The sequence below is a fragment of the Endozoicomonas montiporae CL-33 genome, assembly GCF_001583435.1.
Taxonomy (GTDB): Bacteria; Pseudomonadota; Gammaproteobacteria; order Pseudomonadales; family Endozoicomonadaceae; genus Endozoicomonas_A; species Endozoicomonas_A montiporae.
The window spans coordinates 360,515-475,857 of the sequence record NZ_CP013251.1; the positions used below are offsets into that span (position 1 = coordinate 360,515).

At 47.4% G+C, this 115,343-nt stretch carries 83 protein-coding genes; 41 read left to right on the top strand and 42 right to left on the bottom strand.

The genetic code is table 11. The features are described from left to right. The first annotated feature begins 603 nt into the window (after positions 1-603). From gorA to EZMO1_RS01660, 4 genes are all read left to right on the top strand, one after another. Positions 604-1,971 (top strand): glutathione-disulfide reductase, encoded by a 1,368-nt coding sequence (gene gorA, locus EZMO1_RS01645; protein WP_034879477.1) that lies wholly within the window; start codon positions 604-606, stop codon positions 1,969-1,971. Between the two features lie 135 nt (positions 1,972-2,106). Continuing rightward, the gene (locus tag EZMO1_RS01650; protein WP_034879475.1) at positions 2,107-2,973 is read left to right on the top strand and encodes a TnsA endonuclease N-terminal domain-containing protein; all 867 of its coding nucleotides are present in this window, start codon (positions 2,107-2,109) and stop codon (positions 2,971-2,973) included. Next, a complete protein-coding gene (locus EZMO1_RS01655) occupies positions 2,925-5,168 on the top strand; it encodes a hypothetical protein (protein WP_145912434.1) in 2,244 nt (747 codons plus the stop codon). The genes EZMO1_RS01650 and EZMO1_RS01655 overlap by 49 nt, the downstream gene beginning before the upstream one ends. A 1-nt stretch (position 5,169) precedes the next feature. Then, a complete protein-coding gene (locus EZMO1_RS01660; protein WP_034879472.1) occupies positions 5,170-6,735 on the top strand; it encodes an AAA family ATPase in 1,566 nt (521 codons plus the stop codon). Positions 6,736-6,790: 55 nt separating this feature from the next. Here the strand turns inward: EZMO1_RS01660 and EZMO1_RS01665 are convergent, their stop codons facing one another. Next, a complete protein-coding gene (locus EZMO1_RS01665) occupies positions 6,791-8,104 on the bottom strand; it encodes a DNA-processing protein DprA (protein ID WP_222842178.1) in 1,314 nt (437 codons plus the stop codon). A gap of 80 nt (positions 8,105-8,184) precedes the next feature. After that, positions 8,185-9,357 carry an ATP-dependent DNA helicase RecG gene (locus EZMO1_RS27505; RefSeq protein ID WP_034879469.1) on the bottom strand — a complete coding sequence of 391 codons (1,173 nt, stop codon included), beginning with the start codon at positions 9,355-9,357 and terminating at the stop codon, positions 8,185-8,187. A 75-nt stretch (positions 9,358-9,432) separates the two neighbouring features. Here EZMO1_RS27505 and EZMO1_RS01680 point away from each other — a divergent pair. Continuing rightward, positions 9,433-10,540 (top strand): IS3 family transposase gene (locus EZMO1_RS01680; RefSeq protein ID WP_145912435.1). Its coding sequence is split into 2 segments (ribosomal slippage): positions 9,433-9,701 and positions 9,700-10,540, totalling 1,110 coding nucleotides; the frame shifts between segments, so codons are not numbered across the junction. 42 nt (positions 10,541-10,582) lie between these two features. Here the strand turns inward: EZMO1_RS01680 and EZMO1_RS01685 are convergent. The 8 genes from EZMO1_RS01685 to EZMO1_RS01720 all read right to left on the bottom strand — a co-directional run bounded on the left by EZMO1_RS01685 (position 10,583) and on the right by EZMO1_RS01720 (position 30,897). Beyond that, the gene (locus EZMO1_RS01685) at positions 10,583-11,536 is read right to left on the bottom strand and encodes a DEAD/DEAH box helicase (protein WP_082212363.1); all 954 of its coding nucleotides are present in this window, start codon (positions 11,534-11,536) and stop codon (positions 10,583-10,585) included. A 183-nt stretch (positions 11,537-11,719) separates the two neighbouring features. Then, on the bottom strand, positions 11,720-14,401 hold the full coding sequence (locus tag EZMO1_RS01690) for an ATP-binding domain-containing protein (RefSeq protein ID WP_034879468.1): 2,682 nt from the start codon (positions 14,399-14,401) through the stop codon (positions 11,720-11,722). 67 nt (positions 14,402-14,468) lie between these two features. After that, positions 14,469-15,713 carry a hypothetical protein gene (locus EZMO1_RS01695; RefSeq protein WP_034879467.1) on the bottom strand — a complete coding sequence of 415 codons (1,245 nt, stop codon included), beginning with the start codon at positions 15,711-15,713 and terminating at the stop codon, positions 14,469-14,471. 102 nt (positions 15,714-15,815) lie between these two features. Then, positions 15,816-17,786, bottom strand: a complete 1,971-nt coding sequence (locus EZMO1_RS01700) for a coiled-coil domain-containing protein (protein WP_034879466.1) — start codon at positions 17,784-17,786, stop codon at positions 15,816-15,818. A 17-nt stretch (positions 17,787-17,803) separates the two neighbouring features. After that, on the bottom strand, positions 17,804-22,474 hold the full coding sequence (locus EZMO1_RS01705) for an Eco57I restriction-modification methylase domain-containing protein (protein WP_051790701.1): 4,671 nt from the start codon (positions 22,472-22,474) through the stop codon (positions 17,804-17,806). A gap of 16 nt (positions 22,475-22,490) precedes the next feature. Further along, on the bottom strand, positions 22,491-25,379 hold the full coding sequence (locus EZMO1_RS01710) for a helicase-related protein (RefSeq protein ID WP_034879465.1): 2,889 nt from the start codon (positions 25,377-25,379) through the stop codon (positions 22,491-22,493). A 2-nt stretch (positions 25,380-25,381) separates the two neighbouring features. Then, a complete protein-coding gene (locus tag EZMO1_RS01715; protein ID WP_034879464.1) occupies positions 25,382-30,670 on the bottom strand; it encodes a DEAD/DEAH box helicase in 5,289 nt (1,762 codons plus the stop codon). 5 nt (positions 30,671-30,675) lie between these two features. Continuing rightward, the gene (locus tag EZMO1_RS01720) at positions 30,676-30,897 is read right to left on the bottom strand and encodes a helix-turn-helix domain-containing protein (RefSeq protein WP_034879463.1); all 222 of its coding nucleotides are present in this window, start codon (positions 30,895-30,897) and stop codon (positions 30,676-30,678) included. A 288-nt stretch (positions 30,898-31,185) separates the two neighbouring features. On the opposite strand from EZMO1_RS01720, the gene EZMO1_RS01725 reads away from it, so the two are divergent. Continuing rightward, the gene (locus EZMO1_RS01725) at positions 31,186-31,857 is read left to right on the top strand and encodes a hypothetical protein (protein WP_034879462.1); all 672 of its coding nucleotides are present in this window, start codon (positions 31,186-31,188) and stop codon (positions 31,855-31,857) included. Positions 31,858-31,878: 21 nt separating this feature from the next. Here the strand turns inward: EZMO1_RS01725 and EZMO1_RS01730 are convergent, their stop codons facing one another. After that, positions 31,879-32,106, bottom strand: a complete 228-nt coding sequence (locus EZMO1_RS01730; RefSeq protein ID WP_244886722.1) for a helix-turn-helix domain-containing protein — start codon at positions 32,104-32,106, stop codon at positions 31,879-31,881. Between the two features lie 100 nt (positions 32,107-32,206). On the opposite strand from EZMO1_RS01730, the gene EZMO1_RS01735 reads away from it, so the two are divergent. The 8 genes from EZMO1_RS01735 to EZMO1_RS01770 all read left to right on the top strand — a co-directional run bounded on the left by EZMO1_RS01735 (position 32,207) and on the right by EZMO1_RS01770 (position 40,671). Continuing rightward, the gene (locus EZMO1_RS01735; protein ID WP_034879460.1) at positions 32,207-32,545 is read left to right on the top strand and encodes a transposase; all 339 of its coding nucleotides are present in this window, start codon (positions 32,207-32,209) and stop codon (positions 32,543-32,545) included. A gap of 12 nt (positions 32,546-32,557) precedes the next feature. After that, entirely contained in the window at positions 32,558-33,235 is a 678-nt protein-coding gene (gene cas5c, locus EZMO1_RS01740) for a type I-C CRISPR-associated protein Cas5c (protein WP_034879459.1), read from the top strand. Beyond that, on the top strand, positions 33,217-34,908 hold the full coding sequence (locus EZMO1_RS01745; RefSeq protein WP_082212362.1) for a type I-C CRISPR-associated protein Cas8c/Csd1: 1,692 nt from the start codon (positions 33,217-33,219) through the stop codon (positions 34,906-34,908). The genes cas5c and EZMO1_RS01745 overlap by 19 nt, the downstream gene beginning before the upstream one ends. Continuing rightward, the gene (locus tag EZMO1_RS01750) at positions 34,902-35,801 is read left to right on the top strand and encodes a CRISPR-associated protein (protein WP_034879457.1); all 900 of its coding nucleotides are present in this window, start codon (positions 34,902-34,904) and stop codon (positions 35,799-35,801) included. The genes EZMO1_RS01745 and EZMO1_RS01750 overlap by 7 nt, the downstream gene beginning before the upstream one ends. 744 nt (positions 35,802-36,545) lie before the next feature. Then, positions 36,546-37,460, top strand: a complete 915-nt coding sequence (locus EZMO1_RS01755; RefSeq protein WP_034879456.1) for a TniQ family protein — start codon at positions 36,546-36,548, stop codon at positions 37,458-37,460. 290 nt (positions 37,461-37,750) lie between these two features. Further along, a complete protein-coding gene (locus EZMO1_RS01760) occupies positions 37,751-38,974 on the top strand; it encodes a threonine/serine exporter family protein (protein ID WP_034879455.1) in 1,224 nt (407 codons plus the stop codon). A gap of 57 nt (positions 38,975-39,031) precedes the next feature. Further along, positions 39,032-39,691 carry a DUF1007 family protein gene (locus EZMO1_RS01765; RefSeq protein ID WP_201772247.1) on the top strand — a complete coding sequence of 220 codons (660 nt, stop codon included), beginning with the start codon at positions 39,032-39,034 and terminating at the stop codon, positions 39,689-39,691. Beyond that, positions 39,688-40,671, top strand: a complete 984-nt coding sequence (locus EZMO1_RS01770) for a nickel/cobalt transporter (RefSeq protein ID WP_051790697.1) — start codon at positions 39,688-39,690, stop codon at positions 40,669-40,671. Before EZMO1_RS01765 ends, EZMO1_RS01770 begins: the two co-directional genes overlap by 4 nt. Positions 40,672-40,741: 70 nt before the next feature. On the opposite strand, the gene EZMO1_RS01775 is transcribed toward EZMO1_RS01770, so the two are convergent. The 3 genes from EZMO1_RS01775 to EZMO1_RS01785 form a co-directional block, all read right to left on the bottom strand. After that, positions 40,742-41,710, bottom strand: a complete 969-nt coding sequence (locus EZMO1_RS01775; RefSeq protein WP_034879454.1) for a CobW family GTP-binding protein — start codon at positions 41,708-41,710, stop codon at positions 40,742-40,744. Positions 41,711-41,864: 154 nt separating this feature from the next. Then, on the bottom strand, positions 41,865-43,139 hold the full coding sequence (gene preA, locus EZMO1_RS01780; RefSeq protein ID WP_034879453.1) for an NAD-dependent dihydropyrimidine dehydrogenase subunit PreA: 1,275 nt from the start codon (positions 43,137-43,139) through the stop codon (positions 41,865-41,867). 4 nt (positions 43,140-43,143) lie between these two features. Next, positions 43,144-44,508, bottom strand: coding sequence for an NAD(P)-dependent oxidoreductase (locus EZMO1_RS01785; protein ID WP_244886723.1), 1,365 nt, complete (start codon positions 44,506-44,508; stop codon positions 43,144-43,146). A gap of 460 nt (positions 44,509-44,968) precedes the next feature. Here EZMO1_RS01785 and EZMO1_RS01790 point away from each other — a divergent pair, with 460 nt between their 5' ends. The 5 genes from EZMO1_RS01790 to EZMO1_RS27930 all read left to right on the top strand — a co-directional run bounded on the left by EZMO1_RS01790 (position 44,969) and on the right by EZMO1_RS27930 (position 51,639). Continuing rightward, positions 44,969-46,516 (top strand): Re/Si-specific NAD(P)(+) transhydrogenase subunit alpha, encoded by a 1,548-nt coding sequence (locus tag EZMO1_RS01790; RefSeq protein WP_034879452.1) that lies wholly within the window; start codon positions 44,969-44,971, stop codon positions 46,514-46,516. 13 nt (positions 46,517-46,529) lie between these two features. After that, positions 46,530-47,924 carry a Re/Si-specific NAD(P)(+) transhydrogenase subunit beta gene (pntB, locus tag EZMO1_RS01795; RefSeq protein ID WP_034879451.1) on the top strand — a complete coding sequence of 465 codons (1,395 nt, stop codon included), beginning with the start codon at positions 46,530-46,532 and terminating at the stop codon, positions 47,922-47,924. Positions 47,925-48,094: 170 nt separating this feature from the next. Continuing rightward, positions 48,095-49,198, top strand: a complete 1,104-nt coding sequence (locus EZMO1_RS01800) for a molybdate ABC transporter substrate-binding protein (RefSeq protein WP_082212361.1) — start codon at positions 48,095-48,097, stop codon at positions 49,196-49,198. Positions 49,199-49,376: 178 nt separating this feature from the next. Further along, positions 49,377-50,201: a DUF5718 family protein gene (locus EZMO1_RS01805; protein ID WP_034879449.1), complete on the top strand. Its 825-nt coding sequence runs from the start codon at positions 49,377-49,379 to the stop codon at positions 50,199-50,201. A gap of 680 nt (positions 50,202-50,881) precedes the next feature. Beyond that, positions 50,882-51,639, top strand: a protein-coding gene (locus EZMO1_RS27930) for an IS1 family transposase (protein WP_420809906.1) whose coding sequence is annotated in 2 segments (ribosomal slippage) — positions 50,882-51,149 and positions 51,149-51,639 — 759 coding nt in all. Because the reading frame shifts where the segments join, the coding sequence is not laid out codon by codon here. A gap of 271 nt (positions 51,640-51,910) precedes the next feature. On the opposite strand, the gene EZMO1_RS01825 is transcribed toward EZMO1_RS27930, so the two are convergent. Both EZMO1_RS01825 and nfo read right to left on the bottom strand, forming a co-directional pair. Further along, positions 51,911-53,311 (bottom strand): IS1380 family transposase, encoded by a 1,401-nt coding sequence (locus tag EZMO1_RS01825; RefSeq protein ID WP_034873155.1) that lies wholly within the window; start codon positions 53,309-53,311, stop codon positions 51,911-51,913. A gap of 255 nt (positions 53,312-53,566) precedes the next feature. Continuing rightward, positions 53,567-54,409 (bottom strand): deoxyribonuclease IV, encoded by an 843-nt coding sequence (nfo, locus tag EZMO1_RS01830; protein WP_034879447.1) that lies wholly within the window; start codon positions 54,407-54,409, stop codon positions 53,567-53,569. Between the two features lie 102 nt (positions 54,410-54,511). On the opposite strand from nfo, the gene EZMO1_RS01835 reads away from it, so the two are divergent. Beyond that, positions 54,512-55,117 carry a thiol:disulfide interchange protein DsbA/DsbL gene (locus EZMO1_RS01835; protein ID WP_145912436.1) on the top strand — a complete coding sequence of 202 codons (606 nt, stop codon included), beginning with the start codon at positions 54,512-54,514 and terminating at the stop codon, positions 55,115-55,117. A gap of 32 nt (positions 55,118-55,149) precedes the next feature. Continuing rightward, a complete protein-coding gene (gene dsbB, locus EZMO1_RS01840; RefSeq protein WP_051790696.1) occupies positions 55,150-55,749 on the top strand; it encodes a disulfide bond formation protein DsbB in 600 nt (199 codons plus the stop codon). 52 nt (positions 55,750-55,801) lie between these two features. On the opposite strand, the gene EZMO1_RS01845 is transcribed toward dsbB, so the two are convergent. The 14 genes from EZMO1_RS01845 to EZMO1_RS27160 form a co-directional block, all read right to left on the bottom strand. After that, complete coding sequence (locus tag EZMO1_RS01845; protein ID WP_034879445.1) at positions 55,802-56,752, bottom strand: alpha/beta hydrolase; 951 nt, start codon at positions 56,750-56,752, stop codon at positions 55,802-55,804. Beyond that, positions 56,752-57,390 (bottom strand): transcription termination/antitermination NusG family protein, encoded by a 639-nt coding sequence (locus tag EZMO1_RS01850; RefSeq protein ID WP_051790694.1) that lies wholly within the window; start codon positions 57,388-57,390, stop codon positions 56,752-56,754. The genes EZMO1_RS01845 and EZMO1_RS01850 overlap by 1 nt, the downstream gene beginning before the upstream one ends. A 349-nt stretch (positions 57,391-57,739) precedes the next feature. Further along, positions 57,740-58,903 carry a phosphoglycerate kinase gene (locus EZMO1_RS01855; protein ID WP_034879444.1) on the bottom strand — a complete coding sequence of 388 codons (1,164 nt, stop codon included), beginning with the start codon at positions 58,901-58,903 and terminating at the stop codon, positions 57,740-57,742. A gap of 237 nt (positions 58,904-59,140) precedes the next feature. After that, positions 59,141-60,163: a type I glyceraldehyde-3-phosphate dehydrogenase gene (locus EZMO1_RS01860; protein WP_034879443.1), complete on the bottom strand. Its 1,023-nt coding sequence runs from the start codon at positions 60,161-60,163 to the stop codon at positions 59,141-59,143. A 54-nt stretch (positions 60,164-60,217) separates the two neighbouring features. Beyond that, positions 60,218-60,787: a hypothetical protein gene (locus EZMO1_RS01865; protein WP_034879442.1), complete on the bottom strand. Its 570-nt coding sequence runs from the start codon at positions 60,785-60,787 to the stop codon at positions 60,218-60,220. A 106-nt stretch (positions 60,788-60,893) separates the two neighbouring features. Further along, positions 60,894-62,306, bottom strand: coding sequence for an OmpP1/FadL family transporter (locus EZMO1_RS01870; protein ID WP_034879441.1), 1,413 nt, complete (start codon positions 62,304-62,306; stop codon positions 60,894-60,896). Positions 62,307-62,456: 150 nt separating this feature from the next. After that, positions 62,457-63,071 (bottom strand): trimeric intracellular cation channel family protein, encoded by a 615-nt coding sequence (locus EZMO1_RS01875; protein ID WP_034879440.1) that lies wholly within the window; start codon positions 63,069-63,071, stop codon positions 62,457-62,459. A 175-nt stretch (positions 63,072-63,246) separates the two neighbouring features. Next, positions 63,247-64,473 (bottom strand): Bcr/CflA family multidrug efflux MFS transporter, encoded by a 1,227-nt coding sequence (locus EZMO1_RS01880; RefSeq protein WP_222842179.1) that lies wholly within the window; start codon positions 64,471-64,473, stop codon positions 63,247-63,249. A gap of 275 nt (positions 64,474-64,748) precedes the next feature. Beyond that, complete coding sequence (gene yiaY / locus EZMO1_RS01885; protein ID WP_034879439.1) at positions 64,749-65,900, bottom strand: L-threonine dehydrogenase; 1,152 nt, start codon at positions 65,898-65,900, stop codon at positions 64,749-64,751. Positions 65,901-66,198: 298 nt separating this feature from the next. Beyond that, positions 66,199-68,196, bottom strand: a complete 1,998-nt coding sequence (gene tkt / locus EZMO1_RS01890) for a transketolase (protein WP_034879438.1) — start codon at positions 68,194-68,196, stop codon at positions 66,199-66,201. A 164-nt stretch (positions 68,197-68,360) separates the two neighbouring features. Then, on the bottom strand, positions 68,361-69,509 hold the full coding sequence (locus tag EZMO1_RS01895; protein WP_034879437.1) for an alpha-hydroxy acid oxidase: 1,149 nt from the start codon (positions 69,507-69,509) through the stop codon (positions 68,361-68,363). 142 nt (positions 69,510-69,651) lie between these two features. Continuing rightward, entirely contained in the window at positions 69,652-69,861 is a 210-nt protein-coding gene (gene cspE, locus EZMO1_RS01900) for a transcription antiterminator/RNA stability regulator CspE (RefSeq protein WP_034879436.1), read from the bottom strand. A 358-nt stretch (positions 69,862-70,219) separates the two neighbouring features. After that, entirely contained in the window at positions 70,220-71,641 is a 1,422-nt protein-coding gene (locus EZMO1_RS01905) for an Npt1/Npt2 family nucleotide transporter (protein ID WP_160174131.1), read from the bottom strand. A gap of 151 nt (positions 71,642-71,792) precedes the next feature. Next, positions 71,793-71,933, bottom strand: coding sequence for a hypothetical protein (locus EZMO1_RS27160; RefSeq protein WP_222842180.1), 141 nt, complete (start codon positions 71,931-71,933; stop codon positions 71,793-71,795). Between EZMO1_RS27160 and EZMO1_RS01910 the strand changes: the two genes are divergently transcribed. The 7 genes from EZMO1_RS01910 (at position 71,923) to EZMO1_RS01940 (ending at position 79,171) form a co-directional block, all read left to right on the top strand. After that, positions 71,923-72,882: a metalloregulator ArsR/SmtB family transcription factor gene (locus EZMO1_RS01910; RefSeq protein WP_034879434.1), complete on the top strand. Its 960-nt coding sequence runs from the start codon at positions 71,923-71,925 to the stop codon at positions 72,880-72,882. The two genes, EZMO1_RS27160 and EZMO1_RS01910, sit on opposite strands and share 11 nt — an antisense overlap. A gap of 310 nt (positions 72,883-73,192) precedes the next feature. Further along, complete coding sequence (gene metK / locus EZMO1_RS01915) at positions 73,193-74,356, top strand: methionine adenosyltransferase (protein WP_034879433.1); 1,164 nt, start codon at positions 73,193-73,195, stop codon at positions 74,354-74,356. 271 nt (positions 74,357-74,627) lie between these two features. Then, positions 74,628-75,374 (top strand): hypothetical protein, encoded by a 747-nt coding sequence (locus EZMO1_RS01920; protein ID WP_145912437.1) that lies wholly within the window; start codon positions 74,628-74,630, stop codon positions 75,372-75,374. A 148-nt stretch (positions 75,375-75,522) separates the two neighbouring features. Continuing rightward, positions 75,523-75,717: a DUF4250 domain-containing protein gene (locus EZMO1_RS01925; RefSeq protein ID WP_034879431.1), complete on the top strand. Its 195-nt coding sequence runs from the start codon at positions 75,523-75,525 to the stop codon at positions 75,715-75,717. Positions 75,718-75,821: 104 nt separating this feature from the next. Continuing rightward, complete coding sequence (ahcY, locus tag EZMO1_RS01930; RefSeq protein WP_051790688.1) at positions 75,822-77,219, top strand: adenosylhomocysteinase; 1,398 nt, start codon at positions 75,822-75,824, stop codon at positions 77,217-77,219. A gap of 99 nt (positions 77,220-77,318) precedes the next feature. Further along, on the top strand, positions 77,319-78,161 hold the full coding sequence (metF, locus tag EZMO1_RS01935) for a methylenetetrahydrofolate reductase [NAD(P)H] (protein ID WP_034879430.1): 843 nt from the start codon (positions 77,319-77,321) through the stop codon (positions 78,159-78,161). A 281-nt stretch (positions 78,162-78,442) separates the two neighbouring features. Continuing rightward, positions 78,443-79,171, top strand: a complete 729-nt coding sequence (locus tag EZMO1_RS01940) for a 16S rRNA (uracil(1498)-N(3))-methyltransferase (protein WP_034879429.1) — start codon at positions 78,443-78,445, stop codon at positions 79,169-79,171. Here the strand turns inward: EZMO1_RS01940 and EZMO1_RS01945 are convergent. The 6 genes from EZMO1_RS01945 to pilG form a co-directional block, all read right to left on the bottom strand. Beyond that, positions 79,134-79,619, bottom strand: a complete 486-nt coding sequence (locus EZMO1_RS01945) for a chemotaxis protein CheW (RefSeq protein ID WP_051790685.1) — start codon at positions 79,617-79,619, stop codon at positions 79,134-79,136. The two genes, EZMO1_RS01940 and EZMO1_RS01945, sit on opposite strands and share 38 nt — an antisense overlap. Before the next feature lie 3 nt (positions 79,620-79,622). Then, the gene (locus EZMO1_RS01950; protein ID WP_160174130.1) at positions 79,623-85,565 is read right to left on the bottom strand and encodes a hybrid sensor histidine kinase/response regulator; all 5,943 of its coding nucleotides are present in this window, start codon (positions 85,563-85,565) and stop codon (positions 79,623-79,625) included. A gap of 97 nt (positions 85,566-85,662) precedes the next feature. After that, complete coding sequence (locus EZMO1_RS01955; protein WP_082212359.1) at positions 85,663-87,795, bottom strand: methyl-accepting chemotaxis protein; 2,133 nt, start codon at positions 87,793-87,795, stop codon at positions 85,663-85,665. A 51-nt stretch (positions 87,796-87,846) separates the two neighbouring features. Then, on the bottom strand, positions 87,847-88,440 hold the full coding sequence (locus EZMO1_RS01960; protein WP_051790684.1) for a chemotaxis protein CheW: 594 nt from the start codon (positions 88,438-88,440) through the stop codon (positions 87,847-87,849). Between the two features lie 25 nt (positions 88,441-88,465). Continuing rightward, the gene (pilH, locus tag EZMO1_RS01965; protein WP_034879427.1) at positions 88,466-88,840 is read right to left on the bottom strand and encodes a twitching motility response regulator PilH; all 375 of its coding nucleotides are present in this window, start codon (positions 88,838-88,840) and stop codon (positions 88,466-88,468) included. Positions 88,841-88,955: 115 nt separating this feature from the next. Further along, positions 88,956-89,360, bottom strand: a complete 405-nt coding sequence (gene pilG, locus EZMO1_RS01970) for a twitching motility response regulator PilG (RefSeq protein WP_034879531.1) — start codon at positions 89,358-89,360, stop codon at positions 88,956-88,958. 451 nt (positions 89,361-89,811) lie between these two features. Between pilG and EZMO1_RS01975 the strand changes: the two genes are divergently transcribed. The 3 genes from EZMO1_RS01975 to ptsP all read left to right on the top strand — a co-directional run bounded on the left by EZMO1_RS01975 (position 89,812) and on the right by ptsP (position 94,617). Beyond that, on the top strand, positions 89,812-91,116 hold the full coding sequence (locus EZMO1_RS01975; RefSeq protein WP_034879426.1) for a TolC family outer membrane protein: 1,305 nt from the start codon (positions 89,812-89,814) through the stop codon (positions 91,114-91,116). Between the two features lie 475 nt (positions 91,117-91,591). Further along, positions 91,592-91,906 (top strand): PTS fructose transporter subunit IIB, encoded by a 315-nt coding sequence (locus EZMO1_RS01985; protein ID WP_034879424.1) that lies wholly within the window; start codon positions 91,592-91,594, stop codon positions 91,904-91,906. A 197-nt stretch (positions 91,907-92,103) separates the two neighbouring features. Further along, positions 92,104-94,617, top strand: a complete 2,514-nt coding sequence (gene ptsP, locus EZMO1_RS01990; RefSeq protein ID WP_034879423.1) for a phosphoenolpyruvate--protein phosphotransferase — start codon at positions 92,104-92,106, stop codon at positions 94,615-94,617. Positions 94,618-94,624: 7 nt separating this feature from the next. Here the strand turns inward: ptsP and EZMO1_RS26465 are convergent, their stop codons facing one another. After that, a complete protein-coding gene (locus EZMO1_RS26465) occupies positions 94,625-96,364 on the bottom strand; it encodes a hypothetical protein (RefSeq protein ID WP_160174129.1) in 1,740 nt (579 codons plus the stop codon). Between the two features lie 6 nt (positions 96,365-96,370). After that, positions 96,371-98,062 (bottom strand): hypothetical protein, encoded by a 1,692-nt coding sequence (locus tag EZMO1_RS02000; RefSeq protein ID WP_034879421.1) that lies wholly within the window; start codon positions 98,060-98,062, stop codon positions 96,371-96,373. 138 nt (positions 98,063-98,200) lie between these two features. Between EZMO1_RS02000 and hslO the strand changes: the two genes are divergently transcribed. Next, entirely contained in the window at positions 98,201-99,076 is an 876-nt protein-coding gene (hslO, locus tag EZMO1_RS02005) for an Hsp33 family molecular chaperone HslO (RefSeq protein ID WP_034879420.1), read from the top strand. A gap of 375 nt (positions 99,077-99,451) precedes the next feature. After that, positions 99,452-101,083, top strand: a complete 1,632-nt coding sequence (gene pckA, locus EZMO1_RS02010; protein ID WP_034879419.1) for a phosphoenolpyruvate carboxykinase (ATP) — start codon at positions 99,452-99,454, stop codon at positions 101,081-101,083. 83 nt (positions 101,084-101,166) lie between these two features. Here pckA and EZMO1_RS02015 read toward each other — a convergent pair whose 3' ends face one another. Further along, entirely contained in the window at positions 101,167-102,678 is a 1,512-nt protein-coding gene (locus EZMO1_RS02015) for a hypothetical protein (RefSeq protein ID WP_034879418.1), read from the bottom strand. 84 nt (positions 102,679-102,762) lie between these two features. After that, on the bottom strand, positions 102,763-104,013 hold the full coding sequence (locus tag EZMO1_RS02020; protein ID WP_034879417.1) for a neutral/alkaline non-lysosomal ceramidase N-terminal domain-containing protein: 1,251 nt from the start codon (positions 104,011-104,013) through the stop codon (positions 102,763-102,765). 106 nt (positions 104,014-104,119) lie between these two features. Here EZMO1_RS02020 and EZMO1_RS02025 point away from each other — a divergent pair, with 106 nt between their 5' ends. From EZMO1_RS02025 to EZMO1_RS02045, 5 genes are all read left to right on the top strand, one after another. After that, positions 104,120-106,459: a Tex family protein gene (locus EZMO1_RS02025; RefSeq protein WP_034879416.1), complete on the top strand. Its 2,340-nt coding sequence runs from the start codon at positions 104,120-104,122 to the stop codon at positions 106,457-106,459. A 65-nt stretch (positions 106,460-106,524) separates the two neighbouring features. Beyond that, complete coding sequence (locus tag EZMO1_RS02030; protein WP_034879415.1) at positions 106,525-107,031, top strand: hypothetical protein; 507 nt, start codon at positions 106,525-106,527, stop codon at positions 107,029-107,031. A 279-nt stretch (positions 107,032-107,310) separates the two neighbouring features. Beyond that, positions 107,311-108,888, top strand: a complete 1,578-nt coding sequence (gene gshA, locus EZMO1_RS02035) for a glutamate--cysteine ligase (protein ID WP_034879529.1) — start codon at positions 107,311-107,313, stop codon at positions 108,886-108,888. Between the two features lie 107 nt (positions 108,889-108,995). After that, a complete protein-coding gene (locus EZMO1_RS02040; protein ID WP_034879414.1) occupies positions 108,996-109,499 on the top strand; it encodes a disulfide bond formation protein B in 504 nt (167 codons plus the stop codon). A gap of 333 nt (positions 109,500-109,832) precedes the next feature. Then, complete coding sequence (locus EZMO1_RS02045) at positions 109,833-110,297, top strand: Rsd/AlgQ family anti-sigma factor (protein ID WP_034879413.1); 465 nt, start codon at positions 109,833-109,835, stop codon at positions 110,295-110,297. A 107-nt stretch (positions 110,298-110,404) separates the two neighbouring features. Here EZMO1_RS02045 and EZMO1_RS02050 read toward each other — a convergent pair whose 3' ends face one another. Beyond that, entirely contained in the window at positions 110,405-111,106 is a 702-nt protein-coding gene (locus EZMO1_RS02050) for a BamJ family beta-barrel-assembly machinery protein (RefSeq protein WP_034879412.1), read from the bottom strand. A gap of 350 nt (positions 111,107-111,456) precedes the next feature. On the opposite strand from EZMO1_RS02050, the gene EZMO1_RS26470 reads away from it, so the two are divergent. Beyond that, a complete protein-coding gene (locus EZMO1_RS26470; protein ID WP_034879411.1) occupies positions 111,457-112,044 on the top strand; it encodes a hypothetical protein in 588 nt (195 codons plus the stop codon). A gap of 206 nt (positions 112,045-112,250) precedes the next feature. Beyond that, positions 112,251-114,173, top strand: coding sequence for an ATP-binding cassette domain-containing protein (locus EZMO1_RS02060; protein ID WP_338030495.1), 1,923 nt, complete (start codon positions 112,251-112,253; stop codon positions 114,171-114,173). A 71-nt stretch (positions 114,174-114,244) separates the two neighbouring features. Here the strand turns inward: EZMO1_RS02060 and EZMO1_RS02065 are convergent, their stop codons facing one another. Continuing rightward, entirely contained in the window at positions 114,245-114,499 is a 255-nt protein-coding gene (locus tag EZMO1_RS02065; protein WP_244886724.1) for a cell division protein ZapB, read from the bottom strand. Positions 114,500-114,938: 439 nt separating this feature from the next. Here EZMO1_RS02065 and EZMO1_RS02070 point away from each other — a divergent pair, with 439 nt between their 5' ends. Continuing rightward, complete coding sequence (locus EZMO1_RS02070) at positions 114,939-115,163, top strand: hypothetical protein (RefSeq protein WP_034879409.1); 225 nt, start codon at positions 114,939-114,941, stop codon at positions 115,161-115,163. Positions 115,164-115,343: the final 180 nt, after the last annotated feature.

Below are 115,343 nucleotides of genomic sequence, written 5' to 3' on the forward strand. Positions count from 1 at the left end.
GTTCATTCATCAGAAATCAGAGAGAATTAAAAAGAAAGAGTGTCAAAAAGAAAGTAAGTGGATTGGTTTTCAGATGGTTGCGACCAATAGCTTATTGGCTTCCCTGTTTTCGGCTAACTCGCGCTGCTTTAGCAGTCTACTCAGTTTTTCCGACGTTCCACACTGTATGCGCAGTCACTAAATCAGTTTGTTAAAACTGAAGGTAAACCTGCAAACCAATCCACTTAACACCAGCCTTTTATTATTTTTATTATTGGCTGATCCATTACCTTATTATTATTTTTATTGCGGTAATGTTTGCTTTCAGTCGTGTATATACAAGCGGTGTGCCAATTGTTTCTAATTCGACCTAAATAACTGATTTTAATAACTAAATTATTTTCCCTGACCGACGACTGAAGTCTGGTAATAGTCTCTTTTCGTTACGCGCTAAACGGAATCTGTAACCCTTTGGTTTTTACGTAACACTGACATTCGGCACGTAACAGGTTCTTGAACCTATCGTCCACAGCTCTCACAATGAATCGTTTGAAGCTTTAAAACAGCTATTCTCAACCCAATAATAATTAAAACGATGTTTATCAAGGCTTGGGAGTCATACTGATGACAACAGATACACACTTCGACTATCTGGTAATTGGTGGCGGCAGCGGCGGCATCGGCACAGCCAACCGCGCCGCAATGTACGGTGCAAAAGTGGGATTGATTGAGGCTAAACACCTCGGCGGTACCTGTGTGAATGTTGGTTGTGTGCCTAAAAAAGCGATGTGGTTTGCGGGGCAAATCTCTGATGCTGTGAAGTATGGCCCGGACTATGGTTTTGATCTGGACCATGAGGCAGTACTTAAAAGCTTCAGCTGGAATAAGCTGGTTGAAAGCCGCGAAGCTTATATCGGACGTATTCATCAGTCCTATGACCGGGTTTTGGGTAACAACAAAGTTACTGTTATTAACGGCTATGGTCGTTTTGTTGATGCCAGAACCGTTGAAGTGAATGGCGTACAGTACACAGCTGATCACATTACCATTGCAACCGGCGGTGAACCTGCCATCCCGCAGATTCCCGGAGCTGAATACGGTATTGACTCCGATGGCTTCTTCGATTTGACAGAACGACCAGAGCGGGTTGCTGTACTGGGGGCAGGTTATATTGCAGTAGAGCTGGCTGGTGTACTTCATGCACTGGGTAGTGAAACGCATCTGCTAGTTCGCAAGCACAAGCCATTGCGCAGTTTTGATGACATGCTGTCCGACACGCTGGTTGAAATTATGGCTGCAGAAGGCCCTGCACTGCATACTCATTCTGTGCCAAAAGAAATTACCAAAGAAAACGACGGTAGCCTCACAGTACATCTGGAAAATGGTAACAGTCTGAATGTAGACACTGTGATCTGGGCTGTAGGGCGCAAACCTCATACTCACAGCATTAATCTGGAAGCGACGGGTGTTGAAACCGACCAGCGCGGTTACATTCCTGTGGATAAGTTTCAGAATACCAACGTACCGAACATTTATGCCGTAGGTGACAACATTGGCAAGATAGAACTGACACCTGTTGCTGTTGCTGCTGGCCGTCGGTTGTCTGAACGTCTGTTTAATAACAAACCGGAAGAACATCTGAATTATGACAATGTTGCCACGGTTGTCTTCAGTCACCCAACCATAGGAACCGTTGGCTTAACGGAAAAAGAAGCCGTTGAGCGTTATGGTGCTGAGAATATCAAAGTGTATAACAGTGGTTTTACCGCCATGTTCTCTGCTTTGACCAGTCATCGACAGCCAAGCAAAATGAAGCTCGTTACCGTTGGTGAAGAAGAGAAAATTGTGGGTATACACAGCATTGGTCATGGCTCCGATGAAATGCTGCAGGGTTTCGCTGTTGCGTTGAAGATGGGGGCCACCAAGGCCGACTTTGATAACACAGTTGCTATTCACCCCACTTCGGCAGAAGAATTTGTCACTATGAGATAGTGATAAAATTGGAGAATCATAAAAGTTTTGACAACTATTAATAGTTTCGACAACTCATAATAATTTTGGCAACTTTGCCTACCATGATCCATACTCTCAAAGTCGTAGATTTACACGACTTTGAGAGTATGGATCATGGCTATTGACCTTAAGCTGATTTACGAACAGTGGCTTGCAGAAAGCGTGTCAGGGCCTTATAAAGGCTTCATAAATCAGCAAACATTCAGCTCAAATGCTACATCTACAGAGTTCTATAGCGTAAAAATGGAGCGTATGGTTTATGCTGCTTCACCGCTGGAAAGAAGACATTTCCTTATTAACCTTGAGTTTAATGATCGGGTAACTTCATACTTTGAGCAATATGCAATTACCCCCAGCGTTAGCCTGCAGCTTGCCAAAAAATATGGATTAAGGCACCACTTGAATGGTAAGGCTATTGTTACAGTCGATGCTTTAGTATTTTACTCTTGCGAGCAATTTGCCGAATTTCACTCAGTTAAAAGCGATGAAGATATTCATAAGTTCATAAGCGAGGAGTTATGCGATGAAACAATGACAAGGCTTGAAGAAAAACTTCTTATTGAAAAAATGAGTAGTGAAAGATATGGAGTGTCATGGATACCAATTCGAGATGCAGATGCGCCAAAAATTAAATTCAAAAATTTGGAAGCTCTGTATGCTGGAAATAATGCTACTAAAGAAGACAGGAAAAGACTTTCTGATTTCTTTCTGGCTTTTTGTAAAAAGATCACTGCAATAACCAGTGATATTAGATTTGTTGATATCCAAAAAGACCTATCAAAACTCTTGGATTTATCTCTAGATAGTATTAGGAAAATATTTTCATTATTAGCTTGGAACAAGGTAATTGAGTTTTCACTAGATGAGTTCTTAGAGCCCACCTCGATGATAAGAGTCGATACATTCAGAGTTTTTCCCGAAAGGCTTGAAAAATGCATACAGAAAGAAGCATCCAAATCGATGATGCATTACAGGTTGTAGAGTCCAAGTCACTAAACTCTGGAATGTATAGGGTTGTCCTATTAGGTGATGCTCACACTTACCTTGTAGAGATCTGTAAACGTCCAAGAAAGCTGTATAAAGTTGAGCGAGGTGATTTGTTTTCAGACATCCAGAAAGAGCGAATCAAAAAAATTGTTTATGAGACGCCATATCATCTTCTGCTGCCTGAAGAAGATATTCCAGAATCCTCACTAAAAGAGATGAACCGGCGATATGAAATTATAAATCCTGCTATTGGTGCGATTAATGATGTGATATTGAGGAACTCGTCTGGGCAAGAACTGATAAAGGAGTGCATAAATAGATCAAAGGGAATAAGTCCTTCTGGGGAAAAAGTTAACAAAACAACTGTTTATCTTTATATATATAGGTTTTTAATGTACGGAAGGGTTGAGAGAGCATTACTTCCTGATAGATTTTTACAAGGGGCAAGGGGGAAAATAAGAACTGTAACTAAGGATACAAAAATTCGTGGCAGACCACGAAAATACAAGGAGGATATTGTAACAATAAATATCGATACTGATGCACAGGAGATAATTAAAAAAGCATATAAAAATTATTATAAAAAATTACATAGACCATCTGGTGAGTGCTGTAATGATTATGTCTCACTATTGAATGCTATTTGGTATGATAATTACATAGAATCAATTGACTCACACGGTAAAATAAAATACAAAAAGCAAAGAATATCAGAGACTCAACTAAGGGATTGGCTACCTAAACTAATCGATAATTTTGATAAACTCGAAAGAAAAGTTGGCAGCAAAAATCTTGCTAAGGATTACAAAGAGTCTTATGGCACGATGAATGATATTGCCGATGGCCCTGCTCATGTATATGCAATTGATGCGAACACTGTAGATACTTACCTTGGTAGTGATTATGAGTATTTAAAGGAGAATACTACAGGAAAACCATTTCAATACAATGTTGTTGATGTATTTTCCGGTATGCTCACTTGGTCATCAATAGATTTTAGAGACCCATGCCTTGCTCGCTTTATGGAAGCGCTACTTGGTGCCTTTATGAAGAAGTCGATAATGGGTGAAATATGGGGCATTGAAATTAATGATGAAGATTGGCCATGTGAGCTCATAAGCTATGAGAATCTAGGGGATAGAGGTTCTGAATTTATTACTCCAAAAAAAAATATTATTCACGGTAGGCTTAATGTAATTGCTTCGTCTGCATGCCCAGCTTACAGACCAGATCAAAAACCTCTCGTCGAGAGTACAAATAAAATATTTAATGAAACACTTTTTCATAGATTACCTGGAGCTGTCATTAAGGCTATTGCAAGGGGAGATAAACACCCTGCAGAGATGGCTTGTATAGTCATGCCAGAGATATACAAACTTTCAGCAGAAGTGGCTTATGATATAAACCGGAGGTTATTGGATAGAAAGTACCTTACGCCTCAAATGCTTCGGGATGGAGTACGCCCACAACCAGTAGAAATATGGAAGTGGGGGCTTGAAAATTGTAATAGTTATGGAATACCGTCAGGCAATTTTGACACCAAGTTAATGCTGATCACCTTGAGCGAACAAGTAACAATCAGAGCAAATGAAAAAGGTGTTTATACATTGGAAGATAAAGGGCAGGACAAAATATTCTATCAGCCCGCGAATAAAGACATACAAAAATTTGTTCGCCTATATCACAATAACTTTAATAGTTCATTGATAGCAGACTATTACACTGGCCACAGGATTGCAGGCTCAGTAAATTTTTTATACTTGATTTCAAAGAAAGATAATCAAATTACTAAATGTAGAATACATTCACGTAGCAGAAGGCTTGTTAATATGCATATCCATCAAGTTACTTCTCAACTTGAATATGATAGGTGTGAAGATCGAGTTATTAAAAAAGAGGATGCAGAAAATAAAGCAAAAACCACCAAGGTAAGGAGGGGAATTGTAAAAGATGCATTTAAAAAGACCAAGAAAGGAAAGTCTGTCGCCAGAGCTAGAAGGAAAAACATAAAGGAAGATAAGGATTTAGAGCAAGCGATGTTAGATCTTAAGAAAAAAACTGCATATGAAAAGATTCTTGATGAAAAAGTAAATAGTGATAAAACGGAACAAATCAAACCCAAAGAATCGAAGAAAAAGCGTAGTGAAAATAAAGATGAATTATTTGACGATTTCATAAAAGGCATTTGATATGGCTGATGAAGTAGATATCCAGCAATATGTAAATAGACGTATTAAAAGATATATTATCGATAATCCAGAGTATAAGCCGTGCCTGAAAAGGTATTCGAACAACCCTCTCACAGAAGCACTTTATTCTGTGATTTCAAAATCAGAGAATAACCACGACTTTTCCAAGGAAGATCTATTTAAAGCTCTTGCAAAATTACCGTACCACCAAGATCGAGATAATAATAATTTTATTAATTTGGATCAGTATACTCATAAGCAGCAATCTTTGTTATCAATGGGCTTGATGGATTGCTGTTTGCCTGACAGTGATTTATGGTTTGAAATATGGAATGAAGTAACTGACATTCTTATGGATACATACGTGTTCCGAAATCCCTTGTCAGCCGAAAATGTCAGACATCTTACCAAACTATGCCCGAAAAATAAAAAGGATAAAGATGAGTTAAAGGATAGAACTGAGTATTTGTTTACGCCAAGAGATTCTTGCTCAACTTGCACTAAGACCAGTGTTTTAATAGGCTGCACTGGAGTCGGTAAGACTTTTATAGTTGAAAGCATTTTATCTTTAATTCCTAATGTTATCTGTCATAGAAAATATAAGGGTCAGCCCTTGCGACTAACACAAATTCCATGGACAAAAATTGATTCTCTTCCATCCGGATCTGAAAAAGGCTGCTGTTTGCAGTATTTGGCAACACTCGACTATCTTCTTGGGAACAAAGGAAAGGATTGTTACTTCAAGGCAAGCAGTTATAACAAGAGTATTGATGTCTTGCAGCTTGAAATGGCAATAGCAACAACACTACACAATGTAGGAATGCTGGTTATTGATGATTCTGAAAACATATTAAACAACAAAGAACATCAGAGATTAACCGCTTTTTTGAGTGCTTTAGTTAACTGTGTCGGTTTATCAGTTTGGTATCTTGGAACAACAAAAATGTGGTTACTATTCACTAGCGAGAAAACAAAAGACTTTAGTGCTATAAGAAGAATTGCTACAGGATTTTACCATGAGATAACCCGTTGCAAACCAGAAGACCAGTTTTGGAAAAAATTGGTTAAGCTCTTTTGGATTAACCTTATGGCAAACAATAAAATTGACTTGGATGACAGTGATGAAGCTGATGATGAGTCAAAATCGTATTACAAACAGATTTATGATTATACTCAGGGCATTCCGGCAATTCTGGCCAGTTTCATGCATCGCTGTAACCGCTATCTCGTTAACAACCAAATAGATGAGATCAATGATCAGGTTCTGGAGTACGTTTACAAGTTCAAGATGACTATTATTCACGAAGGCATTGAAGCCTTGAGAGGTACAGGCCCAAATGCATTTGAGGACTTAGATTCCATTCGAGAACTTATTGAAGAAGACCAGCGAGAAGCTGCTCAATATCAGGAAACTTTTGACAGTTCTGATACTGAAGATGCCGCATGTTCTCATTCTAAGACTGAAGACGCTTCTAAAGTTGAAACAACAGTATCCCCTGAAGATGTCTCCGATGAATTAAAAAAACTGCGTGAACTTATGACTTCGAATTTACAGAATAACGAGTAACACGTGGAAACCAACATCTAATCTGACACCCTCCTCTCCAAGGTAGTTCGTACAGCTAATTCAGATTCTTTGGAATGGTTTTCTTCAATTCACTCCATTGAAAACGAACTGGTCGTGTTTTCTTGACTAGAATGCCTTCTTCGACTGCACGCATCAGCCACTCTTTGACTTGGCTATTATGCAGCCCAAGAGATTGAGATATTTCATCAGGTGCGATAGGGGTACTGCACAAAGAATGCAGATGCTTCAGAAAGAAGTCATAAAGAGGCTCCAGATCTGGCTCTCTACATGCAGTCAAATCTGCGTCTGCAACGACTTCGTCCTGAATCTTTGGAGCAGCTTTTGCTTTACTGTCATTAGCTGCCTGTATACCTTCCTGTTCGGGAAGATTAGGCTGGCTCTCCCCGACTTCACTACCTACCGTAGAGACAGAAGAATATGACTCTAGTTCCTTATTCTGTGAAACAGACCTTTCTTCCGCTCCCCACAAGTCCAGAGTTGGAGCCTGTGTCGGTTGTAATCGATGTTTGATAAACAGGTCAGTTACAACAACCTCATCAATACTGTTGTTACACCAGTGAGCGCCCTGATTAACGATGTCTGCATTTCCTGCAGCTCTGTCTTCAGTCGGCTTAACCCACAATGGAACCCAGTCTTTTTTCAGGTTCTCCAGAGCACCGCTCCATGTACCGCCTTTAATACCGGAATGCACTACCAGTGCTCCATCAGCTATGCAATAGACATACTTATTGCGGGCCATGGCATTACCCGCATTAAAGCCAGCTTCAGGATAAAACGGAGAGATCAGAACCAAGTTGTTACTGGCAAGGTGGCTACGCCATTTTTTAGCCATTGCTGCTTTCAGCAGGCTGTCTGCCATTACACCGATTGAAGTTCCATGTGCGTTCACAGCTCCCAGCATTGAGGTTTCATCAACACCTCTGGCTCCACCGGAAACAATACAGATACCATTGGAAGCACACTTGGCTCCAACAGCATCAGTGAACGCCAAATCAACTGGTGAAGCGTTTCTGGAACCCACTACAGCCAGGCCACCCTGATTGAGAAGGTCTTGATTACCTACCCCAAAAAACAGAGGAGGAGCTAAAGTACCCAGCCGTGCTTTTAGCCGCTTCGGGTAGCAATCGTCGGAGCGAGTAATCACCCAGACACCCGCTCTCTGCCACTTTTCCAGAGCAAGCGCCATGGCATTACCACGTTCAAGCAATGCCTTAATGCGCTCAAAGGTAATGTTTTTGTCCTGCCAGCTTGCCAGTAGTTTAGAGAGGTTCTTTTGCAATAGTTGGGCAGGTGAGAGCTTCTGGTCTTTCAGCCATAACGCAAAGCGCCCCCACTCCGTGGGGGTCAAAGGTTTTACAGCTCCTCTTTCAGGCTTTGAGAAGTATGTGTTGAGCAGCAAAATTGCCTGTGTATTTTCTGAAAAACTCATTAGTCACCTGTTGAGGTGGAGGCCAGTGCAACTGGATATACCTTCCCACTGCCCGCCTGCTGTAATAAGGCTGCTGCAACAGTGAAAGTCCAGCCTGAGTCCACAATATCATCAACCAGCAAAACAGGTGCTGAATAACATTCAGTGACTGCAAAAGCCCCGTCCAGATTGCGACAACGCTGATATCTGTTTTGCTGCAGCTTCTGAAGGCTATTGTCTCTGTTTTTTGCGATGGCGTCGATAAATGGAAGCCCCAATGCCTCGGCCAGTCGCCGGGCAAAGCTTGGAACCAACTCTGGGTGATTACGTGAAGGAATACAGCAAACCCATTTAGGAAACTCTTCAGGGTTCCAGCGTTCACGAATCATTTCGGCTGTAGCTGTCACCAACTCATCCCGGAAGTGACCGTCATGTTTGTCTTCAGCAACCATATAGCCCCATCCTGCATCTCCCCAGCGGGAAAGGACTCGCCCTTCCTGAGCACGCAACCCTTGAGGCAGGTTACCCCGAAAACCATATTGGGCAAATGCTCCTGCAGCAACCTGTACATTTGGTTTGATAGGCGCTTCTGCCTGCTTCAGGAAAACTGCTGCCTGATGAGCAATATCAGACTGGATTTCTGTAGCAATGATATTCTGTCCCAAACAATTAGCGCAGCAACCACAAGGTTCCCGATTGCCATCATCCAGTGCATTTCTGAGAAAAGTCATCATGCATACGTCAGTAGACATATAGTCCTGAACTTCCTGCCATTCACTTTCTCTTTGCTGAGTAAGATGGTCAATACGATCATGATCCATTGAGAACGGGTTGGTAGTTCGTTTCCAGACTCGACCATCCTTAAAGATAGGTGCAGGGTTTTCGATGCTCAGCATCTTTAGAACCTTTTCTATCTGCCCACTGCTGACATTGGAGTGCTCTTCCAGTTCCCTGGCCGTTAAGCCATCAGAGTCATCCAGAGCATTTAGAATCTGACTAACTTCGTCTTCCGAGGGAAATGCGGAGCCACGGAAGTACTCATGAATATCTCGATCTTCCCGACCACTTAGCAGCACACCAATGGATGAAGCAATTCCACGTCCAGCCCGGCCAACCTGCTGGTAATAGGCAACAATAGAACCCGGAGCCTGGTAATGAATAACATAAGCCAGGTCAGGCTTGTCGTAGCCCATATGATGGACCCCATAAACTGGACAGGTAGCTAAGTTAAGTTTTCTGGCTGTAAGATGACCCTGCAGGAGGGAATCATGACAGCAAAAAGAAAACGACATAAGCCCGAATTTAAGGCACAGGTAGCACTCGAAGCCTACAAGGGCGAAAAGACCATAAACCAGCTGGCAAGCGAACACGAAGTTGCAGCCGTTCAGGTTAGCCAGTGGAAGCGACAGCTACTCCAGGGGGTTCCAGAAGTCTTCGGCAGGGCACGGCCAGAGGTAGATCCAGATGCGCTCACTGCCCCCCTGTATCAGGAGATCGGACGGCTTAAAATGGAGCTGGACTGGTTGAAAAAAAAATCTGGCAATGTCCATTGATGACAAACGGAGATGCATAGACCCGGATCACTCGAAGATCAGCATTCAGCGCCAATGTGAACTGGTTGGGTTAAGCAGGTCAAGCTGGTATTACCAAGCTTCTCCAGCTTTGGAAAGCCCTGAGAATCTGAATCTGATGAGGCTCATTGATGAGCAGTATACACGTACACCGTTTTACGGCAGTCGTAAGATAACTGCATGGCTGAATGAGCAGGGCTTTCCGGTCAACAGGAAGCGTATACAGCGACTTATGAGGCTGATGGGCATACAGGCTGTCGGACCAAAACCGGGCACAAGCCTGAGAAACAAAGAGCATAAGGTTTACCCGTACTTGTTGAACGGCGTTGATATTGTGAGACCCAATCAGGTCTGGAGTACTGATATTACGTACTGCCCGATGCCTCAGGGGTTTATGTATCTGGTTGCCATTATTGACTGGTACAGCCGTTACGTGGTCAGCTGGGAGCTGTCGAACACACTGGATGCAGACTTCTGTATTCATGCGCTGGGTCGAGCTTTGGAACAAGGTGAACCTGATATATTCAACACTGACCAAGGGTGTCAGTTTACCAGTAATGATTTTCTGGCACCTCTTCAGGAACGGGAAATACGTATCAGCATGGACGGGAAAGGGCGAGCACTGGATAACATTTTTGTCGAGAGGCTGTGGCGCTCCGTCAAACATGAATGGCTGTACACGCATGAATTTCAGACTGTTCCAGAGCTTTATACTGGGCTGGATGAATACTTTGAGTTTTACAACACTGAACGATTACACCAGTCGTTGAGTTATAAAACGCCTAAGGCAATTCACTTTGCATGAGGGCTTTGGACCACTGCCAGGACTTAACTTAAATTTGTTGGTTTACTGTCTTGACAGTGGGGTCCACCATACCATGCCTAAAGCAGTGGTAGCTACCAGTACATCCAGCTGGTTGTTCAACAGCCTGTCTTCCAAATGCTGGCGGTAACTATCACTGGTTTCAAAAGCCGGATCAGTGACGCCACTGTAATAGGCTTTGGCATTAATCCCATGTTCAACAAGCCAGCCAGCTACCTGATCAGCATCCCGTTTGGTAAGTACATAAACAATACCTGTGCCGTTCAATTGTGGAATGGTCTGGGCAAGCCAAGCAAGTCTTGATGCTTGGTCAGGCAATTCCAGTGTTTGCAAGCTCAAACCGTCTCGAATCAGGGGGCCACGCTGAACCACAATATCACCGAGCTGACTCTGAATATCATCTACCACACGGTTGTTTGCAGTTGCTGTAGTACCTAATACCGGTGTGTTGGCTGGAAGGCGCTGAAGAATATTAATAATACGACGGTAGTCTGGTCGGAAGTCATGCCCCCAGTCAGAAATACAGTGCGCTTCATCAACCACCATCAAACCGATGTTTTCAGAGATTGGCATCAGGACATTGTTGATAAAATCATCGTTAGCCAGTCGTTCAGGGGAGATCAGCAGGCAGTCAACCTGGTTGGCCAGGATTCGGTTTTTAATGGTTTCCCATTCATCCCGATTGGTTGAATTCAAAGTAACCGCCTCAACACCCAGTCTCGCTGCAGAATCAATCTGGTTGCGCATAAGAGCCAGCAGTGGTGAGATAATAATGGTCACACCTCGCCCACGGTCACGGAAGATTTTGGTGCTGATAAAGTAGACCGAGCTTTTACCCCAGCCGGTGCGCTGAACAACCAGCAGTTTCTGCCGTTGATTGACCAGAGCATTTATTGCTTCCCATTGTCCATCCCTGAACTCAGCCTCCGGGTTGTCTAGTGATGTTCTGAGCAGCTCCTGAGCCTGATTGTATTCCATACTGCCTCCATTAAGGGAGATTGGTTTTTAGAAAAGAGAGGACTTTTAGTCCTACAATTTAAAGTTATGGCAAAACTGAAAATATTTTTGATTTGATGATAAAGTTTTTTTAATTTTTCCGACTGAACCTATGCTGTAGATAAAACCACAGCATAGTTAACGCCTTATCAATCGGAATACAGGTCAATCTGCTGCTTTAAACTCAGATTTCATCTCTGAAACCAGACTCTCCAGCGATTCAGGCATCTCTTTCTTACACGCCAAGCCCAAGAATGTTGCAGCACGGGTAGCTCCTACATAAAGGAACTTTTCAAAAAGATCTGGTTTCTCATCAGCCAGTGCATCCACCCCCAGGAAGAACACCGCTTCAAACTCCAACCCTTTGATGTGCTGGATATCGAAAACACGGACAGAGCTGCCTTCTCCAATGGTGTTACCATTTGAGCAAGCCTCTGCCTGAAGGTTTATGTCTTCCAACAATTTATTGAGAGCATTGGCTGTGGGAACAACTTCTTCTTCAGAGTTCACCAAAACTGCTATTGTTGGCCTGCCACCTTCTGCCAGTTCATCAATTTCCTTAATTCGCTCAAAGAGCCAATCAGCCACTTCAGTTGTGTCTTGATACTGCTCAAGCAGAACAGGAGAAACACCCTGATGATCGACATGCTCCGGAAGTGTTGCTTTCTCCTCAGCTGCCCCTCCCATTAGCTCCAGAAGCTTCCCTGCAAATGAGTTCAGCTTTTGACTCTGTCGATAAACGATATTAATCGTTTCATGGGAGATCTTTCCGGATACCCATTCGAACTCGTCTTTACTCTTTGTTCCCCAATCAGTAATTCGCTGATTGAAATCACCACAGGCAAAGAAAGAGCCGGTGCTCAGGCTGGTCTGACGCTCCATACATGCCAGCTGTATTGGAGAAAAGTCAGTGGCCTCATCGACCAGAATCTGATTCTTAAACTGATCGGAAATAATCTTGAGGGTGGAAAACTCTTCCAGATTCATGCGTACAAAATGTTGCTGCAAAAGATCTCTGGCACAATCAAGCATGAGCAGAATAATCAAATCCAGCTCTTGCTGACCAATATGACTGGCTTGCTGTGGAGATGAGTGATACCACTGCTCTGTTTTCAGGCAGCTCCTACGGTAAGCACGATAACTTTTCGGTACACTTGTTGTGTAACGATTTGCCAATTTCGTGAAGCGACGAAGTGCATTCTGGCTATATACAACTTTACCAATACCGAGAAGCAGCTCTTTGTCTGGTAGACGATTTCCTAGCCATTCAGCAATCTTGGCATTTTTGGTTGTCTTTCCAAATTTGCCTTTCTGGTATGTGACCCTTGCATAAGCTCTGATGAAAGAGACCAGTGCTTGCGCAGCCGCTTTCTTCGGTGTTTTTTCCAAATTCTGAGGTTCAGGCTCATCGGCATCATAAACTTCATCAGAATCTTCATCTTCGGATGAGGCTTTGACAGTAGAGAGAAACTTTGCAAATTCACCAACCAGAGACTTCTCTTTGTTCAGAATAGAGTTAACGGCTTTGCGAATTTCTTTTTCAGACTCTTGCTTGAGCTTATCCAGTACGGTTTTGACTTCAGCCTCAAGCATAAATATCTGGCTATAGGTTGCCATCAGAGAGCCAGAAGCCTCAACAATGCTGCTTATTTTTTCTGCCAGAGGCTTAACATCTGTGATGCTTACCTTCTTCAAAAGCTTGATGCCATCTTTGAGGTGTTTTTCTGCACTCTCCTCGTGATAAGTCCTGAATGACTCATACCAGTCTATCGCTGCTTCATTGACTTCAGGTTTCAAGTGCCCAGCATCAGTTTTGAGAATAAATCCAGATTTTTTACTGGCTGACTGCAAAATGTCCAGAACATTTCGACCAAGATCACGACTCTGGGCATCCCAAGTTTTAATATTCAGGTCAGACGCTGCAACCTGTTCCCTGCTGAAAGCCTCTTTAAGGTAATACTTCAACAAGTCAGTCGGGGTAAACATTATCCAACTGCGCTTATGGTCAGTCTCTTCACCGATTTTTGCCTTCTCTGTTTCGGTTAAGTAAGCGATATCCAGCTTTTGGCCCAAGCGCCGAATCAAAGTAGTGGTTTTACCTGTACCTGGAGGCCCTAATATCAGTAGCTGGCTATCCAGAGGCATTCGAAAGATTTCATCCTGAAACTTATCCAGAATTGGCTGGTCTCTAAGACCAATACTGGTCAGGATTTCGTGCTGAATGGAATCTCTGATGTTGTCGTCAGCATCGTCATCCAGATAATCATCGAAGAAGTCTATTTCTTCGCTTTCAACCGGTGACTTCAACAAACCTCGAAGGCTTGCTATCTGCCTGAAACCGGTATCAATGTTTTCAAAATTGCTATTTCTTGAGTCCCATTCATCACCTATCTGAGATGGATTCAAAGAAGTTCTTTCAATGACTTCAAGATACCTGTCTCCCTTGGGAGTATGGATGATGACTTCCTCACCAACGGGGGTTGCAGCAATCCTTCCAATAGGGGCCCTATAGTTTACCAACCGCCCCCCTGCATTGGCTCCATAAGGGTCGATTCTGCATATAAAATAAGTTTCTTCATTTTCATCATCATCCAGTACAACCACCCTTGAAATGGCAGGCTCTCTTGTAAGCTGGCTTAATGATTCAGTCTTGCTACGATTCATATCGCTGACTGTTTGGGTTGCACCAGTTTCTGTGAATGAGTTTCTGATAATCGACTGAGAATTCAGACCATTATCATTCTGCATTAGCTTTTGCGCAGAACTGGCGACATCATCCATTGTTGAAAGGGCGTCTGAAGCCAGTTCCTCCAAATGACCAGCAATGTCCGTTTTTACTGCTTCCATATAACACCGTATCCTATATTCTAACTAGCTTGGATTCCCCCTCCATCCAAAGAGAGAGGGCTTAAAATTATTGTTTCGACTCAACAGCCTCAAGCTCATCCAGAGGCTTCACCCATTCCTCATAGGGAAATTTTTCTTTGATCTGCTTCTGGAACTCTGGCTCTTTCAGCATTTCATAAGTTACATCTTTATAGGTGCAATGTAGCCTTGTTTTATCAAGGAGCTTGTCTGCAGAAGGTGCGCTTTTCATCAGCATGTCGAGCAGGTATTGCTTGGCAGTTTCTTTTGTGACCTTACTGCATCGCGCTTGTAGCGACTGAGGCGGTTTGTCTAAGACTATTGGAGACAGCTCTTCTGCCAGTCCTTCAAGTGACTTTTCAATACTGGACTTAATAGTGGCTCTAGAGCTGTTACAGTAATCGTTTAACCTGGTTCGCAAGCCTTTAACCTTTTCATCGAACTCAGCTCTCCGGGTTTTAAGTACAACCCTGCCTAATCGCTTGCCCAGGTTGGGGGCATAATCGTTTCTTAGCTGCTGATATTCACTGCGGAGCTTTTTGAATTCTTTAAGTTCTATGTCTTCAATTAGCTTGTAGCTAGCGTTTACTTTTTTCTCGACCTCTTTGCTCCCGGCAAAAATAACTTCCATGAGTTCGTCAGAAAATTTCAAAGTACGCTGCTCTATTCGCCCTCCCTCCAGCTCGATTTCAACGAACTGGAGGTGAGTCTTATAAATCTGAACGATTCGTTGCAGGTCAAAAGCCTGAGGAGGGTTATCTGTAATGGATTTCGTGACTTTCTTGATTTCTTCCGGACCCAGAAAGTCTGAACCAATTTCCACTCCAGGGATATCTGCTTCAGGCCCTGGTTCATAAAGGACATTAGTTTTTTTTGGGTTTGAAGGTGGTGTTATAGAGCGAACTATCGCTTTTACCTGATCTCCATGAAGCTGAATTGCGTTGACTCCATCACCCTGGTTCTGGCTTTCAACTGCCATAGGAGCCAGGCTAAATGCCCAGCCCTTCTCATCGATCAGTAATGTTCCGATTCTGAGCCCCTTCTGCTTGCGAATTTCAACGCCAGCATCAACAAGCATCTGTATGGACTCATTTCGACCATAACCGAGCCGGAAAACATTCTCATCGTAATCCAGAATAACGATGCAGCTGTTCTGATCCAGAGCGGTGTATCGGTCGATCAAAGCAGAAGCTACATCATCAGAAATGGAGGGAGCACTGTAGATTACACGCTCTCTGGCTTGAAGAATAAACTTTCCCATATCTGCAGGTGGCATACCTTGAAAAACGGCCATATACCCTCCCTCTGAATTTATATCTGATTATTCTCCACTCGTAGAAAGATGCTGAAAGCACTGATTTTTTTCATTAATGACGTGGTTTTGTCAGCTTTCCACTCACAGCAGTTCGCCCCCGGAAAAGGACTGCTTAAACAAGAATCCATCTTTATTGCCGGAGTGAAGTATAAGTTTGACCACTCCTTGCTCTATTAGTTCAGAGCTCGGTCCGGTTGTGGTAGTAACAATGTACTGGAAAGGAAAAGCATCCTGACTCACGCCCAGCTGGTGTAGCTGAACCAGTAACTGCTCATACTTCTGATACAAATTATCACCCATATCCGCTTCACGGGGGCTGTCATGAATCAACATGCCGGGGTGAGTGACACCTTTATTGGCTCCGTACAAAAGCGTACAGATATCCCCCAGAAGCACTTCTGAGATATGCAGGGCTTCTCCTCCACGGCCACGTATGCGGAACGGCACTGAAGCACCTAATATGCATTCGCCGGTGTAGTCAGGGAAAACTTCGTGGACGATTTGCTTGTAGAGTTCTGTCAGTTTCTTGCTGGTTGCAGCATGAGAAAGGCTGGCGCTGTCGAGGCTCTGACTTTCCCTGTGCTGCTCCTGCGTTTTCTTTTGCAGCTTTGATTTCAGATCATTGAGTTCTTTGAAATCGCTTCTGCCAGAGAGGATGTCGTCGTATTCGCTTAAGTCATCAATGCTCTGATTGAGTTGTGCATGCAGGGCAGTAACAGATTGAATCTTCAGCTGTAGTTTCTTGTAATCAGATTCAAGCAGACCTTCTTTTCGACTGTGGAATTTTATCGTTTCCTCTACAGATTTGACTCTGCTTTTGTAATTCCGGATAGCTGTCAGTCGTTTCTGATACAGCTCATTACTTTCATTTTCTCTACGCTTTTCGTCCAGGCTTGAGCCGATAAGCACTTGAAATTCTTGAATATGCTTACATTCACTTAGCCGGACATTACCCAGCTCACAAAGTTCATCTGAAGGGTTGAGTATCTGCTTTTTTAGCTTGCTTCTTTCTTCACGTTTCTGACTCTCTTTGTAGAAGCTTTTTCGTTCCAACTTTAAAAGAGACTCAAACTTCCTGAGGTCTTTTTCAGCCAATTTACGCTCTGCAGCCTCTTCTGTCTGTTGCTCTCTTACACCATCCTGCTGCCCAGTCAGTTTTTCAATTTCGTCCTGATAATTTCCCAGCTCACCTCTTGCCTTTCCCAGCAAGTCAGTTGGGAATAATTGAGGCTGATCGGTGGATACCGGAACGTCCTGATCGACACCAATACGATTTCGCAACAATTTTGCCAGACGTTCCCAGGCAAGCTTTGGCGCACGTTCCAGTGAAGCGATTTCTTTCTCAAGATTAGCGATCTCACTTCCCAGCTGTTTTACCTTGCGAGAGAGTTTCTGCTCATTTGAACTCTCACCAGAAAGGCATAGCCGCACCATATTGATCGGGTCTTTACTTGGGTGAGTGAATCCCGGTGCATCTGATTCACTGCGGGTATCACGCCAGGTGTAATAGTCACCCAGATAAGCTTCCTGATCCCTGCTGCACCAGGAGAGCACATGCCCCCATGAAACTTCATTTCCGCTTACGGGAAGAATCAACTGATCTGGCACCACAGCCTGCTCAATAGCCTGTTGATACGTTTTCCAGTCAAGCTGATTCTTGTCGCTGAAGACAGTTACAAAGTTTCCCTCCTGAACAACGAACTTCTTTTTTCGGGCATCAAGAGCTCTGGCTACAGTCCACTGTATTCCCTTGATCCAGACCACCGCTGCAACATAGGCTTCCGGGAGTTCAAAAAGAACACGCTCCTTGAACTCTTTGGTAGCAAAACTATCCTCGCCCAGGCAGTAACGAATAAGACGGCAGAAACTGGTCTTGCCAACACCGTGTCCGAGACTGGGTTCATCACCCGCATTTTCTTTTGCCCAGATCAGGTTGAGCCCTTTGGCGAGCTCAACCTCCCGGATGGGTGAGCCATGTTCTTTTGACTCAAAAATAGCGACTCTCTCAACCCAGACTTTCGGCTCTTTATTGGCAAAGACCAGATCCATCATCGGACAGTTACCTCCATTTAACTGCTTTTACGTGTTTTTCTGTCGTGACTATCTGCAGTGGTTGTTTGTTGGTTAAAGACTTCAACAGCTTCGTTAACCCTGAGTGCCTGGGCGATCAATGCTTCTATGCCAGCAGGGATAATGGCTGTGCCATTGTTCTGGGTATCGGTTGCTGCCCAGTTATTGCCGGAACTGCGACGAATCAACTTCTGGTTTTCCAGTGAAGTGATCGCCCGATCAAAGTCGTACTTGGCACTTCGAGCAGGAAGGGCTTTAGGTAATGGCAAAGCCTCTTCATCTTCCAGGAAGGTTTCCCTGTGGCTGATATCAAGAACAATCCTCGCAATATCATTAGCCACCTTTTTATCCACAGACGACAGTTGACGAATTGTGGATAGAATGAGGCCACAGTAAGCCTGCTGTACCGGATCATCACCTGGGTAGACAAAATCAGGCATCACAGGTTCAGCGGTTACATCTTGCTCAAGTTCCTGTTGCTCTAACTTGTCCCATGCTTCCAGAACCAGACGCTGGGTGCGGTATTCACCGAACTCCTTCATTTCCTTGTTCCTTAAAACACGGAAAGTCTCTGAAGGGTAGTCTGAACCCATTACATCAGCAGGGTCGAGGATATAACGCAGCTCGTCACGGGTCAGGCCGTAGAGTTTGGCGTAGTAAGCATCCAGCTCTGATCGAAGCTGATGACGACGGTTTGCATTGAATTTGAAAGGTTCACCATGATAGCCCAAAGCTTCGGCAAAGGCTTTCATATCGTGACCTGTATAGTTTAACTCCAAAACTTTTGGAGCAATATAATCTAAATCCTTGTCACTAAATACTTCAGGTGGAAGTGTAGGGAATTGCTTGATTATGAAGAAATTCAAGTTAGCCCCACCAACTTTATGTCTCACGACAAAATCGAAGCATAAAGAGGAAACACACCCCTGAAGAGCTGCTAGGTGTTTCGCTGAAATATTACGCCCCACGAAAGAAAGAGGGAAACTATTACCAACAGCACTCATTGGTATTATGCTTGCAATAGCTGTTCGGTCATCATCTGAACGGCCAATGGCTCTCCATCCTAAGGCAAACTTAGGTAGGCGGCTTATCAGCAATTTATGAAGAGCGACGACTTTGTCACTTTCTTCTTGGTAGGCTGTAAATTGATCAGCCGTTAATGGGTATTCAGTCTGAAGTTTTTTTGCTCGATCATAGTCCTGTTGATTTGCAAATAAACCACTTGAGTCGTGAGAATACCTCTCAAGTATTTGATCAGCGCTTCTTTGATCACCTTGTTTCAAGCAATATCCTGCCAACCAAAAACTCAGCGCTTCGTCTACTTCATCCCGCTTATCTTTTTTTATAGCTGAAATCACTTCACTTGGAGAATCACTAGCTCTCAGTGCTACCTGATAGTGATCAACCCAATAACGTGGATTATTGACATATATTGAATCTTGCTTCTCTTCAAGAGTGCAGTCGCGAGGCCCCTCACCGTTCAGTTCATAAGTTGCCCAGCGGTGATCATAATGATGAACCATTTTAGCCTCATATAGAGGAATAAAATTATTCTTTTCAAATGTCCACCAAGCTGATCCTGTTTTATGGGGCACTGCTCCAATTTTTCTTAATTGCTCAAGGGAGTGAAACAGGTCGCTATCATTTGACATATGGAACATCGCTTGAAAACGAATTCCCCATGGATTTTTTTCCGTTTCAAGAGGAGTCCCCTCGTGTATCAGCACAGGAGCTTTTTCATAAATTCTTTTTGTTAGTTCCGCATCAGCCTTCGAGCGGAATATCGGACAGTTTTTAGTATTAGGGTTAATTTTGCAAAACTCTTCGGGAGTTAAAGAAAAGCGCTTTTCTTCTACTCCAAAGTCCTCAATATTTTCTGCTCTAAACAGTAACAGTGCTCGATTTGAGCTACCAATTGTTAGTAAGCAAAATGGGTTACGGTCATCCGTTCCTGGAAACCACTTTCTTATTTCATAACAGCTAAACAGTTTTTCTAGTTGCCCAGTAGTAGCCAGTTTTGCGAAAAAGGCTTTAGTACTGTCATCTGTAGCAATCCCCAAGGGTAAAACAATACCGGCTTTGCCTTTTTCACAGCGTATATCCAATGCTGTTTCAGCAAATAAAGCATAGAGATTTACATCTCCTTTCCCCGTTAGAGGAAAGCGTTTTGATAAACGGGCAAAAGCACTGGTAGCTTCCGCCCCTTGCTTGGCTCTCATGAACTCAGAAAATATAGCTTGTTCTGTCTCGCTACCACTCTTAAGTTTTGTAATGAGACGGGATCGAGCCGCTGCATTTTTTGCATCCGAAATTTCTGGGCTACGAGGCGCAAAAAATTCTTTTTCCTGTAGCTTAATACGTTCCCAAGGAGGATTCCCCAACACAACATCAAACCCTTGTCGCCCTTCTTCCCGACCGAAGACTTCAGGAAATGCCAACGGCCAGTGCAAAAAGCGATGCTGCTTTGCCAATTCCTGAATATTATCTCTAACCAAAGTCGGAATTTCTGTGCCATTAATAACTTGCTTCAGCGTCAGATTGGTAGGCACAGTGGATTTTAAGTCTTCTGTTTTAGGAGCAAAGAATGCAGCAGTAAAAATATCTTCCTTCAGTCGTGCATCTTCCATTTCCCGAGAATGTTGGGCTGCTTGCCAGGCTTTTCGCTTGGCTTCAATCTGCTCCAGATCTTCTTCCGGCATCTGCTCCCAAGTAGCCAGATCAGCACCAATTATACGCTGGGCTACAGCCATCCCCTTAGCAGCGTCTTTGTTAATTCTATTCAGCTCAGTACAAACGGCTTTATCATCACCAGTCAGGGCTTTAAATGCTTCCTTGGGAATACCATCTTCCATAATGGCTGGATCAAGAATACCCACCAAGCCATTACCACAACGAATATGTGCATCCAGGAAACCAAGAGGCTTACCGGGTTCTAACGCTTCCAGCCAGAGCGCCGTTTTACACAGTTCTACTGCCAACGGGTTTAAATCCACACCATAAATACAATGAGCGACTACTTCTCTCAATGCATGACGGTATTCCTGCTCTGTTGGTTGACCAGAAGTACTCTGATACTTTGCCAGCTCTGCAGCTATACGACGGGCGGCAGCCAACAGGAAGTGACCAGAACCACAGGCAGGGTCAACCACCTTAATGGATAACAGAGCTTCTGTAGGATTTTCCGGTTGTGCTTTCAGGCGATCAGCAATCACTGGTAACAAAGCTGATTTGATCAGTTCCTGAACCAATGAATCAGGCGTGTAATAGGAACCAGTCAGCTTTCTGGCTGAACCTTTGCTGCCAGAGGCTGCTTCTTCATCCCCCAAAAAGCCGAACCGCCACGGGCTTCCCTGACGAACTACCGGAATCAGTTCCAGCAGCGATTCGTAAACAGAACCCAGTTCTTCGGTATCCATATCCCGGTAGTTGATTCGGGTAAGAATACCTTTGTAATTGCGAAACCAGGCCAGTTGGCGAATAGCTTTCAACAGAAAGCGGTTTTCCAACTGAGCATTATCTATATCTGAACACTGATCATTGGCAAAAAGACCGCCCAGAGCTGGTAATCCAAGGGATTGCTGACCTGTGGATAAACACTGGAAGTTGACCTGCATTGCTTGCCAGAGATCACTATGCTTATCTTTGGTAATCTGTTTCAGGGCTCGTTCCCGAATCTGCTCAATGGAATAACCATCCCGATAGAGTTGTCGTATATGCTCCTCTGTTCCTGGTTCGTGCAGCAAACCACGGGACTCAGTAGTGAACAGAAAAAGGCAGCGATAAATCAGACGTAGTAATTGCTGGAAATAGGCATCCCGACTTAGCTCCCCGGAACTGAGTTTTTCCCGGAGTTCTCTATTTTCAGGGTGAGCAACAAAGCCCGTACCCAAAGCTCTTAAAGCCTCTTTAACGCCTGTACGCAATAATCCTCGTGCCCGTTCACCCTCTTCACTACTTTGTGTTTTCCATTGTTCCAGAATACAACTAGAAACAGGTTCACCCGCCTTTGGTTGAAAGCGACTGCGATGGATTAACAACCAGCAGGCAACAAAGTCGGAATATAACTCTTCCGTGAAGATGCGTTCTAAATCGACCTCAATAAAAGCAGGTCTGGTCAGGCTAGGATTATCCCTGACCAGTCGCAGTTGCAGACCGTTGGTAACAAGCCCCCACAGGCATTCATCGGTGGAATTCAGGTATTCCTGCACCAAACCATATGGCGAGCGTTTGCGGTTTTCTTCACCAAATTGGTCATGACTGCTGTCCAGTTCCTGCTGATAGCTGGCGAAGACTACAGGAGCTACACCTTTTACTGCAGCAAACCCAATAGGGAAAGTACGTTCACCCTGAAATACTGTTCCTACTTCGTTAAGGTCAACAAAACCAAATACCTGTGTGAACAAAGGTTCAAGCCAGGTTTCTCTGGTCATTTGCATTGGGTGAATATCAGTACGATGGCGGCGCTCTTCAAACTCCTGCCAAAGCGCCTGGGCAATACGCCAGTATCGACCTATTTCATCACGCAGCTTCATGCCTTTGGGCGTGGCGTAATCACCCGCTTCCTGATGAAGTGCTTCAAGACGACTGATCTTGTTCAGGTATTCACCTGCAAGCAGCCCGTTTTCGATACGAACGGCATCCAGTGCCAGTTCGGTTGTTTTCTTGGACATAATTACACCCTCAGCCTCAGTCGCTTTTTTCTTGCGCTATAGGCATCTGCGCCGGAATCAACACATACACACCCATTACATCTACCGGCAGAATGGGCTGAACCTTATAACTACCTTTTGCATCCGCAGCGGTTCGCACACGACGATGATCACTTAACAACTGCTCAGCTTTATCTTTTGCCAGCTCATTCAACTGAGCTTCAAGCTGAGGTACTTGCTGAATGGCTGTGCTGACATGTCGTTCAACCAGGGGTGGCGGCATATTGCGAACAGGTCTGGCATTTAACAGCTCTCTGGCTTCCTGACCTTTCAGGACAGAATCTGCTGATGAGCCTTCCAGTGCCAGTGCCATTGGCTCTTCACAAAGTAATATCTGTTCTGAACCTGGGCGGGAAATCATTAACTGAGTTCTCAGACGCAATAGCAACAAGGTTGTTTTGGTGCTGACAGAGTCGGTGAAAACAGAGCCGCATCGTGCAACAGAAAAAGTCGCCATAGCATCTTCTTCATGAGCGCCTTCGCTTAGGGCTGTTTCCAGCATATGGTCAGCCAGAATGCCAACCAGAGGATGAGTCCTGTGGATAAATGTGGCACCCGGCTTTGGCGGGTAGTGGAAATCTATACGTGGCGTGCCTGTTACGCTTTCAGCTGCCAGTCTTTCCTGCAAGCTTTCTGGCAGGGCTTCTGTTGGTAGTTTGTAGCCCTTATCCGTTTCTTCCAAAGCCGCATTCAGCTGATGACAGGCTGCGGTGACAAAGCGTTTAACATCGTCTTCACCACCCAGGACTGCCATGGTTTTGTTCCATTCCGGAAGCACGTCTTCTGGCTTTAAGCGGTGCTGGGCAAAGATGGTACGGTTTCTCTTGGCTTTTTCATAAGCCGAATTCCAGACAGCTTCCAGCTCTTCTTCAACATCACCAAACAAGCTGGCCTGAGCCGTACCCTGCACAGAGTCTTTACCGGCAGCAGCTCCCTGACGTAACAGTACTGATTCCATCAATGCCTGAGAAATACGGTTATCATCATCCGGCATTGGCACGGACACGCCTAGCTCTTTGCGGATGGCATCAGCTTTACGAAGAATAACTTTTAAAACAGCACCATCTACGGGGTTATCCTGCCCATAAAGCATGGTAGCACGAACCACTTCAGCCGACTGACCAAAACGATCTACACGACCTTCACGCTGTTCATGGCGGGTTGGGTTCCAGGACAGGTCGTAATGCACGACCGCAGTAAAGTATTCCTGAAGGTTAATACCTTCTGATAAACAGTCTGTTGCCACCAGAATCCGCTGTTCTCCATTGGCTTCTCCATCGACCATGGCATGAACTCTTTCTTCACGTTCAACCGGAGTCAGTTCACCTGTTACCGCTTCGATGGTGGCTTTTTTGAATGTCTTTTTTAACTCTTCAGCAAGATAGTGTGCTGTAGCAATGTAACGGCAGAAAACCACAGGCTGAAAACCTTCTTTGACCAGCCCTTTCAGGTGTTTGACCAGTGCTTTGAGTTTCGGGTCATTGGCAGCACCGTGCAGACCGGATGCCTGATCAATCAGTGAATGAAGTGTCTGGCTATCAGAAGTGTTGGCTCCCGGTTCGATATCGTCAGCCGACAGAGCTTCTTCTGTTCCGTCAAAAACTCGTTCCTGTGCCATTTCTTCAAATTGATCGAGATTAAAATCCTGATCGCCACTGTTGGCAGCAACTAAACGGGTTCTGAGAGCACTGACCGCCGCTGAAGGAGAAGATGAAACACAACGCAGTAATGCCAAAGCAGCCCACCAATTAATGCGCTGTTGTCGTTTGTCGTCCTCACCTGCAGACTCAACCAGTTCACGGGCATAGTCCATAACCGAGCGGAACAAATCTCCCCAGTCACCGGTCAGGGTATAGGTGATTTCGGTGGTTTCCCTGTCCGGAAACAGTGATGAATCATCCTGCCATTCTTCGATATCCGGACGTCGCCTTTGTACGAAGTGCTCAGCAAGTTTCTGGCGTAAAGGGTTGCGGGCATCTTTAACGCCATCTTTAAGATTGATGAACTCAGGGCGCAATAAACCCAGAAGGTTATAAAACGCTTCTTCATCACCGCTATGAGGCGTAGCGGTAAGCAAAACCATATGGCGGTCTGGATCTTCACTCAGTCCTTTCAATAGCTGAAAACGTTTCTGTTTGCTTTGCATGCCACCACGTAAGGTGCATGTGTGAGCTTCATCGACAATCACTGCCTCGGGGCAGGAACGGTAGAATTCATCACGACGCTTGTCTGACTTGATGTAATCGAGACTAACAATGGTGAAATTCCAGGCTTCAAAAATGGAGGTTCCGGGTGGCAATCCCCGTTCCAACCGTGCAGCCGAGCTAGTTCGAACGATTGCAGCTCGAATGTTAAAGCGTTTTTCCAATTCATCCTGCCATTGCTCACACAAATGCGGTGGGCAAAGTACGGTCAGGCGCTTGATTTCTCCCCGATCCAGTAGCTCTCTTGCGATCAGGCCTGCTTCGATGGTTTTACCGATACCTACGTCATCTGCAATCAGCAAACGTACAGTGTCGTGCTTCATAGCCATCAGCAGAGGCACCAGCTGGTAGGCTCGTGGCTCAACGGCAATATTGCCGAAACTTCTGAAAGGGCCTGCTCCTGAGCGTAACTTCAGCATCATGGCATCACGCAGCAAACGACTTGCTGCATGAGTGCCAAAGGCTTTTGGATTAGGCAATGGAAAATGTGCCTGTTCAACGGGCATCTTTTCCAGTGGCAAAAAGATCACTGTTTTATCATCTTCTGCTGCGCCCATCGGGCGAAGGTGCAGAATCTGATTATTGGATTCGGGCAGAACAATCCATTCACGCCCTCGGGCAGCTACGATACTGCCCGGTTGAAAAGCGACCTGTACAGACATGCTCAGGATTCCCGTTTATCTTCAAAAGAGTTAATTTCACCAAAGAGGTAGCTGTGCTCGGAGAACAGGTCGAGCCATTTGTTCTTCTCTTTGGTAAATCGAATAACGATAAAGCCTGCGTCTTCCAGTTTTCTGGTAATTGCTTCGTCTTTTTCTTTCTGGCTGGCATTTTCATGATGCGGTCCATCAATATAGATGGCGGCCTGATACTCATCGTAATAAAAGTCAGGACAGGTTCCATGAGCCTCAAGGGTTTTCTGGGCTTCATCCGGTTCCTTTAATCCCAGTTCACGAACCTTTTCCAGCCAGGCTTTTTCCAGAGAACTTCCGGAAAGTCTGTCCAACTCATCGCTGTGAGGCGTAATGCGCTGAGACTTTGCGTTGACCAACTGGCACAGAATTTCTACGACTTCACGCTCATGCTCCTGATCCTTTCTGTCAATCAGATCATGGTCAGGCTGGTTGTAGTAGCTGAGCAGGCAACGATAACAACCTGCCTCACAGGAGTCTTTGTGGGTGTGATGCTCCTGAATATTGTCTAAAGACCAGGGCTTGTCTTCATCCACTCGTTCAAAGTGACAAATCTTTAAAGCCTGCTCAGCTACCTGGCTCATTGCCTGAGGATCATTTGCCAGCCTTGTCAGTACGCCTGCTCCGCCTTCTGCAGCCTCATAGAATAAAATGGCACGACGATTATCTCTGCGAGGCAGAGGTTCAGACATAAGCTCCGATTCTTCCAGCTGGAATACCGCTTCAATGCCTCGCTTGAGCGCGTACTGAAGCGTGGTCATTGTGACTTCACCCGGTTGTACCGGAGGCCTCAGGATCAGGATATTCCGACGATCCTCGACATAAGGCACAATGCGTTCTGGCGGAGTTTTATCATCCGGTTCTTTGGAGTCTTTTTTGTCTTTATCATCAGGCTCTGCTTCCCAGAAGCCTGTGATTGGATTGATGTTGAAACCAAGCACGGTTTTATCTTTGCGACGACGCCATCCAAGGTTCATTCGCCATACTGTGGCTGATGGCGCGTACTGAGCTTCCATAACAGCTTCGTCATCTAACAGAAACTCGGTTCGATCCCGACGCAGGCCACGACCATTGACAGCAAACTGTACTGTGGTTTGCATTTCATAGCCCTGGCGTAATCTTTCCTCTTCATCTGCGGTGATTCGCTCAACACGCTTTGTACTGACGTTTTCGATGCGATAGAGGTTTGGAATTTTTACTTCGCCTTCCAATAATTCATTGCAGGAAGCACAAAGGTCCAGGCTTCGCTGTTCACGGAAATGACCGTAACCACAACTTGGACAAACCCGCGCGTAGTCTTTGCTGAGTTGAGCACCTTCGGCAATCTGGTCAGGATCAGAAATACTGAGAATGGCTTTGTGAACCTTGTACTGACTGCCTTCATGGTAAATGCGGCTTTGTGGACCAAATTCAGCCAAAGCAAGAAAGCGTGGTCGGCTCAGGAAGTTTTCACGACCAATTTTGCCCTTTCTGGCAGGGATATATGCCATTAATGGCAGGCGTGGGAAGTTGTATCCGGGCAGGAATCCTTGCGATGCCAGATAGCGATAGGTGTAGAAATCAGAGTTTACACGGGCGTTTTCAGCCAGCAGTAAGTTTCTCTGCCTGTAAGCTTCATCGTAACGTTGCTTGGCATCCTTCCGCTCTCTTTCTGTGGCTGCTGCATTTGTGGATACCTTGTGGTTGAGATCCATTTGCAGAGTGGTTGCTTTATACAGTTCACGCCAGCGATTAAGAGCATGATCAAATTGACCAAAGGCTCCGGCAACACAGTTTTCGAGCCAGGTGTCGTTATACCATGGGGCGGTTTGCTCGGTAAGCTCGCTCTTCAACATACTGATGATTCGAATCGCACGACTATGGGTTTTCTTTTGAACCTCATTGCGATCCATGTTGTCAGCAAGCTCCTGACGTAATGGCTTGGTATCCTGCTCCATATCCAATAGAGCTTTGATGCTGTTATCCAGCTTCTGTCCTGTTTCGGATAGCCAGACGGCGTGCAGATGGCTTTCGATAAGCTCACGGTTAGAGAGGTCAAGGTTAGGCGCTTTAACCTGACCATGAACCATGCGAACCGGATCTTCAAAAAAGTACTGATCGTGTGGACTTTGCGCTGCACAGTAGGTGATAACTAATGCTGGCTGACCAGAACGACCTGCACGACCACTACGCTGGGCATAGTTAGCAGGTGTTGGCGGCACATTTCGCATGTATACCGTATTCAGGCTGGAAATATCTACACCAAGCTCCATGGTTGGGGAGCAGAACATAAGTGGTAGTTCCGGATACTTGCCTTTTTCACTGCGGAATTTAGCTTCACGCTCCAGCCGGTCTTCCATATCTACCTGAGCGGTATGCTCTCGGGCTTCGTAATCGAATAAATGATGAGTAGATTTTGACAGCACTCCCGCTGCATTACGGTATAGATTCCGGAAGAATGGATTGTCTGCAGCAAGGCTTTGCAAGACAGCATGCTCCTGTCCTTCAGGCACAACCCGCCACTGGAGATTTCCGGAGTTGATTCTCCAACCAATAACACCAGTTTCGATCTCTTCTTCAACCACCATGCCGTATTCTTTGGCTGCACTTAGAACCGTATTGATGATCTCGGGATAGCTTTGGTCGGTAATTTTTTCATAAGCAGCATTATTTTCGCCCCAGGTGCTTTTCTTTTTCAGCTCCCGAGCCAGCGTCGAGCGACTGCCTCCGCGAACAACAACATCGGTTATAGAGCCGCGTCTCGCTCTTTGCCCAAACCTTTCTGGAAGCGGTTCAAAAACCATGTATTTCCAGGCCGCTAAACGTTCATCTTCACTTAACGCCCAAGGCTCACGCAGATAGTTGGAGCTGGCACTTCTCAGTGAATCTCTCTGATCCGGGTCCAGATATCTGGATTGAATACACAGGCCTTTTCGCATAGCATCCAGAACAGTTTTCAGGATATAAGCCCTGCGTTCAGGTTCAGCCTGCTTCAAAATTTCCGGGGCACTTTCCCAGCTATCAGGATCTTCTGCGCAATCCTGCAAGTCTTCATAAGTGACCTGCAATAGCCCCAACTGTTCGAGGTTTGGATTGTTTAATCGCCAGCCACGGCGCAAGTCGTGATAAAGCCTGTAACCCAAGACATCCCTGATAGCATTTTCTACATTGCGCTTCGCTCCGCCCTTCAGAGTGAGACTTGCATCATTGACGTATTCTTCCCGAATAGATGGGTCAGAACTGTTGAACCCCAGCGCTTCATATACGGCTTGAGCAATTGTCCCATCCGCAAGATATCCATCAGAAGATTTTTCCATTGCGGCCAGCAAAGCACTTCTCAAGATAAGGATTTGCAGGAAGTCATTGAAATGTCCCGCCTGGAGGGATGCATCCTGCCGGTTGTCCGTAAAGCCCAATAGCTTTTTAGCTTCTGCAGGAAGACTGCTGTCCTGCTCATAAAGGAATGACAATGCAGAAAGCGTCAGCATTGTGGTGGCAGAGCTACGACCTTCACCACTCAGGGAGGAAAGCCGTGAAGATTCCCGACCGGCAGTGTATGAACTGCGGCAATTCAGGCAAAAGCGAATGCTGCCGGGTATTAACCAGCCTTCCATTCCTGAGCTATCGAGTTCTCCTCCAGGATTGACTGCCAGTTTGTTCGGCTTGTGCTTTTTGTAGGTGGATTTCAGCCTTGGCTCATCTTTCGTGAAATCCATCCAGTTTTCGGGGTAGCTATCAACAGCATCTTCATCCCAGATGCGACCATCGCTATCCGGCATAAGGAATGCGTGTTGAGTATCATCATCTTCAAGAGCCCGTTCATCTAGGTTACGAGGATCAAGGGAACCCACTGCTCCATTGGATGCATTCCAGACTGGGTAGTAGTCCTGACCACACTCCCGACAAAAATGAACATTGAAAAGACGCTTCTGACGCTCTGTGCCCGGAGCATATTTCTGGCCATCAAGAGTGATGTGGCGATGACCTTCCGGTTCGAGTGTTGTATAAGCTGTTCCGGCACCAGAGATAAACTGGTGCAAACGGAATGCGAACAGGCTCTTTCCTTTATCATTCTGGCAACGATAAGCATTCAGCAAAAACTCTTCCAGCCAAGGTTTGCAATGCTTTTCGTCCTGCTCTGTATCGGCTGCGAGTTGTTCTGCAGCCTGAGCCAGCGTTATAGGCTTGGCTCGAACCCATTTATCGTCTTCCTTAGTCAATCCCAAGGTAAGCTCTACCCAGACAGAAGCTGGATGCTTGACCATCTCTGCATAGGAAGCATCAGGTACATTTTCTGACAAAGCTTGCTGCAAGTCTGAGAGGATATCGTCTTTACCGATTGAATCAGGCGTAACCCTTTGCAATGTTTCAGTGATGATATTTTCTGGTTTAACAGCTCCACCAAACAAACGGCTTGCTACATCTGAAACAACTTTATTTCGTTCTTCTGCCGTACCATCTGTTGCCATCGTGGCAGAAGTGCCAATGCACAACAGTTTTTCGTTTAATGCTTCTCTTACCCTGCGGACAAGCAAGGCAACATCAGCACCTTGCCTGCCACGGTAAGTGTGCAACTCATCAAGAACTAGAAATTCCAAACCTTTGGCATTTCTGATAACCGCTTTATCCTTGTCATCCTGACGAATCATCAGCAACTCAAGCATCATGAAGTTAGTCAGAAGGATGTCTGGCGGATTACTGGCAATACGATTTCGCTCTTCCTCTGATTCCTGACCGGTATAGCGGCCAAAGGTTACTGGCTCACTGCCTTTTGTGTAATCACCAAGAAATTTCCCGAGCTCTTCCAGCTGGCTATTTGCCAGTGCGTTCATCGGATAGATAATGATTGCCCGGGTTTTGGGTTCACTATTCCTTTCTTTAGCTTTCAGGATTGCATCAACAATAGGGATGAAATACGACAGAGACTTACCAGATCCAGTACCAGTAGTCAGCACGTAGCTTTCTCCTGCCTGAGCTCTTTGGATCGCTTCCTGTTGGTGATGATGCAGAGTTAATGAGACTCCCATTGAACCTGTATCTTTTCCGGCTCTGAAAATCTGTCCACACTCGGAATGTAGTATGCCTTTAGCTACTAACTGCTCAACAGAGCTTCCTGCCTTAAAGCTTGGATTCACCTGTATCAGCGGGGCGGGCCAGTAAAGCTGCTCCTGATGAATTTTTTCAACAAATGAACGAATATCGTCCGCTTTTATTTTGCAGAAGCTACGGGAGAATTCGGAGTATTGAGAAATCAGGTGTTCCCTGAATTTGAAAGCATCCATGAAGATTATCCTGCAGTTTGGCTAGCATTCTCTTTTTGGCTTCTGTTATCAGAAGCACCACCGGAGCGAACCCAGGCATCTACTTCAGGCACCTGAAATTTCCATAAACGACCAATCTTATGTGCGGGCATTTGCCTGCTACTGATCCAGCTGTATACGGTGTCTCGGCTGACACCTAAATGATGGGAAATTTCTTCGACGGATAGCCAGCGATTGAGTGAGCTCATGGGAGAAGGGCTTATTTACCAGAAACAACTAAGCAGACTATCGAATGGGGGTAGGGTTTACAATGATCTATACCTGTTTGTACGGCTTTGGCCGAGTATCTTCTGGCATTTATGCTGGACACAGCACATAAATCGACTATGTTGGATGCATAGGCTTATGCAGGAGCCTGCCGTCCACGCTGGCAAAACATTTGTACTGCCCACATACCTTTTCGCACATCCCCTGACCCTGACTTCCCGTAGTGGACACGGAACGATTATTACCTTTTGACAGGTGAGGGAGTTGTTGTGTCTGCTATTCCAGAGCTACATGGCTTTCTTTGGATTGAGAAAATTAAAAAGCATGCTAAGGATTTGAAAAAGAGCCTTCCCGCTCTTCGATATCTTGAGCGACTTGAAATCTCAGCTCGTCAGTTTGCGGGTAAGCGGGACTATAAAGAATGCCGCAGCTTGCATGAAAAGCATTTGCTGTCGTATAGGTATGTTAAAGATCAAACTGCTGAGCAGCAATTGCATCAATGGCAGTGTGCTTTTTGTGGGCTTGCTTTTGATCCAAGCTCGAAAGCAGACAAAAAACATATAGAGCAACATAAACTGTTTGAAATCGCATATTACAAGACAGGTTATAACCCTGACTGTTATGCAGTCCGAGAAGACAAAATCCGTGATGTTAGAGAAAAATATAAAAATCTTTCATCTAGCGATAGTCAAGCGACCAGATTAGAAATCTGCATAGGTATCTACAAACGATTCTATGATCGATCTTTTGAGAAGGCTATTCTTTGTGGATACTGGGAGCAGCACCCACCTTTTCATAGATTTGTCGCAATGACAGAAATTAAAAACCCTCTTCGCCCAGATGATTTCAAGATGTTTCATGAAAAGTTTGGAATCCTTAAAGGGCATATTCCACCCGGGCATTCATATTGGACTCCTCAAGGCAGCAATTTCCTGTACTGAGTGGGCAGGAAGATGGAATACTCAGTCCAGCAGTTGGAAAGCTCTCACCCCGAGTGCGCTTGCAAGCTTGTATATCCCTTTAATGGTAATGTTCTTTTCGCCACGTTCAATTTGTCCCACGTAGCTGCGATCCATTCCTGCTCGATGGGCCAGTTCATCTTGCGTGATTGCCTGACTGTCACGCAGTTCTCTCACGCGTTTACCAAACCTTATAACCGGATCACCCTGCATCAAAAATCCTTTCTCCAAAAGAAAGGACTATCAGTCGCTTTACAACCCTTAACGACGGACTATGATTACCAAAGTGTAAACAGCCATAAATACGTTCAATTACTACGAGGCTTGCGGCATGGCTGAGAGAAAACGTGGCAGCTATACCCCTGAATTTCGGCAAAAGGCCGCAGACTTGGCTATGGCTTCTGGTGTCCGCTTAGGTGATATCGCAAAAACGTTGGATTTAGTTCCCAGTACGCTGAGCAATTGGGTAGCCAGAAGAAAGCAGGAATTGGGTAAGGGCTCAGTCAAAAAAGAAGCCACTGAGCAACAGAAAGCCGAGCAGCTTCCTTTGGAAAAAGAGAAGCCGTTAGTAAACAGCTCAACTGAAATTGAAAAATTGAAGCTCGAAATTAAACGACTACAGCAGGAGAGGAAGGTAGTAAAAGAAGCCATTCGACTGCTAACAAGCTGAGTAGTAGCAATCATGGGAAGACCAAGACACATCACTCTTAAGGTATGGGGTGACTTTGCATGCTTTACGAATCCTGCCTTTTCTGTGGAGCGGTGGTCATACCCTGTTATGACCCCCACGGCTGCCAGAGGAATTCTCAATGCAATTTACTTCCATAAAGAAGTCTGCTGGATTGTCACTAAAATCAATGTTCTCAAGCCAGTTCGCTGGCGAGGTTTTGGTACGAACGAAATTGACCAATGCATACGGAAAAAAGATATTGCCAAAGTGCTGTCTGATGGTTATCAGGGGGATGTCATGGTGACAGATGAGAGGCGTTTACAATTTCATAACCTGATTTTGAAAGATGTAGCCTATGTCATTCATGCTTATGCTGGTCTATTGCCTCGGTATCGTGAGCATCCCCATATGACAGAACAGGAGCATAAGCAGGTATTTCAGGAGCGAGTAAAATCTGGTCTATGTCGTTTTACTCCCTGGTTGGGGCAGAGAGACTACATCGCTTACTTTGATGAAGCTACTTCGTTTGATGAGCCTGTTGATCTCACAGAGCCACTGGGAATGTTGCCGCTTGAGATCATTGAGAAAAGTGGGAAAGTGCAACCTGTATTTTTCAATGCCTTCATTAAAAAAGGGCGGATAAGAGTGCCAAGGGTGGGGGCTGTACTACCATGCTGCTCAAGGAGCTAACACGCTACTTTTCCCAGAACCGCAATGTAATGCCTCCATTCGGATGGCAGCTCCATCGCTTGCGCTGGGTAATTGTTGTTAATGAGCATGGAGAGTTTTGCGATATTCAAGATTTGGCCACTTCTAGCTGCCCTAAGGGAGCTATGACCCATGTTCCTAAAAAAGTAGTGCGAACCAGAGGTATCAAAAGCTGCCAGCTCTGGGATCATTCTGGCTACGTTTTGGGAAAAGATATTGAAGATCCAGAAAGGGCAAAAAGACTTCATAAGCACTTTGTAGGCAGATGCCAGCTTATTGCCGATGAAACCAAGGATTCAGGTGCAGAAGCTGTGGCAAAATTCATATCAAATTTTCAGGAACAAAATATCTCTCAACACCCTCTATGCGAGGAGCTTTTCAAGGCGGAAGCAATCAGTTTCAGGCTTAAATCAGATGACGTTTTAGTGTTTGAGCGCCCTTCTGTTCATCAATGGCTTTCTGATAACCCGCTATCTTCTAAAACTGAAACTGGGCAGTGTCTGGTCTGCGGAGAATGGGGGAATATTGAAAGGATACTGCCAACGATAAAAGGTATTCGCGGCTGCAATCCTATTGGTGTCAGGCTGACAGCTATTAACAATATCAGAACAGGAAACTCTTGCCTGGGAGCATATGGGCTTACACAAGGGTACTGTGCTCCTACTTGTGAGCAGTGTTCTTATAAGTACGGAAATGCACTGAACCACCTGCTTCGTCCGGATTCACAGAATAAAATTCATATAGGCCGATTTACGCTTGTGTTTTGGTGCCCTCAGGGGCAACAGCTGGAAATATTGATACGAAAAGCGATTCTTGGTGGCAAGGATACTCAGCAGGTGAAGGATAAAAACGGAAAAATTCTGTTGAAACCAAATCCAACCGGATTTCATTGGGTTCCAGAGCCTTCCAGTAATGTTGTGCAACACCTGCAACAGCAATGTCGAAATGGCTATGTGAATGTAGTCGTTTTTCGTGGCAAGGATAGAAGAGCGGCTATTGAGTTTTACCAACGCATTCCGCAAACAGAACTGGTACATAATCTCTGTCATTGGCTCTCATGTACCGCAGTTTCTGACCGTGAATTAACTCCCCTGAGAGTATTTTTAGCCTTCTTATCTCAGAACAAGGATCTGGAGCATTTGCGTTCATCCGTATTGCTCTCATTGCTAAGAGCTATGTTTAGCAAAAAGCCTGTCAGTTTTTCAATCATCAAGCAGCTGACAGACTACACTGGTCGTAGGATAAAGCTCTCTTTACTCCATGAAAAACTGATCAGTTATATGTCCTCTTTACTACCAGAAGGCTACAAAAGCTCCAAAGCATTTTTGTGCGGTGAATTAATTGCACTGTTGGTGAAGTGTCAGGAAGAGGCCAACGGTGAAGCGACAACTATCCGCTGTGATACCGCGACAGTAACTTCACCTGCAAGGAGGCTGGCTTCTTATCTCAAGAAAAACCGCCACCACCTTAATCTCATTGGAAAGCAAAGCTTTGGCAGGCGGGTTAATCTCGAAAAAAAGATTCAGCGAGCAGTGTCTGAAATTGGTGTATTTCCGGAGCTTCTTGATCCTGATGAGCAGTTAATTTTACTTTCTGGTTATTACTGCCAGCGTCAAGCGCTTTTCCCAATCCGTAAGGAGAAAAAGCAATGCTAACCAATGTGCTGCAACATCCTAGAGATATTTTTTTCCTGTTTGATATTGAGAATGGAAACCCAAACGGCGATCCGGATCAGGATGGGGCTGTTCGCTATGATGATGAAGTGAGAAAAGCTGAAATGACGGGTATTTGTCTGAAGCGAAAAATCAGAGATCGGGTGTCGCTGATGAAGGACTGCGTTCCCCCTTACGATACCTATTTTTCCAGTTCTCAAACTGTGCTCAATGATCATCATCGCTGGGCTATGGAGCAAGCAGATATAGAAGTAGCAGGACTGGAGAGCGACAGAGGCAAAAAACAGAAGAAGGTGTCAGCATCAGATAGGCGGAAAGTAACCAGTCTACTGACAGAGCGCTTCTATGACTTAAGAGCTTTCGGGGCACCTTTAAAAGCTTCGGAATTTCCCGGTGAGGTGGTGAGAGGACCTTGTCAGGTTCCAATGATTCAATCCTTAAATACTGTTATGCCCGTCGATGTTGGTATTACACGGGGTTCTGTCACCAACGAGAGGGATGCTGACAAAGAGAGCACGATGGGTCAGTTCTCAAAAATTAGGCATGCTGTTTTTATGGGGGTCTGTACAGTATCCGCCCATCTTTCGGAGAGTACAGGATTCTCAGAACAAGATTTTGAGATTATGGTTGATGCCATTGACTATATGTTTGAAGAGGATCGAGCTCATAACAGAATCATCAACCTGCAGGGAATGGTTGTAATGAAGCATGAAAGCCGTCTTCGTAGTGGAAAATTGCATGCTCTCAAAAAGGCTGTAGAGGTTGAGCAGAAGAGAAAATATACCGAAACTTTTGATGATTACGAGATAACGGTTAATAAGAAACTGTTACCAAAGGGTGTCTCTATAGAGCGAAATGATTTTGAAACTCAGTAGCATTTTAACCGTTCGTTTTATAGCCTTCTCCCCACCAGATATTTACGAATTTTCTGGATTGGCAGGAGGCAAATAGCTTGTTAGGAGCATGCTTTTTTCGCTTGGAAATTGCATATTCCTCATACTTTCTAATGGGTTATGCGACTCCTGCTGTAAGAGCCCTTTGGTTGGAGGGTTATTTCAGCAATGCTTATGATGGGCAAATTGCTATCAGCGCTGTAAGAACCCTTTGATTGGAGGGTTATTTCAGCGATCCGGGCTTTTTTTCCGTTGATTTTGTCTCTGTACGAGTCCTTTGATTAAAGGGTGTTTTCAGCAGCGTACCGTGTTCACCTTTTTCGAGAGCTGCTGTAAGAGCCTTTTGATTGGAGAGTGTTTTCAGTACCGTTCGAGCAAGCCAGTTTCTCTTTGAGATTGTAAGAACTCTTTGATTGGAGGGTGCTTTCAGCTATGTCAGTGGGTTAGGTCCTGAAGACGCAGCTGTAAGAGTCCTTTGATTGTAGGGCTCTTACTTTGTATCTATTTCTCACAACATTATCTGCTACACTTTTCTGAATCAGACATTTCAGTTGTTCTGAGATGGCAGAAGTAAACCCTTTGAAAATGCATCTTTTTTGCAAATAAAAGGAATGACAGCTTCCGCTTTAAAGCTTGGTAATCAGGCGTTTATTTAAGTGACAATACGGTGGCAATTCACCCTACCTGCAGTAGAGTCTCCATGCTCTACTGCCTACTGTAAAATTAATGGATGCTTATTTTCCTGCACCTTTCCCTGACGAATCTCTATACAGCCTGATGGCAAGATACAGGGTTTCTCTCCCACACAGCAATCGGCACGTATCTCATAGAGAGTTTGGTTATGAGCAGGCATTGAGCAAGCCGAGTTCTATCGGGCAGGATGCACTTGCATTTTATCGGCGGCACTCAGAGTTCTGGAAAAGTGAGCGTAATTTCATTAGGACAATGACTGCCAGCAATTTAATATTTCCATTCTTAACAAAATCAGTGCAAGACAGGTTCTATAAAGCTCTCCAAGGTTATAGCAGTGGAGTAAACTCTCTGTTACGGCCATATATTTACTTCCCAAACCATAACTTTGGCAGCCTAAAGTATTGTCCGGAATGTGTAATACATGACATTGATCAGTATGGAGTAGCTTATTGGCATTGCAGCCATTGTGTTTGGTTTGCCACTGCATGCTGGCAGCATGGCTGTTGTTTAAAAGAGGTGCAAAATGAGAGTAGGTTTGAGCTTCCTCCGCAGCATCAAGCTAATTCAGAGTTAGGGCGGGCTGATGACTCAGGTGTTGCACTTTGCATATTGGTGAAAGAGTTGCTGGGTGGTGGGTTGCCTTGGGGAGTATCCATGTCTGACATTCGGGCATGCTACCAGGAGGTTATTACAGTCAAAAGTTCAGAGATAAAGGCCTTCGCTAGGGGCTTACAATGCGAATTGGAAGAGAACTGTACTCCCGAACTTTTACAATTGTTGAAAATTCGCAGGACGTTCAATGGCACAGGCAGACGTCTATGGGTTTATGATGTGCTCAAAGGACACAGCATTGAGCATATCCCAGAACATCTACTGGTAATAAACCAGTTATTCTCAAGCATCCAGAGGCTAAGGGAAGTTTTGACAACTTCAGATCATGTATCCTGAAAGGGTGTTGAGCAGCATAAGTTGTCAAAACTATTATTTCATGGGTAGGCTGGGAAGCCTTGGTATGTAGTAAGCTTAGTTGTCAAAACTTTTATGATTCTCCAATAAAATAGAATTTTGACAACGTTACTTACCATGATGAATACCCTCATAGTCGTTTAATTTTCGGCTTTGAGGGTATTTTGGTTCTATGGCTAATTTATTCATAACTCCCCTGGCCCATTTCAGCTGACAACACGTTAATATCCGCAGACTTATTTTTACTGCCTTTCTTTTTGGAGTAATGGTCTGTGAAATCGGACGGTTTTTCTCAAAAACGTGATTTTATTCTGGAGCTGGGTAAAGCCCTGCATCAATTCGGAACCCCTGCATTTCGTCTTGAAGCCCATCTCAATAACGTGACAAAGTTTCTTGGATTAGATGGTTATTTTTTACTGTCACCCACTTCGATGACCTTTTCACTGTGGGAACACGCCGAAACCGAGCAACAGAATTACAACATTCGTGTGCATCCGGGCGAGTTGGATTTAGGGCGACTGGCTGAAGCCGATGAGCTGGTGGAAGAACTGGTCTCCGGCAGCAAGACGCTCGATGAGGCATTAACCTCGTTACGACAGCTGACAAGAAAACCAGCCCCTTACAGTCAACAGTTAACGATGCTCGCCTTTGGTGTGTCGGCAGGTGCATTTGCCATGCTTATGCGCGCCAGCTGGATTGATATCATGTTTTCGACACTGGCTGGTTTGATGGTTTACTGTCTCATTGTTCTGGTGGAAAGAAAAGGACTCAACTCTGAAATCCTGGAGCCACTGTCTTCTATAATGGCGGCACTGTTCGCCGCTGCTGTATCTGTGTTCTATCCGGAGATTTATTCCCCCATAGTGATCCTTTCGAGCATCATCGTGTTTATCCCCGGGCTGGCAATTACCATGGGGTTGAAAGACCTTGCCGCCAGGCATCTTACCTCGGGTACTGCCCGGGTGATGGACGGCATTATGTGCCTGTTCAAACTGTACTTTGGAACCACCTTAGGAATGGCGCTGGGAGCACAGATTTTTGGCTCTGTTGAACACGTCAATGCTCCTGCCGTTCCCGAATGGACGTTGTGGCTTGCTGTTCCAACGCTTTCTATGACGCTGGTGGTTATTTTTAAAAGTCGTCTGAAAGATGCACCGTGGGGCGTTTTGTCGGCGATTGTCGCATTTGTTGGTTCTTTATTGGGAACGGTGTATCTGGGGGATTCTCTGGGCTTGTTTGTAGGTGCAGTCATGACAGGCATGTACAGTAATATTTATTCACGAATAACTAATGCGCCGTCGTCTGTGGTGCTGTTGCACGGAGTGGTTTTACTGGTACCTGGCAGTAAAGCGTATATTACCCTGAATGAAGTCATATCCGGTGAAAGCATGATGGCATTGAGCGACCTGGGTCCACAGACCTTTTTAATATTTATGTCGATTACTGCCGGGCTGATTTTCGCCAACAGTCTGATACCATCGCGAAAAACGTTGTAATTGTTTAGGTATTTTATGGTTTCCAGATTGTTATCCTATTGCAGGAGCATTTGTCTGGTGTCGTTTGCTCTTATGCTTTCAGGCTCTCCTGCTGTTCTTGCTCACCCGCATTCATGGATTGATATGAAAACCCATATTGAAGGCAAAGAGGGTGTGATAACTGGCTTTCAGATGGAATGGATTTTCGATGCCATGTCATCAGCCTTTATGCTGGAAGGCGAGAAAAAATCCCCGCAGGCATTACGAAAAGCGCTGGACGGGCTTACTGCCTCTGTCATGGAAAATATAAAGAACGAACACTATTTTACGCATTTTCTGGATGGTAACAGGTCTGTCGATTTCGGAACGGCCACAGATGCAACATTCAGTCGCAACCGTGCCAGACTCGTTCTGACGTTTAATTTGCCATTGTTAAAACCGCAGCCTTTGAGGAAAGACTCACTGAAGTTAGAAATTTTCGAGCCAACCCACTACACCGATATGAGCTGGCCTGCCAAAAACAGCGTCAGCTTATCGGACGAATTAGCGAAACAGTGTGAACTTGAACTGGTTCGTCCCAACCCGACACCTCAACAAATGAGTTATGCCCTTGCCTTGCCGGAAGATGCTGATCCGGATCACACACTCGGACAATTATTTACCCAGAGTATTCGTTTTCATTGTTCGGTAAATCAACAGTTAACGCCCGGGAAAGCATCCAAGGAGGTCAGAAAATGATGCAACACTCTTCTTCGGGCAGTGCCAAACAGAAAAGGCTTCAATGGGTCGCTTTAACAAGTCTGATCGTAGTCATGCTGGCCTGTCATCAATTGTGGCAGGCATGGCCCACGCTGGTGTTAAAAAGTATCGAATGGCAACGCATCGTCAATAATCAGCTGGCTGACCTGCTGTATGATGCCAGGGAAAATCCGCTGGTTTCAGGTGGCTACCTGGCAGGCTTCAGCTTTTTGTATGGCATTCTTCATGCACTGGGGCCCGGGCACGGCAAAGTAATCGTGACCACTTATCTGGCAACTCAACCAGCCAAAGCAAAGGCAAGTCTTGTTCTTACCTTTGTTTCAGCGTTGTGTCAGGCCATGGTGGCTGTTGCACTGGTCAGTGTTCTGTTGTGGGGTTTGAGCGCCTCCACTCAGGATATTAACCGACATGCGCTGAATTTGATGACGTTGAGCAGTGGTTTGATTATTGTCCTTGGCGTCATGATCTGCTGGCGGGTATTCAGATCACTGCTCTTCAAAAAAGCCCCCCGAAAAGCAGCATGCGACAGCCACCATCAGGAGCATGATCACTCATGTGGCTGTGGGCATCAGCATGTAGTGTCACCGGAAGCCATTAATCAAGCCTCCTCATTGCGTGAATATATTGGTGTGATTTTGAGCATCGGCTTACGTCCCTGCACCGGTGCGATCATGGTGCTCTTCTTTGCAAACATGGTTGGGCTTTACTGGATGGGAGTCGTCAGTGCCCTGTTAATGTCTATGGGTACTGCTATCACCACATCGGCTCTGGCACTGATGACGTTATCAGGCAAAAAGATTGTTCGTCGTTACCTGTCATCAAAACAGTCACACCAACAACGACGCTGGCAGTGGGCAGGATACGGTTTACAACTGCTGGGTGGCTCTATTCTGATTCTGTTGGGTTTGCTGTTGATCAACTCTCAAAGCACAGGCCTGTCACCTATGTTGATGACGTGAGCTATTTTTCCATAAGACCATCAAAAATAGCAGGGAGGAGTCAGTTATTTTAAATGACTCCTTCCCTTTTTCATTTAGACAAATTATCCAGTAAAAACTGCTCTACCTCGTCCCACGGCAAGGGTTTGTCATTGATGATTTCAATACGACTGTCATCACATTCATCCAGCTCCAAAACCGACACCAAACCATTCTGGGCATTAAACGCTTTTGGTCCGGTATCGGTTTTCACCACGGCTTTGAATCTATCGGCATTCAAACCATTACACATTTGGAACAGAGCATGAAAAGAAAATTCAGTGCTTCCGCTGAATAGCCAGCCACAGCTGACATGTCCCTGCCCTTTGTTTTCCTTACGAACAAAACGTTGTCCGGGTTCGAGAACCAGAGAGGCTGTATCTGGCATGTCGTGGTGATGAGGGTGAGCACTGGACGCACTGATTTCATGGGATTTTCTCGGCAAGCTCAGCCACTCTACATCAAGGGCTCCCTGACTGACCCAGGCAGACTTTGCTTCCTGAGGGCAGAAATCTTCGAATCGCTGCCGGTCTTCTTCAGTGCAGAGGTCGGTTTTATTGGCAACCAGCACATCAGCGATGGCAACCTGACTTGTGAAGTTTTCGTTTTCCAGATAGCGATCGTCTTGAAGGTTTCTCGGATCAAGCAGGCAGATGCTGGCCTTCAGTTCAAGAATATCCTTGTAGTATTTTCCGGTTAAGGTTTCCAGAATCTGTTTTGGATGACCAAGACCGGTGGGTTCTACCAGAATGCGGTCGGGTTTGCTTCGGGCAATCAGCATATTCAAGCCAATCTGCATGGGCAGGCCGGCAACGCAACACATGCAGCCACCGGGAACTTCCCGTACAACCGCACCCTTGCCCTTCATCATGGCACCATCAATACCAATTTCGCCAAACTCATTGACCAGAACCCCCCAGGTCTCATGCTCAGGCTTTTGTTTCAGAAGATGCAGAATTGCAGTGGTTTTACCTGCTCCAAGAAAGCCGGTAATGAGAGTGACGGGTATTTTCTTATCCATGTTTACATTACTTTAAATGTTATAATATAACATTGGTTGGCAGTCAGAAGAACAACTCCCTCCGTCTGGATCAGGAAAATCTGCAAACGAGTGAAGGAATGGTCGTAATGGGCAAATGTGATTGGTAACTTAATGGTTACCCTTTAATTCTTAGTTACTCCATATACGCCATAGGGTTCCGAGGATGCTGCGTCCAGTTCAGATACGGTTTTCCGGTATCCTGCTTCACCATGGTAATGCAATCTTCAACCGGGCAAACAATCTGGCAAAGATTGCAACCAACACATTTTTCATCAATGACTTCGAAGCGCCTTGACGTCTGACTTTCTGGAATCATGGCAATCGCCTGATGGGATGTGTCTTCACAGGCGGCATAGCACCTGCCACATTCAATGCAGGATGACGGGTCTATATGGGCCAGTGTCTTGTAGTTCAGGTCGAGGTATTTCCAGTCGGTGAGTTGCGGTACGGCTGCACCACGAAAGGCATTGAGGTTTTGATAACCTTTACTGTCCATCCAGCGTGACAGGCCATCGATCATATCCTCGACAATTTTGAAGCCATAAAGCATGGCAGCCGTACACACCTGAACATTTCCGGCGCCAAGGGCAATAAATTCAGCAGCATCCTTCCAGTTACCGATGCCGCCAATGGCTGAAACCGGCAGGTCTGAGGTGTCCGGATTGCGGGAAATCTGCCCCACCATGTTCAGGGCGATCGGCTTCACTGCAGAACCGCAATAACCACCACTGGTGAACTGACCGCCAACGTCAGGGTAACCGGTCATTGTGTCGAGATTAATGCCGGTAATGGAATTAATGGTGTTAATCAGGGAAACAGCATCGGCACCTGCGCTTTGAGCAGCCATGGCAGGAAGCAAGATGTTGGTAATGTTGGGAGTCAGCTTTACGATGACTGGCAAGGATGTGTGCTGTTTACACCAACGAGTCACCATTTCAATGTATTCCGGCACCTGACCAACCGCCGCGCCCATTCCTCTTTCCGGCATGCCATGTGGGCAACCAAAGTTGAGTTCCACACCATCGCAGCCCGTCTGTTCAACCTGTTGAAGAATACGTTTCCAGCTGTCTTCTTCGCAGGGCACCATTAACGAGACAACCAGTGCCCGGTCAGGCCAGTCCTTTTTGGTTTGATAAATTTCTTCCAGGTTAACCGCCAGAGGTCGGTCAGTGATTAATTCAATGTTATTGATTCCCAGCACCTTGCCGCTATTGTCACGATGCACTGAATAACGCGAACAGACATTGACCGGTTCCGGATCTTCCCCAAGGGTTTTCCAGACAACGCCGCCCCAGCCTGCTTCGAATGCTCTGTAAACGTTGTAGGCTTTATCGGTTGGTGGCGCGGAGGCCAGCCAGAAAGGGTTAGGGGAAGAGATACCAACAAAGTTACTGCTTAAATCTGCCATGTTGTTAACCTCTTTCGTCGTTTAAAAAGCGATCTATTGCAAGGGCAGCCTGCTTGCCATGCTCGACAGCCTGAACCGTGAGATTATCTCCCTGCAAGATGCAGTCGCCTCCGGCCCAGACATTATCCAGTGATGTCTTGAAGTTCATGTCTGTGGCAATGCGACCGGCTTCTATAGCGGGTGGTTCAGAGCACTGTGCAAAACAGTCTTCCAGTAAATGCTGGCCTATGGCTTTGTATAATGTGTCAGCGGGTAGGTGGAAATGTTCTTCGGTGTCTTTCAATAAACCATTGTCGTTAATCTGGGTGCGGGTGAAAGTAACTGCCTTTAAGTGGCCCTCAACGGTTTCAATGGATGAAAGCCTTGCCCAGTGGATGATTCGAATGCCGTTGTCCCGGGCAAATGCCTGCTCATGATCGGTTGCTGACATGTCTTCGGCTCCGCGTCGATAAACCAGTGTAACTTCATCAGCCCCCAGACGTTTACTCTGGCAGGCGATATCAATAGCAGTGTTACCCCCGCCAATTACAATTACCCGTCTGCCCACAGGCAACGTGTTTAGCTGACGTGTTTGCCGCAAACGGTCAATGGCTTTAATGGCATCTTCAACGCCCTGACAATGTTCACCAGATAAACCAAGAGAGTTACTGCCCCCCAGCCCGGGAGCCAGGAATACGGCATTGAACGTTTCTCGTAAGGTATCAAGACTCATATCCTTCCCCAGTCGTTTTTCATACTGTGGGTGAATGCCTCCAAGACCAAGAACAAACTCGATTTCCTTCTGGGCATAATCCTCAACCAGTTTGTAAGCGGCGATACCGTATTCATTTAACCCGCCAGAATGAGGTTTTGCATCGTAAAGTGTCACATCATGGCCAAAGCGGGAAAGTCGGTGAGCACACGCCAGTCCAGCCGGACCGGCACCCACTACTGCGACGGATTTGCCCGTTGAGGCTTTACGGGTGAATGGATGATGGTTTTCAGAGCGGTTATCAATGGCAAATCGTTGCAGGAGACCAATGGCGACAGGTAAACACTCCGGTTCTTTATTACGAACACAGGCTTGCTCACAGAGGATTTCAGTGGGGCAAACCCGTGCGCAGCTGCCACCAAGAATATTGGCATCCAGAATCGTCTGTGCGGCACCGTCAATATTATGGGTGGCAATTCGATGAATAAAGGACGGTACATTAATATGCGTCGGGCAAGCTGTAATGCAGGGAGCCGCTTCACAATAAAGGCAGCGATCAGAAGCCATTCGGGCTTCATGCCAACTCAGGGGCGGATGGATATCAGCAAAGTTGTCACGGTATTCGTCAACCTTCAGGCGACCACTGTGAATATCGGGTTTATACATGACTGTTTTCATCAGATGAGGAGTGACTGAGCCCACTCCGGTTGGCCTGTTTCAGCATAGCAGTCTGGTCGTTCAGGCTTCCCGTGAGCAGAGCCATTTGAGGGATTCGATGAATTATGGTTTATGTGACAAATCTCTGAAAAATGAACGTCCTTATAGGGAATTGCCCATTCTATTCTAGTTAATTACCACTTTTCGCAAAAATCACATAAGATGTGCGATCCAATGGAAACATTAGACGTTGGTCTAAGTTTTCAGCCGTTATTTATGGAGCGAATTCGGTTGATAAAAAGAGCCATGGTAGTACACCAGGCGCATACTGAGAGCTGCTATGTTGGCTGACGCCTGCTTTCCAGTTGCGATATAAACGACAGTAGGAGGCTGCCCGAGAATAGACTGTATTCTCGGACAGCGTACTGCTCATTCGATCACACTCCCTGATCATGTCTTTGATAATAACCAGGTGACCGATATGCGAATAGGGATCCCTGAAGAGATTCAGGAAAATGAAAACCGAGTGGCGGCGACTCCCGACACCGTCAAGAAGTTAATCAAGCTCGGTTACGACATCGTCATTGAAGCCGGAGCTGGTGAAAAAGCCAGCTTTGACGATGCAGCTTTTACAGAAGCTGGCGCTGACATTGCCGAGCGCAGCTCGGTTTGGGCTTCCGATATCGTTATGAAGGTCAATGCACCGACGGATGATGAGATTGCCCTGCTCAAAGATGGCGCTACTCTTGCCAGCTTTATCTGGCCCGGCCAGAACGAACCCCTCATGAATAAGCTCGGTCAGCGCACTATTAATGTGCTGGCTCTGGACAGCGTACCTCGTCTGTCGCGCTCCCAATCCCTTGATGCCCTTAGCTCCATGGCCAATATCGGTGGCTATCGGGCGGTGGTAGAAGCTTCCCATCATTTTGGCCGTTTCTTTAATGGTCAGATTACGGCAGCCGGTAAAATTCCACCTGCGAAAGTGTTGGTGATTGGTGCCGGTGTTGCTGGTCTGGCTGCACTGGGCGCTGCTGGCAGTATGGGTGCCATTGTTCGTGCATTCGACACCCGCCCCGAAGTGAAGGAGCAGGTTGAAAGCATGGGGGCGGAATTCCTTGAGCTTGACCTTTTATTGAGCGAGGAAGAAGAACAGGATTCTTCTGACGGTTATGCCAAGGAAATGAGTCAGGCATTTATTGATGCTGAAATGGCACTGTTTATGGAGCAGGCCAAAGACGTTGATATCATTATCACGACGGCTCTGATTCCCGGCCGCCCTGCCCCCAAACTGATCACCGAAGACATGGTTAAAGCCATGAAGCCGGGCAGTGTGGTTGTTGACCTTGCGGCACAAACCGGTGGCAACTGTGAATGCACTGAAAAAGACCGGGCGGTTGTTAAACACGGGGTGACGGTGATTGGCTTTACCGACATGCCCAGCCGTTTGCCCACCCAGTCTTCCCAGCTTTACGGCACTAACCTTGTTAACATGCTGAAGCTGATGACACCGGAAAAAGATGGCAATCTGGTTATCGATTTCGATGATGAGGTGGTGAGAGGTCTGACCGTTATCAAGGAAGGGAATATTACCTGGCCTCCGCCCCCCGTGAAGGTCAGTGCAGCACCTGCCGCCAAACCCGAGCCTGTTGCAACGCCCGACGTTAAAGAAGAAAAAAACAGCCGTCCATGGCTGAAACCTGCTCTGTTGGCAGCGGGTGCAGCCCTGTTTGCCTGGTTCGCAAACTCTGCACCAGCCAGTTTTCTTGAGCACTTTACCGTGTTTGTTCTGTCGTCCATTGTCGGCTATTACGTGATCTGGAATGTGACTTCAGCACTGCACACTCCTCTGATGAGTGTGACCAATGCCATCAGCGGCATTATTGTTGTGGGGGCGCTGGTACAGATGGGCAGTGACAGTCCTATTGTACTGGCACTGTCGGGTATTGCGCTGGTGGTCGCCATGATCAATATCGTTGGTGGTTTTGCCGTGACCCAGCGCATGCTGAAAATGTTCATCAGGGACCAGTAAGGAGTGAGTGGAAATGTCTGAAGGATTACTTGTATCTGCTTATCTGGTAGCAGCCCTGCTGTTTGTGATGAGCCTTGCCGGTCTCAGTCGTCAGGAAAGTGCCAGAAATGGCAGCCTTTACGGTATGGTCGGTATGGCTGTTGCAGTATTGGCGACTCTTGCCCATGCGCATGTCACCGGTATTACTCTGGTCACTGTGTTGATGATTGCTGGCGCGGGTATTGGTTTGTACCTGGCGAAAAAAGTGGAAATGACCGAAATGCCTCAGCTGGTAGCCATCCTGAACGGGTTTGGTGGTCTGGCTGCGGTGCTGATTGGTTTTTCCAGTGCTATTGAAGGTATGAATGAGCCGGTTGTTGCAAGTCTGTTGCCGTCTTCTGAAGCGCTGGTACACGACATTCAAATAGCATTTGGAGTCATTATCGGTGCGATTACCTTCAGTGGTTCAGTGGTAGCCTGCCTGAAGCTGCATGGCAAAATCTCCAGTCGTCCGGCGTCTTTGCCTGGTGGGCACTGGAGCAACCTTGCCATTATTGGTTTTGCGGTACTGATGGCTGTGGTGTATGTGCAGCAGAACAGTCTGCTGGCTCTGTTGCTGATGACAGCCTTCGCGTTTGGTTTTGGTATCACTCTGGTGATGGGCATCGGTGGTGCCGATATGCCTGTGGTGGTGTCCATGCTGAATGCCTATTCGGGTATTGCTGCTGCCGCTACCGGTTTCATGCTGGGTAACAACCTGCTGATCATTACCGGTGCCATGGTAGGATCTTCCGGTGCCATTCTGTCTTACCTGATGTGTGCTGCCATGAATCGCTCATTTGTCTCTGTGATTCTGGGTGGTTTTGGCGCTGAAGAAGGCGCGATGGCTGAAGGCGGTGAACAGGGAGAGCATACAGAAGTGCATGTGGAAGACGTGGCAGAGATGCTGAAGAATGCTTCCAGTGTCATTATTACGCCCGGTTACGGTATGGCGGTGGCTCAGGCGCAGCACCCGTTGCGTGAGCTGGTGACCAAGCTACGTGCCCAGAACATTCAGGTTCGTTTTGGTATTCATCCGGTGGCAGGGCGTTTGCCGGGTCATATGAATGTTCTTCTGGCAGAAGCCAAGGTGCCCTACGATATCGTCGAAGAAATGGATGAACTTAACGACGACTTCACCGATACCGACGTGGTTCTGGTCATTGGTGCAAACGACACCGTAAACCCGGCTGCGATGGAAGACCCTGGTAGTCCGATTGCCGGAATGCCGGTGTTGCGCGTATGGGAATCCGGTCAGGTGATAGTGTTCAAACGTTCCATGGCCACCGGTTATGCCGGTGTTCAGAATCCGCTGTTCTTCAAGGAAAATACCAGTATGTTGTTTGGCGATGCCAATGACAGTGTGCAGGGCATTTTGAAACAGTTCTGAAATCATTGGACTTCACAGGAGTAGAAATCCACCTGCTCCTGTTTTACAGAAATGAACTACCCCGAAGCAAGCTGCGGGGAATTAGACTCAAGGCTTCGCGATTAAAAAAACACATTATTGGATGTCGACTATACTGCTTCGCTCAATCTATCGATGAGCATATAACTGTTATGAATACGTTAATGTCGATTTTATTCAACTATCTGGAATGGGATTTCAAAAAGTATCTGGAATCTCTGCAGTCTAAAACACGACAATGCAACTTTAAAAAAGCCTCATGCCCAACGTTTTTTGCTCTTGCCCTGATGTTTCTTAGTCCACTTGTTTTTTCGAGTTCGCTGAACCCGGGAAAGTTGACAATTGCGGTTGCATCCAACTTTTACCCGACGGCTGTTGAATTGAAAAAAATGTTTAATAAGCAACATCCGGAGGTTGACATTACGCTTGAGAAAGGTGCAAGTGGTGACTTGTTCGACCATATTGTGAAGGGCAAAGCGATTGACGTGTTTCTCAGCGCAGATGGAAACCACCCGGCTACGCTGGAGCGACTTGATAGAATAGAGCCAGGTTCACTGAAAACCTTCGCGTTTGGTCGGATTGCATTTTTACACAAGCTGGAAGAACAGCACGAAGATCATGGTCATGGTCATGGGGAAGAGACTATATCGGTGAAAGAGTTGGGTGATTTTATCATTGAGAATAAAGATCCGGACATCTATATCCCGAATTCTCAGGGTTCTCCCTATGGCGAGAGAGTGGAGGCATTGCTTAAAGCTGCGGGGGTTTACTATTCCCTTAATGCAACGGAAAGACTCCAGATTGAAGACAGCTCTCATGATGTTTGGTTGAATAGCAAAAATAAAACAGAAGTATTTGCCTTGCTCCCAGCCTCATTAGTGTTTCATGGAGAAGATGATCACTCTAAGGATATACATGACGTAAAGCACCCTTACCCCGAAAAAGATCAGGTATCCCTGTTAGAAGACACTGAATTTCGGCATCTTAAGCAGCAGATGGTGATACTCAAAAATTCCACTAACAAACCGGCAGCTAAAGCCTTTACAGAGTTTATGCTATCATCCGGCACCCAATCCTATATTGCAGATCATGGTTATTATCCGGCAAATCACTCTAACAAATGCAATCTGGTTAACAGTTCGGGCGCTGCTTCTTATTTTTCTTCTATCCCTTATCTTGGTGTTGGTATTCTGTCTGCTGTTATCTCCACAACCTTGCTGCCTGCCTGGACTAACAGAGGTTATTGCCGTTTCTAAGCTCTGCCAGGAGCCTGCTGGCACTTTTTTCTGAATAGACGCAAAAAAGAACTCTTTATGAATATCGGGCTGGAAAGGATGCTGGCCTACATTCAGACCTCCCCGAACTCGAAGTCTTTCCTCTGTGCCTGTAAAATCCCGTTTCCAACAAATTAAGATCAAAAGTGATTAATTGATTATGCCGTTCAAACACGTAATCGGGCTGGGCGTTGCCGGTAATTTTGCCGGTCATCTGGAGCAGGCAGGCGAAGCCGCAGACTTTGTCGCGGTGAAAACTGAAGAAGCCATTGCGCCTAAAGCAATTTTTCCTTTCTATGTACCATCAGAGGAAGCAGGCTTCCTGGCGACTTATCCGTTGTGCAACAACACGATTGTTCCGCCAAACGATGCAGACAACCTGCAGATTGAGCCTGAAGTTGCCCTGCTGTGTGATATCCAGTACGACAATGGCAAGGTAACGGCACTGACTCCGGTAAAGTTCGCTGCTTATAACGACTGCTCGATTCGTAAACCCAATGCCAAAAAAATCAGTGAAAAGAAAAACTGGGGTCAGCAGACCAAAGGCGTTTCCGGAAACATGATCGAGCTGGATCATCTGCAGCAAGGCGGTGTGCTCGATCGTTTTCGTATTGCCAGCTTTCATAAACGCGGCGACCAGGTTGCCTGTTATGGTGAAGACAGCCCGGTGGTGGGCTACAGCTACTTCCACGAGAAGCTGCTGAACTGGATTATTGACCGCATGAATAACCAGAAAAATGTAGGACCGGCCGAGGATATTTCTGCCTATCTGGCCAACGCAGGTTATCCACAACAGGCTCTGATCAGTATTGGTGCCACTCGTTACACTGAATACGGCGAAACCAACTTCCTGCAATCTGGCGACACCAGCATTGTTGTCGTGTACGACGGTGAGCAGTATTCTCGGGAACAGATTACTGAAATGGCTCGGAATCAGGCATTTTCAGATCAAGGTATTTCTACCCTGATTCAGAACGTTGCGTAATAAAAATACGGAGTGCTTGCTGCTTTGGCAGGCACTTTCATTAAAGTGCCGGATCGATTCCAGTGGATTGATGCTTTATAAATACATGATAAGAGTCTGTAAACGTTTACCAACGTGCAAGGCCAATGACTGTCTTCTATGTCTGCTGTGACTTGTATATACTCCGTAGCACATTAAAAAGAGAGTCCAAATACAATAAAACAATTATCTCAGGCATTTTATATAGCCTGCAGGGGGATGTATGTGGTTAACAAAAAGAAAACAGGCCAGCATGTTGTCTATGATCGACGCGAACAGTCGTCGAGTTCTCAAAGAAATTACGTCGGGTGTTGCACGGCAAAACCTCAGGACTGCTTGCCATGAGCTCCGTTGGAGGGATCTCAATAATTGTAACTGGCATTACGCTACTGAAAGCTCCGAACGTCTGGCTCTGTTGACAAAAGAGCAGTTGAAGCTGGTGCACAGAATAGCGTTTGAAAATGGAGTTACACCCAGTTCGGTTTTATCAGCTGCCATCTGCTAAGGATTTGTCCCGAAATGACTTCCCGATTTGCTGGAACGACTGCCCTGCATGGGCTATTGAGTCAAATATGAAATCCAGGGTAGTGGCACAGTTCTGTGATTCTAGCCCTGTCTGCTAAAATACGACATTCGGCAACTTTGAAAAATGCGGTTTAAAAATGTGCCTTACGCAAGTCCTCTGTACAACATGTGGCAGTAACCAAGTTCGGCCTTTCGGATACAGCACTCATGATGTTCCACGATACTATTGCTGTAATGACAAATGTGAAATCAAAACCTTCATGCTTGAATATCGCTACAAGGCCTGTGAGCCTGGCGTTAAAGAAAAAATCATCGATATGGCAATAAATGGCAGCGGAATCAGGGATACAAGTAAAGTACTCGGAATAAGCAAGACAACAGTAATAAAGACTCTAAAAAAAAAGAAAGCGGTCTGGTAAAGGTCAACCCAAATATTCAAACTATTGATCTCAAGTCAGATGCAATTATTCATGTAGGGCTTGTCTGCCAAGAGGCTGAGCTAGATGAGCAGTGGTCGTATGTTCATGATAAATCGAACCAACGCTGGCTTTGGTATGCTGTTGATCACGCTACAAATACCGTGCTTGCTTATGTTTTCGGAAAACGGAAAGATGAAGTTTTTAAAGAACTCAAAACACTTCTGAAGCCATTTGGTATTAATAAATTTTACACCGATGATTGGGGAGCCTATGAGCGACACCTTGATGAAAACATGCATATTATTGGTAAAGCAAACACTCAGAAGATAGAGCGTAAAAACCTTAATTTTCGGACTTGGATTAAACGGTTGGCCAGAAAGACAATTTGTTTTTCAAAGCTCGAAAAGATGCACGATATTGTTATTGGATTATTGATTAATAAAGTTGAGTTTGGGGTCAATATTCACGCGATATAACAGTTCTGGCCCACTACCAAATCCAGAATTTATTTCGGGACAGTTCCTAACCCGGATATTTCATAAACAAGCAGCAACTACCATCCCATCCTCTTAATTTTGGACTTTTCCGCAAGCCTGCTGCTCTGTTAACCATGTGAAAGACATTGCAGCCCATACTTGCTTACAGATTAGACGCTAATCAACGAATCCTGCTATTTCAGGATAACGGAAAGCCCCAAGGCTCTTTCATCTGGTTGCTATGTACCTTGATTGAGTCTTATGAAAGTTGCTACCCCGGTCGAAGTATCGGCATCTGGTAAAAGACTTCTGTCACATGCTGCAAAAGCCTCTTGAATGGGCAGCTACGCGGCAGATGAAGTTTAATTCGGTCTTTATATTCAACCACTTTGACTGCAACTTTACAGAGCTTCATGATCACCGTTGATGGCTGCGCTTTTTCCAGCTCCGTACCTTTCAAAGTCTTGGTTCTTAACTCATAGTGCAAAACATAAGCGGCACAGGCATAAAACATTCTCAAATGGTTAGCCAAAAAGCCCTGATCGGACAATCTGTCGCCGGACAGATCACTTTTCAGATGTTTGATGAAGTTCTCATCCTGTCCTCTTGGACAGTAAAGCTCTTCATAAATTACCTCTGGAGAAGCTTCCTTCATCGACGTCACAATGAAACGAGGGTTGTCGCCTTTTTGGTTGACCTCCGCCTTGTAAATTATCCGGGTATCGAGACCTTTCCAGCTCTTGGCCTGGTATTCTGCTTCCCCGTAAAGTCTGAGCCGATCAGGTTCTGGCATGTTGTTCAGTCTTGCCAGCTCAGTCTTGACCTTCAGAGCTTGACGCGCTTCATCCAACAACTCTTTGGCTTTTGGCCGCAAAGCCGTTTTGTGGCCTGCACCTTTGCCCAGGACATAATCCGAATGAGGGGCATTCTGAACCACCCACATTAACTCTGGTTGAGCGAAGTGGCTGTCTCCCCGAACCAGTAGATGGGTTTTCGGCCACTTTTTCCGAAGCAGCCGAATGACCCGTTCGAGAATGGCTGCATTTTCCTTGCCCGTTGGGGTTTTCCCCGGACGAAGAATCGCCGTAATCAGCTTGCCGCTGAGTCCCTCAAAAATCATCAGGGGCAAGTAGCAGTAGTCCTGATATTTGGCATTAAACAGGTTCATCTGCTGGCCACCATGAGTAATGGCCGGTGTATGATCAAGATCGATAACGATCACCGGAGGTGGCAGCTTGTAACTGCTGATAAAGTGATGCACAAATGCTTCAGCCATCCTGTAAATGTCGGAGCGGGTCATAGATTGTCCCAGCCGGGTAAAAGTGGGCGCTGATGCGAGATGGTTATCGCTGTCCAACGGATTGCGACCAGTGGCCAGTTTGAACATAGGGTCTTTACGCAAACGGTTACTGTCGTTGGCATCTTCATAGCCGCAGGCCATTTGCAGAACCCGCTGAACCAGAAGTTCTTTCAGGGAGTGGTCGATATAGGATTGATGGCGTCTGTCATTGATGGCATCAGTCATTTTGCAGATAAGACCGCTCTGCAGAATGGTTTCCCGTAGCAGCAGAGTGCCAAAGTCAGAAGATAACTCCCCACCATTGAAGTCTGCCCGGATGGTTTTTCCATTTGAGGGATGAAAACGAAGCTGTTCTTGTGTAGATTTGGGCATGGCAAGTTCCGGTTTGCTTCTTCCGAAGCTTTCTTTTGGTCGACCCAATTATATCAAGTGATTGGGCGGAACTTGCCTCCTTTTATGAAATATTCGGGCTAAGGATTTGTCTGAAAATAAGTTCCGTATTTCACTATCGCTTACCTCAAGCCATTACTGGCTGATGATTGCAGCAAATCGGGAAGTTATTTTTAGACGATTCCTAAGTTCTAAATTGATCAAGTGCAGCCATATGGCTGCAGCCTGTTATTTGAATCAGTAAGCCATCATCTTCAGAGCTTCAATCTCATCCGCCCAGATGCTGTCATCAATGGTTTCCAGCACCATAGGCACACGGTCGAAGCGGGAATCCTGCATGATATAACGGAAAACATCCCAGCCAATTTCACCCTGCCCTAAACTGTGATGACGGTCTTTGCGCGAATTCAGTTCGGTTTTAGAGTCATTCAGGTGCATGCCTTTCAGGTACTTAAACCCGACAATTTTGTCGAATTCGGCAAAGGTTGCTTCGCAGGCTTCGGGTGTGCGGAGGTCATACCCGGCTGAAAAGGTGTGGCAGGTATCCAGACAAACACCAATACGGCTTTTGTCTTCTACCTGATTAATGATGTCCGCCAGTTCTTCAAAGCGCCAGCCAAGGTTGCTGCCCTGCCCTGCCGTATTTTCTATAACGGCTATAACGCCTTCGGTCTGATCAAGAGCCAGATTAATGGATTCGGCGATGCGGCTCAGGCAGGCAGAAATCTCAATTTTTCGTAAATGACTGCCCGGGTGAAAATTCAGCCGATCCAGCCCCAGCTGGGTACAGCGCTGTATTTCGTCAATGAAAGCTTCTCTGGATTTTTGCAAACCTTCTTGTTCAGGATGACCAAGGTTTATAAGATAACTATCGTGCGGAAGGATCTGCTCAGGTTTGTACCCGTATTCCTCACACCGTTGTTTGAACAGCTCAATGTTTTGATCGGTCAGTGGTTTGGCTTTCCACTGTCGCTGGTTTTTTGTGAAGAGAGCAAACGCAGTAGCCCCAAGCTTGTGGGCGTTGACCGGGGCATTCTCAACCCCCCCTGCAGCGCTGACATGGGCGCCGATATACTTCATAAACAATCCTTTATCGTTTGATCTGGGTCAAAAAACGTACAGAGGCAATCATAAGAAAATCGTAACGATCAATTTATAGCTCATGATAATAAGGCGATATTCGTGAAAAAAATACTCTCTGCCGTTTGCTTGACGTTAGCCATGCCTCTGTCGGTGATGGCGGCGTCATTTTCTCAGGGCACACATTACAATGTGCTGCCGGACTTTAAGAAGTCAGAAACACCTGAAGTGCGTGAAGCCTTTTCGGTGTATTGCCCTGCTTGCTATCAGTGGGATCAGGGTGTTGTGGGTGATCTGCAAAAGCGTCTGGAGTTGAAGGATATTCCTTTTAACCAGTCTCATGTTGCTTTTATGGGGAACTACGCCGACAAAATCAGTCAGGCTCTGGCGATTACCAAGGGTACAGAGAAGTACACACCTGTGAAAAAGGCGATTTTTAAAGCCCTTCAGGAAGATCGTATTGGAGACTGGAAGAAGGATGAAGACTTCTTCAAAGTGCTGGCTGAAGCCGGTCTGAGTAAGCGAGAGTGGACATTCGGTGTGAATGATCCAGTGGTTCGGAAACGGATGAAGCGCTGGTCGCAACTGGAGAGCAGTGTGCGCAGTGTGCCAAGCTTTATCGTTAATAATAAGTACATTATTAATCTCAGCAGCATCAAATCGTTTGACGAGTTCTACAGTCTGATTGACTATTTGCTTGAAAAGTAAGAGCTGCTGGAAAGAGACGTAAGGTTAGAACCATGGCGAATGCTGACTTTCAGGATAATGCTGAAAAAGGCTCCCTGAGAAAGGTATGGAATGATTTCCGGACTCAGCCACTGGCTGCTGTCCGGGAATGGCAGAATCACCGGCTGACCTGGGGCATCATGCTCGGCACCGCTGTCTTTCTGGAAATTTGTGCATTCTATTTCCAGTACGGGATGGATCTGTATCCCTGTGAAATGTGTGTTTATCAGCGCTTTGCGGTTCTGGTGCTCGGGCTTGCAGCAGGGATTATGCTGGTTGCTCCCCGTAATAAGGGCGTCAGAGGAGCAGGGTATCTTCTGTGGATAAGCGGTGCCGTTTATGGTTTGCAATATGCTTTGCAGCAAATCAAGAATTATGCAGACTTTAACCCGTTCTTCAGTGCGTGCAATGCGTTTCCGGTGTTTCCTTTCGGGCTGCCTTTACACGAATGGTGGCCTGCCATGTTTTTCCCGACCGGGATGTGTGGTGAAGACAGCTGGACTTTTTTGAGTCTGAATATGGCCAACTGGATGACCATTATTTTTGGTATCTACATTCTGGCATTTGCTGTCTGCGTGCTGAGTGTTGTTGTCGGCAAGTTGGCTGACAGGTGATTTTAAACAGGCTCCGTTTTTCTAACGGAGTCTGTTTAACGACTAAAGTCGTTTATATATACGACGATAGCCAATCCATATATTCTTTTCTTGTTTCTTTCAGCTCATTAGGAAGATGGTGTCGTGCATCTTTCAGCATGAGAACTTCCGGATCAGTGAATAGTTGCTTCAGTCTGGCGATGTTGTGTTTTGCATCCACTGTCCGGTCGCAGGTGCCCTGGATAATCAGCGGCCTTAAAGGGCTTTTCTTGCGATGACGTTCAATTTTCCGTATCCAGCGATCCATGGCAGAGACCCATTGGGTCGGTAACACTTTTGGAGCCAGTGGATCATTGTGTGCCTTTTTCAGGAAGTCAGGGTCTCGGGAATTGTCCGTAAACGTGCGTGGCAACTGTTTAATAAAGGGTCTGGCCAGATAGAGTTGAATGCGGCTGAGAGGCCACATCCATGGTCTTACCAGTGGTGCCGAGAAAATAACTTGATCCAGTTCCGGATTATTCTGAAACAACAGGTAGTCCGTTAGAATAGCGCAGCCGGTACTTTGTCCATAACCATGCCAGGGTTTGGGCAGTTGGCCTGAGCTTGCCTGAAAAATGTCTGTCAGAATTCCGGTGTAAACCGAAAAGTCTTCAATAGTGGCTGGCTCGCCACTGGACAGCCCATGACCTGGCAGGTCATACGCCAGAACGTTATAACCTTGCTGTAAAAAGAAGGTCAGGATGTGACCGAACAGACCTGCATGGTCGTAATAACCATGCAGGACGAAGAAGGTGCCTTTGGCATCGGGCTGCGTGTAAAGATGGCAGGCGATCTGGTAGCCGCAGCTGTTGATCGTGCCAAACCGATGTCGTACATCAGCCAGCTGGTTTTCCAGATCAATGCCATAGTCCCTGAAGTATGCCTTCTCAACAGCAGTGAAATTCTGAGCTTCGTTGGTTTGCTCCTGACTGAACAGTGGTTTCGGCTCATGGCTTAAAAGGTGTCTCAGCTTGTCTAAGTCCATCAGGCCTTTTCCAGATCATCCAGACGTACTTGCATACGCTGTTTTTTTACAACGGTTTTCTGGGTTGTGCCATCGCTCAGGCGCTGCTCTTTAATGTGGCTGATGAGAATCTGGCCACGATAAGCACCCATGCTTTTTTCAAACGTCATTTCCAGATGCTTGAACAGTGGATGATTCATGACCACTTTGTCGCCTGGCTCAAAGGCATCCGGGCTGACGCCGTCGGCCTTGTTGTTGAGTATCCGGACGATTTTTCTGATCTCGTCAATAATGTCTTCCCCGTTGGGAATCGGCTTTGGCAGGAGGTCAGATTTCGCCTTTTCTTCTTCTTTTTTGGACATTCGTCCTGAGCTGGCAAGCTGACGGGTGATTCGGTTGAAATGCACCATTTCATGAACACCACGACAGGAGCGTATGGTGTGGAATTTTTCCAGATCTTTTTCCAGATCCAGCAGTAGAAACAGATAATCCGGGAACAGAACTTCTTCCTTAATGGTTCCCTTGCTTTTCTGTCTGAACACCGGGCAGTAGGTGTCAAAACCCAGGTTGTTCAGGTTTTCCATGGCTCTCAGTTCCTGACGGACCTTGGTCTTGAGCAGGTACCAGCCTTCTTCTAACAAGCACTCTTTATTAGACATTAACGTTCCCTGAATGCTTTGAATATGTATAGGTGTATAGGCCCAGCCTCAGGGCAGAGCTTGAAGTCATTATAAAGATCCTGTGAGAAATGTGGACTCTTTTGTGTTGGGGCTAGTGTGGTGAAACATTAAGTAAGTGTGTACTTACTTCGATAGCAGAAAGTAAGCATAACATCTTTGAAAATTTTATGTCAGCAGAAATTTATTCTTTTATATTTTAATGCTTTTCGATAATTATCGTGAAATTTGAACTGTTTATCGAACATTTTGTACGAATGTAATGGTTTGAAATTATATTCAAACCATTACATAAAAAGTGCCTGATGTTTCAGTCACCGGGAGGGAATGCTTACTTGGAAGCTTCTTCCAGCATAGCCACTGCAGGCAGTTTCTTGCCTTCTACGAACTCCAGGAACGCACCGCCACCAGTAGAGATGTAAGATACTTTGTCCTTGATGCCGTACTTGTCGATAGCGGCCAGCGTGTCACCACCGCCAGCGATGGAGAATGCTTCAGATTCGGCAATCGCCAGAGACATGGAACGGGTGCCTTCACCGAACTGATCAAATTCGAATACGCCTACCGGGCCGTTCCACAGGATGGTTTTGGAGGACTTCAGCACTTCGTTGAACAGCTTCTGGGTTTCCGGACCTACGTCGAAGATCATGTCGTCGTCTTCTACTTCGGAAACCAGTTTAACAACCGCAGGCTCGTTTTCGTCGAACTTCTTGCCGCAGATCACGTCTACAGGCATTGGTACGTCAACCTTTTCCATCAGCGCTTTGGCGTTAGGGATCAGATCTGCTTCGTACAGGGACTTACCAACGTTGTGGCCAGCAGCGGCCAGGAAGGTGTTTGCGATGCCGCCACCCACGATCAGCTGATCGCAGATGTCAGACAGAGATTCCAGAACGGTCAGCTTGGTAGACACCTTGGAACCACCAACGATGGCACACATTGGGCGCTCAGGGTTGCCCAGTGCTTTGCCCAGTGCGTCCAGTTCGCCAGCCAGCAAAGGACCTGCACAGGCAACGTCAGCAAACTTGCCAACACCGTGAGTGGAAGCCTGGGCGCGGTGAGCAGTACCGAACGCGTCCATTACGTAAACGTCGCACAGGGCAGCCATTTTCTTGGACAGTGCTTCGTCGTCTTTCTTCTCGCCTTTGTTGAAGCGAACGTTTTCCAGAATAACCAGTTCGCCTTCGGCAACGTCGAAGCCACCTTCAACCCAGTCTTTGATCAGACGAACTTCTTTACCCAGCAGGTTGCCAATGTAATCAGCAACCGGCTTCAGAGAGAACTGCTCGTCGTATTCGCCTTCGGTTGGACGACCCAGGTGAGAAGTCGCCATCACTTTAGCACCAGCTTCCAGAGCCAGTTTAATGGTTGGCAGGGAAGCCAGGATGCGGGCGTCGCTGGTGACCTTACCGTCTTTTACCGGAACGTTCAGGTCTTCACGGATCAGGACGCGCTTGCCGGCCAGATCCAGGTCAGTCATTTTCAATACGTTCATGAGGTCTCTCTCTCAATGACGAGTCAGATAAAATAACAGGATCAGGAAGTAACAGGATAACGCCTGTAAAACTTCCACAACCCTTAAAAATGCGGAGGACGATACCATAATCTGTTGAGTGTAGGTACGTAGAAGGCTGTCAATACGTTTGGAAAATTGACATGGATCACGGTGATTATCAAGGGTTAACGCAAGGCAACGCAGCTGCTCGCTGAGCACCCCGCGGTAACACGCAAATCAGGATTTTGACCGATCCAGCCAGTAACTGGCAACGTCCAGCATACGATTTGAAAATCCCCATTCATTGTCGAACCAGCATAGCAGCTTCAGCAGTTTTCCGGAGGTCACTTTGGTTTGGGTACCGTCAATAACGCAGGAGCGGGCATCGTGGTTAAAATCCACAGATGCATGGGGTTCATTGGAAATGCCCATAATACCTTCCAGCCGTCCCCAGGAGGCTCTTTCCAGAATCAGGTTTACTTCTTCTTCCGTCGTGTCACGCTGAACATGGACGCATAAATCCATGCAGGAAACATTAATAGTGGGAACGCGAACCGAGTTGGCTTTAAAGCGACCCTTCAGTTCAGGCAGCAAACGGTCAATACCTTTTGCCAGTCCGGTATCCACCGGAATGATGGAGTGCAGGGCGCTGCGTGTCAGTCTCAAATCACTTTTGTGATAAGCATCAATGACCGGCTGGTCATTCATGGCAGAATGAATGGTGGTTATAGAGCCGTAATCAATGCCCAGCGATTCGTTCAGTGTTTTCAACACCGGAACAATACAGTTAGTCGTACAGGAGGCACTGGACACAATACGATTGTCGGGTTTGATGGACTCTTCATTGATGCCAAAAACAATGGTGGCATCCACATCGGGTCTGGCGGGTTGGGAAAACAGCAGTCTGGGTGCGCCACTTTCAAGGTGAAGTTCTGCCGTCTGGCGATCGTTGAATGCCCCGGAGCACTCCAGCAACAGATCGATATCATGGGCTTTCCAGTCGATGGCCTGCGGACGGTCAGCATTAACAATCTTTATGCGGTCCCCATCCACAAGCAGTTCATCACCCGAATGCTCTACTCTGGCCGGAAAACGGCCATGGGTGGTGTCATACCGGGTCAGGTAGACCAGTGTTTCTATATCCGACAACTCGTTAATGGCAACGACCTGCATTTTATTGCGGTAGCCATTTTCATAGAGCGCCCTCAGAACACTCTGCCCGATACGGCCATAACCATTGATAGCGACCTTGAAAGCCATGTCACTCCAGCCCTTTCCCCTGATGAGTGGCTCATTATAAACAGGAATAGTGAACTATGGTTTGCTATTGCCCGGAATGGGCGACGAAATCAGCACATACACTGTCCAGTCATCCGAGAATAACCCTTTGGTGTTGACCATCTGCGATGAGCCCCGAACCTGGCCATTCAGCAGATATTCGGTTTTTTCACCTTTCGTCTTTTGACCATTACTGTCGGGCAGCTTTTCCGTCCGTGTGGCAACGTTTTCCGGCTTGACGCACTGCTGGATGGTGGCATTGGTTTCATCATAAATGGCCCGGGCAGACTGGGCATCAGGCAGCACTTTGCTGCAGACAAAACTGTACCGGTTTGCCCACTGCCAGATTTCACAATGGGCTTGCAAGGGTTGATAGGTGGACTTCCACAGTGTGATTTTATTCTGAAAATCAGGCTGCGTGCGAATTGCCTGAAAACCGTTGCTGCTGTTATCGAACACATAATTCAGCTGCCCGCAGACATCTGTCTGATCAGGCTGTTTTGCTGCCAGCTGTACTTCTTTTTCAAGATGAGAGGCACAGCCAGTCAGGAACCCGGCCAGTATGGCAAGGATCAGGGTAGAACCGGAAATGGATCGAATAGCCATTAAAAACTCCTGGAACCTGATTTTTTTATGGAAGAGTGCAGGAGGAATGTCGAGCAATATGTGTCCGGTATTGTAACACAGGCTGAAACTTTTTCAGTTTGAAGAGTCAAAAACGATAGTTCAGCTGTGCGGCTACAATGTGAGAACTGTTTTTGTACTTGCCGGTCAGTTTACCGTAGCTTTCATCCACTGCATGGGGTGGCGTGCCTTTGTATTTTGATTCAGAGATTTTGCCTTTATCCAACACAACGTAAGCGTAGGAAAGGTCAATGCCCAGACTCTCCGTTGCCTGCCAGTTTGCGCCGCAGGTAAACCAGTTCCGGTCTGCATCCGCAGAGCGGGCGGTACGGTTTTTGTCGTTTACCGGGGAGTTGTCTCTCATGTAACCGAAGCGTAACAACCAGCGTGGTGAGACCTCATAGGAAGCCCCGGCAGAATACGCCCATACGTCTTTCCAGTTCATGGGAATATAAGACGATGGATTAGTAGTGATTTCAGGGGGCAGGTTAGGGAAACCTCCGGACAGGTGAACGGTCATATTCTTTCTGGCTTTCACATAAAATTCTTCAAAGCGGCTCCAGCGAGTCCAGGTAGCGTCTGCCATCAGAGTCCAGCGAGGTGCAGGTTTGTGGGTAATGCTCAGGGCAGCGCGTTCAGGCATGTTGATATCGAGTTTTGCGCCTACTTTGTCATTGACGCTGGCGTTAATCACAGGGTTCTCGGGAATTGCCAGTTTGCCATGAGCCTTGGTGTCGCCGTCCAGAGTAAAATCAAGCTGTGAATGGTAAACGACACCTAGCATGGTTTGCTCACTCACCTGCCATATTGCACCGACATTCCAGCCAAAAGTGTTGTCATCGCCTTCAATGGTGGCATCCAAAGGTAAAAAGTCCGGAACTCCGGCACTTTGTGTCAGCTTGCCTTTGACGTGGGAGCCGATCAAACCAAAACCGATGGCAACGTTGTTGTGCAGTTTAAACGACAACGTGCCTTGCAGATTGATCACTTTGACACTGGTTTTATCGGCAAAATATTTACCGGGCCAGTTGCTTTTGTAGTCCAGTTCGACGCCATAAGGTCCATAGGCACTTAAACCAAAGGCAATTTTCTCATTAACAGGCATGGAAAAATGCCCAAAGGGAACCAGCTTTGTTTGTTGAAAGTCTGTGGTTTTGCCAGAAATGGTTTCGCCACTGACCAGTCCGCCAAATCTTGGGGGGCGAGTAAACTGTCCTTCAAATTCGCCACCCTTGAGGATCACAGCTGAACCGGCAGAGAATATATAAGCAGGTATGAAACTGATGCCTGCCGGGTTGTTTGCAGCAATAGACGCATCAACGGGGTTTGAGGCACGTCCCGCAAAGCCTGTTGCCATATAACTGGCCGAGTTTTCATTAATGCCATAGCCTGCTGCCAGACACTGTGATGTTGAGGTAATAGCAATAGCAATAGCAATAGCAATAGCGATAGCGATAGATAAGGAGGCTAATTGGTAAAAGCAGGTTGAGAGTTGATGCATGGTAAACCTCGACAATGATCCTGAAATGGAAGTCGAACAGTAAAGGGCATCCGTTTTTTATAGTTTGTCTGGGAGAAAACGCAGGAGAAATATTAACGGTTGGTCATTTTAAAGACGGCTCTGATCGTTTACAGAGCCACCGATAAACAATTATTTTGAGACCTGGGGTAGCTGAAAGCGCGGCAGGGAAATATTGTTGTAGAGGGCAAACAGGCGCATAAACAACACCAGGCTGGCAGAGATAACGGTTGTCAGAGCGTATCCCAGCACCGGGTTCAGAACCACAAACACAGCTCCACCGGCAATGGCTGCCGAGGCATACACTTCTTTGCGCAAAACGTTTGGCATTTCATCGGCCAGAATGTCGCGAATAGCGCCACCGCCACAGCCGGTCAAAACACCCATCATCACGGCAACCACGGGTTCTGCCCCATAGGTCAGAGCTTTGCCAACACCGATCACCACAAACACGGCCAGACCCAGGGCATCTGCGACCTGTAATGGCCATCTGGCTTTTTCATGCCAGTTACGCAGGGCAATGGCGAGCAGGGTAGAAGCAAATATGACCGTTATGTAGAGCGTGTCCTGAAACCAGAATACAGGGGTGGCGCCTAACAGCAGGTCGCGGATGGTACCTCCGCCCACCGCTGTAACAAAAGCCAATACCATGGCACCAAATATATCCATGTCTTTACGACAGGCGACCCAGGCTCCGCTGATAGCAAAAACAGCGGTACCGAATAAATCCAGGCTATATAACAGCATGTTCAGACTGACTGTGCAGGTTAGAAAGTAGACGGAATTATATAGCCGCTGATCTATGGGCAAATATAGCCGGAAACCGTTGCGGGGTGCGGGGCGCACTTACGCTTCAGGTGGATAGTGAGTTGAGCGGAGGAGGAGTGAACCACAACACTCTGAGTTGTGATTCACCGAGTTTTCAGGCAGAAATTTTTTCTTTGCTTGCAAATGATTCCTGCTGTGGCTCAATCTCAGTTGCTGGCACTCCGCCGTTGCTGACCAGTAACAGGCTTATTACAGACAGTGTACCGCAACCCGCCATAACCATTGCCATTGGCATTGCAGTGCCATCGTGTAGCAGTCCGACAATGGCTGTGGTTGCTGCACCAATACTGAAACGCAGAGCGCCTGCCATGGCATTGGCAGTTCCGGCAGAGCGAGGAAAGTGGGCTAAAGCCAGTGCGTTGGAGTTTGGTCCGGTCAAACCAATACAGCCGACATAAACGACAACGGGTAAAACAATTCCCGCCAGTCCGGCATTCCCTGTTTTAGCGTTCAGAAGCAAGGCAAAGGCTGCTACAGCAGCACTCATGCTGCCGGTTCTGAGAATATTAAACAGAGGCATACGACCAATCAGACGGATGTTGATCATATTCATAATGCCCATGGCAACAATGTTCAATCCAAACACCAGTCCATAGCTTTCCGGGTCAATGCCATACAGTTCGATGTAAACAAAGGGCGATCCGGCAATAAAGGCAAACATTCCGCCAAAGAAGAAGCCGTGACAGAGAATGCAGCCCATGGCATTACGATTTTTCAGAACACTGAGATAAGTAGCGGCCAGCTCTTTCGCCGGTACAACCAGACGGTGATCTTCTTCCAAGGTTTCAGGAACACGCCATAACGCCAGGCCCATTGCCAGAAAGGCCAGAGCTGCGAGGAAAATGAACAGGCTTTCCCAGCCAAAGAACCTCAGGATCTGACCACCCAGTAGCGGTGCAAGCAATGGTGCAACCGTCATTACCAGCAGAATAGACGACAAAGCTTTTGCACTTTCCTGACGGGGAAACAGATCCCGTACCATCGCCGGAATCGTCACCATAACAGCAGCGCCCGCCATGGCCTGCAGTATCCGGACAATAATCAGCTGATCAGCGGTGGTACACATGGCTGCCATAATATTGGTGGCGATGTAGCCGATCAGGCCGGGTAATAATACTTTCTGACGACCAAAACGGTCAGACAGAGGCCCGTAAAGCAGTTGTCCAATGGCAAAGCCGATGGTGTAGGCACTGAGAGTAAACTGAATTCTGCTGAGAGGTTCGCCCATATCCTCAGCAATCGCTGGCAGAGCCGGAAGGTAAAGGTCAATGGCCATAGGGCCAAGCATGGTGAGAGCACCAAGCGTCAGAATGAAAAGCATCCTTTCATTCTTATTATGTATATCGATGGTCATACAACTGCCTGAGAGAAAGATATAGACGACAGAGTCGTTATTGGTTCCTTCTGTTTGATGGGTTTTTTGGTAGACGATTTATGTCGTAAACAGAGGAACAGGCAATTATAAAATTTATCGAAATATAAATATATCCGGTTAGATCGAAGTTTTTAAGGAAGTGTTGGGTGATGATTATGAAAGACCTGTCACGGAAAGCGACAGGTCTGTTCAGGTCTCAGCAATAACTGTGATTGGTAGAGTTACATTGCTGCAGCAAAGATTGCTGTAATTTCTTCAGCGGTTGCCTGCTTGGGGTTTGTCAGACCACAGGCGTCTTTCAGAGCGTTTTCTGTCAGTGTCGGGAAATCTTCTTCCTTAACGTTCAGAGCTTTCAGACCGGTCGGAATGTCGATGCGTGCAGACAGAGCCTTAATCGCGTCAACCGCTTTCTGAGCAGCTTCATCAGCAGACAGGCCTTCAATGCTAACACCCATAGCTTTGGCAACATCAGCCAGACGTTCGGAAGCCACTTGTGCATTAAACGCCTGAACGTGTGGCAACAGGACTGCATTGCAGACGCCGTGTGGCAGGTCGTAAAAACCACCCAGCTGGTGTGCCATAGCATGAACATAACCCAGGCTGGCGTTGTTGAATGCCATACCAGCCAGCAGTTGTGCATAAGCCATCTGTTCGCGGGCTTCCATGTCATCGCCATTGCTTACGGCGTTTTCCAGGTGTTCGCTGATCAGCTCAATGGCTTTGATCGCACAGCAGTCAGTCACCGGTGTAGCAGCTGTGGATACGTAAGCTTCTACTGCGTGAGTCAGGGCGTCCATACCGGTTGCAGCCGTCAGGGATTTTGGCATGCCATTCATCAGCGCAGGATCATTAACAGACATCAGTGGGGTGGTGTTTTTGTCAACGATCGCCATTTTCACATGACGTTCTTCGTCAGTGATAATGCAGAAACGGGTGATTTCGCTGGCAGTACCCGCAGTGGTGTTAATGGCTACCAGCGGGAACTGTGGTTTTTCAGACACGTCTACACCTTCGTAGTCGCGGATGTTACCACCGTTTGCGGCAACCAGTGCGATGCCTTTGGCGCAGTCGTGTGGAGAACCACCGCCCAGAGAGATAACGAAGTCGCAGTCGTTTTCCTGCAGCAGTTTCAGACCGGCTTCAACGTTGCCGCAGGTCGGGTTTGGCTGGGTACCATCGAATACCACGGAAGTGATGCCTTCTGCCCCCAGTTTTTCGGCAACAGAACCTACAAGACCGATGTCGTTCAGTACTTTGTCAGTGACGATCAGGGCTTTTTTGAAACCCAGTTTGGTAATGTCGGAAATAGAAGCTTCCAGACAGCCATTGCCCATCTGGTTAACCTGGGGCATGAAGAACTTCATTGCGGACATGGAAAGACTCCCAAAGTATGAAAACAGTTTGAGCTGAAACCGTTAGTAACAGCAGAAAAATCAATACGCTGCATCATATTAAGAGCTTGGTAGTGCAATATTGATACAGGTCAATAACTATGCAGACTGTCAGAAGTACACATTTTTCAGCGATATGTGTGTGTTTTTTGGGCGGTGGGTGTCGGAATTTGATTATTATTTAACATATTTGTTTGTTTTGTCATCAGCGATGGGCGCTGAAAAAAAGAAGGGCTTCTTTTCAGAAGCCCTTCAGATGCAACAGGTCAGTATCCGAAAATTAATCCAGCATGTCTTCAGCTGCAGCCACAATGTTGTCTACAGTGAACCCGAAGAACGGGAACAGGTCACTGGCCGGAGCAGACTCACCGAAGGAAGTCATGCCGATAATACGACCGTCCAGACCCACATACTTGTACCAGAAGTCAGCGTGAGCCGCTTCGATAGCAATACGAGCCGGTACTTCCAGAGGCAGAACCTGCTGCTTGTATTCAGCATCCTGAGCATCAAACACTTCGGTTGAAGGCATGGACACGACGCGCACCTTACGACCCTGTTCGGTCAGTTTGGCTTCAGCGTTCATGGCCAGTTCGATTTCAGAGCCGGTAGCGATCAGGATCAGTTCCGGTGTACCCGCGCAGTCTTTCAGGATGTAACCACCACGGACAATGTTGGCGATTTTCTCTTCGTCGCGCGCCATGCATGGCAGACCCTGACGGGAGAAGATCAGTGCGCTTGGGCCGTCGTTGCGTTCGATAGCGTATTTCCACGCGACTGCAGACTCAACGGTGTCACATGGACGCCAGGTGTTCATGTTTGGCGTAGTGCGCAGGTTGGCCAGCTGTTCGATAGGCTGGTGGGTAGGGCCATCTTCGCCCAGACCGATAGAGTCGTGGGTGTAAACGAAAATAGAGCGCTGCTTCATCAGAGCAGCCATACGCACCGCATTACGGGCGTATTCCATGAACACCAGGAAGGTCGCGCCGTAAGGTACGAAACCGCCGTGCAGAGCAATACCGTTCATCATGGCGCTCATGCCGAATTCACGTACACCGTAGAACAGGTAGTTACCCGCCGCGTCGTCTTTCTCAACGCCTTTGGAACCACTCCACAGGGTCAGGTTGGAACCGGCCAGATCGGCAGAGCCACCCAGCAGTTCCGGCAGCATAGGACCGTAAGCATTCAGGGTGTTTTGGGAAGCTTTACGGCTGGCCACTTTCTCGGCTTTTTCCTGACATTCACGAATGTAGGCGTCGGCTTTTTCAGAGAAGTCGGCAGGCAGTTCACCGCTCATGCGGCGCTTGAATTCTGCAGCGAGTTCCGGGTAGGCAGCAGCATAAGCTTCGAATTTCTCGTTCCAGCCTGCTTCTTTGGAAGCACCTGCTTTTTTAGCGTCCCAGCCTTCGTAAACGCTGGCAGGTACTTCGAATGCACCGTGGTTCCAGCCCAGACGCTCACGAGTCAGTTTGATCTCGTCGTCACCCAGAGGCGCGCCGTGGCACTCTTCTTTGCCTTCCTTGTTAGGGGAGCCAAAACCAATGATGGTTTTGCAGCAAATCAGAGTTGGTTTGTTGGTTTCCGCACGACCGGCTTCAATGGCAGCCTTGATCGCTTCCGGGTCATGACCGTCAACACCTGGTACAACGTGCCAGTTGTAGGACTCGAAACGCTTAACGGTATCGTCGGTGAACCAGCCTTCTACTTCGCCGTCAATGGAAATACCATTGTCGTCGTAGAATGCGATCAGTTTACCCAGACCCAGTGTGCCCGCCAGTGAGCAGGTTTCGTGGGAGATACCTTCCATCATGCAGCCGTCGCCCATGAAGACGTAGGTGTTGTGATCGACGATGTCATGGCCTTTGCGGTTGAACCGGGCAGCCAGCGCTTTTTCAGCTGCTGCGAAACCCACCGCGTTGGCGATGCCCTGACCCAGAGGACCAGTGGTGGTTTCGATGCCAGGCGCGTAACCGTATTCAGGGTGACCTGCGGTTTTGGAGTGGAGCTGACGGAAGTTTTGCAGGTCTTCGATGGAAACATCGTAGCCGGAAAGGTGCAGCAGGGAGTACAAGAGCATAGAGCCGTGTCCGTTGGACAGGACAAAGCGGTCACGGTCAGCCCACTGGGGGTTGGCCGGGTTGTGGTTCATGTAGTCGCGCCACAACACTTCGGCGATGTCGGCCATACCCATTGGGGCGCCAGGGTGTCCGGATTTGGCTTTTTGGACAGCATCCATGCTCAGTGCACGGATGGCATTGGCTAGCTCACGACGTGAGGACATAGAAATCAGGGCTCCTGATGATCAAGTCATTGCAATGTGTGTGCGTATTCTAATCGCTATCCGGGCAAAGCGGTATTGCAGAATGTACCAAAAGTGGTCGTTCAGTGATTTTTTTGGGATGTCCGGTCAGATTATTTGCACTGTAAACGACTGAGCAATGCGATTTACCGGAATCGCAGGTTGTTTTTACTGAGTTCCCGAATGTTTTTGCACCCCATCAGTTTCATATCCCTGACCAGTTCTGCGTGCAGGTACGATAGTGCTTTTTCAACACCTGCCTGTCCCGCGGCTGCCAGTGCATATAGATATAAGCGACCTCCGGAGCAGGCTTTCGCACCCAGCGAAAGCGCTTTTAGGACATGTGTGCCTCTTCGAATGCCGCCGTCACAAATGACGTCGATGTTGTGACCGACAGCATCGACAATTTCTGCCAACTGATCAAAAGGCGCACGAGAGCCATCCAGTTGTCGCCCGCCGTGATTGGAAACCATTATACCGGCAGCACCCATATCCACTGCCCGACGGGCATCATCCACCGACATGATGCCTTTGATGATGAATGGCTTTTCCCAGTATTTGGCCAGTGCTTCAGCATCCTGCCAGTTCATGGACTGATCCAGCATGGTATTAAAGTAGTTGGCAACGGACAGCGGAATACTGGAGCCTTCTTTTACGTAGTCCTGCAACTGGGGCAACTCAAATGTTTGTCGGAAAAAGTAGTTGTAAGTCCACGCCGGGTGCAACGCAAAGCTGAGCAGGCTTTTCAGGGTTGGCTTGGGTGGAACCGTAAAACCGGTGACCAGATCCCTTTCCCGGTTGCCGCCAACGGTGGTATCGACTGTGAGTGCCATCACATCAAAGTCAGCGGCTTTGCAGCGGTCGATCATGTTTCTGGTCAGCCCTTTGTCTTTATGAACGTATAACTGAAACAGTTTTGGGGTGTGAATCAGGCTGCTGATTTCTTCAATACTGACCGTACCAAGAGACGACAAACCAAACATTGTGCCAAACTGTTCTGCTGCCCTGCCTACGGCCAGTTCTCCTTCATAATGAAACAGCCGTTGCAGGGCAGTGGGCGATAGAAACAGTGGCATTTTGAGCTGTTGTCCGACGACTGTTGTGGATAAATCCACCTCGTCTGCTCCCCTTAGAACGCCCGGAACCAGGTCGCAGCGATCGAAGGCTTCTGTGTTTTGTCGGTAGGTTTTTTCGTCATCGGCTGCGCCATCAATGTAGTGGAAGATGGGAGACGGTAGTCGTTTTTTAGCCAGTCGGCGAAAGTCATAAACTGAATGGCAGTGTTTCAGTTGCATGGGGTTAGCCTGAAAATGCAGAGCGATGGTTAATAGTTATAGAGAGTTTTAAGAGGCGGGAGGGAAATTTGTCAGAGGGTGTTTTGTAAGGACATAAAACAAAGGCAGCTATAAAAGCTGCCTTTGTCGGGTTGAACTGAGATTACAGTACAACGATATCTTCAGCCTGAGGGCCTTTCTGACCTTGAGTTACGGTGAACTCAACGCGCTGACCTTCTTTCAGGGTTCTGAAACCGTCGCCTTTGATCTGACGGAAGTGAGCGAAAACGTCTGGTCCGCCATTTTCCTGGGCGATGAAACCAAAACCTTTTTCTTCGTTAAACCACTTAACAGTACCTGTGGAAGTAGACATATGTATATCCTGACAGTTGATAAATTTGTTGTGCCTCACTACTTACTAGTCACTAGTAAAGAGTAAGGCGGTTGAGCTAGAAGTTTTGTTATTGTTTATGAAAAGCAGGATGCGCTACGACACACAGTACATCTGAATTAAACATAAAGACCTAAACACACTTTTAACCCACTCATTGTATAGCACTCTCTCGAATGCACAATGAGTATTTCTTTTAATGTTCCTCTGGAATTATCCCATCAGGCATAACCCCAGACAAAAAGAGGATTATAGCAGCCATTATTATCAGCTCCACTGAATGTTGCATAAAGCTACTGAAATAAAATCGTTAATCTAAATGATAATGATGAACAATTTATTAACAGTAGTGATTATACTGTTTTGACAGGGTATGTACCGACCCCATCCAGATAATCGTAATAATCAGAAAAATACAGCCTATCCAATGCATTGATGCCGTGAGTGATCCCAGTGTTACGATCAGAAACTGCTGCAAGAGGGCACTGGACGATTTTCCTGCGCGACTGACAATCAATTCGATTGATGCCTTACCTTTTAGTTTCTGTTCATTATTCAGTGGAACAAAGGCCATTTCCTTGGTGGCATCGAACAGAGTGTATTTGGCGGATTTGCTGGCTACGTTACACAGTGTGCCTATGCCAACACCTGCCAGCAGCATCGACGCTGCCATTGTTTCCGGAACCCAGCTGCAGTTGGATATCAGAGTTACCAGAAAAAAAGGAACGCCGGTGATAGCCATCAGCATGGGTGTTCCTAAAGCCGCCACTCGCCAGCTATAGCGAATCAACCATGCACTCGCTGCAGCCATGAGTAAGCATCCCAGACCATAGTAAAAGGTCAGTTGCCCCATCAGCATGGAGTATTCGGCTTCAGTTGAGTACACCCGTACAAGCTGGCTCTTCCATGCGACTTCGGCCATGTTAATCGCAACACAGTATGCGAGCATAATCAGGGCGATATTTTTCAGGTAAGGGCACTTTATCAGGTAAATAAAGCTGTCTTTTAAAGGCAGATGGGTGGCTGTTTTCTCATGGTTTTTCAGTGCTTCAGGGGCACTGGTTCGGGTATCTGATAGTTTCAGGCTCCAGTAATACAGCCCGATGATTCCTACACCGCAGGCAACAAAAATCATCGAGAGACAGATCAGGCTCATTTGCCAGCCGTCGCTGTTTTGTGTGGACATGTATTTTACAAGCAGCAAAATCATTGGGCCTGAAAACAAAGACGCACTGTTACCGATCAAAGTGAGCAGTGGGTATTCCTTTTCTGAAGATTCGACTGTGCTGGTGTCGTTGACATTGGTCCAGAATAATGTGCAGAGCACACCGGTACTCCATAGTTCCGCGCAGGTAAACAGCAGGGTTAGAGGCCAGTTTTCCAGTAGCCCGCAGATCAGAGCCATAGAGTCCGGCAAGTAAGCGGATATCCTTTGGCAAAAGCTATTGGGTGCGAGCTCGGCGAGATTCGGGTACAGCAAAAGGGAGAATACCGGCATCCAGATAAGAAAGGGCAGCAGGGTAAAAACAAACAGCTGTTGTCTGGAGAGACGGTTAGCCAGAAAGCTGTAACAGAAGACAAAGATAAAAGCTGAAGGCGTGACGAACCACAGCTTTACAAATGGGATAACTTCAGCCCCCATTCGGGTGACCAGTAATGATTCTTTCAGATTCCTGAGAATGTCAAAGTTAATAATGCACAGGAACATCATAAGGGCATGGCACAGGAACAGGGGGTGTCGTTTCAGGCATCCCGGAAGCATGAAATTACCTCGCATATTAAGCGGCAGTTGGCTGAACAGGAAACGAGCTATATCAAAAAGTTTTGATATACATCATAGTGCTTGCTAAAATTTGCGGTGAAGTAACAAATACGAGCCTGTAGATCTGCTGTTTACAGCAGCAGAGACTGTTTTAATCGCTGGGTTTGAGCGCATAAACGCTGTGGCGGGATTCATCCTGCTTATGAAGGTGGCCATCGATATCCAGTGCTTTTTCATGGTGCTTTTCATGACAGTTTTCATGAAAAAAGAAGGAGCATAGCTTGTCAGACACTGAAATGGTCGATCAGCTTGCCGCTTTTGGCAAAGCAGTCGGTGACGCCCTCAGGCTGCAAGTGCTCAGAGTGCTCAGCACAGATTCTTTTGGTGTCCTGGAGCTGAGTCGTGTGTTTGACATGCGTCAGCCCGCAATGAGCCATCATCTCAAAGTCCTTGCTCAGGCTGGGCTGGTTTCTACCCGTAAAGAAGGCAACACCGTCTTTTATCGTCGGTCTCTGCCACCCTCCTCAGAAGGTTTTGGGGATGCAGTCAGAGCCATATTCAGAGCGGTTGATGGCGTCTCCCTGCCGGAAGAGCTGGAGTGTCGGCTGGAAGCCATCAGAGAGCAGCGGGCAGAGCAGTCCATGGTGTTTTTTACCCGGCATGTGGGTGAATTTCGACAGCATCAGGAACTGATTGCTGACCATGATCTGTATGCCCGGTGTGTAGCCGAGGTCCTGAAAACCACTGACATGCCAGAGCAGGCTCTGGCTCTGGAGCTGGGGCCGGGAGAGGGCGAGTTTCTGGAAACGCTTAGCCAACGCTTTAATCAGGTCTATGCTGTTGATAATTGTTCAGAGATGCTCACCAGCAGCCAGCATTTTGCTGACCGACATGCTCTGAAAAACATCGAGTTTGTTCACGGCGAACTGAAAGACCTGCAACACCTTGAAGAGCAGTTCGACTGTATTGTTGCCAACATGGTGTTGCACCACATACCCAGCCCTTCCGGAATTTTTAAACGGGTCACCGGCTTGCTGAAACCCGGTGGCAGTTTTCTGGTCAGTGACCTGAGTCAGCACGATCAGGACTGGGTACGGGAATCCTGTGGTGATATCTGGCTGGGTTTCAGCAGTGATGATCTTGATAACTGGGCTCTGGAGGCGGGTCTGAATGCCGGTGAGTCGCAGTATCTGGGCTTGCGCAATGGTTTTCAGATTCAGGTTCGTCGCTTTTATCGATAAGTACTCCGCCCTATGGAAACGAATATTTCTGGCCAATGGGGCAGTTACTATGCAAGGCGCAACGTAGCGAGCATAGCTAGCTATGTGACCGGAGTTGTAACGCAGCAGAGTGGCTGAACCATTGAGTCAGAAATAGCTGTTTTCATAGGGTTGAGTACTTAAGCGTCGATGATTAAATAATTTGAGGAGGCTGTCTGGGAATAGTTTTAATGATTTTATTCGCAGCCAGCTTCAACGTAATAGTTTTCCGTCAATGTGTTTCTGTTCTGAAAGAAACAGTGGCGGATGTTTAATGAGGCACTAGAAGACAATGGCAGATTACTCACTGTTTACCTCCGAGTCTGTATCTGAAGGTCATCCGGACAAAGTAGCGGATCAGATTTCTGACGCCATTCTGGATGCAATCCTGAAAGACGATCCGGATGCCCGCGTTGCGGTTGAAACCATGGTGAAAACCGGCATGGTGATCGTAGCGGGTGAGGTGCGTACCGAAACTTACGTTGATATCGAAGAGCTGGTTCGTAATGTTGTCACTGACATTGGTTACAACAACGGCGACCTGGGCTTTGACGGCGAATCCGTTGCCGTTCTGAATGCCATTGGTAAACAGTCTCCGGATATCGCAGTGGGCGTTGATGAAACCGAAGAACATGAAATGGGTGCTGGTGACCAGGGCCTGATGTTCGGTTACGCGACCAATGAAACACCGGTTCTGATGCCTGCGCCGATTTACTACTCGCACATGCTGGTGAAGCGTCAGGCTGAACTGCGCAAAAACGGCACGCTGCCGTGGTTGCGTCCGGATGCCAAGAGTCAGGTGACCATGCGTTACGACTCCGAAGGTCAGGTACAGAGTGTTGATGCTGTGGTGCTTTCTACTCAGCACGACCCTGAAATCTCTCAGGAGCAGTTGCAGAAAGATATTCTGGAACACGTTATCAAGCCGGTTCTGCCAGAACAGTGGCTGCACGACGATACCCAGTATCACATCAACCCGACCGGTATCTTTGTGATTGGTGGCCCCGTAGGTGACTGTGGTCTGACTGGCCGCAAGATCATTGTTGATACCTACGGTGGTATGGCGCGTCACGGTGGTGGTGCCTTCTCCGGTAAGGACCCTTCCAAGGTTGACCGCTCTGCCGCTTATGCCGGTCGCTATGTGGCCAAGAACGTAGTGGCTGCCGGTCTGGCTGATAAGTGCGAGATTCAGGTGTCTTACGCGATTGGTGTAGCCGAGCCAACGTCTATCTCCATCAATACCTTTGAAACCGGCAAAATTGCTGATGAGAAGATTGTTGAACTGGTGCGCGAGCATTTCGACCTGCGTCCTAAGGGTCTGATCAGCATGCTGGATCTGAAGCGCCCGATCTATCAGAAGACGGCTGCATACGGTCACTTTGGTCGTGAAGACGAAGAGTTCACCTGGGAGCGCACTGACAAGGCTGATGCCCTGCGTGCTGCAGCAGGTCTGTAATACAGACGTCAGCTCTGCTTCTTCTGAAGGCTGCCATTTGGCAGCCTTTTTTTATGGGGCAGACCTATAGATGGGCTGTTGTTAAAGACGTTTGGACAGAGCTGCTAACAGGGATGTCAGTGAAGTGGAGGGAGAAAATCTTCAGAATCCTGAGATACACGCCATACGATCAAAAAAGACAAGGGGTCGAGCTATGCATACAAAAATAACGGATTCAGTCGCCTCTCCCATGGGTTACCCAAAAACTTTTAAGCCTACCCAGTTGCCTGGCATGGAAACCGGTCAAAACAGTAACGGTCAGAAGGTTGAATTGATGACCCCTACTTCAGTTCTGACTTCACCTGAAGCTAAAGAAACATCTGTGGCACCTGCCGAAAGAGACGGTACCGGTATCAGACAAAGATTGGCCTGTCCGCTATACACAGCGGGTAACTATTTCGTAAAAACCGTTTTTAAAACTGGCAAGGTCGGAGAATTTCTTGCTGGTTTACCTGCTCTTTTGGTTGGGGGGATCGCCTCGGCAGCGGTGAGCATTTCCGTTGGCGCGATCGTCAAGCTGGTAGAGTCGCTGGCAGGAACCGGAACATCGTATGGACAACGAATACTCATGTTAGGGCCTTTGGTAGGCGCTGGACTCATCGCAACACCGGTGATCAAAATCGGTAGCTTTGTTGGTAAGCTGGCTGGTGCAGGCTTAGGAATTGTAGGGAGTCTTGTTGGTTTTGGCAGAGGGGTGCGAGATGCCTTCACAGGCGATCTTCATCGGCTGGAAGGTGATAAGCCAACCTTGAAAGGCATTTTTGAACAGGCAAAAGTTGCAGAACAGGAAACTCGAAAGATAATAATGGGTGGATTGAGAGTACCCAGAAAGGGTGAGGAAACGACTCTGGCTTCCAAGCTGCCAACAATCGATCTGGAGGCTCCTGAAGCTCAATTATATGATGACTATAAAAAGCCTGACTTCAGTAGCCTAATCCTTGAGCTGGAAAAGGGATATGAAGCCAGCAGTGATGTTTAAATTCATATTGACGCACTCGTTTTAACGAGTGTGTCATCACTTTATTACTGGCTGTTGCAAAGCTGGTAGCTATGTCCTAAAGCCCTGTAAGCCGCTAAAATAGAAAGCGTCAGATGGCACACCCTTCTAAAGAAGAGAGGTACTGTTTATGGAACTGAACCACCCTGAACGCCTTGAACCTCATATCCTGCTTGGAATCGCTAACGAAAGATTACGGCTGAGCTGCAAGAACCTTCAGCAATTGTCTGACGACCTTGATGTTCCGGTTAAGCAACTGGAGCGATTGATGAAACAAATCCACTACCATTATCAAATCAAAAACAACCAGTTTACCCACGATTAATTTTCCTCCATCACGAAAACCTATATCAAAATTAATTGATATAGGTTTTTTGCACTGCTAGACTCCTCTTTATCCTTCGGAAAATACGCAGACAGGTTTTACCTATGAGCGCCATTCTTGAAACACAGGCAACGTTTACTGACTATCGTGTGGCTGATATCAGCCTGGCAGACTGGGGACGACGCGAAATTCAGATCGCAGAAGGTGAAATGCCTGCCCTCATGGCCATTCGCAGTAAATACCGTGAACAGCAACCTTTAAAAGGTGCCCGCATCATGGGCTGTATTCACATGACCATCCAGACCGCCGTGTTAATTGAAACACTGGTGGAGCTGGGGGCTGACGTACGCTGGTCATCGTGCAATATTTTCTCGACGCAGGATCACGCTGCTGCTGCCATTGCAGCAGCCGGCATTCCCGTGTTTGCCTGGAAAGGTGAAACTGAGGAAGAGTTCTGGTGGTGTATTGAGCAAACCGTACTGAATCAGGACGGAACGCCCTGGGATTCCAATATGATTCTGGATGACGGTGGCGACCTGACCCTGCTGTTGCACGACAAATACCCACAATTGCTGGATAACATTCACGGTATTTCCGAAGAGACCACCACGGGTGTGCATCGTCTGCTGGAAATGCTGGAGAAAGGCACCCTTAAGGTTCCGGCCATCAACGTTAACGATGCTGTGACCAAGAGCAAGAACGATAATAAATACGGCTGCCGTCACTCACTGAACGACGCCATTAAACGCGGTACCGATCATCTTCTGGCCGGTAAAAAAGCTTTGGTTGTTGGCTATGGCGATGTTGGCAAAGGGTCTGCTGCCTCCCTGCGACAGGAAGGAATGATCGTCAAAGTCACCGAGGTGGATCCGATTTGTGCCATGCAGGCCTGCATGGACGGTTTCGAAGTGGTTTCGCCTTATATCAATGGCATTAATGACGGCACAGAAAACAGCATCAACAAGGAACTGCTGGCAACAACAGACCTGTTGGTAACGACCACAGGTAATGTCCATGTCTGCGATCGCAACATGTTAAAGGCTCTGAAGAGCAGCTGTGTGGTGTGCAACATCGGCCACTTTGATACTGAAATCGACACGGCCTTTATGCGTGAACACTGGGAGTGGGAAGAGATTAAGCCCCAGGTGCACAAGATCTGGCGCAACAAAGACAACAACGATCATTTGATCCTGCTATCAGAAGGCAGACTGGTGAACCTCGGTAATGCCACCGGACACCCTTCGCGCATTATGGATGGCTCTTTTGCCAATCAGGTTCTGGCGCAGATTCATCTGTTTGAAGCCGGATTTGCTGATCTGCCAGCAGAAGACAAGGCCAATAACCTTTACGTCAGCCTATTGCCCAAGAAGCTTGATGAGGAAGTGGCCAGCTACATGGTTGAAGGGTTTGGCGGGGTTGTCACCCAACTGACCCAGGAGCAGGCAGACTATATAAACGTGCCGGTTGCAGGTCCGTTTAAAGGTGATGACTACAAGTACTGAGTCATCCACCTGCCACGGATGGCGCGCTAATGCGTGAAATGCTGCGAAAACGGCAGCCACGGCCAATAACAAAAGAATACCGCTGTAAAGAAGACGACAATGACGACAAGCACGCTGCCCATCAGTTTCGAGTTTTTTCCTGCCAAGACCGAAGAAGGCGCAAAAAAACTTGAGCACACAGCCAGTCAGCTGGCAGACAACAAGCCGGAGTTTTTTTCGGTGACCTATGGTGCCGGTGGTTCAACCCGGGATCGAACGCTGGACACGGTAACAGGGTTAAGTCGGGTGACAGGTGTAAATACTGCACCACACCTTTCCTGCGTGGGTGATACCAAGGAGGAACTGAGAACCCTGTTAAAACAGTATCAGGCCTTGGGAATCAATCGGCTGGTGGCACTGCGCGGCGACCTGCCATCCGGTATGGGGGGCTTTCATGGCGAACTTCAGTACGCTAACGAGCTGGTCAGTTTTATTCGGGAAGAAACCGGTGAACACTTTACCATTGAGGTTGCTGCCTACCCTGAGTCACACCCGCAGGCACCTAACTTCGAACAGGATCTGTTGAACTTCAAACGGAAGGTAGACGCCGGAGCCGACTCAACCATTACCCAGTACTTCTTCAGTGCCGAAGGCTACTTTTACTTCCGCGACAGGGCGACGGCACTGGGTGTGGATATTCCGATTGTTCCCGGCATTATGCCCATTACCAATTACACCCGACTGGCACGATTCTCCGATGCCTGTGGTGCTGAAATTCCCCGCTGGATACGCAAACAACTGGAAGCTTACGGCGATGATGTGAAGAGTATTAAGCAGTTTGGAGAGGAAGTTATTACCAAACTGTGTGAGCGGTTAATCGCCGAAGATGTGCCAGGTCTGCACTTTTACACGCTGAATCAGGCAGCCCCCGTACAGGCTATTTGCCGAAACCTCGGGCTATAAGAAGCTGTTCACGATCTTGTTGAGGGCTGCAAATGCCGATAAATTGCCCCTGTTTTTTGATCTCATTCGTTACGTAGCACCACTACGCGCCTCATGAGATCAAAAAACAGCAACAATTTCTCACCATTTTCGCTTTTCTCAAAAGATCATGAACAGCTTCTAAGCGATCAGAGATGTGATTGTGGACAAGAGCTGTCTGCAATCACATCCAGTCCAGATTACCGATCACTTTCGCGCTCAGTTATAATTCAGACTGTTTTTGAATCAGTTACTGTATACGAATGCGTAATCCCCGAATTTATTTTCCCCAGCCAATGAATGCCGGTTCAGCTGTAGAGCTGACGGACAGCGCTGCAAACCATGTTGGCAAAGTATTGCGAATGAAACCTCAGGAGCCTCTCATTCTGTTTGATGGTGAAGGTTCTGCGTATCGGGGGAAAATTGAGAGCATCAGCAAAAAAAGCGTGGTGGTGCAACTTGAGCATCTCATAGAAGGGAGTGCTGAGTCACCGCTGTCGGTTCACCTTGGGCAAAGCCTGAGTCGCGGAGAACGGATGGATTATGCGATTCAGAAAGCGACAGAAGTCGGCGTAACGGACATCACGCCACTGTTCAGTGAGCGCTGTGAAGTCAAACTGAATAAAGAACGTCAGGACAAGCGATTACGTCACTGGCAGCAGGTAGCCATCAGTGCCTGTGAACAATGCGTCAGAAATCGTGTACCTGTGATTCATCCCGCGATGTCTGTGGAGGACTGGATGGCACAGCAAACCTCGGAGCTTAAGTTTGTATTGCATCACCGTACCGAACGCAGGCTGGACGGTTATGAACAGCCTGCTTCTGTTTCTCTGTTGATTGGTCCTGAGGGTGGGCTGACAGCCGATGAAATTCAGCGGGCGGAACAAAGTGGTTTCAATGCGCTGGCTCTGGGGCCAAGGGTATTACGCACTGAAACCGCGCCGGTCTCTGCTATCACGCTAATGCAGTATCTTTGGGGTGATCTTCGTTGAGCCTGAGCGTCTTGAGCTTTTGATCAACCAGCTCAAAGTTTGGAATACAGCAGGGTAACTGATTAACGGTAACCTGCATTCTATCGGCTATTCCGAGCTCCCCTTCGGTTGTCTGAAGGTCTGCTGGCAGAAGTTCCAGGGGTTGGGGTACACCCTGAATCACTATTGCGTAAAAAGGAATCTCAGTACCTTCTGTGACAGTATTCAGCACCGCCAGTCTGGCACTGGCTGAAAATTCAGCAAAACGACGCTGGTTCAGGCGTTCGAAAGCGATCAGAGGAATTTGTAGCCCGCGCCAGACGACATCACCCAGATACCAGTCTTCTGTCTGTTCTTTGCCGGAAGGGCGGGTGTAGTCAACAATATCCACGACACAGGCAGCAGGTACCAGTAGTGGCTTTTGTTGCATCGGGATCAGCAGTGACGAAATTTTTCTGGCATCGGTCATGACTTACACCTCCTGAATATCGTCATTACCAATAAGGCGTTCAATGGCTTTAAGCAGTGTTACTTCCTGGAATGGCTTACCGAGATACTCATTAACACCGATGGCTGCCGCCTTGCTTCGGTGTTTCTCACCGGTTCGGGATGTAATCATAATGATTGGCAAGTCTTTCAGTCTTTCATCGTTTCGTATCGAAGTGGCGACTTCAAAGCCATCCATCTTGGGCATCTCGATATCCAGCAACAGGATATCGGGTTGACGTTCATGCAGCTTGTGCATGGCTTCAACGCCGTCACGGGCCGTTTCCACATCAAAGCCCTGCCGGTTTAACAGACGACTGGTGACCTTTCTCATGGTGACCGAATCGTCAACGATGAGGACTTTTCTGAGGGCACTGCGTTGTAAGCCTTTATGAGAGAGCAGGTCGATGGAATGCTGCTGAGTGCTGAATTTACGGATCAGCGCTGCCGGATCAACAATAATAACGACCCGGCCGTCGCCTAGAATAGTAGCGCCGTTCACACCCGTCAGAGTCGCAAACTGGGGGCCCAGATTGTTGACAACAATATCCCTGCTGCCCAGTAACTCATCAACATGCAGGGCGTACTTCTGTTCCCCCCGGTCAAGCAGAACCACAGGGCAATTGCCTTCCTGAATATCGGGTTCCAGATTACCAAGCAATTGCCCAAGGAACAGCACCTGGTATTCTTCACCGGCATACTCCAGAGGTTGTTGATTCTGGAAGCAGCTCAACAGTGTATTTGGTGCTATGGTTGTAACGCCGTCTATGGACTGTAGCGGCAGGGCATACAACCCGTCGCCAACCTGAACCATCAGAGCCCGGTTCATAGACAGGGTGAATGGCAGTCGCAGCCGGAAGCAGCAACCTTGGCCACGGGTGCTTTCAATTTCCATACTGCCACCCATCTGCCGGATTTCCGTGTTTACCACATCCAGACCGACGCCTCGTCCTGAGATCTGGGTGACGGTTTCAGCAGTAGAAAAGCCGGATTCAAGAATCAGTTGAATCAGGTCGGTATCCGAGAGTCTGTGTTCCGGAGCGATCAGTTCCTTTTCAAGCGCTTTTGTCCTGATAGCATCAACATCTATGCCCGCACCATCGTCGTGCAATTCGACGATGACATCAGAGCCTTCACGTTTAACAATCAGTTCCAGTTGTCCGGTTTCCGGTTTGCCAGCAGCACGACGGAGTTCTGCTGATTCAATACCATGACTGACCGCGTTACGTATCAGATGTTCAAGCGGTGCAAGAATCCGATCCAGCATGGTTCGATTCATTTCACCTTCGGCATTTTGAACGTTCAGTTTCACCGGTTTTTCCAGCTCGCTGGACACCTGACTGGTGATTTTCTTCAGCCTTGGCAACAAACGGGCAAAGGATACCATTCGGGCCTGCATCAGCTTGTCCTGCAATTGAATCTGCGTTCTGGACTGCTGCATCAGCAGGGATTCGGTTTCACTGCTTCTGTCGAGGATGGCAAACCGAAGGTCGGCAAGGTCAGTGGCAGACTCCATAAGCGAGCGTGACAGCTGGGTCAGCTCGGAATAACGATCCATTTCCAGAGGATCAAAGTCAGGAGCATTCTGGTCGCCTTCGTGGCGTGACAGTATTTGTGTTTGCGTTTCAATGTCGAGTCGCTTTAACTGCTCGGTGACCCGGGTGATAGTCGTTTCCATTTCATCCAGAGTATGACGAATCTCTGTGGCTTCCTGCTCTATACGTGAGCGGTTAATGCCGGATTCTCCCGAGAGATTAATCAGCTGTTCAAATAACTCGGCTGAAACACGCATCATCTCCCGGTTCGTCTGCAACTGCTGTGATACCGGGGTCGAAAGCTTTGTGGTGGTTGGCAGCCTGGCCTCAATCCGGATGTCAGGAGTCAGTCGTATTGGCTCCTCATCTTCTGTGCTGATTTCTGTCTGCAGTTCAACAACGTGTGCGTCCTGCTGCAGGTCTTCAACAATACCCTGGTCCGTGCGGGTCAGATAATCCGGCAGCGGGTGTACGTCTTGTGTCGTTGGCTGCTCTGAAGGTTCAACCTGATTACTCTGGATTTGCTCAAGCCACTCATTCAGTTTCTGAACATAACTGAGCGCGGCAGGAGCCGGCCGGTTGGCTTGTACAGCCTGCAGTACCTGATCTAGGTGGTCATGGGAAGCCCTGATCAGGCTGACAGGTATGTTGTCGTACGATGTTTTTCCTGCAGCCTCACTGGCAACGATAAATTCATAAAAGCCTTCCAGAGCGTGGCTAAGGTCTGCCAGTTCCGGCAGCTCAGACATTCTTGCTCCCCCTTTCAGGGAGTGAAGCAGGCGTTGCAGCTCTTTAACCGGCTCCAGTTCAGCAGTATTTTTGAGCCAGCTTTCCAGCGCTTCATGGGCATCTTCGGTTAACTCAAAAGCTTCTTCCAGAAACAGCTCAAACAGTTCGAATTCCGAAGCGTCTTTGCTTTCTTGACCAGAAAGTTGATAGGAAGGCTGGTTGAGAGGTTGTTCGTCAGTCTCAGAGGGTACTGAATGATGAGGCTCTGCACTTGTGAGTAACGCTTCCAGTGCATGCCTGAGCTCGGTGAACACACTTTGGGGATGCTCCGGAGTCTGCTGTCCTGCAATCTGGTTGAGCATTTTCAACAGTGTCTCAAAACCGTTTTGCAGCGGAGCCACCAAAGGTACAGGCAGCTGCTGGGTGTGGGTGTCCAGAAAATGGCAAATATCTTTCAGGATATTGCTCAGCTCGGCAACAGGTTGCAACGAGTGCTCCCGGCAATGGTGTCCCAGCGTACCCAGCTCGTCCTGCAATTGCCTGATCTGGGAATGATCAATACCGTGTTGCCAGTGTTCCGGGTAAGTGTCTGCCAACAGTAAAACATCAAGACCTTCAGAGGGCAGCAGTGTGCTTTCTAATGGGCTGTCCTGCCCGGTTTCAGGTTGTGAAATAAGCTGCTGATGCAGCATATCCAGCCATGACCGGTAGCCCTCGCTGTCAAGATATAACTCGTTCGGGTTATCGCTGAGCTGGTTCAGTGCATCGGTGATGAGCAGGCAGCCCTCCTGCAGGGTTCGGGTTACCTCTTCATTGGCAGGGATTTCATGAACTCTGAACTCTTTTACATGATATTCCAGCGCATTAACCAGTTGTGCCAGCGTATCAAAGCCAGACATTCTGGTAATGCCCTTGAGTGTATGAAAGGCCCTCTGGACATCGTCACTGATCTGCAAGTGATGACTTGTGCTTTGAACCTTGTCGATGAACTGCTCAACGGTTTTCAGATGGTCTCTGGCTTCTGTCTGGAACACGGTCAGAAGCTGATCTTCCGAAGAGTCGATATCACTAAGCTCTGTTTGTTCAGAATCAGCAGGCTCTGGGCTAGAGTCTTGGGTAGATTCTGGGATAGATTCTGGGATAGATAGTTGACTGCTAACGACTTCACCGAACTGAACCGCAATATCATCATCGTCGTCTTCATCAGGCGCATCCGGATGCTCAGGTGCTGAGTATTGTTCACCATTCGCCAGAGCGTCTGCCATTTCCATGCAGACCAATACATCCGGAGTCAGAAGTTGGTTGTTATTGCTGTAATCCTCCAGTAATGCAGGGAGCATACTGTTGACACGGAATACAAGGTTCAACATGTCAGGAGAAAATTCCGCAGTGCCTTCAATCAGCCGGTTAAGCATGTTTTCAATAGACCAGGCCAGTTCACCAATTACACTGGCTTCAACCATACGTCCACTGCCTTTCAGTGTGTGGAAGGCTCGTCGTATTTCGGTCAGTACTGTCTGATTATCTTCGGACTGCTGCCATTCTGGCAAAAGGCGGGTGAGTTGCTCCTGAACCTCATCGGCTTCTTCCCTGAACACGGCCAGTAAATCATCATCTATCAGATCAGGCTCTGCTTCAGGCTCTGTTTCTGGTGAAAATCCGGGTTGTGGTGAGTGTGGTGAAGGTAACTCATGAGCTTTTACTTCAGGCTCCGAAAGAGTGATTTCCGAAGTAAACTCTATCGCCTGCTCCGGGTCTGGCAGACCGGAAGGCTGCCTGTTTAAGTAGGCTTCGGGCGCAGGCTTCAGGAGTTTTTCCAATGGATCATCAATCTGGAAGACAGCTTTTGAAGAAGGTTTAAGTGCTTCAGGCTCTTCCATTTCAACCAGTGTCAGATTGCCATTGGCAAAAGCTGAAAGGTCATTTTCAATTGGCTCTGGAGTATCTTGAATAGAGGGTGCAATGAGCAACTTGGACAGACTTTCTCCAGCCATTTCCAGGATGGCGTCTGAATGTTCCGAGCCGGGATCTGTCAGTCGGTCAAGGTAATACTCGATGGCAGATACGACATCTGCAGTGTTTTCCAGAGCTTGCTTGTCTGGCAGGTTGCCTTTCTTATTAATCCATTCACTCATCATAAAGTCAGCGCACTGACGAATGATATTGGCAGCCTTGGTAAAGGGCGTCATGCCCAGTCCACCATGGGCTATTCGCATCAGATCGCAGGCACTTTGCAGATAAGCCGGGTCAAACTGATGATCAACGTACTCGGTAATGGTCTCCTTAGTTTGTTTCAGATTCTCACGGGCTTGCTCTATGACGCTGGCAAACACCTCATTGAGCAGAGGCGTTGTATCATTTTTCTGCCCGCTGACAAACTGGTTGAGAACCGTTTCCAGTTTCAGTAACCCAGCGGCAATGGTCATTAATGCGGTTTCAGCGTCATGGCCCTGAGAACTTTGCCCGGTTTCAACCAGATCATTCAGCTGTTGCCTGAATTGCCGCACCTGTTGTCCCTGCTCTTCCAGTCCCAGCATCGACAATGTGTCGCTGACCTGCTGCACAATAGGAATCTGGTTCTGAAGAATCAGAGGATCGGGCTCTGTCGCCAGCAGGTACAGGTCAAAGGCGTCCTTAATGCCAGCCAGCTCATCGTTTAGTGCCTGTATGACCGGAATGGCCGCTTCGTTTCCGATGAAGGAGCTGTCTTCACTGTTTTTCAGCGCTTCATCGAGTTTGTATCGAACTCTCAGGGAGTTACCAAAATTACCATCGCTGTCTGACTGGGCAATGAAATACAGTAGCCCTCTGAACAACTGGTCATCAGGTGTTGTATTGATAAACGACGGCCCATTAGCAACAAAGGCTCTAAGCTGCATATCAACCGAGCGTAGCAGGTTGGTGATGTACAGGGTTTGCCTGATACCCCCGCTTTGTATGCCTTCTACCAGTGCGATGCAGGCTTCCCACAATGGGCTCAGGGGAGCATCCCAGCTCAGGTTTTGCAGCTTGGCAAAGATGCGTGCCATAAACTGCAGCTGTTGTTCTCTTTGTTGTTCGCGCAGATAAGCGGCCAGTACCACCTGATATTTCTGTCGTATTTTGGGCAGCAGATTCGACAGACCGGACTGCTCCAGCTTACTGATCTGTTCACTGCTGAGAGCGGGAGGGTAGCCGGGAATATAAGGGTAGAAAAAGGCGGCTCTGGATAGGGTGTCTTCACCGCGCAGGCTGCGCATTTCATTGATCAATGGCAACAAGGGCATTGGGCGATCCAGCCCTGAGTGAACCACCTGTTCGATATAACCGGGAAGTTGCAGAATCGATTGCATCAGGCACTCATGGGCGTCGTCCAGATCCTTAACCCCTTTGCGACTGACAGCTTCGAGCAGTTTTTTCAGCTCTTCTGCAAGTAATGTTGCACCACCCTGTTGCAGCATTTTCAGCGTTTTATGCACCTGACTGGCAAGCCCAAGGCAGGTTTCCAGATGCTCCGGGTTGCCCGGCTCGTCCAGATGTTTTTCCAGTGCCTGACGGGCTTCTGCCAGAACATTACTGATTTCCCCTTTTACCCAGTCAAGGCCGACAGGGTTTCCGGTACTGTCCTGCTCAGGGAGATTGTTCTCTAAATGATTATTGTTGGCATAGCCCTGTTGTTCTGCCATGAACGGCTCCATTAAAAGCAACCAGGGCTTTGCCCTTTGTTCTGTTTAAACTGCATCTGTTCAAACTGCTTCTGTTTAAACGGTTTAGCTGCCTTGTTCAGGCTGAAGCAGTCAGGTGATCATCATCAATGCCGGTGGTGACTTCAGCGCCTACTGACTGTCCGATAAAGTCTTCTGCCGACGCGCCTTCTGAAGCAGCTGGCAGACGGAAGCCGGAAACGGACTGACGCATTTCAACGGCCATTTCAGCCAGTGTGCCTACAGAGTTTACGGTTGCTGTGGTTCCTGATGCTGTTTGATGAGTGATGTCCCGAATAGTAAGCATGCGCTGGGAAATTCGGGCGGCAGACTCCGTCTGGTTTCGCGCAGTCGATGAGATATCCCGAACCAGTGTCGCAAGATTACTGGACACCTGTTCAATTTCTTCCAGTGCGATACCGGCATCTTCTGCCAGTCGGGCCCCGCTGACGACCTGCGAGGTAGTCTGTTCCATGGAGGTAACCGCCTCATTGGTGTCATTCTGAATGGCAGTGACCAGCCCCTCTAACTGTCGGGTAGCGCCGGATACCCGCTCTGACAGGCGTTGAACCTCATCGGCAACGACCGCAAAACCCCGTCCGGCTTCACCGGCCATGGATGCCTGAATGGCAGCGTTGAGCGATAGAATATTGGTCTGGTCAGCAATGTCGTTAATGAGTGAGATGATGTCACCGATTTCCTGAGAAGACTCGCCCAGTCGTTTAATTCGCTTGGAGGTATCCTGTATCTGATCCCGTATAACGTTCATGCCGTTTATGGTGTTGCGAACCACCTGGGCACCGTTGGTAGCAATATCTACTGAACGACTGGCCACCTCGGCAGACTCGGCAGCATCTCTGGATACCAGACGCATGGATTCGGACATGTCGTTAACCGACTGTGTTGTGATGTTGATTTCCTGTACCTGGTTTTCTGCAGCCTGTGCCATTTCGATGGCAGTGGTCTGGGTTTTCTGGGCCGAGTTATCCACTTCAACTGCAGACTGGTTGATGGTGTTGACCAAGGCTCGCAGTTGTTCAATAGAAAAGTTGATAGAGTCTGCAATGGCTCCGGTAAAGTCTTCGGTTACAGTGGCTGTGACGGTCAGGTCACCGTCAGCAAGGTCTTCCATTTCATTCAGCAGGCGCATGATCGCCTTCTGGTTGGCTTCATTCTGTGCCCTGGTTTCAGCCAGTCGCAGTCGGGTCGCGCGGTTGATACTCATTGCTACCAGTATCAGGGCAATGAAGGCAATGATACCAATGACCACGGCAAAGGTTTCGTTTACAAAACGGGACTGTGCTGTGGCTTCAAAAGTGTCCTGCAGGATGGACGTTTGTTGCAGCAATTGTTGGGCGTCGGTAAAAATCATGTTGGACGCTGCCCGTACCTGGAACAGTTCCGGCGAGATCTCCAGAATTTCATCGACGCTGTTTTCGACAAAGCTGAACAGGTCGGCAATCTCGGCAAGGCGGTCTAAGGCTTCATCGTCGTTGACCTGATTAATACGCATGGCTTGATTGCCGTACAGCATGCCTTCAAGCACCCGGCCAAAGAGTCTGGCATCACGTCCAAAAGTGTCTGCTGCCATTATGGCGTCTTCACCACCGCGTAATACTTTTGATACGTTGGCAACAATTCTTTCTGCCAGCCAGGGCTGGCGTTGTGCAAGCGCAACCTGGTCAGCAGCGGTGCCACTTTCCAGCAGAATATCAATGACTTCGTCGTATTCCACTTGCAGCTGTGGAATGGTGTCGCTCAAAGTGCCCGCCATGTTATGCAGGTTAAGAACGGTCTCTTCAGCGGCAAGAATGTTGTCGGCTTCCGTTCTCAGTTCAGCCCATGAAGCCTCAATGGACTCCATCTGGTTGATTGCCGAGGTGTCACCGGGCTGCATGTAAGGGGAAACAGTGACACTGGAGTTGTTCAGGGAGCTGAAGGTTTTGTCGAACTCGTTGCGGGCTTCCCGTAGCAGGGTAAAGGCTTCTTCCTTGCCCTCGGCAGCTTCCGAAGCGTTGGTGGATATCCGCTGTGACAGCACCCGCAGTTCACCGGAGTTGGAGATTAACCGCTGGCTGAGGCTGTTTTCCTGGTTGATGTAAACAAACGCTGCCGACATAACCACCAGTGATAAAATTAACAGCGTAATCGCCCCGGCTGTTGCGCGATTGCCTGCTATCCCCCCGGCGCGGTCTGCGTTGATGCCTTTCATTATTATTATTCCCGTTCAGGTTCGTTCAAATGCTCAATGCAAGAAAGTGTTTTATTCGTTAGCCGCCATCAGAAAATCTGAATGCCTGACCAGTTTATCGAAACTGAAAACAAGGTATTCTTTTTCCAGGTTATAGCTGCCTTCGATAAAGTAATTAATAGCCTCTGTCGTATCCGATGAAGTGGCTGATGCCTGTTCACTAAAACGCTCAGAAGGGAATTGCATCATTCCCTGTACTTCATCAACAATAATACCTGCAACCAGCGGCTTCTGGTCAATAACCATAATTCGTCGTGTGTTTTGTGCAGATGGAGCGGGCAGGCCCAGAAACTCAGACAGGTCGATAATGGGAACCAGACGACCACGAACGTTGGATACGCCTTTTGCCCAGCTTTTGGTGCCGGGTAGTGGTGTTATCGCAGGCACTGGCAGGATCTCGGTAATATCACTGATGCTAACGACGTATTGATGTTGATTCAGCGTAAAGCCAATGCCTGCCCATGGAGCACTTTGTTCCCTGTATTCCGGTGGCTCACTGGCATGCAGAATGGTCCGGGTCTGCATTTGCTGAAGCAACTCGAAGGGGGTTAGCCCGGTTGCTTCGTGGGTAATGGCCGCTGCTTGTTCTTCTGTTGGTATTTGCATGGCTATTTTGCTCACGACTGCCTGGTCAGACAGGTATCAGGCTGGTCACTTTTGTCAGAGTATTCAGTAATACTTTTTCATCGATAGGTTTGGTCAGGTAATCCCTGGCTCCCTGTCGTAATCCCCACACCTTATCGGTTTCCTGATCTTTTGTCGTGATTATGATAACGGGTATCTGGTGAGTTTCCGAGTCTTTAGACAGTTGTCGTGTTGCCTGAAAGCCATTCAGTCCCGGCATTACTATGTCCATCAGTACGGCATCCGGTTTTTCCTGACGGCATATTGCAACACCATCAGCACCGTTTTCTGCGGTAATCACACTGTGACCATTTTTTTCAAGTATGGCTTTCAGTCGATACAGCTCGGTGGGAGAGTCATCAACTATTAAGACATTGGCCATATTTCCCCCTTTTCAGGTTGACCCTATATTGTTCTTATTTGAGGAAATTGATTGTCCTGATCATGCATCAACTTCCTTTTTTGATACTGTGCCTGCTGATACGGATGATGAGCGGTCACTCGTTCATCAGTTCCAGTGGTTGTCTGCAGTGTTTACGAATGGCACCGAGTAATTCGTCCCTGCTGAACGGTTTGGTCAGGTAGTGATCCGATCCGACCACGCGGCCTTTAGCCCGGTCGAACAGTCCATCTTTACTGGAAAGCATAATGACGGGAGTGTCTTTATAAGCGGGGTTACTTTTGATGAGTGTGCAGGTCTGATATCCGTCGAGTCTGGGCATCATGATATCGACAAAGATAATGTCAGGGTTGCTGTTAGCTATTTTGGCCAGTGAGTCAAAACCGTCTGTGGCGGTGATAACGTGGTAACCCGCTTTTGTTAACAGTGCTTCAGCCGTTCTGCGGATAGTCTTGCTGTCGTCGATGACCATGACTTTCAGATGATCGTTAAACTCATCCATGCACTTCCCCCGGATTCCCTCATGTACAGAGTACAGCTTCTCAGTCTGAGTTTGTCCTGAAAAGAGCAAACCGCCTGTTTCTTCTTCTTGCATGGCCGATTAGCTTTTGTGAGTCAATTTTTATTGTTCAAAGCGATACCGGCATCTGCATTTTTTAGCACATAAGTGTTATCTGTGACTAGGAGTCTGTCGGGCTTATCCGACCGTAGCGAGGAAAAGTCCGGTTTGAGACAGGTTTGACGATCGTTTGAGGCGAATAGCGGGCTATTCAACGAAAAGAATCGTCAAAAATGGTCAAATCCGGCTTTTTCGCAGTAGGTCAGTGGTAAGTCCGACAGACTCCTAGACGCAGTCAGAGGTTTATTACCAATAACGGAAAGAGTTAAAGGTTTTAGTCTGAAGGTCGATGCTGCCTGTAATCAGATCCAAATCAAAAACGCAGGGAATGCTAATGAAAATGAGAGTGTCACTGGCAGCGGGGGTATTCCTGGGCTGCCTCTCAATGAGTACTACCTGTTTAGCAGAAACCCTGCTGGATGTAGTGAACAAGTCTCTTAAAACAAATCCTCAAGTACTTGCCAGCCTGAATCGTTACCGTGCTCAAGTAGAGAATGTAGATGCTGTCTGGGGAACGTATCTTCCCAGTGTTGACATAACAACAGGGGTTGGCAGGCAAAAAAGACACTATGACGAGAATCCCAATAATGACAAGATTTTTACCCGTGAAGAAGCTTTTTTGTCGGTGAAACAAAATCTGTTTTCGGGGTTTAATACCCAGAATAATGTTGACAAGGCTCGCCACCAGGCTGATGCGGAATTTTTCCGCCTGAAGAACACCTTGCAGGATGTGAGCCTGAAGATAATTGACGCTTACATTAAAGTTCTTCAGCAGAGGGATATGGTTGACCTGGCTGTTGAGAACCTGAGGCTGCATGATGATACATACCAACAGATTGAACAGCGAACCCGTCAAGGGGTTGCAAGAAAATCTGACCTTACCCAGGTTGAGGGCCGTCGCGCTCGTGCCAATGCCAATGTCATTAACTCCCGTAATAATCTTGTGGACGCCGAAAGTGAATTTTTAGCCTTGGTTGGATCAATGCCGACAGAGCTGGAACAACCGGGTTCATGGAAACTTAAAATGCCTGCTTCACTGGAAATTGCTTTGCAGAATGCGATTGATTCACACCCTGATGCACTGGCTTCTGCTTATCAAATCAAATCTTCACAATCCGAGTATGAATCCCTGAAAAGCAGCTTTTTTCCAAAGGTTGATATTGAACTTGACCAGAACTGGAAAAAGAATGCGGATGGACAAATTGGTCCTGCCCGAGATGCAACAGCAATGCTGAAATTAAAGTACAACCTGTTCAGAGGTGGCTCTGACAAAGCCCGTCTGGATGAAAGTGCTTACCGCGCAGAAGAAAGTCGTGCTCAGCGTGACAGGGTGCTACGTAAACTTGAAGAAACTTTGCGAATAGCCTGGGCTGCTTACGAGTACATCCAGCAGGAGCAGGAATTTCTGCGTTTGCATGAAGCTTCCAGCCGTGAGAGTGTTGAAGCCTATCGTGAGCAGTTTAACATAGGTAAAAGAACGCTTCTGGATCTACTGGACAGCGAAAATGAACTTTTTCAGTCAAGTCGTAACCTGACGTCAGCTATCTATCAGGAAGCTTTTGTCCGTTACCGGGTTCTTGCAGCTACCGGAGAACTGCTGACTGCTCTTGGTATTGAAATGGCAGATAGCTGGGAATAAGCCAGAAACAAGTTATACCAATTCCGCTTTCTAAATATGATCATGAGCCAGTCATTCCGAATCGCTGGCTGGCTACTTTTGCCCTCTTGGGTTGTGGGGGTATTGCGAGGAATTCTTACGCAGACCCAGTGGTTTGTAATGACTGTGCAATTTATCATTTGCCACCATGTTGCAAAAGCCGGGTCATTTGATCTGGCTTTTTCTTCTCATAGTTTCTGATCTTCTACTAGCCTTATTCGTCGGAAGGAAATTAACCGTAGTCATGTCTGCCCCGGATCAGACACTACATGTTAACTATTCAAAAAATAAATTTCAGACAGGTAACTATGAAAACCGATAACGCTTACTTTATCTCATATGTCACAGTTCTGGCGACGTGTCAGGTTGTATTGGCATGCCTGCGTGCGGATAGAGTTATTCAGCTCATACACACTTTTAAGGCCTTGCAATACTTTCAACACAAGAGGGCTGATATATGAAGGTGGTCGTGGTAACAGCTTGTCCTACAGGTATTGCGCATACTTATATGGCGGCAGAAAAACTGACAGAAGCTGCGTTGTCCCAGGGACACGATGTGAAGGTGGAGACTCAGGGGGCAATGGGCATTGAAAATGAAATCACTCCCCTTGATATAGAAGAAGCTGATATTGCCCTGTTTGCTGTTGATATTGCTGTTGAAGGTGAAGATCGTTTTGGCAGTTTGAAAGTGGTCAAAGTACCTGTTGCGGAAGCCATTCGAAACCCCGATGCGGTCATGACGCAACTGGGGCGAAGTGTCTCTGCATCCTGAACCCGATAACTACACAATGTCACAACCCGGCTTTTTCACTCATTCTGCTGATCGCAGTGGTTGCCAGCGCTTATGATCAAATCACTGCTTTCCCGGAAAGAGGTGACCCGGCTGGAGCTTTTCCAGAAGGGACTATCACACTGGTTTAAGGACGATCGTCAATTATTAAAACAGAACAACAGGAGATGCCGGGAGCAATGAGCAGTAAGGAACTTGTGTTTACCTGTGAGTTGATCAATGGGCTGCATGCCCGTCCAGCCAGTGCGTTTGTCAGGGAGGTTCAGGCGTTCAGTGTTGAAGTCATTCTTGAGAACCAGAGAAACGGCAGGCGTGCAAGTGGCAACAGTGCGCTATCCCTTATTTCTGCAGATGTTGCTTACCGGGATGTTTGTAAGCTGACCATTACGGGAGGGGATGCAGACAAAGCCCTGGCCCGTCTTCGGTACTTTATTCAAAAAGAACTGCCTAAAAGTGACTCGGCGGTTGCGTCCTCGGGTTCTTCTTACTTGCCTCCCTCCCTTCGCGCCCTGACCATGAATGTTGCAAAGGGGCATGCAACGGGTGAAGGCTGGGCCAGAGGGACTCCGGTTTGCCTTAAAGAATACCGCTTTCTGCCCAATCAGGACCATGCTGTCTATGCCGGTGTCACCGGAGAACGTTTACGGCTGGTTGGTGCTTTGGAACAGGTTCAGAAAAACCTTCTTCAGGCCATTGAAAAAGCAGAGCTTGTGGCCGAGCGCGAAGTTCTGGGGGCGCATTATACGCTTGCCTGTGATCCTGACTTTAAAAGAAGACTGCTGGATCACGTCAACAACGGCCTTTCTGTGGTGGAAAGTATTGAGGCCACGCTGGAGCACTTCACCCACGCGCTGAAAAGTGGCGACAGTGCCTATTTGCAGGACAGGGTAATGGATATCCGTGACCTGTGCGATCAGCTCATGTACTTTTCTTACGGTAGTGGCTGTCTATATACACCGGATGTTCTTAATCAACACAGTATTTGTCTGGCTGATAATCTGACGCCCAGTCAGCTTCTTGCACTGGACCATCGTTACCTTAATGGTCTGGTGCTTGAGTCTGGTGGCAAAGCATCGCATACCGTACTGATTGCACAGGCAAGGGGTATTCCTGTGGTTGTGGGTGCTGAAGGCGCGCGAGAGTTGATGAACACTTCCGCTGAAGTGATTCTGGATGCTGGTCTGGGGGTGTTGATTGGTGACCCTTCCAGAGAAGTGGCTCGTTACTATCAGCAGGAACGCCGAAAGCAGCAGCGGATGAACGAACGATATCATCCTTTTATTAACCGGCAGGCAAAAACGCTGGATGGCATAAGGCTGGAGGTTGGAGCCAATATCGTTGGAGTGGAAGATGCCGAGCAGGCTTTTGGTCAGGGGGCTGAAAGTGTCGGACTGTTTCGCACAGAAATGATTTACATGCAGAGAGAACAGGCACCGGATGAAAATGAACAGGTGTGTACTTACAGCAAACTATTGAGGTTGGCTGAAAATCGTTCAGTGATTATCCGGACAATGGATGTGGGTGCGGATAAACCGGTGGACTACTTTGAACTGGAAGACGAAGACAATCCCTTTCTGGGGTATCGGGCTATCAGGCTTTATCCTGAATTTCTGGATCTTTTTCGAATTCAGATCCGGGCGATTCTGATTGCTGCCTGTGAACAGCCTGCATCTGTCATGATCCCAATGGTCAGCTGTCTGGATGAAGTGCTGTGGGTCAGGGATGTTATTCACAATGTTCAGAAAGAAATGACCCAGAATAACGAAGCCTTTGGAACGATTCGTCTGGGGATTATGCTGGAAGTGCCTTCTGCCTGTCTGATCATTGACCAGCTGGCTGATTATGTTGATTTTTTCAGTATTGGTAGCAACGATCTGGCTCAATACTTTCTTGCGGCAGACCGTGATAATGAAAAAGTAAGCAATCTTTACAGCTATCTGCACCCTTCCTTCCTGCGCCTTCTGAAAATGGTGATGAACGAAACCAGACGGTATCAGGTCTGGACCGGACTCTGCGGTGAAATGGCCACCGATCCTGAAGCCTTACCACTACTTGTTGGTCTGGGTCTGGATGAAATCAGCTTGCCGGGAACTATTATACCCGCAATAAAAGAGAAGCTGAGTCATCTCGCCTCTTCTGATTGTCGAAAGTTGTTGGATCAGGCTGTAGTTTGCAACAGCGTTCAGTCGGTACAGAGTTTACTGAAGACCTTTCGCAGTGACTTTACGTCCCGAACGATTTTCGACACTGCCATCGTCAATCTTGATTACGAAGCTCTCAGTAAAGAAGAAGCGGTTAAAGAGCTGGTTGATATGATGTTACTGGACGGGCGTCTGTTGGATGGTAGCCAGGTCGAAGAAGCTATCTGGGCACGTGAAGCCCTGTACTCCACAGAAATGGACAATGGTATTGCCATTCCCCATCTGCAGTCGGAGCATGTCCTGTGTCATTCTGTGGGTATTTTACGGCTAAGGGAATCGCTGTGCTGGCTGGGGGACAGTGAACCACAGGTGAATACGATATTCTTGCTGGCAGTGCCTGATGCCGTAGCGAAAGGTCAGCATATGAAGGTATTTTCCCGGCTGGCAAGAAAACTGGTCAAGCCTGAATTTATAGAGCGCTTCAACCGTTGCGATGACCCGCAACAGATCATCGGGTTGTTGCGGGAAGAAATCGAGTTGTCAGAGGGTTAAAGTCAATTCATTGCTCAAGCAGGTTTTTCAGAAAACCGAGCTGGTCGTCTTCATAAAGCAGCTCAACGTGCCTGTCATAAGGGTTCTCCTCTTTGTCCAGCCGGGCTCTCAGGTTTGCATCGTCCTGTGGCAGATAATTGGGTACGGTTGGAGGTACACTCGTGGCTCTGTTCTGTAGTTGAGCCGCGTTGGTGAGCTCACCTTCCCGTGCCAGCAGTCTTCGCCATTGATCACAAAACCGGGTAGCTAATTGTTGTTGCACCATCGGAAGCTCATAATCCTGATTGCTTTCAAGGCGGTTAATGTCGAAGTCATCACAAAAGCGCATGTCTTCAAGGCGAATAGTATCTCTCATCACTTTTGCCGCAAGGCTGTCCTGATGCCCTGTGCCTGCAACAATGCCGGCAACGAAATCGGCAACAGGAGGTGTGACAGATTCACACTCAAGAAGAAATGCTTTGCATTCCGCTTCAGCACGGGGATCAGGCTTTTTGTTCAGCAGATCCTGTTCTGATACCCCGGTTGCCATGATTCCCAGCTGGATAAGTCGAACAATGTCGCTATTTAAGTATACAGCTTCTGGGTGTGTAGACATGCGATGTTGCTTTATTAGCAACTCAAACAGTAATGCTTTCCGGGAAGTATGCGTATTGCCAAATCGAGGGTCTGTCGCTTTATGCTGAGGATCGCCTGCTTCCAGTGCCAATGGGGCTGACAGGCTGACAGGTCCAGCTTTTTTAGCAGGATCCTGAAATACCCTGAATCTATTGACCGCTGCGAGGTAGGCTGGTTGTTCTGCCAGACTATCAGGCGAGACATCCGGGTTGAGATAACCCCTCTGGTTGGGTGGTTTCTTCTCGCCTTTTGCCTCGGCGGGTGGAGGTGGCGGCGGTGGGGGAGGCGGTGGTTTACTCATACCCGGAGGTGGAGGCGGGGGAGGAGGGCTTTCCTGATAAGGCATCCTGATTTCTGGCTGATGAGCTGGTTCTGGCTGATAGTGCCAATCATCTTTGGCAGGCGTTTCTACCGGAGACGGTTGGGCGGGTCTTGCTGATGAAGTCGCCGGGGTTGTATCGGTTTGGCGGGTGCGTAAGAAATCATTGATTGAAATAGATGCAAAACCTTTGGGTATTGGAGGCGTGTTGATGCCTCTGCCCTGAAGTTGTGCTGCAAATCCGACTAAAATGGCTTCAGCGTCGTTTAATTCATTTCTGAATTCGCTGGTTTTTTCCCGGGTATAGTACTTATCGATTTTTCGAATACTGTCTGTCAGCTGGCTTCTGGCGCTATCTGCTTTTGCCGGGTCTTGCTGAAAAGCTTTTTTGTCGGGGGGAACCAGACGATTCATTTCGCCGTTTTCGTTGATGTGGATAATCGTAAACGGTTGGTTGTTCGGGGATGGTTCCGGAGCGTTGAGGCTTTGTATTATCGCATCAAGCTGTTCCAGCATATGATTTTGGGCACGCATTGACTGAACGGTATTCCACTGTTGACCAAAACGGTTCTTTAAACGATCCGTGTATGCTGCTTCATTAACATTAGATTCTGAAGCGTGAGGGTTAATGCTTCGCTCCCCCAGAGGGTTCGCACTGGATTGCTCTGTTACCCCGGTCGAAGGCGTATGGCGAGTGCCCTTTGCCGTTGATATTCGCCCATTGTCCGAAGACGGAGGCGAGGGTGTTTGAGGAGGTGGTGTGTAGGGGAAAGTCGGAGCCCCTCTGGTAGGCCTATCCGTTGGTGGGGGCATGACTCTTTACTCCTCTTTGCTTTTTAGAGGTTTAACGTTCTTGAAATGTTCTCCTGCTGTTTCTTCGTACTGGATATCAGTAATGGTGAGTTTTTTATTTTTGTCCAGTGTACTCAATGTCTCATCAAAGCCTGTTCGTATAGCGGCTGCCAGTTCATTTTTATCGGCTTTGGGGTGCATGAAGTAACCACCGCCAATCAGGGGTGATCTCAGAATGGGCAATTGGGGAAGGCCATGCTTTTTTGCATCAATATTCCATTGATTTTGTGCCAGAAGAATATTGGCACTGAATTGTTTTATGGATGCCAGCCATTTTTGCTTACCTTCTTCTGTGTCCGGATAGTTGCTGTTGGCTCCGGCAGAGCCATCTGGAGGAATGGCGTAGATCATGGCTCCGTTTGCAGGATCAGCTTCAGGGAAGGACTTATTAAAAACATCAATAAAAATGGTGCCTTCGTTATTTTTGGCGCCCGGCGGTTGATAGGCTGCAGCGCCAGATAACATGGACGCGTGTTTTCCAAATTGGCCGGGGCGAAATGAAACATACTCACCTTTGGTCTTAGCTTCAGTCAGCATACGCTCATGAATGGTTTTATAGAACATGGCTCCCGGGGTGGTGTCAGCGAACTCTCTGTTTATGCCTCCGTGTCCGAGAGCCAGATCCGGATTTCCACAGTTAACAGATGCCAGCTTGCCGGATAATGCTTCCTCCTTGTCACTGTGCCAGATGCTGGCGTAGCCCGTTGTCTTAGAAGGTTGCAAAAAGCTTTCCGTGACTTTTCCTAAACCGGCACCCGTCGGGCGAAATTCTTCAGAAACTTCTTCAGGAGAAACCGGTTTGGGTGGATCGGTCTTTGTACGCTTTTTCAAATTTTGTTGAGTTAGCTTTGATGGATCAAAGCCATCCGGGAAAACCTTTGTAGGTGGTTGACCAGGTGGGGCTTTTGGCGGCCCGCGACGAGTGGGGGGAAGTGGTTCTAGAATGTATTCACCTTCCTCGGTTGCAGCGCTACCAGTGGCTGGCCTGGCAGGTTGTGATGATGTTGCGTTTAACAGGGAGCTGAACGTGAAAATAATCCGTGGATAAGTGATAGGAGGTTCGGGAATCTGTGCATTTTCCAGCTCGTTTCGACAGGCTGCCAGTCTGGCTTCTGCATCCTGTGCTCTCTCGCCAAGTGCTTTACCCTCAGACCCTTTGTAGTGTTCCTGTACGGCGTTTAACTGTTCTTTCAGTTGCGTTTTGAGCAACTGGTATTTGTCTTTGTCTTTTAGCAACTCCGGACTGGGAGGAATCAGTGAAACCTGTTTTCCTCCATCATTCACCAGAATGAAAAAGGGCGTATTAGCTGCCATTTGTTCCGGCTGCTCCAGCTGTTCCAGCAGCCCGGGAATTGAATGGATAAAATTGACCTGTGCATTCAACTGTCTGGCTTCATGGGCCTGCTCGGTGAACTCTTGGGTGATGCGTTTTTGTTCGTTTACGTTGAGGGTTGGCGCTGTCTCTGAGGGTGTGCGCTGCCCAATGGTTTTACCCGGTGGTTTTGAGGAGTCGTGTGCAGGCGGAGGAAAAGACGGTTTTGCAGGTACGCTGGTTACTGTCTCTCCATTTTTTACGCCGGGTGGAGGAGGTGGTGGTGGATCAGGAATTTTCCCTGTGTATGGAGAACCTCCAATTGAAGAAGAATCATTCGAACTCATAGAGTCATCCTGAAGAAGACGGACTTATTGACTGGTTATCGGTCAGTAAAAGCAACAAATGAGAATCAAAAAGCGAGTCGCTATAATCTCCTCTATCCCAAATTCTTTTTAAGAAAACAACAGAGGCTGTAAGCCTGAATGATGAGTAAAAACTCCGCTCAACGATTTTTGTTCGATAACGCCGATGTAAGAGGCGAAATCATCTCCATGGACAGCTGCTTTGCCGATGCTCTGGCAGCCCATGATTACCCACAGAACGTTCGTGAACTGCTGGGGGAACTGGCAACAGCTGCCATGCTGCTCAGTTCCACCCTGAAGTTTGAAGGCATTCTCAGTTTGCAGGCAAAAGGTGAAGGCCCTTTGTCGCTGCTGATGGTTGAATGCACTGACCAGAAAACGTTCCGTGCCCTGGCTCGCTGGGAAGAAGGTGCTGACCTGTCTGGTCATGGCCTGAAAGCTCTGCTGGGTAACGGGACACTGGTTATGACGGTTGACCCTCATAAAGGCAATCGCTATCAGGGTATCGTTCCACTGCATCATGAATCTCTGGCAGACAGTCTGAAAGATTACTTCCAGCAGTCCGAACAACTGCCCACAGAATTCTGGATTGCCAGCAATGGTGATCAGTGCGCCGGCCTGTTGTTGCAGGCTCTGCCTGCCAGTGTTGAAGAGTCCGATGAAACTCGTGATGAATCCTGGAACCGACTGTCTATTCTGGCGAATACCGTCACCAGCGATGAGCTGCTGTCTCTGGATCATGAAACACTGCTGAACCGCCTTTACCACGAAGAAGACGTTCGCTTGTTTGACGAGGCACCTGTTGCATTCAGCTGCAATTGCTCGCGCCCGAGAAGTGCGAAAATTTTGCACAGCCTTGGGCGGGCAGAAATTGACGCTATTCTTGCCGAGAGCGGTGAAGTAGCGATGGATTGTCAGTTCTGCAACCAGAAATATACCTTCTCGGAAGCTGAGATCACGGCACTGTTTGATGGTCAGGAGCCTAAAACGCACTGACCTGTACTGTTCCCTCCCTCACACGCAGCCTGACATCATGTCGGGCTACTTTTTTCTGCACATCAACGCCCCGTGTCTCGATAGATAACATAAGACAACACTTCGGTGCCGACCTAAGGTATCTATGAGTACCTTCACTTGACAAACTTTGACTTCAGACAACGTTTTCTAACGGGATAACCGTTAGCTTATCCACCATGAAAAGCCGTTTAGGAATAAAGAAATTTTTTTGATGACAATAAGCCGAGATAATATAACGAAAAATAAGTTTTAGTTGCTGAATTAATAACCTAAAATAAGCGCAATCACATAAGATAACAAAGTTTTTCACAATAGAGCATATATAACTACTACAAGCCTGGGAGAGCTATTGCTATGAGCGAAGTCAATGTAAATGTCGTTTTGGACCCCGAAGCTCTGGCTGAGGTGGGTATCAAAGGCGTTAAAGAAATCGTTTACAACCCGTCTTATGATGCCCTGTTCGAAGAAGAAACCAAACCGGAGCTGGAAGGCTATGAACAGGGGATTGTGACTGAGCTGGGCGCTGTAGCGGTAGATACCGGAATCTTTACAGGACGTTCTCCCAAAGATAAATGGATTGTTAAGGATGACACCACAGAGAAAAATATGTGGTGGACCACGGAAGAGTCTAAAAACGACAACAAGCCTATCAATCAGGAAGTCTGGAATCACCTGAAAGGTCTGGTGACTGAGCAGCTGTCTGGTAAGCGACTGTTTGTGATTGACGGCTTCTGTGGTGCCAACCCGGACACCCGCCTGAGCATTCGTATTGTCACTGAGGTGGCATGGCAGGCGCACTTTGTGAAAAACATGTTTATACGTCCAACTGAAGAAGAGCTGAAGACCTTTGAGCCTGACTTTGTTGTGATGAACGGCGCTAAAACAACGAATCCTCTTTGGAAAGAGCAGGGATTGAACTCAGAAAACTTTATTGCTTTCAATCTGACTGAAAAACTGCAGGTTATCGGCGGCACCTGGTACGGTGGCGAAATGAAGAAGGGCATGTTCGCCCTGATGAACTACCTGCTCCCGCTTCGTGGTATTGCTTCCATGCACTGTTCTGCCAATGTTGGCGAGAAAGGTGATGTTGCTGTGTTCTTTGGTTTATCAGGTACCGGTAAGACGACATTGTCTGCAGACCCTAAACGGGCATTGATTGGTGATGACGAGCATGGCTGGGATGATGATGGGGTCTTCAATTTTGAAGGTGGCTGCTACGCCAAGACCATTAAGCTCTCTGAAGAAAATGAGCCCGATATTTACAATGCGATTCGCCGTGATGCATTGCTGGAAAATGTGACTGTTAATGCCGATGGAAAAATAGATTTTGACGACAGTTCCAAGACCGAAAATACCCGCGTATCTTATCCGCTCGATCACATCGATAATATTGTCAAACCGGTTTCCAAGGCGGGTCATGCCAAGCGGGTTATCTTCCTGACGGCTGATGCCTTTGGTGTTTTGCCTCCGGTAGCCAGGCTGACCCCGGAGCAGACCAAGTACCACTTCCTGTCCGGCTTTACTGCCAAGCTGGCAGGCACCGAGCGCGGTATTACCGAGCCAACGCCGACTTTTTCTTCCTGCTTTGGTGCCGCTTTCCTGACATTGCACCCGACCAAGTATGCGGAAGAACTGGTGACGAAGATGGAAAAGCATGGTGCAACGGCTTATCTGGTTAACACCGGCTGGAATGGCACTGGCAAACGCATTTCTATTCAGGCTACCCGCGCGATTATTGACGCCATTATGGATGGTTCAATCGACGAGGCAGAAACAGCAACCATGCCGTACTTTGGCCTGCATGTGCCCCAGAGTGTCAACGGTGTGGATGATGGCATCCTGAATCCTCAGGACACCTATCAAGACAAGGATGAATGGAAGCGTAAAGCAAAAGATCTGGCTGATCGTTTTATTACTAATTTCAACAAGTTCACTGACAACGAGGAGGGGAAAGCCCTGGTGGCTGCAGGTCCTAAGCTGAACTGATGAACAGCCCGGAAAAAATATAGAACCAACGTCTTTTATACCTTTAGTACCTGAAATAAAAACGGAAGCCTTGGCTCCCGTTTTTATTCAAAGTAAGGGTCTTCAAACATCTCAACCTGTTCTCTATAAGCATCTTCCATGCGGTTTTTTAATATTTTGAACGCGTGAAGGGCGGGTTCCAGTCTATCTGTAAGATAAGGGTTATCACTGGTTATTTTAAACAGCCTGTCTAATGAAGTGGTTAGTCTGATAGCAATAGGTGTTAAACCTTTAAGAGTACTGGGAGCATTTTCGATTTCATGGATAATAGAGGCTACTTCTTGTATTTTGGCCTTCCAGCTTTCATCCATTGAGTATGTTGAGAGTAAAAAAACTAGCTTTTCGGGTATCGAACTTAAAGGTAGTTCAGGTTCATTTGGAACTTTGTAGAGTCTGATTTTTTCATCGAGATCGTCAACATGTTTATTTAACCGATCTAATTTATCTACAAGCTTTGCTGAATATTTTTCCACATCACTTTGGGTGGTGACTAGAGAGGGTGAGAAGTTATAAAACAGGCCTGCACCACCTTCCTTTAAAAGAGATAGGCACATTCCAGAACAGTTTTGCTCCGTACTGAATTGTTTATAGTAATGATTTGGATGCTCTGGGTTTTTTACAGCGATCCATTTGTTTCGCATTTTTTCAAGGTCAAGACCAAACATCGTAAAGGTTTCTCTGCCAGTCCATTGGTCTTTATCAAAGCCTACACAAGGTAGGTAATGCTTTTCTGCTCGCCTTTGCCATTCACGATTATCTTTGCTTGAAGTTTTTTGAAATGGTAGTGGCTTGTAGTTTGCGGTTTTGACTGTATTGTCAGTTATTTCGTCCTGTCCTCCGTCTGCCTGAGGTAATACAGTTTCGGGTACAGTAACCTCAATATGACGATCAATAAGAGGGTTTACTGCCTCTTTTTCAGCTATTGATTGACGAGCATCCACACCGGCTTGAAGTCTGAATTTTGTTCTGTCTCCAAGATAAAGAGCTTTGTCATCCCTGTAACTGGGGGGGGCTATAGGAAAATCTTGAGTGAGTAGATCATCTAGCTTCATCTTGATAGGGGCTAAAAAGCGTTTGAATGGGTTTTTGGATCTGCTCCAGTTTATAAGCCTGATTTTTCTTGGTGTCCATGTGGCATATTCATCAATGTCAGCTATTTTGTCTTTCATCGATAATGCAGTATGCATACTCGAATCAATTTTCCCGGGTGTTGTCCAATGCCTCACTACGATATGCCGAGACATCCTTTTAGCATTTCCATGGCTCCAGCTAAACCCCTCAGGAACATCAAAAGGAGAAGCCTTTCGAGTGCAGAGTTCTTTATCCTTCAATTCTTGCAGATTGGATACAACAGGTTTCATCGCTGACATCTCTGCTTTGGAGTTAGAAGCGGGAATCTTAACCTGCCGGGTTATACCGCTTTTTAATTTTGCCCAGCTAACAGATAAAAAGCCTGCGTTTTCCCCCTTCACCTCTTTTTGAACTCTTGAGACCTGCGCAGCCAGATTGGCTGCATCTGCCCTGCTTTTAAATACATAGATGTCGAAGCCGGCCATGCTATTTGCCTTGAAGATTGGATTAACCTGCTGGGGGCATCGGCCGCGACATGAAAAGATAAAGGGCTTATGGGGGCTGTCGCTTCAGTCTATCCGGATACGGCACTTTCTGGCGAGATGCTCCAGAGACCGAGCCACCTTGCGGCTGAGAGCATGACTGATCATCAGCTTTTCTTCATCACCGTCAGTCCTGATGTTTTTTTCAGGAATCAGGTAGCCCAGACTGTCATGAGTTAACCCGAGAACAGCTACAGGGTTATACCTGATCAGTCCCATTAGCTGTATTCCCAATGCAGTAACGGGCTCTCCCGGGGTTGTGAGTAAAACAATATCATCCAGCACAATAACTGAAGTTCTGGTTTTATAAGACCTGCTGAATGGGTCGCCCCAATCAACAGTACCGTGCTGGAGCGCCTTGGTTGTCATGACCAGTGAATAATTGTCCGCTTGATCGCTGATGACTTCAGTGCAATAGCTCAGTGAGGACTTGAGAGGTTTGCTGTTATCGAGACTGTTAAGGATGAGTTTGGCAATATCGTTTCCGTACTTTTCTGCGAAGGCAAAGGTTCTGGGGTTACCATGAGCCGGTAGCACATCGCCCAGTACACCGTTGATGAACATTGCGGGTACATTCAACTTCTGCTTGAGCTCGGCCCTGGCGTAATGCACCCAGTCGGATGAGAATTTTTTATTGCCTTTATCCAGAATCACCGGATGTGATCCGAGTGTGAACAATGTGACAAATGGCTTATCTTGTTCATTTCGCAACTGAAGCGACAAAACCTGCGTGATGATATTACTGTTGTTTGTACGACGGTTGTAGCCCGTTAGTTTGTCACTGGTGGAGGCATGGACAGACACTTTTTGCACATTACCCCATGCGTTTCTGGCGGTTTCAACAATGGCTTCAATAATAGCCTTCTCCTGTTGTTTATTCAGACCGCCCCATAGCCCCTGCAAATCTATGCTGCTGTGCGTATGCGTTGCTGTGAGAATAATATTTTCCTGTGGCAACAGGGTCGCTGTTGAGAGACGTTTCCGAACCTTATCTGCCAGAGACTGACTGAAACCAATCGCGTCCAGTGAAATAAGGAATAGCGAGTCATCCTCTTCGTCGGTCAGGAATAATGCCTGAACGCCAATACGATCATGCAAACCGGTTGCTTGACGCCAACAGAACATGCCGTAGCCTGCCATACAGGCCATTTTGTCGCTGGATTCAGGGTGTTCGGTATAGGGAAAGGGTTGACTGTCAAAACCTGCGCGCCAGGCAAAGGAGCTTTGGCAGGCAAAGAGCAGAATCAGGCACAGATACAGGACGTTAGTTTTACCCATAATCTTCAACTTAAAAAACTTCGAACCATTGCTACAGACAAAACACCATGAACCGTTATAATTCTCCATCCAAATTCAAAGCGTTATAAATAACGAGTAAGGTTTTATGGAGATCATCTTTCAGCGTATAGCAGAAGAGCTGAATGTTCGAACAGCGCAAGTGGTTAGTGCTGTTAATTTGCTGGACGATGGTGCGACCGTGCCGTTTGTCGCCCGTTATCGTAAAGAGGCTACCGGCGGTCTGGATGACACCCAGCTTCGGGTTCTGGAAGAAAGACTGCGCTACCTGCGTGAGCTGGAAGACAGAAGAGCCACCATTCTCAACAGTATTCGTGAGCAGGATAAACTGACTCCGGAACTGGAAAAGGACATTCTAGACGCAGATACCAAAACTCGCCTTGAAGATCTCTACCTGCCTTACAAGCCAAAGCGTCGCACGAAAGGCCAGATTGCGATTGAAGCGGGTCTGGAGCCTCTGGCTGACAAACTGTTTGAACAGCCGGAAACCGATCCGGAAGCTGAAGCCGCGGGTTATGTGAATGCAGAGCACAATGTGGCGGACACCAAAGCTGCTCTGGAAGGTGCCCGTTACATCCTGATGGAGCGCTTCAGTGAAAACGCTGAACTGCTGGGTAAATTGCGCAACATGTTGTGGGAAGAAGGTATTCTTTCCAGTCGTGCTATTGAAGGCAAGGAAGAAGAAGGCGCCAAGTTCCGCGACTACTTTGAACACGATGAAGCGATTAAAAATGTTCCATCCCATCGTATGCTGGCTATCCTGCGCGGTCGCAATGAAGGTGTTCTGCAGTCCAGCCTGAAGTTGGCAAATGAGCCTGAATCCCGTCTGGAAACCCATCCTTGTGAAGGGGTGGTTGCTGATTTTTATGAGATCGTTAACCAGGATCGCCCGGCAGATAAATGGCTGAAAGACGTGGTTCGCTGGACCTGGCGCATCAAGCTGTTGCCACAGCTGGAAACCGAACTGATGGGCATAGTGCGTGAAAGCGCTGAAGAAGAAGCAATCAAGGTTTTTGCGAAAAACCTGAAAGACCTGTTGTTGGCTGCACCTGCCGGTCTTCGTCCAACGCTGGGTCTGGACCCGGGTATGCGAACCGGTGTTAAGGTGGCCGTGGTAGACGGCACTGGTAAGCTGGTTGAACACTCGACCATTTTCCCTCACGCCCCGCAACGTCAGTGGAAAGAAGCTCTGGGCACACTGGCCACTCTGTGTCTGACACACGGTGTCGAGCTGGTGAGTATCGGTAACGGTACGGCTTCGCGGGAAACCGATCGTCTGGTGGCAGAACTGATGCGGGCCTATCCAAAGCTGGGGCTGACCAAGATCGTTGTCAGCGAAGCCGGTGCATCGGTTTATTCAGCATCCGAACTGGCTGCCCGTGAATTCCCTGATCTCGATGTGTCTATTCGTGGTGCGGTATCCATCGCCCGTCGTCTGCAGGATCCACTGGCGGAACTGGTAAAGATTGAGCCTAAAGCCATTGGTGTTGGTCAGTATCAGCACGATGTCAGCCAGACCCAGCTGTCGCGTTCTCTGGAAGCGGTTGTGGAAGACTGTGTAAACGCCGTAGGCGTTGATGTCAACACGGCCTCCAGCGCTCTGTTGACTCGTGTCTCCGGCCTGAACCGTACGCTGGCAGACAATATTGTTGCTTTCCGTGACCGCAATGGTGCATTCACCAGTCGTGATCAGTTGAAAGACGTTGAACGTATGGGCGCCAAAACCTTTGAACAGGCAGCGGGTTTCCTGCGCATCATGAAGGGAGATAATCCACTGGATGCTTCTGCCGTTCACCCGGAGACCTACTCGGTTGTGGAAAAAATCGGAGGTCGGTTTGAGCGTGATGTTCGTAGCCTGATCGGTGACAGTGCTTTCCTGAAAAGTCTGGATCCGAAGGAGTTTACCGATGAAAGCTTTGGTGTGCCCACGGTCACCGATATTATTTCGGAACTGGATAAGCCGGGTCGTGACCCGCGCCCTGAATTCAAGGCACCGGAATTTGACGACAGTGTGGTCAAGATCAGTGATCTGAAGCTGAACATGGAGCTGGAAGGCGTAGTCACAAACGTGACTAACTTCGGTGCGTTTGTCGATGTAGGTGTTCATCAGGATGGTCTGGTACACATCTCTGCACTGTCTGAAAATTTCGTCAAAGATCCGGCAGAAGTGGTTAAGGCAGGCGACATTGTTAAGGTAAAAGTCATGGAAGTTGACGTTGCCCGCAAGCGTATTGGTCTGTCCATGCGAATGAAAGACAAGGCGGAAGAAGTAGCTGAAGCCCGTCAGCAACCAAGGCGTGAACGCTCTGCTGGTGGTGTCCGAAAACCTCAACAGAAGTCGCAGGGGCGTGGTGGCAGCCGGCAGAAAGAAAAAGCAGCAGGCTCGTTTGCTGACCTGTTTGCCAACGCCAAGAAGCTGAGGAAATAACAAAGTATTCTGTAAGTAAACGGATGCGAACGTTGCATTTGAGTGAGTAAGATTAGCTTGCTCAAGTGCAATTTTTATCGCCGGTTTTTGTTGAAGAACGGGTGATGACGTTCTACATTCAGAAGGGTTCTGGAATTACCATTCTCGCTTCATTGTCTCTGGTCAGTATTGTGTACCTCAAATTTTCAGGTAGTTATCGCTTTTCATTACAGAAGGTAATCAAAAGTCTTTTCTGCTGCCTGTTTGTCTGGGGAGGCTTTGCAGGTGGTATTTCTGCGGACACGATTTATCACCCAACGGGCCAGACGCCTTCTGATCAGCCTGATCACGATGACAGCGTTGAAGGGCAGCAGGATTATGGTATTCCGTTGTTCAGAATTGACGAGTCCCGCTGGTTTGATATCACCATTGACCTTCCGGATCATCCGGAAACGGCTCAGGAAGTGGCAGAACAAAGGAACCGTGATGCTCAACTGCGTAAATTGGGCAGACCTGAAACGTCAACGGTGTTCCCCGATGCTCACGAGATCACTGAAGGCATACGCCTGCGCTTTCATTATCGTTTCGACTGATTTGTTCTTAATGGGTTGAAAATAAGTCAAACGATACCATTAAAACAATGAATGACTCTTTAGCTTGCATGTTTCATTGTCTTTTCACTGATTTCCGCTTTCGCTTTGCAGGTGCATATTCAGCGTTAAGGCTATATAGTCGGCTTTGGTAGTATAAGTACTTGCACCGAAACCCCGTCTGGTAAGTCATGTTGCTACTGTTTCCGGCTCTGGCTGTTTTTTCATGACAGGCTGGCGCTTCCGGAGTCATTGCCAATATAAACAGAATTGGAACTGATCTTGACTACTCTTTACGAGCGTCGTCTGAAGCTTTTGCAGCGACCTGAACATCACAAGTTATTCACCGGTATACGACATGGGATCGAGAGAGAAGCCTTGCGGGTCAGTCCGGACGCCCGGCTGGCACAGACTGCCCATCCCAGAGTTCTGGGTAAGACGCTGACGCACCCTTACATCACCACTGATTACTCTGAAGCACTGCTGGAATTTATCACGCCGGTGCACAACCGGATTGATGATACTCTGGATTTTCTGAATGAGCTTCACGTATTCACCAGCAAAGTCATGGGTGATGAACTTTTATGGGCGGGCAGTATGCCATCCATTCTGGAGGGAGAAGCCCGTATACCTATTGCACAGTACGGTCATTCTAATTCAGGAGTGATGAAGTCGGTTTACAGGGAAGGGCTTGCGCATCGCTATGGCAAAGCAATGCAGACAATTGCGGGGTTGCACTATAACTTTTCCCTGCCAGCTGAACTTTGGTACCTGATGGGGCAGAGTGAAGGGGTTGAAGGCAATGACCAGACATTCCAGTCCGGGTTTTATCTTGGGTTGATTCGCAATTTCCGGCGCTATTCCTGGCTGCTGATGTACCTGTTTGGTGCCTCACCTGCCGTCAGTAAAAGCTTTTTTGCGGAATCCAAAGAAGCTCATAGCCTTCAGGAGCTGGATAGAGACTCGCTCTACCTGCCTTATGCCACGTCTTTGCGTATGAGTGATATGGGATACACAAACAACGCACAGTCGTCTCTGAATATCTGCTACAACACGGTGGAAGAGTACGTTGCCAGCCTGTCAAAAGCGATAAAGACACCTTATCCGGCCTACGAGAAAATTGGTGTAAAACAGGGCGATAAATATTTGCAGCTGAACACCAACCTGCTGCAGATAGAAAATGAGTATTACAGTAATATCCGACCCAAGCGCATTGCCCGTCGTGGCGAGAAACCTCTGACTGCTCTGGGCAGAAGAGGTATTGAGTACATTGAGGTTCGGTGTCTGGATATAAACCCGTTTGAGCCATTGGGTATTTCCTCATCCGATGCGCATTTTCTGGATGTATTCCTTGTTTACAGTGGATTAAAAGACAGCCCGGCAATGACCACAGAGCAGGAATGCCGTCGTACAACAGAAAACTTCCGCAAGACCGTTGAAGAAGGTCGCCGCCCGGGACTGATGCTTGAGTCTGAACGTGGCCCGGTGTCTCTACAGGGTTGGGGGCTGGCACTGCTGGAAGATATGCTGCCGGTTGCACAGATTCTGGACGAAGCAAACAATACAACACGCTTTACCAGCAGCCTGACACTACAGCAGGACAAACTGAACGATGTAAGTCTGACTCCATCGGCTAAGCTAATGCACGTGCTGCAGCAGGATTCAAAGAGTTATACGGATGTTATTCTGGACCTTTCCAAACGTCATCAGGCGCACTTTGCGGAAAACGAAGTGAACCGGGAAAGGCAGAAATATTTTGAATCACTGGCAGAAGAATCCATAGAAAATCAGAGACAGCTGGAAGCCAGCGATACTTTGAGCTTTGATGAGTTTCTGCAGCATTACCACGGGTCTGACTGAGGTTTTAATCGCTAAACAATAAAGGCCAGACCCTGCATAAAATGAAGTTAAGGCTAGCCACTCAATAATGCTGGTCTTAACAACAAAATAGCAATGGAGGCCTACCCATGACCATGCCCCGTTCAAGGCTGATCTTTTTTTTAGTAGCGGCTACAAGTGCTGCACTGATGGTGTTTTCTTTCTATCTTCAGTCTGCTTTAAATCTGGAGCCCTGTCCTCTGTGTATTTCTCAGAGAATTGCTATGGCAGGGCTTGGCACTGTTGCAATATTGGCGGTGTTGCACAATCCGGTGAATAACGGGTATCGGTGTTACGGTGGTTTTCTTGCCCTGATGGGGATGGCCGGAGCACTGCTGGCAAGCAGGCAGCTGTGGATGCAGAGTCTGCCACCCGAGGAAGTGCCTGCCTGTATGCCCAGTATTGAATACCTTGTTGATATCCTTCCTTTCACCGAAATTCTGAAAATTATGCTGACGGGCAGCGGTGATTGCGCTGATGTGCAGTGGGCTTTTCTTGGGTTATCCATTCCTGGCTGGACGCTTATTGTGTTTACAGGAATGTTAATAGTGGGACTGTTTGAGTGCCTGAGAAAAAGAGAGGCTCGCATTTAATATTAATGCTTTGCCTACGTTGTATTGTTGGTTTTTGATGAGGAAATAAAATGACTAAATGGTGCGATAGCCTCAATTTTAAATAATTTTTTCTAATTAAAGATTTTTTTTATATTTTAAAATGCAAGTTGAAAACGAAATGAGCCCTAAAATACAAGGGTTTCAACGAGTCGGATTTGTTTTAGTAAAAAAAATGCATGTCGATTTTGCAATTTGCCTCTTGCCGCAAAAATTTCACTGTCATAACCTAGCAACTGAATCATCAAATAACCGGTGACTAAGTGATGCCGTTTCCATATCGATGATAAGATCCAACCGTCAAGAGGAACTGTCATGCTGGAGGGTTGCAAATCGGCCAAAGAGCGTTGGGGAGGCGTTTCAGAGATTATTGATCGCTGGCTCAGCGAGCGTCAGGAATTGATTGTTCTTTTCTGTTCCGTTAATGGAATGGATCAATTTCACGATGATAAGCGTCCTGTCGCCAACAAACTAGAAGAAATGTGTCAGATTCTGGTTGATTATGCATCATCCGGGCATTTCGAAGTCTACGAACAGCTGGTTCGGGAGGGGATGGAGTTTAATGACGGAGGCGTTGAAATCGCACAGACCATCATCCCAAAGCTGGAAATGAACACGCAGGTTTGCTTACGATTTAATGATACGTGTGAAGGTATCAGTAGTGTTCAAATGCTTCAGAATTCTCTCTCCGAGTTAGGTGAAGCACTGGAAGAACGTTTTGAGCTTGAAGATAAACTGATTGAAGTGCTGCATGAATCCCATCGGGAACTCGTTTTATAGACTGTCTGGCTTCAGAGTAATCGTTATCAACAGATACTTTAAAATAGCGGCATTGATCAGAGAAAAAAGATCCGGATTATTAGTCCGGATCTTTTTTATTAGGTCTGTTATTTATCGTCTTTTTTAGCGTTATCCTTCTTAACTTCAATTAATTCAACTTTGAAGGTCAGCACTTCGTTAGGGCCAATTCTACCGGGTATTCCTCCGGGGCCATAGGCGAGATCGGCGGGAATGAATAACTCCCATGTAGAGCCTTCAGGCATTTCTTTCAGTCCTTCAGTCCAGCCTCGAATCACCTGATTGAGTTTAAACGTCGCAGGTTGATTACGTTCGTAAGAACTGTCAAATACAGTGCTGTCCAGTAATTTACCCTCGTAATGAACGGTTACTTCGCTGGTTTCAAGAGGCTTTTCGCCTTTTCCTTCTTTTATTACCCGATACTGAAGACCATTCTCCAGGGTTGAAATACCCGGCTTTTTGCTGTTTTCTTTTAGAAACGCCTGACCTTTTTCAAGGTTTTTGGCCGCTTCTTCCTGAAGTTTCTTCTGACGTTTTTCTTCCTGCTCTTTACGGGCTTTTTCAATAAGCTGGAACATTTCCTGTTTTTCCAGCTCCAGTGGTTTGCCTTCCAGAGTATCTTTTATCCCTTTGGAAAGGGCGTCTGCATTGATGCCTTCAAACTGCTTAAGCTGCTCGGCAAGAATGGATCCCAGACTGTAGCTGACCTTATCAGATTCAGTTTTCAGCTCAGCAGTAGAGTGAAGGGTGTAAGACATCAATGCGATGCCTGCCAAAGCTTTTAATCTCATGGAGTCTCTCTATCGGTTAAGTTGTCCCGGATGCAAAAAAAGCTTTTTTGTTCTTGCATCTTAGTTTTTCCATCTTTGTGCAAATGTTGAAAGATATCAAGTTGTCTGTATCAAAAATTTGTAAAAAAGCCTGTTTTTATAGTGTTATTGTTACTTCTATAAAAAACACATAACTCATTTTTAAAAAGTTATGAAATTTTTTTTGGAATTTAGTTAAGAAAAAATTTGCAGTCCTGTAATAAGCACTCTATGTTTTACTTAAAACTGGGTGTTAATTATTCAGTTTTTTTATATGCAGTCTGATATGAAGTAATGGAGTACTTAATAAAGGCAATGACGAGGGACGACAAATGCCTGTAGCCAAGAAAAAACCTGCAGCTAAAAAAGCTGCTAAAAAACCAGCTGCCAAAAAGACAGTTAAGAAAGTAGTGAAAAAGGCAGCTACCCGTAAAGTAGATCCGGTTAAAAAGCTTGAGAAAGAAGTTGATGCGCTCAAGAAGAAGCTGGACAAAGCTAAAGAGTCTTTGAAAAAAGCCAAGGCCAAAGCAAAAGCTTCTACCAAGAAAGCTGCTGCTAAAAAGCCTGCAGCCAAGAAGACCACTAAAAAAGCAGCTACCAAGAAAAAGGCTACTGCCAAGAAGACGGTAGTTCGTAAAAAGCCTGCTACTAAAAAGGCAGCTGCCAAGAAAACAACAAGAAAAGCAGCGACCAAAAAGAAGGCTACGGTTAAAAAGAAAGTAACCCGTAAAGCTGCTACCAAGAAAAAAGCACCTGCTCGTAAGGCCGCTGCCAAGAAAAAGGCTCCAGCCAGAAAAGCGGCTAAAAAGACGGTAGCGAAGAAAAAGGCACCTGCCAAAAAAGCGACCCGTAAAGTTGCTGCCAAGAAAAAAGCTCCTGCTAGAAAAGCTGCCAGCAGAAAGAGAGCGACTAAAAAGTAAGCCTTTTTGCCTGTAGGCTTATCCGGCAGGGGGGCTCCCCCCCTGCGTTTTTTCCATAATGACTTTCATTCCCTCTCGCTTGCGTTTGCGAGTGCTTCCTTAGTGGCTATGGTGTGGCGCAGTCTGCCACTTTTTTTGTTTATTCCCCCTCTGATGTAGCCATTTACTTGCAGCCTTTTGTCGTGTCCAGCCAAAAATTCCTTATAATGCGCGGCATGATCACATTGAATTCAGTCAGCTTACAACGCTCTGGGAAAGTTCTGCTTGAAAACACCAGTGCAACCATTCACCGCGGCCAGCATGCCGGACTGGTGGGCGCCAACGGCTGTGGGAAATCCAGCCTGTTAGCCCTGCTGATGGGAGAACTGCAGCCGGATCAGGGCGATGTATCCATCGATCCGGGCCGTGGTATTGCCCATATGGCACAGGAAATCAAGGCGCTTGAACGCAAGGCCGTTAAATATGTTCTTGATGGCGATGAGCAGCTTCGCTTTATTGAACATAAAATCGATGACGCAGAGGCTACAGGCCAGCACGAAAAGCTGGCTGAACTCCATGAGCAACTGCTGCAGGCAGACGGTTATACTGCCCGCTCAAGAGCCGAGCAGATGCTGCATGGCCTTGGGTTTCGCCATGACCAGCTGGAAAACAGTGTAAAAGACTTTTCCGGTGGCTGGCGGATGCGGCTGAATCTGGCCCGTACTTTGATGAGCCCTTCTGATGTTCTGTTCCTTGACGAGCCAACCAACCACCTTGATCTTGATGCGATCGTCTGGCTGGAAGGATTCCTGCAACGTTATCAGGGAACTCTGGTGGTGATTTCCCATGACCGCGACTTTCTGGATGCGGTCACTGATATCACGCTTCATATCGAACATCAGAAAACCAACACTTATCGTGGTAATTACTCGGCGTTCGAGCGCATGCGCTCCGAACGACTCCAACAACAGCAGGCTGCGTTTGAGAAACAGCAAAAACAGCGGGAGCACATGGAAAAGTTTGTTGAACGTTTCCGTGCCAAGGCGACCAAGGCAAAGCAGGCCCAGAGTCGTTTGAAAGCGCTGTCGAGGCTGGAGGATATTGCCCCTGCTCATGTGGATTCGCCCTTCACATTCCGCTTTCCGGAGCCGGATAAAATGTCTTCCCCCCTGTTGTCTATTGATCAGGGTGAGCTGGGGTACGGCGAGAAGGCATTGTTAAAACTGAAGCTGAGTGTCTTACCGGGCTCACGAATAGGTCTTTTGGGGGCAAACGGAGCCGGTAAATCCACCCTGATTCGTACACTGGCTCAGGAGCTGCCACTGATTGCCGGTAAACGTCAGGATGGCGAACACCTGAAAGTAGGTTATTTTGCGCAGCACCAGCTGGAAAGTCTTGATCCTAATGCCAGCCCGGCTCTGCACCTGCAAAGAATGAGTCCGGATGCCCGGGAACAGGAGCTGAGAAACTTCCTCGGAGGCTTTGGTTTTCACGGTGACAAGGCAATGGAAACCATCGAAGGGTTTTCCGGTGGTGAACAGGCTCGACTGGCTCTGGCGATTGTTGCCTGGCAGAAGCCTAATCTGTTGTTGCTGGACGAACCCACCAACCATCTGGATCTTGAAATGCGACATGCGCTAACCATGGCATTGCAGGAGTTTGAGGGTGCCATGGTGTTGGTTTCTCACGACAGAAACCTGTTACGCAGTACCACTGATGAACTGTTGCTGGTACATGATGGCAAGGTTGATGAATTTGCAGGCGATCTGGATGATTACAGTGACTGGCTGGCCAAACTGCGTACTCAGTCGGTCGAACAGTCGCATGATGCTGCTGCAGAGGTGGCTGTTCATTCAGCGCAGGGAAGAAAAGATCAGAAACGTCTTGCTGCCGAACGCCGAAATGCTATGCGTCCTTTGAAGAAGCAGGCTGAAAAGCTGGAGTCTCAACTGGATAAACTGCAAACACAGTTAGCGACAGTGGAAGTACAACTGGCGGATTCATCGGTTTACGAAGCGTCTGAAAAAGACCGTCTAAAGAACCTGCTGGCAGATCAGACAGACCTTACACGACGGATCAGTACCACTGAAGAAGAGTGGATGATGGCTCTGGAAGAACTTGAAGCATTGGAAAAAGCGTTGTCAGAATAAGCGGGTAATCGCAACACTCTGTTCCTGTCGTTAGTTCACCCGGTCTGAAAGGAACCGGGTGAACTAACGCATTAAGCCTCGTAAGCAGGCTCTTCTTCAACCGCAACGTCTTCAGAAACGTTGTCCAGCTTACCCAGCAAAGCACCAACACGCTCACCCCAGGAACCGAGTTCCTGCTTCAGTTCGGCGTTTTCCTGCTCCATACGTGTGTTGGCTGCACGCAGCTCTTCCAGCTCCATGCGGGTCAGTTCGAGCTTGTCGATCAGGTTTTGCAGTTTGGATTCCAGATGGCCTAAGGATTCAATGGACATATGTGTTTCTAGCACCAGAATGTAGTCAGTTAACAAGGTTCTCTGCGGCAACGCATAGGGGCGTACAGGGCAGAGATTCGTACTCAGCCATACGATAGCACATAGTTTTAATAAGTACCTCGTTGCAAAGCGGCTTTGCCTGTCCGTAGTTTTACCATTTTGTTTCAGGCTCTGCGAAGAGCGCATTTCGTAAGGGAATCGTAAGTTATCGTGATCCGAAATTTATGATGGTTTGAAGCAACTATACTTGGCGAAATTGCATAGCGAAGATAACCGCTATCTGACATATAAATGGCCATATTTGTCAGGTGTCTTGTTGTTTGCATCACCATGCAGACTGCCACTGCAAATGGCAGTTTATTCTCAGTCAGACTTTTGCTGCTTCCGGATAAAGTTGCATTTCTGAGAGCAATATGGCGGTGTACCCGGAGGCTTTTGCCTCAAGGAGTATTGCATGAGCGAGACGACACAGCCCTGTGCCAGAATCGTTTCTGTGCTCAACGTCGAAGATGAAGCCATGCGCGCTTTTTACAACTCCCTCACTCACGATCAGAGTGTTGAAGACTACATTTCTGCCCGGCATCTGCACTTTGCTTCCCAAACGGTCGAAGGCGTGTTTCTCTACCACCTGTTGGCTCTGACGGAGCTGGCACTGGATCATTGCAGCTCCGCCAGCTGACAACCCGCGCTATTGCCGATAAACTGCAACGTCCTGTTCCTGTTAGACGTTTATATCTTCTGATTTCAGTCGATGCAGGGGCGGAAGGGGGCAAAATACTTCTCAAAAAAACAGCCCGAATAAAGAGCTTCAGTACAAAAAGAAAGTAAAAGACCCAGTTAGAAGCTGTTCATGATCTTT

Excerpts from the sequence above, each read along its gene's own strand:
- nfo (WP_034879447.1), bottom strand. The coding sequence starts at position 54,409 with ATGAAGTATATCGGCGCCCATGTCAGCGCTGCAGGGGGGGTTGAGAAT.
- EZMO1_RS01865 (WP_034879442.1), bottom strand. The coding sequence starts at position 60,787 with ATGGCTATTCGATCCATTTCCGGTTCTACCCTGATCCTTGCCATACTG.
- metF (WP_034879430.1), top strand. The coding sequence starts at position 77,319 with ATGACGACAAGCACGCTGCCCATCAGTTTCGAGTTTTTTCCTGCCAAG.
- EZMO1_RS01700 (WP_034879466.1), bottom strand. The coding sequence starts at position 17,786 with ATGATGGATCTGGTCTTTGCCAATAAAGAGCCGAAAGTCTGGGTTGAG.
- EZMO1_RS02020 (WP_034879417.1), bottom strand. The coding sequence starts at position 104,013 with ATGGGTAAAACTAACGTCCTGTATCTGTGCCTGATTCTGCTCTTTGCC.
- EZMO1_RS01825 (WP_034873155.1), bottom strand. The coding sequence starts at position 53,311 with ATGCCCAAATCTACACAAGAACAGCTTCGTTTTCATCCCTCAAATGGA.
- EZMO1_RS01660 (WP_034879472.1), top strand. The coding sequence starts at position 5,170 with ATGGCTGATGAAGTAGATATCCAGCAATATGTAAATAGACGTATTAAA.
- yiaY (WP_034879439.1), bottom strand. The coding sequence starts at position 65,900 with ATGTCCGCAATGAAGTTCTTCATGCCCCAGGTTAACCAGATGGGCAAT.
- EZMO1_RS02045 (WP_034879413.1), top strand. The coding sequence starts at position 109,833 with ATGCTGGAGGGTTGCAAATCGGCCAAAGAGCGTTGGGGAGGCGTTTCA.
- EZMO1_RS01790 (WP_034879452.1), top strand. The coding sequence starts at position 44,969 with ATGCGAATAGGGATCCCTGAAGAGATTCAGGAAAATGAAAACCGAGTG.
- EZMO1_RS02070 (WP_034879409.1), top strand. The coding sequence starts at position 114,939 with ATGAGCGAGACGACACAGCCCTGTGCCAGAATCGTTTCTGTGCTCAAC.
- EZMO1_RS01785 (WP_244886723.1), bottom strand. The coding sequence starts at position 44,508 with ATGAAAACAGTCATGTATAAACCCGATATTCACAGTGGTCGCCTGAAG.
- EZMO1_RS01945 (WP_051790685.1), bottom strand. The coding sequence starts at position 79,619 with ATGACCGATGCCAGAAAAATTTCGTCACTGCTGATCCCGATGCAACAA.
- EZMO1_RS01855 (WP_034879444.1), bottom strand. The coding sequence starts at position 58,903 with ATGAACGTATTGAAAATGACTGACCTGGATCTGGCCGGCAAGCGCGTC.
- EZMO1_RS01940 (WP_034879429.1), top strand. The coding sequence starts at position 78,443 with ATGCGTAATCCCCGAATTTATTTTCCCCAGCCAATGAATGCCGGTTCA.
- EZMO1_RS01775 (WP_034879454.1), bottom strand. The coding sequence starts at position 41,710 with ATGGATAAGAAAATACCCGTCACTCTCATTACCGGCTTTCTTGGAGCA.
- EZMO1_RS01705 (WP_051790701.1), bottom strand. The coding sequence starts at position 22,474 with ATGTCCAAGAAAACAACCGAACTGGCACTGGATGCCGTTCGTATCGAA.
- EZMO1_RS02025 (WP_034879416.1), top strand. The coding sequence starts at position 104,120 with ATGGAGATCATCTTTCAGCGTATAGCAGAAGAGCTGAATGTTCGAACA.
- EZMO1_RS02000 (WP_034879421.1), bottom strand. The coding sequence starts at position 98,062 with ATGAGTTCGAATGATTCTTCTTCAATTGGAGGTTCTCCATACACAGGG.
- hslO (WP_034879420.1), top strand. The coding sequence starts at position 98,201 with ATGATGAGTAAAAACTCCGCTCAACGATTTTTGTTCGATAACGCCGAT.
- EZMO1_RS01750 (WP_034879457.1), top strand. The coding sequence starts at position 34,902 with ATGCTAACCAATGTGCTGCAACATCCTAGAGATATTTTTTTCCTGTTT.
- EZMO1_RS02060 (WP_338030495.1), top strand. The coding sequence starts at position 112,251 with ATGCGCGGCATGATCACATTGAATTCAGTCAGCTTACAACGCTCTGGG.
- EZMO1_RS01850 (WP_051790694.1), bottom strand. The coding sequence starts at position 57,390 with ATGTCTAATAAAGAGTGCTTGTTAGAAGAAGGCTGGTACCTGCTCAAG.
- cas5c (WP_034879459.1), top strand. The coding sequence starts at position 32,558 with ATGGGAAGACCAAGACACATCACTCTTAAGGTATGGGGTGACTTTGCA.
- EZMO1_RS01805 (WP_034879449.1), top strand. The coding sequence starts at position 49,377 with ATGCCGTTCAAACACGTAATCGGGCTGGGCGTTGCCGGTAATTTTGCC.
- EZMO1_RS01650 (WP_034879475.1), top strand. The coding sequence starts at position 2,107 with ATGGCTATTGACCTTAAGCTGATTTACGAACAGTGGCTTGCAGAAAGC.
- gorA (WP_034879477.1), top strand. The coding sequence starts at position 604 with ATGACAACAGATACACACTTCGACTATCTGGTAATTGGTGGCGGCAGC.
- EZMO1_RS01960 (WP_051790684.1), bottom strand. The coding sequence starts at position 88,440 with ATGCAAATACCAACAGAAGAACAAGCAGCGGCCATTACCCACGAAGCA.
- EZMO1_RS01745 (WP_082212362.1), top strand. The coding sequence starts at position 33,217 with ATGCTGCTCAAGGAGCTAACACGCTACTTTTCCCAGAACCGCAATGTA.
- EZMO1_RS01985 (WP_034879424.1), top strand. The coding sequence starts at position 91,592 with ATGAAGGTGGTCGTGGTAACAGCTTGTCCTACAGGTATTGCGCATACT.
- tkt (WP_034879438.1), bottom strand. The coding sequence starts at position 68,196 with ATGTCCTCACGTCGTGAGCTAGCCAATGCCATCCGTGCACTGAGCATG.
- EZMO1_RS02015 (WP_034879418.1), bottom strand. The coding sequence starts at position 102,678 with ATGGCCGGCTTCGACATCTATGTATTTAAAAGCAGGGCAGATGCAGCC.
- EZMO1_RS01950 (WP_160174130.1), bottom strand. The coding sequence starts at position 85,565 with ATGGCAGAACAACAGGGCTATGCCAACAATAATCATTTAGAGAACAAT.
- EZMO1_RS01845 (WP_034879445.1), bottom strand. The coding sequence starts at position 56,752 with ATGGACTTAGACAAGCTGAGACACCTTTTAAGCCATGAGCCGAAACCA.
- EZMO1_RS02050 (WP_034879412.1), bottom strand. The coding sequence starts at position 111,106 with ATGAGATTAAAAGCTTTGGCAGGCATCGCATTGATGTCTTACACCCTT.
- EZMO1_RS01880 (WP_222842179.1), bottom strand. The coding sequence starts at position 64,473 with ATGCTTTTCATTCTGACGCTTGGTGCTCTCACCATGCTTGGCCCTATG.
- EZMO1_RS27505 (WP_034879469.1), bottom strand. The coding sequence starts at position 9,357 with ATGGGCTACGACAAGCCTGACCTGGCTTATGTTATTCATTACCAGGCT.
- EZMO1_RS01955 (WP_082212359.1), bottom strand. The coding sequence starts at position 87,795 with ATGAAAGGCATCAACGCAGACCGCGCCGGGGGGATAGCAGGCAATCGC.
- pntB (WP_034879451.1), top strand. The coding sequence starts at position 46,530 with ATGTCTGAAGGATTACTTGTATCTGCTTATCTGGTAGCAGCCCTGCTG.
- EZMO1_RS01975 (WP_034879426.1), top strand. The coding sequence starts at position 89,812 with ATGAAAATGAGAGTGTCACTGGCAGCGGGGGTATTCCTGGGCTGCCTC.
- EZMO1_RS01715 (WP_034879464.1), bottom strand. The coding sequence starts at position 30,670 with ATGGATGCTTTCAAATTCAGGGAACACCTGATTTCTCAATACTCCGAA.
- EZMO1_RS01655 (WP_145912434.1), top strand. The coding sequence starts at position 2,925 with ATGCATACAGAAAGAAGCATCCAAATCGATGATGCATTACAGGTTGTA.
- EZMO1_RS01920 (WP_145912437.1), top strand. The coding sequence starts at position 74,628 with ATGGAAACCGGTCAAAACAGTAACGGTCAGAAGGTTGAATTGATGACC.
- EZMO1_RS01695 (WP_034879467.1), bottom strand. The coding sequence starts at position 15,713 with ATGGCCGTTTTTCAAGGTATGCCACCTGCAGATATGGGAAAGTTTATT.
- dsbB (WP_051790696.1), top strand. The coding sequence starts at position 55,150 with ATGGCGAATGCTGACTTTCAGGATAATGCTGAAAAAGGCTCCCTGAGA.
- pilH (WP_034879427.1), bottom strand. The coding sequence starts at position 88,840 with ATGGCCAATGTCTTAATAGTTGATGACTCTCCCACCGAGCTGTATCGA.
- ahcY (WP_051790688.1), top strand. The coding sequence starts at position 75,822 with ATGAGCGCCATTCTTGAAACACAGGCAACGTTTACTGACTATCGTGTG.
- EZMO1_RS01925 (WP_034879431.1), top strand. The coding sequence starts at position 75,523 with ATGGAACTGAACCACCCTGAACGCCTTGAACCTCATATCCTGCTTGGA.
- EZMO1_RS26470 (WP_034879411.1), top strand. The coding sequence starts at position 111,457 with ATGCCTGTAGCCAAGAAAAAACCTGCAGCTAAAAAAGCTGCTAAAAAA.
- EZMO1_RS01770 (WP_051790697.1), top strand. The coding sequence starts at position 39,688 with ATGATGCAACACTCTTCTTCGGGCAGTGCCAAACAGAAAAGGCTTCAA.
- EZMO1_RS01735 (WP_034879460.1), top strand. The coding sequence starts at position 32,207 with ATGGCTGAGAGAAAACGTGGCAGCTATACCCCTGAATTTCGGCAAAAG.
- EZMO1_RS01895 (WP_034879437.1), bottom strand. The coding sequence starts at position 69,509 with ATGCAACTGAAACACTGCCATTCAGTTTATGACTTTCGCCGACTGGCT.
- pckA (WP_034879419.1), top strand. The coding sequence starts at position 99,452 with ATGAGCGAAGTCAATGTAAATGTCGTTTTGGACCCCGAAGCTCTGGCT.
- metK (WP_034879433.1), top strand. The coding sequence starts at position 73,193 with ATGGCAGATTACTCACTGTTTACCTCCGAGTCTGTATCTGAAGGTCAT.
- ptsP (WP_034879423.1), top strand. The coding sequence starts at position 92,104 with ATGAGCAGTAAGGAACTTGTGTTTACCTGTGAGTTGATCAATGGGCTG.
- EZMO1_RS01710 (WP_034879465.1), bottom strand. The coding sequence starts at position 25,379 with ATGTCTGTACAGGTCGCTTTTCAACCGGGCAGTATCGTAGCTGCCCGA.
- EZMO1_RS01905 (WP_160174131.1), bottom strand. The coding sequence starts at position 71,641 with ATGCTTCCGGGATGCCTGAAACGACACCCCCTGTTCCTGTGCCATGCC.
- EZMO1_RS01685 (WP_082212363.1), bottom strand. The coding sequence starts at position 11,536 with ATGGAATACAATCAGGCTCAGGAGCTGCTCAGAACATCACTAGACAAC.
- EZMO1_RS26465 (WP_160174129.1), bottom strand. The coding sequence starts at position 96,364 with ATGCCCCCACCAACGGATAGGCCTACCAGAGGGGCTCCGACTTTCCCC.
- preA (WP_034879453.1), bottom strand. The coding sequence starts at position 43,139 with ATGGCAGATTTAAGCAGTAACTTTGTTGGTATCTCTTCCCCTAACCCT.
- EZMO1_RS01870 (WP_034879441.1), bottom strand. The coding sequence starts at position 62,306 with ATGCATCAACTCTCAACCTGCTTTTACCAATTAGCCTCCTTATCTATC.
- EZMO1_RS01755 (WP_034879456.1), top strand. The coding sequence starts at position 36,546 with ATGGATGCTTATTTTCCTGCACCTTTCCCTGACGAATCTCTATACAGC.
- EZMO1_RS01800 (WP_082212361.1), top strand. The coding sequence starts at position 48,095 with ATGAATACGTTAATGTCGATTTTATTCAACTATCTGGAATGGGATTTC.
- EZMO1_RS01690 (WP_034879468.1), bottom strand. The coding sequence starts at position 14,401 with ATGGAAGCAGTAAAAACGGACATTGCTGGTCATTTGGAGGAACTGGCT.
- EZMO1_RS01860 (WP_034879443.1), bottom strand. The coding sequence starts at position 60,163 with ATGGCTTTCAAGGTCGCTATCAATGGTTATGGCCGTATCGGGCAGAGT.
- EZMO1_RS01720 (WP_034879463.1), bottom strand. The coding sequence starts at position 30,897 with ATGAGCTCACTCAATCGCTGGCTATCCGTCGAAGAAATTTCCCATCAT.
- EZMO1_RS02040 (WP_034879414.1), top strand. The coding sequence starts at position 108,996 with ATGACCATGCCCCGTTCAAGGCTGATCTTTTTTTTAGTAGCGGCTACA.
- pilG (WP_034879531.1), bottom strand. The coding sequence starts at position 89,360 with ATGGATGAGTTTAACGATCATCTGAAAGTCATGGTCATCGACGACAGC.
- EZMO1_RS01875 (WP_034879440.1), bottom strand. The coding sequence starts at position 63,071 with ATGCTGTTATATAGCCTGGATTTATTCGGTACCGCTGTTTTTGCTATC.
- cspE (WP_034879436.1), bottom strand. The coding sequence starts at position 69,861 with ATGTCTACTTCCACAGGTACTGTTAAGTGGTTTAACGAAGAAAAAGGT.